105 protein-coding genes, 3 tRNA genes and 1 pseudogene are annotated in these 108,892 nt (G+C 58.6%); 63 read left to right on the forward strand and 46 right to left on the reverse strand.

Annotated elements, in window-relative coordinates:
• Positions 1-219: 219 nt before the first annotated feature.
• The 3 genes from cbiM to alr form a co-directional block, all read right to left on the reverse strand.
• Positions 220-816 carry a cobalt transporter CbiM gene (cbiM, locus tag H585_RS0112825; RefSeq protein ID WP_027368120.1) on the reverse strand — a complete coding sequence of 199 codons (597 nt, stop codon included), beginning with the start codon at positions 814-816 and terminating at the stop codon, positions 220-222.
• Positions 817-819: 3 nt separating this feature from the next.
• On the reverse strand, positions 820-1,596 hold the full coding sequence (locus H585_RS0112830) for a DUF4198 domain-containing protein (protein WP_027368121.1): 777 nt from the start codon (positions 1,594-1,596) through the stop codon (positions 820-822).
• Between the two features lie 192 nt (positions 1,597-1,788).
• Positions 1,789-2,928, reverse strand: coding sequence for an alanine racemase (gene alr / locus H585_RS0112835; protein ID WP_014260894.1), 1,140 nt, complete (start codon positions 2,926-2,928; stop codon positions 1,789-1,791).
• Between the two features lie 379 nt (positions 2,929-3,307).
• On the opposite strand from alr, the gene H585_RS0112840 reads away from it, so the two are divergent.
• From H585_RS0112840 to H585_RS0112880, 9 genes are all read left to right on the forward strand, one after another.
• A complete protein-coding gene (locus H585_RS0112840) occupies positions 3,308-5,641 on the forward strand; it encodes an LPS-assembly protein LptD (protein ID WP_027368122.1) in 2,334 nt (777 codons plus the stop codon).
• A gap of 11 nt (positions 5,642-5,652) precedes the next feature.
• Entirely contained in the window at positions 5,653-7,590 is a 1,938-nt protein-coding gene (gene mutL, locus H585_RS0112845; RefSeq protein WP_027368123.1) for a DNA mismatch repair endonuclease MutL, read from the forward strand.
• 664 nt (positions 7,591-8,254) lie between these two features.
• Positions 8,255-11,074 (forward strand): isoleucine--tRNA ligase, encoded by a 2,820-nt coding sequence (gene ileS / locus H585_RS0112850; RefSeq protein ID WP_027368124.1) that lies wholly within the window; start codon positions 8,255-8,257, stop codon positions 11,072-11,074.
• Between the two features lie 85 nt (positions 11,075-11,159).
• Positions 11,160-11,651, forward strand: a complete 492-nt coding sequence (gene lspA, locus H585_RS0112855) for a signal peptidase II (protein ID WP_014260889.1) — start codon at positions 11,160-11,162, stop codon at positions 11,649-11,651.
• Positions 11,632-12,387: a prolipoprotein diacylglyceryl transferase gene (gene lgt / locus H585_RS0112860; protein WP_014260888.1), complete on the forward strand. Its 756-nt coding sequence runs from the start codon at positions 11,632-11,634 to the stop codon at positions 12,385-12,387. The genes lspA and lgt overlap by 20 nt, the downstream gene beginning before the upstream one ends.
• A gap of 3 nt (positions 12,388-12,390) precedes the next feature.
• The gene (locus H585_RS0112865) at positions 12,391-12,615 is read left to right on the forward strand and encodes a PLD nuclease N-terminal domain-containing protein (protein ID WP_014260887.1); all 225 of its coding nucleotides are present in this window, start codon (positions 12,391-12,393) and stop codon (positions 12,613-12,615) included.
• A complete protein-coding gene (gene ybgF, locus H585_RS0112870; RefSeq protein ID WP_014260886.1) occupies positions 12,612-13,481 on the forward strand; it encodes a tol-pal system protein YbgF in 870 nt (289 codons plus the stop codon). Before H585_RS0112865 ends, ybgF begins: the two co-directional genes overlap by 4 nt.
• Positions 13,482-13,530: 49 nt before the next feature.
• Positions 13,531-13,974, forward strand: coding sequence for an NIL domain-containing protein (locus H585_RS0112875; RefSeq protein WP_027368125.1), 444 nt, complete (start codon positions 13,531-13,533; stop codon positions 13,972-13,974).
• Positions 13,975-13,994: 20 nt separating this feature from the next.
• Positions 13,995-14,516, forward strand: a complete 522-nt coding sequence (locus H585_RS0112880; RefSeq protein WP_027368126.1) for a PilZ domain-containing protein — start codon at positions 13,995-13,997, stop codon at positions 14,514-14,516.
• A gap of 114 nt (positions 14,517-14,630) precedes the next feature.
• Here the strand turns inward: H585_RS0112880 and mgtE are convergent, their stop codons facing one another.
• Complete coding sequence (mgtE, locus tag H585_RS0112885) at positions 14,631-15,980, reverse strand: magnesium transporter (RefSeq protein ID WP_014260884.1); 1,350 nt, start codon at positions 15,978-15,980, stop codon at positions 14,631-14,633.
• 154 nt (positions 15,981-16,134) lie between these two features.
• Here mgtE and nadC point away from each other — a divergent pair, with 154 nt between their 5' ends.
• Genes nadC through nadB form a run of 3 tightly spaced genes read left to right on the forward strand, consistent with a single transcriptional unit; the run spans position 16,135 to position 19,654 of the window.
• Entirely contained in the window at positions 16,135-17,010 is an 876-nt protein-coding gene (gene nadC / locus H585_RS0112890; protein ID WP_027368128.1) for a carboxylating nicotinate-nucleotide diphosphorylase, read from the forward strand.
• Positions 17,011-17,033: 23 nt separating this feature from the next.
• Positions 17,034-18,074 carry a quinolinate synthase NadA gene (gene nadA / locus H585_RS0112895; protein ID WP_027368129.1) on the forward strand — a complete coding sequence of 347 codons (1,041 nt, stop codon included), beginning with the start codon at positions 17,034-17,036 and terminating at the stop codon, positions 18,072-18,074.
• Entirely contained in the window at positions 18,071-19,654 is a 1,584-nt protein-coding gene (nadB, locus tag H585_RS0112900) for an L-aspartate oxidase (protein ID WP_014260882.1), read from the forward strand. The genes nadA and nadB overlap by 4 nt, the downstream gene beginning before the upstream one ends.
• Before the next feature lie 256 nt (positions 19,655-19,910).
• Here nadB and H585_RS0112905 read toward each other — a convergent pair.
• Positions 19,911-19,986, reverse strand: a tRNA-Lys gene (locus H585_RS0112905).
• 110 nt (positions 19,987-20,096) lie between these two features.
• Positions 20,097-20,172: transfer RNA gene (locus tag H585_RS0112910), tRNA-Lys, on the reverse strand.
• Between the two features lie 251 nt (positions 20,173-20,423).
• On the opposite strand from H585_RS0112910, the gene H585_RS0112915 reads away from it, so the two are divergent.
• On the forward strand, positions 20,424-22,304 hold the full coding sequence (locus tag H585_RS0112915) for a protein-disulfide reductase DsbD family protein (RefSeq protein WP_027368130.1): 1,881 nt from the start codon (positions 20,424-20,426) through the stop codon (positions 22,302-22,304).
• 263 nt (positions 22,305-22,567) lie between these two features.
• On the opposite strand, the gene H585_RS0112920 is transcribed toward H585_RS0112915, so the two are convergent.
• The gene (locus H585_RS0112920; RefSeq protein WP_027368131.1) at positions 22,568-23,791 is read right to left on the reverse strand and encodes a M24 family metallopeptidase; all 1,224 of its coding nucleotides are present in this window, start codon (positions 23,789-23,791) and stop codon (positions 22,568-22,570) included.
• A 149-nt stretch (positions 23,792-23,940) separates the two neighbouring features.
• Between H585_RS0112920 and H585_RS0112925 the strand changes: the two genes are divergently transcribed.
• The 3 genes from H585_RS0112925 to H585_RS0112935 are packed head-to-tail and all read left to right on the forward strand — an operon-like array spanning position 23,941 to position 25,687.
• Positions 23,941-24,363, forward strand: a complete 423-nt coding sequence (locus H585_RS0112925) for a CoA-binding protein (RefSeq protein WP_014260879.1) — start codon at positions 23,941-23,943, stop codon at positions 24,361-24,363.
• Positions 24,363-24,809 (forward strand): YkgJ family cysteine cluster protein, encoded by a 447-nt coding sequence (locus tag H585_RS0112930; RefSeq protein WP_027368132.1) that lies wholly within the window; start codon positions 24,363-24,365, stop codon positions 24,807-24,809. The genes H585_RS0112925 and H585_RS0112930 overlap by 1 nt, the downstream gene beginning before the upstream one ends.
• A gap of 26 nt (positions 24,810-24,835) precedes the next feature.
• On the forward strand, positions 24,836-25,687 hold the full coding sequence (locus H585_RS0112935) for a DnaJ domain-containing protein (RefSeq protein WP_027368133.1): 852 nt from the start codon (positions 24,836-24,838) through the stop codon (positions 25,685-25,687).
• 59 nt (positions 25,688-25,746) lie between these two features.
• On the opposite strand, the gene H585_RS0112940 is transcribed toward H585_RS0112935, so the two are convergent.
• Complete coding sequence (locus H585_RS0112940; protein WP_027368134.1) at positions 25,747-26,484, reverse strand: glycerophosphodiester phosphodiesterase family protein; 738 nt, start codon at positions 26,482-26,484, stop codon at positions 25,747-25,749.
• Positions 26,485-26,570: 86 nt separating this feature from the next.
• Between H585_RS0112940 and H585_RS0112945 the strand changes: the two genes are divergently transcribed.
• Positions 26,571-28,280, forward strand: coding sequence for a long-chain-fatty-acid--CoA ligase (locus H585_RS0112945; RefSeq protein ID WP_027368135.1), 1,710 nt, complete (start codon positions 26,571-26,573; stop codon positions 28,278-28,280).
• A 504-nt stretch (positions 28,281-28,784) separates the two neighbouring features.
• Here the strand turns inward: H585_RS0112945 and dapB are convergent.
• The 4 genes from dapB to uvrB are packed head-to-tail and all read right to left on the reverse strand — an operon-like array spanning position 28,785 to position 34,986.
• The gene (gene dapB / locus H585_RS0112950; RefSeq protein ID WP_027368136.1) at positions 28,785-29,570 is read right to left on the reverse strand and encodes a 4-hydroxy-tetrahydrodipicolinate reductase; all 786 of its coding nucleotides are present in this window, start codon (positions 29,568-29,570) and stop codon (positions 28,785-28,787) included.
• A gap of 37 nt (positions 29,571-29,607) precedes the next feature.
• The gene (ligA, locus tag H585_RS0112955) at positions 29,608-31,923 is read right to left on the reverse strand and encodes an NAD-dependent DNA ligase LigA (protein ID WP_027368137.1); all 2,316 of its coding nucleotides are present in this window, start codon (positions 31,921-31,923) and stop codon (positions 29,608-29,610) included.
• Positions 31,924-31,930: 7 nt separating this feature from the next.
• Positions 31,931-32,986: a potassium channel family protein gene (locus H585_RS0112960; RefSeq protein WP_027368138.1), complete on the reverse strand. Its 1,056-nt coding sequence runs from the start codon at positions 32,984-32,986 to the stop codon at positions 31,931-31,933.
• Complete coding sequence (gene uvrB / locus H585_RS0112965) at positions 32,983-34,986, reverse strand: excinuclease ABC subunit UvrB (RefSeq protein ID WP_027368139.1); 2,004 nt, start codon at positions 34,984-34,986, stop codon at positions 32,983-32,985. Before uvrB ends, H585_RS0112960 begins: the two co-directional genes overlap by 4 nt.
• Before the next feature lie 139 nt (positions 34,987-35,125).
• On the opposite strand from uvrB, the gene H585_RS0112970 reads away from it, so the two are divergent.
• Positions 35,126-35,629: a hypothetical protein gene (locus tag H585_RS0112970; protein WP_027368140.1), complete on the forward strand. Its 504-nt coding sequence runs from the start codon at positions 35,126-35,128 to the stop codon at positions 35,627-35,629.
• Positions 35,626-36,684: a glycosyltransferase family 9 protein gene (locus tag H585_RS0112975; protein ID WP_051183118.1), complete on the forward strand. Its 1,059-nt coding sequence runs from the start codon at positions 35,626-35,628 to the stop codon at positions 36,682-36,684. Before H585_RS0112970 ends, H585_RS0112975 begins: the two co-directional genes overlap by 4 nt.
• Before the next feature lie 30 nt (positions 36,685-36,714).
• On the opposite strand, the gene aat is transcribed toward H585_RS0112975, so the two are convergent.
• The 4 genes from aat to H585_RS0112995 all read right to left on the reverse strand — a co-directional run bounded on the left by aat (position 36,715) and on the right by H585_RS0112995 (position 40,894).
• On the reverse strand, positions 36,715-37,425 hold the full coding sequence (gene aat, locus H585_RS0112980; RefSeq protein ID WP_014260867.1) for a leucyl/phenylalanyl-tRNA--protein transferase: 711 nt from the start codon (positions 37,423-37,425) through the stop codon (positions 36,715-36,717).
• A 32-nt stretch (positions 37,426-37,457) separates the two neighbouring features.
• Positions 37,458-39,767, reverse strand: coding sequence for an ATP-dependent Clp protease ATP-binding subunit ClpA (gene clpA / locus H585_RS0112985; protein ID WP_027368142.1), 2,310 nt, complete (start codon positions 39,765-39,767; stop codon positions 37,458-37,460).
• Positions 39,768-40,082 (reverse strand): ATP-dependent Clp protease adapter ClpS, encoded by a 315-nt coding sequence (clpS, locus tag H585_RS0112990; protein WP_005983890.1) that lies wholly within the window; start codon positions 40,080-40,082, stop codon positions 39,768-39,770.
• Positions 40,083-40,273: 191 nt separating this feature from the next.
• Positions 40,274-40,894 (reverse strand): class IV adenylate cyclase, encoded by a 621-nt coding sequence (locus H585_RS0112995; RefSeq protein ID WP_027368143.1) that lies wholly within the window; start codon positions 40,892-40,894, stop codon positions 40,274-40,276.
• 91 nt (positions 40,895-40,985) lie between these two features.
• On the opposite strand from H585_RS0112995, the gene crcB reads away from it, so the two are divergent.
• From crcB to H585_RS0113010, 3 genes are all read left to right on the forward strand, one after another.
• Positions 40,986-41,363 carry a fluoride efflux transporter CrcB gene (gene crcB / locus H585_RS0113000; RefSeq protein ID WP_005983894.1) on the forward strand — a complete coding sequence of 126 codons (378 nt, stop codon included), beginning with the start codon at positions 40,986-40,988 and terminating at the stop codon, positions 41,361-41,363.
• Between the two features lie 141 nt (positions 41,364-41,504).
• The gene (locus H585_RS0113005; RefSeq protein ID WP_027368144.1) at positions 41,505-41,855 is read left to right on the forward strand and encodes a DUF190 domain-containing protein; all 351 of its coding nucleotides are present in this window, start codon (positions 41,505-41,507) and stop codon (positions 41,853-41,855) included.
• A gap of 65 nt (positions 41,856-41,920) precedes the next feature.
• Complete coding sequence (locus tag H585_RS0113010) at positions 41,921-42,121, forward strand: hypothetical protein (protein WP_027368145.1); 201 nt, start codon at positions 41,921-41,923, stop codon at positions 42,119-42,121.
• A 470-nt stretch (positions 42,122-42,591) separates the two neighbouring features.
• Here the strand turns inward: H585_RS0113010 and H585_RS23695 are convergent.
• Positions 42,592-42,765, reverse strand: a pseudogene (locus H585_RS23695) (transposase); the annotation flags it as partial.
• Positions 42,766-43,030: 265 nt separating this feature from the next.
• Positions 43,031-43,177 (reverse strand): hypothetical protein, encoded by a 147-nt coding sequence (locus H585_RS23700; RefSeq protein WP_154658855.1) that lies wholly within the window; start codon positions 43,175-43,177, stop codon positions 43,031-43,033.
• 1,083 nt (positions 43,178-44,260) lie between these two features.
• Here H585_RS23700 and H585_RS0113030 point away from each other — a divergent pair.
• Complete coding sequence (locus tag H585_RS0113030) at positions 44,261-44,881, forward strand: response regulator (protein WP_237707614.1); 621 nt, start codon at positions 44,261-44,263, stop codon at positions 44,879-44,881.
• Positions 44,882-45,208: 327 nt separating this feature from the next.
• On the opposite strand, the gene recR is transcribed toward H585_RS0113030, so the two are convergent.
• From recR to H585_RS23845, 4 genes are all read right to left on the reverse strand, one after another.
• Entirely contained in the window at positions 45,209-45,817 is a 609-nt protein-coding gene (gene recR, locus H585_RS0113040) for a recombination mediator RecR (protein WP_005983901.1), read from the reverse strand.
• A 4-nt stretch (positions 45,818-45,821) separates the two neighbouring features.
• Positions 45,822-46,133: a YbaB/EbfC family nucleoid-associated protein gene (locus H585_RS0113045; protein WP_005983904.1), complete on the reverse strand. Its 312-nt coding sequence runs from the start codon at positions 46,131-46,133 to the stop codon at positions 45,822-45,824.
• A gap of 30 nt (positions 46,134-46,163) precedes the next feature.
• A complete protein-coding gene (dnaX, locus tag H585_RS0113050; RefSeq protein ID WP_027368149.1) occupies positions 46,164-47,981 on the reverse strand; it encodes a DNA polymerase III subunit gamma/tau in 1,818 nt (605 codons plus the stop codon).
• A gap of 75 nt (positions 47,982-48,056) precedes the next feature.
• A complete protein-coding gene (locus tag H585_RS23845) occupies positions 48,057-48,185 on the reverse strand; it encodes a hypothetical protein (RefSeq protein ID WP_274532707.1) in 129 nt (42 codons plus the stop codon).
• Between the two features lie 135 nt (positions 48,186-48,320).
• Here H585_RS23845 and H585_RS0113060 point away from each other — a divergent pair, with 135 nt between their 5' ends.
• The 16 genes from H585_RS0113060 (at position 48,321) to H585_RS0113135 (ending at position 64,759) form a co-directional block, all read left to right on the forward strand.
• Positions 48,321-49,463 carry an iron-containing alcohol dehydrogenase gene (locus tag H585_RS0113060; RefSeq protein ID WP_027368150.1) on the forward strand — a complete coding sequence of 381 codons (1,143 nt, stop codon included), beginning with the start codon at positions 48,321-48,323 and terminating at the stop codon, positions 49,461-49,463.
• On the forward strand, positions 49,463-50,680 hold the full coding sequence (locus H585_RS0113065; RefSeq protein WP_014260860.1) for a two-component system sensor histidine kinase NtrB: 1,218 nt from the start codon (positions 49,463-49,465) through the stop codon (positions 50,678-50,680). The genes H585_RS0113060 and H585_RS0113065 overlap by 1 nt, the downstream gene beginning before the upstream one ends.
• A complete protein-coding gene (locus H585_RS0113070) occupies positions 50,664-51,998 on the forward strand; it encodes a sigma-54-dependent transcriptional regulator (RefSeq protein ID WP_005983913.1) in 1,335 nt (444 codons plus the stop codon). Before H585_RS0113065 ends, H585_RS0113070 begins: the two co-directional genes overlap by 17 nt.
• A 394-nt stretch (positions 51,999-52,392) precedes the next feature.
• Positions 52,393-53,574: an iron-containing alcohol dehydrogenase gene (locus H585_RS0113075; RefSeq protein WP_027368151.1), complete on the forward strand. Its 1,182-nt coding sequence runs from the start codon at positions 52,393-52,395 to the stop codon at positions 53,572-53,574.
• A 205-nt stretch (positions 53,575-53,779) separates the two neighbouring features.
• Entirely contained in the window at positions 53,780-54,340 is a 561-nt protein-coding gene (locus H585_RS0113080) for a 4Fe-4S dicluster domain-containing protein (RefSeq protein ID WP_005983918.1), read from the forward strand.
• Complete coding sequence (locus tag H585_RS0113085; protein ID WP_005983921.1) at positions 54,337-55,239, forward strand: CoB--CoM heterodisulfide reductase iron-sulfur subunit B family protein; 903 nt, start codon at positions 54,337-54,339, stop codon at positions 55,237-55,239. Before H585_RS0113080 ends, H585_RS0113085 begins: the two co-directional genes overlap by 4 nt.
• Positions 55,240-55,267: 28 nt before the next feature.
• On the forward strand, positions 55,268-57,247 hold the full coding sequence (locus H585_RS0113090; RefSeq protein WP_027368152.1) for a CoB--CoM heterodisulfide reductase iron-sulfur subunit A family protein: 1,980 nt from the start codon (positions 55,268-55,270) through the stop codon (positions 57,245-57,247).
• Positions 57,214-57,675, forward strand: a complete 462-nt coding sequence (locus tag H585_RS0113095) for a hydrogenase iron-sulfur subunit (RefSeq protein WP_014260856.1) — start codon at positions 57,214-57,216, stop codon at positions 57,673-57,675. The genes H585_RS0113090 and H585_RS0113095 overlap by 34 nt, the downstream gene beginning before the upstream one ends.
• Positions 57,676-57,720: 45 nt before the next feature.
• Positions 57,721-58,677, forward strand: a complete 957-nt coding sequence (locus H585_RS0113100; protein ID WP_014260855.1) for a 4Fe-4S dicluster domain-containing protein — start codon at positions 57,721-57,723, stop codon at positions 58,675-58,677.
• The gene (locus H585_RS0113105) at positions 58,677-59,762 is read left to right on the forward strand and encodes a 4Fe-4S dicluster domain-containing protein (RefSeq protein WP_027368153.1); all 1,086 of its coding nucleotides are present in this window, start codon (positions 58,677-58,679) and stop codon (positions 59,760-59,762) included. Before H585_RS0113100 ends, H585_RS0113105 begins: the two co-directional genes overlap by 1 nt.
• Positions 59,759-60,595: an FAD/NAD(P)-binding protein gene (locus H585_RS0113110; RefSeq protein WP_027368154.1), complete on the forward strand. Its 837-nt coding sequence runs from the start codon at positions 59,759-59,761 to the stop codon at positions 60,593-60,595. Before H585_RS0113105 ends, H585_RS0113110 begins: the two co-directional genes overlap by 4 nt.
• 16 nt (positions 60,596-60,611) lie before the next feature.
• Entirely contained in the window at positions 60,612-60,887 is a 276-nt protein-coding gene (locus tag H585_RS0113115; protein WP_005983934.1) for a DUF4242 domain-containing protein, read from the forward strand.
• 24 nt (positions 60,888-60,911) lie between these two features.
• Positions 60,912-61,391, forward strand: a complete 480-nt coding sequence (locus H585_RS0113120; RefSeq protein ID WP_027368155.1) for a ferritin-like domain-containing protein — start codon at positions 60,912-60,914, stop codon at positions 61,389-61,391.
• An 82-nt stretch (positions 61,392-61,473) separates the two neighbouring features.
• Positions 61,474-63,210, forward strand: coding sequence for an aldehyde ferredoxin oxidoreductase family protein (locus tag H585_RS0113125; RefSeq protein WP_027368156.1), 1,737 nt, complete (start codon positions 61,474-61,476; stop codon positions 63,208-63,210).
• A 60-nt stretch (positions 63,211-63,270) separates the two neighbouring features.
• Positions 63,271-63,927: a hypothetical protein gene (locus tag H585_RS0113130; protein WP_244432545.1), complete on the forward strand. Its 657-nt coding sequence runs from the start codon at positions 63,271-63,273 to the stop codon at positions 63,925-63,927.
• Positions 63,928-64,150: 223 nt separating this feature from the next.
• Complete coding sequence (locus tag H585_RS0113135; protein ID WP_244432546.1) at positions 64,151-64,759, forward strand: hypothetical protein; 609 nt, start codon at positions 64,151-64,153, stop codon at positions 64,757-64,759.
• A 293-nt stretch (positions 64,760-65,052) separates the two neighbouring features.
• Here H585_RS0113135 and H585_RS0113140 read toward each other — a convergent pair whose 3' ends face one another.
• Entirely contained in the window at positions 65,053-65,553 is a 501-nt protein-coding gene (locus tag H585_RS0113140; RefSeq protein ID WP_027368159.1) for a DinB family protein, read from the reverse strand.
• Between the two features lie 289 nt (positions 65,554-65,842).
• Positions 65,843-66,520, reverse strand: a complete 678-nt coding sequence (locus tag H585_RS0113145; RefSeq protein ID WP_027368160.1) for a YkgJ family cysteine cluster protein — start codon at positions 66,518-66,520, stop codon at positions 65,843-65,845.
• Positions 66,521-66,929: 409 nt separating this feature from the next.
• Here H585_RS0113145 and H585_RS0113150 point away from each other — a divergent pair, with 409 nt between their 5' ends.
• Positions 66,930-68,000: a C40 family peptidase gene (locus H585_RS0113150; RefSeq protein ID WP_027368161.1), complete on the forward strand. Its 1,071-nt coding sequence runs from the start codon at positions 66,930-66,932 to the stop codon at positions 67,998-68,000.
• Between the two features lie 6 nt (positions 68,001-68,006).
• On the opposite strand, the gene H585_RS0113155 is transcribed toward H585_RS0113150, so the two are convergent.
• The 3 genes from H585_RS0113155 to H585_RS0113165 all read right to left on the reverse strand — a co-directional run bounded on the left by H585_RS0113155 (position 68,007) and on the right by H585_RS0113165 (position 70,275).
• The gene (locus H585_RS0113155) at positions 68,007-68,810 is read right to left on the reverse strand and encodes a 2-amino-3,7-dideoxy-D-threo-hept-6-ulosonate synthase (protein ID WP_014260846.1); all 804 of its coding nucleotides are present in this window, start codon (positions 68,808-68,810) and stop codon (positions 68,007-68,009) included.
• Positions 68,811-69,421: 611 nt separating this feature from the next.
• Entirely contained in the window at positions 69,422-69,646 is a 225-nt protein-coding gene (locus H585_RS21435; protein WP_244432547.1) for a VOC family protein, read from the reverse strand.
• Positions 69,647-69,831: 185 nt separating this feature from the next.
• Positions 69,832-70,275, reverse strand: coding sequence for a MarR family winged helix-turn-helix transcriptional regulator (locus H585_RS0113165; RefSeq protein ID WP_027368163.1), 444 nt, complete (start codon positions 70,273-70,275; stop codon positions 69,832-69,834).
• 403 nt (positions 70,276-70,678) lie between these two features.
• Between H585_RS0113165 and H585_RS0113170 the strand changes: the two genes are divergently transcribed.
• Positions 70,679-71,362: a TetR/AcrR family transcriptional regulator gene (locus H585_RS0113170; RefSeq protein ID WP_014260843.1), complete on the forward strand. Its 684-nt coding sequence runs from the start codon at positions 70,679-70,681 to the stop codon at positions 71,360-71,362.
• 21 nt (positions 71,363-71,383) lie between these two features.
• Here the strand turns inward: H585_RS0113170 and H585_RS0113175 are convergent, their stop codons facing one another.
• Positions 71,384-72,109: a creatininase family protein gene (locus H585_RS0113175; protein WP_027368164.1), complete on the reverse strand. Its 726-nt coding sequence runs from the start codon at positions 72,107-72,109 to the stop codon at positions 71,384-71,386.
• A gap of 141 nt (positions 72,110-72,250) precedes the next feature.
• Here H585_RS0113175 and H585_RS0113180 point away from each other — a divergent pair, with 141 nt between their 5' ends.
• On the forward strand, positions 72,251-72,481 hold the full coding sequence (locus H585_RS0113180) for an FmdB family zinc ribbon protein (RefSeq protein WP_005983960.1): 231 nt from the start codon (positions 72,251-72,253) through the stop codon (positions 72,479-72,481).
• A gap of 234 nt (positions 72,482-72,715) precedes the next feature.
• Here the strand turns inward: H585_RS0113180 and H585_RS23705 are convergent, their stop codons facing one another.
• The 8 genes from H585_RS23705 to H585_RS0113225 all read right to left on the reverse strand — a co-directional run bounded on the left by H585_RS23705 (position 72,716) and on the right by H585_RS0113225 (position 80,813).
• The gene (locus tag H585_RS23705) at positions 72,716-72,988 is read right to left on the reverse strand and encodes a hypothetical protein (protein ID WP_138708190.1); all 273 of its coding nucleotides are present in this window, start codon (positions 72,986-72,988) and stop codon (positions 72,716-72,718) included.
• 457 nt (positions 72,989-73,445) lie between these two features.
• Positions 73,446-73,536 (reverse strand) — tRNA-Ser (locus tag H585_RS0113195).
• A 180-nt stretch (positions 73,537-73,716) separates the two neighbouring features.
• The gene (gene der, locus H585_RS0113200) at positions 73,717-75,048 is read right to left on the reverse strand and encodes a ribosome biogenesis GTPase Der (protein WP_027368165.1); all 1,332 of its coding nucleotides are present in this window, start codon (positions 75,046-75,048) and stop codon (positions 73,717-73,719) included.
• A gap of 3 nt (positions 75,049-75,051) precedes the next feature.
• Complete coding sequence (mtnA, locus tag H585_RS0113205) at positions 75,052-76,092, reverse strand: S-methyl-5-thioribose-1-phosphate isomerase (RefSeq protein ID WP_027368166.1); 1,041 nt, start codon at positions 76,090-76,092, stop codon at positions 75,052-75,054.
• Between the two features lie 14 nt (positions 76,093-76,106).
• The gene (gene gatB / locus H585_RS0113210) at positions 76,107-77,540 is read right to left on the reverse strand and encodes an Asp-tRNA(Asn)/Glu-tRNA(Gln) amidotransferase subunit GatB (RefSeq protein WP_027368167.1); all 1,434 of its coding nucleotides are present in this window, start codon (positions 77,538-77,540) and stop codon (positions 76,107-76,109) included.
• A gap of 132 nt (positions 77,541-77,672) precedes the next feature.
• Entirely contained in the window at positions 77,673-78,314 is a 642-nt protein-coding gene (locus H585_RS0113215; RefSeq protein WP_027368168.1) for a DUF4254 domain-containing protein, read from the reverse strand.
• A 24-nt stretch (positions 78,315-78,338) separates the two neighbouring features.
• The gene (locus tag H585_RS0113220; protein WP_244432548.1) at positions 78,339-79,352 is read right to left on the reverse strand and encodes an MltA domain-containing protein; all 1,014 of its coding nucleotides are present in this window, start codon (positions 79,350-79,352) and stop codon (positions 78,339-78,341) included.
• A 615-nt stretch (positions 79,353-79,967) separates the two neighbouring features.
• Entirely contained in the window at positions 79,968-80,813 is an 846-nt protein-coding gene (locus H585_RS0113225; protein WP_027368170.1) for an NAD(+)/NADH kinase, read from the reverse strand.
• A 131-nt stretch (positions 80,814-80,944) separates the two neighbouring features.
• On the opposite strand from H585_RS0113225, the gene H585_RS0113230 reads away from it, so the two are divergent.
• Positions 80,945-81,361 (forward strand): DVU0524 family FlgM-associated protein, encoded by a 417-nt coding sequence (locus tag H585_RS0113230; protein WP_027368171.1) that lies wholly within the window; start codon positions 80,945-80,947, stop codon positions 81,359-81,361.
• A gap of 14 nt (positions 81,362-81,375) precedes the next feature.
• Positions 81,376-81,675, forward strand: a complete 300-nt coding sequence (gene flgM, locus H585_RS0113235; RefSeq protein WP_014260835.1) for a flagellar biosynthesis anti-sigma factor FlgM — start codon at positions 81,376-81,378, stop codon at positions 81,673-81,675.
• Positions 81,676-81,937: 262 nt separating this feature from the next.
• On the opposite strand, the gene fliW is transcribed toward flgM, so the two are convergent.
• From fliW to H585_RS0113255, 3 genes are all read right to left on the reverse strand, one after another.
• Complete coding sequence (gene fliW, locus H585_RS0113240) at positions 81,938-82,384, reverse strand: flagellar assembly protein FliW (RefSeq protein ID WP_005983977.1); 447 nt, start codon at positions 82,382-82,384, stop codon at positions 81,938-81,940.
• Entirely contained in the window at positions 82,360-82,599 is a 240-nt protein-coding gene (csrA, locus tag H585_RS0113245; RefSeq protein ID WP_005983979.1) for a carbon storage regulator CsrA, read from the reverse strand. The genes fliW and csrA overlap by 25 nt, the downstream gene beginning before the upstream one ends.
• A 217-nt stretch (positions 82,600-82,816) precedes the next feature.
• Positions 82,817-83,017: a hypothetical protein gene (locus H585_RS0113255; RefSeq protein ID WP_027368172.1), complete on the reverse strand. Its 201-nt coding sequence runs from the start codon at positions 83,015-83,017 to the stop codon at positions 82,817-82,819.
• A 111-nt stretch (positions 83,018-83,128) separates the two neighbouring features.
• On the opposite strand from H585_RS0113255, the gene H585_RS0113260 reads away from it, so the two are divergent.
• From H585_RS0113260 to H585_RS0113280, 4 genes are all read left to right on the forward strand, one after another.
• Positions 83,129-83,755, forward strand: a complete 627-nt coding sequence (locus H585_RS0113260) for a LemA family protein (RefSeq protein WP_034628013.1) — start codon at positions 83,129-83,131, stop codon at positions 83,753-83,755.
• Complete coding sequence (locus H585_RS0113265; protein ID WP_034628015.1) at positions 83,755-84,687, forward strand: TPM domain-containing protein; 933 nt, start codon at positions 83,755-83,757, stop codon at positions 84,685-84,687. The genes H585_RS0113260 and H585_RS0113265 overlap by 1 nt, the downstream gene beginning before the upstream one ends.
• A gap of 8 nt (positions 84,688-84,695) precedes the next feature.
• A complete protein-coding gene (locus tag H585_RS0113270) occupies positions 84,696-85,349 on the forward strand; it encodes a TPM domain-containing protein (protein WP_027368175.1) in 654 nt (217 codons plus the stop codon).
• A gap of 500 nt (positions 85,350-85,849) precedes the next feature.
• Positions 85,850-87,403 (forward strand): GGDEF domain-containing protein, encoded by a 1,554-nt coding sequence (locus tag H585_RS0113280; protein ID WP_244432549.1) that lies wholly within the window; start codon positions 85,850-85,852, stop codon positions 87,401-87,403.
• A gap of 358 nt (positions 87,404-87,761) precedes the next feature.
• Here the strand turns inward: H585_RS0113280 and H585_RS0113285 are convergent, their stop codons facing one another.
• Positions 87,762-88,286 (reverse strand): chemotaxis protein CheW, encoded by a 525-nt coding sequence (locus H585_RS0113285; RefSeq protein ID WP_014260828.1) that lies wholly within the window; start codon positions 88,284-88,286, stop codon positions 87,762-87,764.
• Between the two features lie 857 nt (positions 88,287-89,143).
• Here H585_RS0113285 and infA point away from each other — a divergent pair.
• The 7 genes from infA to H585_RS0113320 all read left to right on the forward strand — a co-directional run bounded on the left by infA (position 89,144) and on the right by H585_RS0113320 (position 95,869).
• A complete protein-coding gene (gene infA, locus H585_RS0113290; protein ID WP_005983993.1) occupies positions 89,144-89,359 on the forward strand; it encodes a translation initiation factor IF-1 in 216 nt (71 codons plus the stop codon).
• Positions 89,360-89,522: 163 nt separating this feature from the next.
• Positions 89,523-90,176: a Crp/Fnr family transcriptional regulator gene (locus H585_RS0113295; protein WP_027368177.1), complete on the forward strand. Its 654-nt coding sequence runs from the start codon at positions 89,523-89,525 to the stop codon at positions 90,174-90,176.
• Positions 90,177-90,341: 165 nt separating this feature from the next.
• Positions 90,342-92,228, forward strand: coding sequence for an anaerobic carbon-monoxide dehydrogenase catalytic subunit (cooS, locus tag H585_RS0113300; protein ID WP_027368178.1), 1,887 nt, complete (start codon positions 90,342-90,344; stop codon positions 92,226-92,228).
• 163 nt (positions 92,229-92,391) lie between these two features.
• The gene (locus tag H585_RS0113305) at positions 92,392-93,156 is read left to right on the forward strand and encodes an ATP-binding protein (RefSeq protein WP_027368179.1); all 765 of its coding nucleotides are present in this window, start codon (positions 92,392-92,394) and stop codon (positions 93,154-93,156) included.
• Positions 93,157-93,388: 232 nt separating this feature from the next.
• Positions 93,389-94,555 (forward strand): hypothetical protein, encoded by a 1,167-nt coding sequence (locus H585_RS0113310; protein ID WP_027368180.1) that lies wholly within the window; start codon positions 93,389-93,391, stop codon positions 94,553-94,555.
• Between the two features lie 531 nt (positions 94,556-95,086).
• A complete protein-coding gene (locus tag H585_RS0113315; protein WP_014260823.1) occupies positions 95,087-95,395 on the forward strand; it encodes a SemiSWEET family sugar transporter in 309 nt (102 codons plus the stop codon).
• Positions 95,396-95,461: 66 nt separating this feature from the next.
• On the forward strand, positions 95,462-95,869 hold the full coding sequence (locus H585_RS0113320; RefSeq protein ID WP_244432550.1) for a VanZ family protein: 408 nt from the start codon (positions 95,462-95,464) through the stop codon (positions 95,867-95,869).
• A gap of 7 nt (positions 95,870-95,876) precedes the next feature.
• Here the strand turns inward: H585_RS0113320 and H585_RS0113325 are convergent, their stop codons facing one another.
• The gene (locus H585_RS0113325) at positions 95,877-96,128 is read right to left on the reverse strand and encodes a hypothetical protein (RefSeq protein ID WP_027368182.1); all 252 of its coding nucleotides are present in this window, start codon (positions 96,126-96,128) and stop codon (positions 95,877-95,879) included.
• Entirely contained in the window at positions 96,121-96,390 is a 270-nt protein-coding gene (locus H585_RS0113330) for a hypothetical protein (protein ID WP_014260820.1), read from the reverse strand. The genes H585_RS0113325 and H585_RS0113330 overlap by 8 nt, the downstream gene beginning before the upstream one ends.
• A 947-nt stretch (positions 96,391-97,337) precedes the next feature.
• Here H585_RS0113330 and greA point away from each other — a divergent pair.
• Complete coding sequence (greA, locus tag H585_RS0113335; protein ID WP_014260819.1) at positions 97,338-97,829, forward strand: transcription elongation factor GreA; 492 nt, start codon at positions 97,338-97,340, stop codon at positions 97,827-97,829.
• A gap of 94 nt (positions 97,830-97,923) precedes the next feature.
• Here greA and H585_RS0113340 read toward each other — a convergent pair whose 3' ends face one another.
• The 3 genes from H585_RS0113340 to H585_RS21445 form a co-directional block, all read right to left on the reverse strand.
• Positions 97,924-98,784 (reverse strand): Clp1/GlmU family protein, encoded by an 861-nt coding sequence (locus H585_RS0113340; RefSeq protein WP_027368183.1) that lies wholly within the window; start codon positions 98,782-98,784, stop codon positions 97,924-97,926.
• Between the two features lie 316 nt (positions 98,785-99,100).
• A complete protein-coding gene (locus H585_RS0113345; RefSeq protein ID WP_027368184.1) occupies positions 99,101-100,177 on the reverse strand; it encodes an NAD(P)H-dependent flavin oxidoreductase in 1,077 nt (358 codons plus the stop codon).
• Between the two features lie 865 nt (positions 100,178-101,042).
• Positions 101,043-101,348 (reverse strand): IscA/HesB family protein, encoded by a 306-nt coding sequence (locus H585_RS21445; protein ID WP_014260815.1) that lies wholly within the window; start codon positions 101,346-101,348, stop codon positions 101,043-101,045.
• Between the two features lie 153 nt (positions 101,349-101,501).
• Here H585_RS21445 and H585_RS21450 point away from each other — a divergent pair, with 153 nt between their 5' ends.
• The 6 genes from H585_RS21450 (at position 101,502) to H585_RS0113380 (ending at position 105,751) form a co-directional block, all read left to right on the forward strand.
• A complete protein-coding gene (locus H585_RS21450; RefSeq protein ID WP_244432551.1) occupies positions 101,502-102,164 on the forward strand; it encodes a 4Fe-4S ferredoxin in 663 nt (220 codons plus the stop codon).
• An 11-nt stretch (positions 102,165-102,175) separates the two neighbouring features.
• Positions 102,176-102,340 (forward strand): hypothetical protein, encoded by a 165-nt coding sequence (locus tag H585_RS23710; RefSeq protein ID WP_244432552.1) that lies wholly within the window; start codon positions 102,176-102,178, stop codon positions 102,338-102,340.
• 238 nt (positions 102,341-102,578) lie between these two features.
• The gene (locus tag H585_RS22585; protein ID WP_005984025.1) at positions 102,579-102,752 is read left to right on the forward strand and encodes a DUF1328 domain-containing protein; all 174 of its coding nucleotides are present in this window, start codon (positions 102,579-102,581) and stop codon (positions 102,750-102,752) included.
• A gap of 99 nt (positions 102,753-102,851) precedes the next feature.
• Positions 102,852-104,051, forward strand: coding sequence for a cofactor-independent phosphoglycerate mutase (locus tag H585_RS0113370; RefSeq protein WP_027368185.1), 1,200 nt, complete (start codon positions 102,852-102,854; stop codon positions 104,049-104,051).
• An 80-nt stretch (positions 104,052-104,131) separates the two neighbouring features.
• The gene (locus H585_RS0113375; RefSeq protein WP_014260812.1) at positions 104,132-104,548 is read left to right on the forward strand and encodes an acyl-CoA thioesterase; all 417 of its coding nucleotides are present in this window, start codon (positions 104,132-104,134) and stop codon (positions 104,546-104,548) included.
• Positions 104,549-104,950: 402 nt separating this feature from the next.
• Positions 104,951-105,751: an amidohydrolase family protein gene (locus H585_RS0113380; RefSeq protein ID WP_027368186.1), complete on the forward strand. Its 801-nt coding sequence runs from the start codon at positions 104,951-104,953 to the stop codon at positions 105,749-105,751.
• Between the two features lie 106 nt (positions 105,752-105,857).
• On the opposite strand, the gene H585_RS0113385 is transcribed toward H585_RS0113380, so the two are convergent.
• Entirely contained in the window at positions 105,858-108,404 is a 2,547-nt protein-coding gene (locus H585_RS0113385) for an ATP-binding protein (protein ID WP_027368187.1), read from the reverse strand.
• Positions 108,405-108,598: 194 nt separating this feature from the next.
• On the opposite strand from H585_RS0113385, the gene H585_RS22590 reads away from it, so the two are divergent.
• Positions 108,599-108,892 (forward strand): transposase (locus tag H585_RS22590; protein ID WP_081678661.1); only part of this gene is annotated, 294 nt, incomplete at its 3' end.

The following is a 108,892-nucleotide window of genomic DNA, read 5'->3' on the forward strand; positions in this document are numbered from 1 at the left end:
CAAGCCATGCGTCGGCATGGCTTGCCGCCGCGCAGGCGTAGGCGCAATTCACTTGCGCCGTCAACGCCGGAGCGGGCGTCTTAAAAGCAATCTGCTTTAAGACAACTGCGCCCCGGCTTGGCCCGACCTGGTTAGGCGCTAGTACCAGGCAAGCCAGCGGGATTGTTTGTGGGTGGCCGAAATCACCTGCTTCGAGAGGGGCTGGGCCATCCCATCACTCTATAGCGCCAGTAACTCGGGTTTGGCCCGCTTGAAGAAAGCGACCAGGAACATGGTCAACAGCCCTTCGATGAGCATGATTGGTACGTGCGCGGCCAGGATAACCCAGGCCGCCTGTAGAAACTGCTCGCCGCTGAAGATGAGAAAGATCGCAACGAGTGTACCGGACAGAAGCACTGCCAAAGCTCCGGCCGCAAAAGCTCCCAGGGCTGCGGTCCGGCCCGTGCGCTTGACCAGAGGCCCGAAGGCATAATGGCAGACCACGGCTGGCATAGCCATGATGACCGTGTTTACACCCAGTACTGTCAACCCGCCAAATTGAAACATGACTGCCTGCAGGAGCAATGCGGTCAGAATAGCCGGCACCGCGACCCAGCCCAGCAGCAGGCCCAATAGGCCATTGAGCACGAGATGGGCATTGCCGGGTCCGATGGGCACATGCACCAGCGAGGCCACGTAGAAGGCCGAGGCGAGCAGCCCTACGCGCACCATGCGCGCAGGATCCAGGCGGCGCAGGCCGATGACAGTCATGCCCGCTGCTAGCGCGGCCCCAGAGGCTAAGACGGGCGCGGAAAGAATGCCTTCGGAGATATGCATGGCCTACTTCTTCCGGATGTCGTGCATCTGGGTCCAGAGTACAGCGCCAAGCTCCACTCCCTTGTCCTGCCCTTGCTGCTTGAGGGTAAAATCAGCCTCGTTCAATGCCGCGAAGCCCCACCAGCCGGCTAGCGGGCAGACATAGGTGAACACGCCGTTCTGATCCGACTTGATCACCTGAGTGATCATGTAGTCGTTCGGCGCCTCGTACTTGCCGTCGCGGTTGAAATACTCCACCTCGACCATGGCCTGGGGAACGGGCTTGCCGTCGAGCAGCACTTGTCCCTGGAATACATTGCCCGCGTAATTGCCGAAGGGGCGCGTCAAGGGCACGATCTCGGTCTTGAGGCCTACCGGCTGGTCCCAGCCTTCCTCCTCGCCGAAGGCGGCCACTATGACTTTGGTGTAGTGAATGATGAAGCAATCCTCGGACGGCTCCCAATAAGGCTGCGGCTCCATATAGAACGCGGCCAGGCCCGGACGGCTGAAAACGTATTGGGAACTCCAGGCCGTATGCCCCATGATCTTGGCAGGCTTGAGGCTGCCGAGCAGGTCGACCGTCTTGCCATCGAGCATGAGGCCAAAAGCCTTGGGCTTGGCCAACTCCATACCCTGTCCTTCGAATGGGTGGGAGAAGGACAACTCAATGGTGACGGCTCGGTCGGGTGGCATAACCGTGGACTGACTCGGGATGAGCATGCCGAAGTGCGCCTGTGCAGAAAGGGTGCTCAGGAAGAATAGTAATAGAGAAATCGTGCCGCTGGATATCAGGTGTTTCATGGAACTGCTCCGTTCGCTTGAGTTTGGTGGTACGCAGCTGCTTCAGTAGCACTATTTCATTTTAAGTAGCACAGTCAAGCGACACTAACTCGAAATTATTGAACTCACAGTTCCCTTCGCGCACACCCCACCGCACAAAACGCTCGCGGCTACCCAGCAACCCAAGTGTGTTTTCCACGGCGTGTATGGAATCTAATCCCCACCAAAGTACACTCGCCGATTGAGCCCAAGAATGCAGAAGCTCTCATAGGAGATCGTGCCCCACCAGCCAGCCAGCTCCTCAACTGAGATATAGCCCCTGCCGCTGCCGCCTAGTAGATGGACAGTATCGCCGGGGTGCACATCCTCGCGGCCCGTGATGTCCACAGCCGTAAGCTGCATGCACACACGGCCCAGTATGGGTGCCCGGCTCCCCTTGAGGCAGACCTGACCTTTGTTGCTTAGACCCCGGGAATAGCCGTCGGCGTACCCTGCGGCCATGATCGCCACGCGCATATCCCTGGGAGCCGTATAGGTGCGGCCGTAGCTGATGGTTCCGCCCCGCGGCAGGTCATGCACGTCCAGAATCCGCGTGGTAACGCTCATGGCTTGCTTGAGGGGTCGGCCAAGCTCTTCGTGGTTGGTGCCCAGGAAGGGATTCGATCCATAGAGAGCGATGCCGGGCCGCTGCAGATCGAAATGCAGTTCGGGATATGCCAAGATACCGGCCGAATTGGCCAAATTGGCCTGGAAACGCAATCCTGCTGCAGAAAGCTTGGCTGTAATTGCGCGGAAGCGTTCCGCCTGGGCCAGCACATAATCCACGCCACTGTCCTCGTCGGCTGTGGCCAGATGCGACGTGACCAATTCTAGACGCAGGTTTGGCGAAGTCGTCAGAGTCTGGATGAGGCGTGGGACGTCGGCCTCGGAAAAGCCCAGGCGCGACATGCCGGTGTCGAACTTTAACGCCACGGGTGCCATTCGGCCGGCGGATGAAGCCGCTACCTGCAACAGTTCCAACTGCTCGTGGCGACCGACCAGCAGAGTCACCTCATGTGACACCGCCTCGGCATAATCTTCCCGGTCCATAGGGCCGAGCAGCGAAACCACGCGACAGCCCGAGTCGGGTTTCCTCTCCCGGCGCAGGGTCACGGCCTCGCCTACACTGCCCACGCAGAAGGCATCCGCGCCGGCGGCGGCCAGGGCTTTGGCTACGGGCAGCAGCCCATGGCCGTAGGCGTCGGCCTTGATCACGGGCATAAGTCTGGCGGCCCTGCTGCGCATAAAACGATAGTTGTCCACGATGCGCTTGAGGTCTACCTGGACCTCAAGCATATTGTAGGTAATGGCCATAGTATCCTCGCTGAACTGTGGTGAGTCCGCCGCTGGCGGGCCGCTCTACTTACCCCCTTCCCAATGAAAGGAAAAGCCTTGCCATTGGTTATATAAAAGGCAAAAAGCTGGCTCTTTTGTTTTGGTTGGTTGTATGCTACCCGACAAAATTGCCCGCCTGCCAGTGCCAGCGGGCGCGCCTTTCCCCAGGGGGGAGGCGCCAGGACACAAACACGGCATGAAGGAAACCATCTCCCCCTCCATGATTTTCAACACTGCGCCTCATGCGCCAAAATTCCGCGTTGGCGGCGTAGCTCTCGCATTATGCGTATTGCTCACCACGCTGTTTCTGCCTTCCGCGCACGCTCAACCCCTGAAGGTCCAAGCTCTTGAGGAGTTGATGCCCGCTGAGCGCGACCGTCAACTCTTCGAGGGTCGACGATGGCGACTCACGGCCGAGCGCATGACGGCAGACCACGATGCCGAGATCGTCGACGCCGAAGGCGAGGTGCTCGTGCGCAGCGGTGACGACTACATGCTGGCTGATTTCGCCCGCTATTTCCACTTCTCGGAATGGATCTACCTGCGCGGCCATGTACAGGTGCGCTGGGACAAATACTACATCGAGGCTGAGGAGGCGGAATTCGACCTGCGCAACCGAGTCGGCTGGCTGAAGCGGGGACGGATCATCACTGAGGACCCGCACATATCCATCAGCAGCGATCATATAGAGAAAAAGGGGGACCTACAGTACTCCTTTACCCAGGCCGAGATCAGTGCCTGCGAAGATGATCCCGCGGCTTGGTCCTTCAAGGTGAGCAGCGCCACCATCAACCAGAACGACAGCGCGACCTTATGGAATCCTCGGCTGCGCGTCCTGGACATACCTATTCTCTATTTTCCGTTTCTTGCCTTTTCCACACAGTCCACACGCGAATCGGGCCTGCTCTTTCCCGACATTGGATACAGCAGTCGCGACGGCGCGACCTATCTGCAACCTCTTTATGTTGTTATTAATGACGAGAACGACGCGACTCTCACGGAATATTATATGAGCGAGCGTGGAGTCATGCAGGATTTGGAGTTTCGCTCTACGCCGGATTCGGCCACCAAGCTGTGGCTGCGCGGAAGCTGGCTGGACGACAAAACGGCGGCCCCCACGGAAGCCGAGGAAAACGACCAGTTCGTCGGCGATGGTTTGATTCGGCCCAACCATGACCGATACTGGCTGCGCGGTATGTTAAACGGCTATCTTCACGATCCGAGTTGGCAGCTCAAGATGGACCTCGACTATGTCTCCGACCAGAATTATCTGCGCGAATTCGAGACCAGCCGGATAGGCTATACTCGAAGCCGAAACACGCTACGGAGCGAGTTCAGCAGGGACATCGCCACACAGGATAGCTTGACCCGCACCTCGGCCATGCTCATATCCAGGCAGTATGCTGATTATGGTTTGAACCTGTCTGCTGCCTACACCCAGAACCTGGCCTACATGAACGACAACTTGACCCCGGCCGACAATCCTACTGTACAACGCTTACCGGAATTCAGCGCGTTCGCTTACAAGACCACTCTTGGCGAAACCCCCTTCGAATGGGAGGCCCAAGGCGTGGCGACCAACTTTTGGCGTCGCGGCGGCACTACGGGCTTGCGCCTGGATGCGCGCCCCGAGGTTAGCTTGCCTCTCACCAGCCGCTACGGCTCCATTATCCCGAGTGTGAGTTGGCGCCAGACCTTCTACTCTCTCGGCAGACACGAGGACATCGACACGAGCACCAGCACGCTCGATGGCGCAGCCGATTCCGCTACAACCACAGACAAGGACTATATCAGCCGGGGCATACCCGAGATCTCCGTCTCGGCCCTGTCGGAAATCTCGCGAACATTCGATCTCTCGGCCGCGCCCGAAGTCAGCCTGGACAATGCCGGCGAATCTTCCTGGACCAAACTCCGGCATACGCTTCAGCCGCGCCTGGCCTACACCTGGAGGCCTGATGTGAACCAGGAGGATACCACATACACCGTGGCAAGCTCGAGCTCGAGGACAGGCAGCGAGGTGGAGCCGCTCTTCGACAGCGTGGATTACATCCAGCAGGCCTCCGAGCTGCGCTATTCCCTGACCAATATTTTTGACCGCAAGCGCCAAGCCGTGGTTCTAGCGCCGCAGGAAGGCAACTACTACTTGCCTCAAGAAGTAATGGATTACAGGCAATTCTTTCGCCTGCGCCTGGAGCAGTCCTACGATTTTATTGAAGCCGACCGAACGGATATGCTCGACCAATATGAGCGCCGGCCCTTTTCGGATATCGAAGTCGAGGCGACCCTGTATCCTCAAAATTATATTAGTCTATCCAGCAGCACGTTCTTCTCCCCATATGATCTTCAAGTAACCGAGCATGAGCATTGGCTAACCCTTTTCTACCAGGACAAGGCCAGTCTACGCTTCGGGTTAGACGTTTTGCAGGAGGTGGATACTTATAAGCGCCGCAACGATGATCGCTTGCGCACGGTAACCCTGGGCGGAACACTCCACCTGCTGTCCGACTGGCTCATTGACGCCCGCTACGAGTACGACCTCCTGCGTGAGGAAGAGGTGGAGAGGGAGATCGCTTTGACTTACAGACATCATTGCTTCGATTTCCAGTTCGTCTACTTTGACGACACCTTTGAGCAGTCTTATACCTTCCGCGTGAACCTGCTGGGTATCAGCTCTCCGTCTCTCAGCTTCTGATGGAGCAAGGCATGGCCGAACGACAGTCCATCCGGATTCTTCCTTCCGAGCTCGCGAACCAGATCGCGGCTGGCGAGGTCGTGGAGCGCCCGGCCAGCGTGGTAAAGGAACTGGTGGAAAACTGCCTGGATGCAGGAGCCAGCCGTGTGGACGTGGCCATAGAGCGCGGCGGGCAGGGCCTGGTGCTAGTGCAGGACGATGGCTGGGGCATGCCGTCCGAGGAATTGGAATTGGCCGTCACCCGCCATGCTACGAGCAAAATCGGCCGAGTAGAAGACCTTTTCGCCATCCGCAGCTTCGGTTTTCGCGGCGAAGCCTTGCCGAGCATCGCCTCGGTCAGCAGGTTACGCGTGGCCAGCTTGGCAGCTGACCAGCAGGAGGCTTGGTCGATCAGTGTGGAGGCCGGGCGCATTACGACGCAAGGACCCGATGCCTTGGCTTGCGGCACGCGCATCGAAGTGCGTGACCTTTTTTTCAATGTCCCAGCCAGGCTCAAGTTTCTGAAAACGCAAGCCACCGAAGCCAAACGCTGTCAGGAGATCGTAGCCAGGCTGGCGTTGGCCCACACTGCGGTGGCCTTTGGCTTCACTACCGACGGCCGCACGCTCCTGCGCTTTCCGCCTGGGCAGGAGCTGGCCCGCAGGCTGGCCGAAATCTGGCCACCACCTATCTGCGAAGGACTCGCACCCTTTGACTTCAGCCTGCACGGAATACGTGCCCATGGCTTGGCGGGCAAGCCGGAGGCAGCCCAAGCGCGCGGCGACCGCCTGCTCTTTTATGTCAACGGCAGGCCCGTACAGGACCGCCTGCTGGTCTCCTGCGTGCGCCAGGCTTACTCTGGGCGCCTGCTCTCGCGCGAATATCCCCAGGTGCTGCTCTTTCTGGAGCTGCCGCCCGAGGAGGTGGACGTGAACGTGCACCCGGCCAAGCTTGAGGTACGCTTCAAGGATGAAGCCGTCATCTTCACGGTTATCAGACGCGCCCTCTTGCAAGCCCTGGAAACGGAAGGCCACGGTGTGCACCCTTCTGGAAACAACTTGCGCGAGTCCGCCATGCCGTTCGGCCGCAAGGCATCCGCCGACCCGCAACAACCTGCAAAGTTTCCCAGCTACAGCGAGTTCCAGACCAGCGAGAACCGTCAGTCATGCCTGGACATCAGGCATTTGGTTTCCATTCAGCCAGGTCCGCGCACAGAGTCGACCACGCCAGGTCCGTACCTGTCGGGCGAATCCAAAACCCAGGTCTACGCGGATACATCCGCCAGCTCCATGGATTCCGTGGATTCTACGACCGATGCGCGCCCCTGGACCGAGTCGGCAAGGCCTGCCCACGCTTCGCGGCCGACCGGCCCGACTTGCGTGGCCGGCCAGGTCCTGCCCGAGCACGCAGAGCACGGCGCGCCGGTCTACCTGGGCCAAGTCGCCGACACCTACCTTGTGTTGCGCCTGCCCGACGGCAGTCTGGGGCTGCTTGATCAGCACGCGGCGCATGAGCGCGTGCTTTACGCCCGCCATGCGAGCCAGAGCGGCCGAAGCGAGAAGCGCGCCCTGGCCGTGCCCATGGAGTTGCCTCTGCACGCATCGGAGCAATCCAAACTAGATGAGCTGTGGTCCGAATTGCTGGATCTCGGTTTCAATCTGCGTAGACCAAGGCCGGACCTGCTAACGATCGTGTCCATCCCAGCCATGCTGGAGCCAGCCGCCGCCAGGGATCTCCTGCGTGAGTCCTTGACCGGCCAGAGCAGTCCAGATGGCAGACTACACGACTTATGGGCTCTGCTGTCCTGCAAGGCCGCGCTCAAGGCCAACCAGCCTCTGGCGCAGGCCGAAGCCATGGCTTTGCTCACGGAATGGGCCGCAACGCCCGAGCACGAGTACTGCCCACATGGCCGCCCTATCCTGATTCGCCTGAGCGCCAAGGAGCTGGAAAAGCTTTTTAAGCGAAGCTAGCAATGCAAACTGCTGCATGATCGCGTTCAGACTTTTCCAGCGCGACATAGTCTAAAACCAGCCGAGTTTGCCGAATGTTTTTCGACGGCATAAATCAGCTACATCCTGGATTCCTGAAAAATATCCAGACAAAATGTAGCGTAGTCAGGTCTCATTACACTTCAAGAGAATTAAAAAATTGCAATATGCACAAGCTAACACACGTACAACGAGCAAGCTAAGTCCCTTAATGTAGAAGGATAGCTATCAGCTTATAGCTAATTTTCAAATTTATACGAACTCACCTCTTCATGGAATCGCGCTGACGGTTTTTTTTTATCCATGTTCCTAGTTATAAATGGGCTTCGAAATTATAATGGTCATAAAGCGTGATTTGTTGTTTTTTGGGTGCGTCGGTTCCAGCGAGGCGGACCTCCCTATCCCCCATATCACTCCCCCTCCGCCTCGCTTTTTTTATTCCATTTCGTCCACATACCTTTTTCAGCCCCATTTTTCTCGGCTCCAACAAAAATCAAGCGCAATTTTTAGCTATTGCGCTTTTGCTGAAAGACCTTAGTCTTCTTGACTTCATGTCCTGCTTGTTTCAATTCTCTTTTTTGGTTTTGTCAGATCCTCCCTCCGCGGAGAATAGCCCAACACCGAGTGACGGAGGCCGATACCTCTCATGAGCGATTACAAGAAGACCTTGTGCCTGCCTGAAACGTCCTTTCCCATGAAGGCCAACCTCAAACAGCGTGAGCCTGAAACACTCAATTTGTGGGAGGAGATCGATGTCTTGGCCCTCATGGTCAAGGCCAATGAGGGCAATGAACGTTACACCCTGCACGACGGTCCGCCCTATGCTAACGGCCATATTCATATGGGTACGGCCATGAACAAGGTGCTCAAGGATATAATCGTTAAATTCAAAAACATGCACGGCTACAGAGCTGAGTATGTTCCAGGCTGGGACTGCCATGGTTTGCCCATTGAGCACAAAGTTGCTCAGGAGCTAAAGGAGAAAGGCAAAGAAAATTTGCCAGCTGTCACCGTGCGCAAGATTTGCCGAGATTATGCTACTAAGTTCATGAAAATCCAGCGTGATGAGTTCAAGCGCCTGGGGGTTTTCGGAACATGGAGCAATCCCTATTTGACCATGCTGCCCACCTACGAGGCTGCCACGGCCAGGGAACTGGGCCGGTTCATGGCCAATGGCTCGGTCTATCGGGGCAAAAAGCCCATTCACTGGTGCATCTGCTGCGAAACGGCTCTGGCCGAGGCCGAGGTCGAATACGCCGACCATGCCTCTCCGTCCATCTATGTCCGCTTCCCTGTGGATGATGCGGCCTTCAGCCAAAAATTTTCCGTTGCCTCTGGCAAAAAAGCCTACCTGGTTATCTGGACCACCACCCCTTGGACAATCCCATCCAATATGGCCGTGGCTGTGCACCCCGAATACGAGTACGTCCTTGCGCTCGTCCAGGGCGAAGTGCATGTAGTGGCCAGTGAAAGACTCGCAGCCCTGCAAAAGAAGTTCAAATGGCAGGACGTTGAAGTCCTGGCTGTTGTCACGGGCAAGGATCTGGAAGGCATCAAGGCCCGCCATCCGTTCATCGACCGCGTTTCGCCCGTGGTATTGGCCGACTATGTGACTTTGGATACTGGCACCGGCTTAGTGCACACCGCTCCCGGCCATGGCCGTGAAGACTACGAAACGGGCTTGCGCTACGGTCTGGAGGTGCTCTCGCCCCTGGACGACAAAGGCCGTTTCCTGCCCGTGGTAAACGAGTTGGCTGGCAAGACGGTTATCGAAGCCAATCCAGAGGTGATCCGCATCCTCCGTGAGCGCGGCGCCTTGCTGGCCGAGGAAAAGCTGTCCCACTCCTATCCGCATTGCTGGCGCTGCAAGCAGCCAGTCATTTTCCGCGCCACGACGCAATGGTTCATCTCTATGGAGAAGAACGATTTGCGCGCCAAGGCTCTGCGCGCCATTGAAAAGGACGTGCGCTGGATTCCAGCCTGGGGTCGCGAACGCATCCATGCGATGATCGAACACCGGCCGGATTGGTGCATCTCACGCCAGCGCACCTGGGGCGTGCCCATAATCGCCCTCATTTGCAAGGATTGCGATACGGCCTACACCAATTCCGAGTGGGTCTTCTCCGTTGTTGACCAGTTTGAGAAGCACCCCACGGGCTGTGATTACTGGTTCGAAACGCCTGTGGAGAAGCTGGCTCCGGCGGGCCTGAAATGTCCGCATTGCGGTGGCGGTGCCTGGGAAAAGGAAGACGACATCCTCGACGTGTGGTTCGACTCCGGCACCAGCTTTGCTGCCGTACTGGAGCAGCGTCCCGAATGCACCTTCCCGGCAGACCTGTACCTGGAAGGCACGGACCAGCACCGCGGCTGGTTCCACTCCTCCCTGCTGGCCTCCATCGGCACTCGCGCGCGACCGCCCTACAAGTCCGTGCTCACCCACGGTTACGTCGTGGATGGCGATGGCCGCAAGATGTCCAAGTCCCTAGGCAATGTCGTGGCCCCACAGGAGATAATCGATAAATACGGGGCCGAGGTGCTGCGCCTGTGGGTCTCAGCGGTCAACTATCAAGAGGATGTGCGCATCTCCAGCGAAATTCTTGATCGCTTAGTTGATGCCTACCGCCGTATCCGCAACACCTGTCGTTTCATCCTGGGCAACCTTTCGGACTTCTCACCGGACAAGGCAGTACCGTTTGCCGAGATGGGTCCAGTGGACCGCTACGCCCTGGATCTTTTTCGCTTGAACTTCGAGAAGGTGCGCGAGGCTTACCAAGATTTCGAGTTCCACAAGGTTTTCCATACCCTGCACAATTTGTGCGTGACCGACCTCTCGGCCTTCTATCTGGACGTGATCAAGGACAGGCTATACGTTTCCGGCAAGGACAGTAAGGAGCGGCGCGCGGCCCAAACGGTAATCTGGAAGACTCTATTGACCCTCATGCAGGAGATGGCCCCAATCCTGTGCTTCACGGCTGAGGAAGTCTTCCGTAGCTTGCCCGAAGTCTTACGGCCTAAAGGCCAGACAGTCTTCGAATCGCGCTTCACTTTTGATACCGAAGAGCGGCTTGATGCCGAGGAAAGAGCCAATCTGAAGCTGCTGCCTGTATTGCGCGCCGAGGTGAACAAGGCTGCAGAGCCCATACGCAAGTCCGGCACCATCGGCCATTCCCTGGACACGCATGTTACGATTTACGCCCCTGACAGCCTGCTCGCGGATCTCAAGGTTATTGGCGCCGATTTGCGTGAGCTGTTCATCGTATCAAAGGTGTCCTTAGCCGCGGCCGAACAGGCGCCAGCCGATGCGTATCGTAGTGTTGAGACGGAAGGCTTGGCCATCAAAGTCGAGAAGGCTTCGGGCGTGAAGTGCGAACGTTGCTGGGTCTATGATGAACGCACGGGTGAAGCAGGAGATTTTCCTGGCACTTGCCCGCGTTGCGCTCGCATCCTCACTGGCGTGAACTGTTAATCCTGCGCCACGCATTTTTGTAAACGTTAGAACTTTCTCCTCTTAGCGGGCCGGGCGGCGTCTGGCTTAAGGTCGTGAGCTTGTAATGAAACGACGTTATATAATAGCCTTGAGTCTTGCCACGATTGTGTTCGGCCTTGATCAGCTGACCAAGCTACTGGTCAAAGCCAATCTACGATATGGCGAGAGTATAAATGTCATTCAGGGCTTTTTTGACTTGGTGCACGTTCATAATCGGGGTGCAGCTTTCGGCTTCCTCAATAGGGCCGATCAGAGTTGGCAGACATGGATGTTCGCGGGAGCTTCGGCTTTAGCCCTCGTTGTAATACTCTGGATTTTACGCAAGACACCTGAACGTGATTTATGGACCATTTATGGGCTGGGTCTGGTGCTCGGCGGCGCCATGGGAAACTTGCTGGACCGTGTAACTCAAGGCTTTGTTGTCGATTTCCTGGACGTATATTACCGAAACTGGCACTGGCCGGCCTTCAACGTGGCTGACATGTCCATATGCCTCGGCGCGGGAGGACTCATCCTGGCCTTGTGGAAGAGCGAGCATGTTCCCAACCCTCGTTGATTTAGGTCCACTGACCGTTCACACCTACGGCCTATTCATCGCTCTGGCCTTTCTGGCAGGGATGGCATGGGCCTCGCACGAGGCTCGGCAGCGCGGGGCTTCGGTGGCCATGGTCCAGGACATAGTTTTCTGGAGCATCCTGGCGGCGATCATCGGCTCCAGAATGCTCTATGTTATGATTAACCCAGGGTACTTTTTGCGCCATCCACTGGACATTTTCATGTTCTGGAAAGGCGGTCTGGTCTTCCTGGGTGGGGCTCTGCTGGTGGCTTTGGTTATTTGGTTTTATCTGCGCTCAAAGCGACAGCCCATCCTGTTCTGGGCCGATCTGCTCGTGCCGGCTCTGCCACTGGGCCAAGCCATAGGGCGTCTGGGCTGCTTTGCCGCAGGATGCTGCTATGGCAAGGAGTGCGATTTGCCTTGGGCCGTGACCTTCACTAATGCCGGCTCCCTGGCGCCCAAGAACATGACCTTGCACCCGACGCAACTCTACCATTCGCTTGGGGATCTGACGACCTTCCTGATCCTGCTGTTTGCCAAGCCCTTTATCAAGCAGCCTGGGCAGGTGCTAGGATTATACCTGCTCGTGTTTCCTGTATTCCGCGTTGCAGTCGAGTTTTTTAGGGCCGACTTCCGCGGAGTCATGGGACCTTTCAGCACAACACAGGTCATCGCCGCGGCACTCATGCCCATCGGTCTGTGGCTGACCTTTTTCCGTAAGCCCCAAGGAGCCTGATCCATGTTTGACTTCATGAGGTTCAATCCAACGCTGCTCACCAGCGTTGTTGCCGGCGTGGCCGTCTTTATGCTCTTGAGCTGGTGGGCAATTCGGGATGCCTTCAATAAGGAATTTGAGTCCACCAACGAGAAGGTCTTTTGGGTACAGTTGTCAGTGCTCGTTCCCTTTCTGGGGGGAATTGTGTACATTCTCGTGGGAAGGAAGAGAGGGAAGAAATTACAATGAAGCGTATTCCATGTCATATCGCTCTGCTCGCAGGTTTATCCGTTCTGACCATCACAGGTTGCGCCTCCCAGGCGGATGTCAATCTCCTACAGGCGCAAGTCCAGCAGCAAGCCACGCAGCAACGCAATGTTCAGCAACGCGTGAACGAACTGGAGACTCAGCTTCGCCAGATCCAGAGCCAGGTGCAGGAGGTCGATAAGCGCCTCAAGAGCCTGCTGCAGCTTTCGACCCAAAATACCTCTGCCCAATCCGCTCAGGCCAACATGTGGTCGGAGATGGAGAGCATGCGTGTACAATTCGCAAAGCTCCAGGGCGAAATGGATACCTTAGTCCGCGAAAACCAACTGGCCGAGCAGCAAGGCCTCAAGCCCGAAGCCGTCCGTGCCCTCATGCAGGAAGTCGAGGACATGAAGACCGCATTGCAGAGTCAGTTGGCCATTGATTTTGAGCAACTCTCCAAGGAAGAAAAAGCGGTCAAAGGTGACCAAGGAGCTCAAAGTAGCGACCCCGCGCAGGCACTTTACCTCCGCGCACTGGATAATTTCAAAAAGCGCAACTATATGAACGCGCAATCCATGTGGGCGGAATTCGTGAAGGCCTATCCCAAACATGAACTAGTCTCGAACGCTATCTTCTGGCAGGGGGAGAGCTTTTATCAGACTGGCGACTTTGCCCGGGCGGTGCTCTCCTATCAGGATGTAATCACTAAGTATCCCAAGAGTAACAAGATTCCGGCCGCCATGCTCAAGCAAGGTATCGCTTTCAAAAAGATCGGCAAGGACAAAGCCGGCGACCTGGTGCTGCAGGAATTGGTCAAGAAGTACCCGAAATCGGCCGAAGCCAAGCGTGCTAAATCCTTTCAATAGCTTTTGCTAAGCGCATGTTATGACAGAAAAAAAAGACGCAAACCCAACCATGAACAATACTGTCCCGGCGGTGAGGAAGCTCGTTTCGCTGAGCTTTCCCCACTCCATCTCCAGCCAGCCCATGGTTTGCAATTTGGCCCGTATCTACAATCTGTGCTTCAACATCCTTCGAGCCCAGATCACTCCTCGCCAGGAAGGTTTTTTGACCCTGGAAATCTTCGGGTCCGAGGAGGACTATAACCGAGGCATCGATTACCTCAAGCAGCAAGGAATTAAGATTGCTCCTGCCGCGCAACACGTGGCGCGCGACGAGGACTCCTGCACGCATTGCGGCATGTGCACGGCCATCTGCCCTACTCACGCGTTGGCTTTAGATATGAAGACGCGCCGGATAATCTTCAATGCTGAGAAATGCTCTGCTTGTGGCATGTGTACGCGCATTTGCCCCGTGCGAGCCATGAGTTTGGACGTAGATTACGGAGCTTTGGAATAGATCACCGCATGGAGGGATTCATGAGCAGCCAGCGCTCGTTCGCTCGTGTCTCCACCTTGATCAACGGCCGGCTACGCCGCATTGTTCCCGGCCGTGATCGAGCCTTGTTCCACGACTCCTCCCCTACGCTATCCTTCTCGCCCCAGAAGCTTGCCGAGGCTCGTCTGCCCGAACCATTGCTTGAGTTTCTGCTCAGTCTGGACACCAAGCTGGACACGCTTCTTTCTTTGGCCAGCCGCCAGACCATGGAGCAGGATTTCCCCACGGAAATTCAAGTCGTGGAGATCAGTGCGGCGGGTCTCTCTTTCGTGTCCTTGGAGCAGTTTTCGCCTGGTCAGCGGGTCGAGGTGGTGCTTACCCTGAGTCAAGCGCCGCTACGCATGGCCAGCGCCTTGGGCGAAGTTGTGCGCGTCAAGGTGGAAGGCGGCGAGCGCCGACAAGTCCTCGAATTCACCTCCGTTCGCGACCGTGACCGCGAGTCCATCGTCCAGTTCGTATTCCAGGAAGAACGTTCCCAGATTCGACAGGCCAAATGGTCATAGCCCACGCATGCATGCCAGCCGTGCACTGCTATTTTTATCCTTATGCACTTGTAGAGCCTGACCTGGAAGCATTCACAGGCAGCAGGATCAACTGCAAGCGTTGACAAAAACAGCTCAGCCGATCAGATAGATTCCGGCCAACCCCAAGAGGCTGAAGAAGCCGAAACTATCCGTAAGCGTGGTCAGGAAGATGCTGGAGGCCTGGGCAGGGTCTCTACCAAGCGCACGCAGAATGAGCGGGATCGAGGCTCCGGCCAGAGAGCCCACAAGCATGTCCAGGAACAGGGCCATGGCCATTATCGATGCCAAAGAGAGCTGGCCCGTCATGAAGTAGACTACGCCAAGCACCAGCGTGGCGATGATGGAACCGTTGGCCAGCCCGATCTTGGCTTCCCGCAGTACCGCCAGCCAGGACTCCTTGCGCTCGAGCTTCTTAACGGCGAGTTGCCGAATCATAACCGCCAGGGCCTGTTGTCCTGTATTTCCCGCCTGGTTGGCCACAATGGGCATAAGCACGGCCAGGAAGGCCATCTGGGCTATGGTGCCTTCGAACAGCGAGACCACCCAGGCCGAGGCAGCGGAAGTGAGTATATTGATGGTGAGCCAGGGCAAGCGGCGGGACATGGAATACGTCCAGGGTGAGTCCACGGTTTCATCCGAAGCCGCACCGACCATGGTCTGCATGTCCTCGGTGGCCTCCTCGTGAATGATGTCAATGACATCGTCCACGGTGACCACGCCAAGCAGCTTGTCACTGTAATCTACCACCGGTATGGCCAGAAAATTGTAGTGGCTTATGAGGTGGGCCACCTCCTCCTTGTCCACATCAAAAGTCACCGAAATGAGCGACTGAGTACCTATGAGTGCGCCGAGAACAGTCCGGGGCTTGCTAAGCAGCAGGTCGCGCATGGACAGCACGCCTACTAAATGCTCGGCATCATCCACTATGTAGGCGTAGTAGGGAATCTCCTTATCTTCGACTTCCTTGCGGATAAGCTGGATGGCTTCATCCACGCTTAGCTTCTCGTCCAGGACCAACAGCTCGGTGTTCATGACGCCGCCGGCCGTGTCCGGGTCAAAGGCCATGAGACTCTTTATCTCTGCGGCCTCTTCCGTTCCCATGTACTTCAGCAGAATATCGCGGTGCTCGTATCCGAGTTCTTCCAGCACATCGGCCGCGTCGTCCAATGCCATGGCCGAAATGAGTCCCGCAGCCGCTTCGGGCTGCAAGTTGCGCATGATTTCGATGCGGTCATGTCGGCTCATCTCGACTATGGAATCCGCCGCCTCCTGGACAGGCAGGCCGCTGACGGCGCGCACCTGCTCCTCCAGGGGAAGATTCTCCAGATGCAAAGCGGCATCGGCCGGATGGGCGTTCTCCAGGTCCGGGGCCGATTGCGGGAGTTCTGCCTCTGTGGTGTGGCCCTTGCTTTGTTGGCTCTCATTCTCAGTCATGATATTCACCAGATGGATCCTTATATAATTATCCCAACGCCTCTAAAGGGCGTTTTTGGACCGCACCAGGATCCAATGCGCAAGGGCCAAATCTTGACGAAAGCTCGCCCTTGGCATACTGCACCACTTCATGGCTAGTAAATCCCCCGAACGGGTTGTATCCATGTCCCACAATTTATTCGATACCTTTTTTCGAGGCCAGGCTCGCGAATTTCTTGTCGCCGCCATCCGTTCAGCCTTGGCCGAAGACGGGCCGGACCTGACCAGTGTCGCCGTGTTCGGTCAGGATGTCGTCATGCGCGCATCCATCGTGGCCAAGGAGCCTGGCATTCTCGCGGGCTTACCCATAGTGCCCTTGGTGCTTGCCGATGTGGAACCTCAAGGAAACTGGATTGTTGAGAATGCCGCATCCGATGGCCAAAGCGTCGAGCCTGGGCAAACTGTGGCCCGCCTGTGCGGCCCCGCCGCAGTGCTCCTGCGCGCAGAGCGTATCGCACTCAATTTTATATGCCATCTCTCGGGCATTGCCACAGCAACCGCCTCTTACGCGCAAAGGCTTTCGGGCACAAGAACCAGGCTGCTCGACACGCGCAAGACACTGCCGGGGTTACGCTATCCGGAAAAATACGCCGTGCGTATCGGTGGTGGATTGAATCATCGCATGAATCTCTTCGAGATGCTCATGCTCAAGGACAACCACATCGATAGAGCCGGTTCCATAACCGAAGCCGTCAAGATTCTGCGAGCTGCGTATAAGCCATGCCCTCCGATCGAGGTGGAATGCAGAACTCTGGATGAGGTGCGCGAAGCGGCCTCCCTCCGCGTTGAGCGCATCATGCTGGACAACATGGACTTGGCGACCATGGAAAAGGCACTGGCCCTGGTGCCCTCCGGTATCGAAACCGAGGTCAGCGGCGGCGTGAATCTGGAAACCATCAGTGCCATTGGGAAGCTGGGACCGGATTTCGTTTCCGTGGGCGCCTTGACGCATTCGGCCAAAGCCCTGGATTTAAGCATGCGCGTGCTCGCAATATCCTGAACAACTTCAAGCAGCAGGATACCATGAACTCACAAGCATACACGGATATTTCCCGGCTGAGGGCTCAGTTCGGCGACCGCCTGACCATATTCGGACATCATTACATGAGCAGCGAGGTCATCCGGCACGCGGATTTTGCCGGTGATTCTTTGGAGCTTTCCCGCAAGGTCCCAGGATTGACCTCGGATTACATCGTTTTCTGCGGCGTGTCCTTCATGGCCGAGTCTGCGGCCATCCTGGCGAGTTCCCGGCAGAAGGTTTTCATACCGGATACCGCCGCGAGTTGCGTTATGTCCGATATGGCTCCGCACGTTCCGGTACAGACTGTCTTGGAGCGCCTGCGTGCCGGAGGCCGCAAGATCATCCCCCTGGCTTATGTAAACACGTCGGCTGCGGTAAAGGCCATTTGTGGCCGTTTCGGCGGTTCGGTCTGCACCTCGGCCAATGCCAGCACCATGCTGTCCTGGGCCTTAAAGCAAGGCGACGGCGTACTCTTCCTGCCGGACCGCAATCTGGCCATGAATACGGCCAATGCTCTGGGAATGGCCGAAGATCAACGGATGATCCTGGACATTCGCGGTGAAGCCGGGGAGCTGGACCAGGCCTCACTCAGCCGAGTGCAATTGTTCATCTGGCCCGGCTTGTGCGTTATCCATCATCGATTTAAGACACAGCAGATCGTCCGGGCTCGCGCCAAATCGCCGGGTGCCCTTGTAGTGGTTCATCCCGAGTGCTCACCCGAGGTGGTTGCGGCTGCCGACGCCAGCGGCTCCACTTCCTTCATCATCGATTACGTGCGCAAGGCGCCAACCGGAGCGACCATTTACATCGGAACCGAATGCAATCTGGTGGAGCGATTGGCTGGGCAATACAAAGGCGAGAAAACTATCCTGGCGCTGGTTGAGAGTGCTTGCGTCAATATGGCCAAGATCACGGAGCCCAAGCTGGCCAAGCTGCTCTTTGACATTGATGCAGGCCGGGCAAACGAGGTGACCGTCCCGCCCGATGTAGCCGCGCCTGCGCGTGACGCGCTAACCCGTATGCTTGAGGTATGCTGCAGATGAGTTTGGAACGCCTTTCCACCCAGGCCTTGGTCATCGGCTCGGGCGTGGCTGGCTGCACTGCAGCCTTCGTCCTGGCGGAACAAGGCTTCCAGGTAACGCTCATCACGGCAGGTGACGAGTTGACCCGAGGCAATACCGTCCTGGCCCAGGGCGGTATCGTTTACAAAGGTGACAACGACTCACCACATGAACTCGAGCGCGACATTCTCATAGCCGGCTGGCGTCACAACTACGCCAAAGCTGTGCGTCACTTGGCCGTAAAAGGCCCGGACGCCGTACGCACCATTCTCATAGATAGGCTTGGAGTGCCCTTCGCAACACATGAGAACGGCTCTTTCTACCTGGCTCGGGAAGGTGGGCATTCCCAGGCTCGCATACTGCACTGCGCCGATTACACGGGCAAGGCCATTATGGAGAGCCTTGTGCGTGCCGTCCAGGCTTCGCCCAATATCCGCGTGCTCAGCAAACGCACGGCCGTGGACCTTCTGACCACGCACCACCATGCCACGCACCTGGACTTCAAGTATTCCTTGAACAATGAGTGCGCAGGGGCCTACGTGCTGGACCAGGATTCCGGGCAGGTGCAGACCATCCTGGCCGATTTCACGGTGCTGGCCACAGGCGGCTGCGGGCAAATCTTCCTGCATTCGACCAATTCCCGCGGCAGTATCGGCTCGGCCCTGGCCATGGGCTACAGGGCCGGAGTGAAGCTCATGAACGTGGAGTACGTCCAGTTCCACCCCACGGCCCTCTTCAAACGAGCCGAGCGGCGCTTCCTCATTTCCGAGGCCGTACGAGGCGAAGGTGCCCGCCTGGTCAATGCCGATGGCCAGCCCTTCATGCAACGCTATGACAAGCGGGGCGACCTGGCACCGCGCGACATCGTCACCAGGGCCATTATGGAGGAGATGCTGCGCACCGGAGAGGAGTCTGTTTACCTGGATGCAGCCCATTATGTGGGCGTGGATATCGCCGAGCGTTTCCCGACCATCTTCGAAAAGTGCATGGAAGCTGGGATAGATATTCGGCGTGATCCCATACCCGTGGTGCCTGCGGCTCACTATTTCTGCGGAGGTCTACTCACGGACCTAAGCGGCCGAACCACCTTGGACCGCCTGTACGCGGTTGGTGAATGCGCCTGCACTGGCGTGCATGGCGCCAACCGTTTGGCATCCACGTCGCTTCTGGAAGGGCTTCTGTGGGGCAAGCAGGCCGGCGAGGATATTTGTCGCCGGTTACAAAAACGGTCCCTGATCAGCAAAAAGCTTAAATCCGCCATTCCGGACTGGAATCCACTGGGCAACCAGGCCAACGAAGATCCGGCTCTCATTGCCCAGGACTGGGCGTTTATCCGTAATACGATGTGGAACTATGTGGGCATCAGCCGCACCACCGTGCGACTCCGACGCGCCTTTGAGGAATTGCGCGACCTCAACAAGCACCTGCACGACTTCTACAAGGAAACGCCTATTTCCAAATCCATTGTAGACCTGTTCCACGGCTGTCTGGCGGCCTATCTCATCACCACCCAAGCCATGCGCAACAAGCATTCCCTGGGTTGCCATCATCGCAAGGATTGAGCCTGCCCTTGCTGTCGTGAGAATACACCGCCTTGATACTGCTGGAGTTCAACCTTTAGAGCATTTTGCTTTTGAAAATGCTCTGCAAGCCATGCGTCGGCATGGCTTGCCGCCGCGTAGGCGTAGGCGCAATTCACTTACGCCGTCAACGCCGGAGCGGGCGTCTTAAAAGCAATCTGCTCTAGAGAACAAAAAATGCATTGTCTGATAAAAAACTAAAGGAGGTACAACTTTCGTTGTACCTCCTTGAACTTTCTGGTGGGCCACCAGGGACTCGAACCCCGAACCAATTGATTAAGAGTCAACTGCTCTGCCAATTGAGCTAGTGGCCCAGTGTGCTCCGCAAGGTCTCTCGGATTCCGTTGCGTTGCGGCAGAGGCTTTTGCAGCCTCCGCGATATGTCAATTACTTGCCCGCAAATTAATAATGCAGGCTGGAAAACTGGTGGGCCACCAGGGACTCGAACCCCGAACCAATTGATTAAGAGTCAACTGCTCTGCCAATTGAGCTAGTGGCCCAGTGCGCTCCGCAAGGTCTCTCGGATTCCGTTGCGTTGCGGCAGGTGGACTCTTTAGTCCTCCACACCGATGTTGTCAAGAAAGAGCACTAAAAAATACCCATCCAGAATCCATTCCCGTTTTCTGACCATACAGGATCGGAGTTTACGACAATCTCAGTCCCTTGAAGCGGATGGACGCAAGGGGGAGCTTTTTGCTATGATTGCATAGATTGCGACAAGATAATCTCAAACCTTCTGGGCGGACACGAGATGATGCGCACGGTCTTCACTCTTCTCCTTACTATCCTGCTCTGGCCGGTCTCGTCAGTTCAGGCCCAACTTCAGATGCCCGAGCCTCCACTAAATATCTCCGTGGACTTCGCCAGACTGCCTGACAGCAAGGATAACGCCGAGACCACCGCCGGCGCTGTGCTGGCGGCGGTAACCATCATTCCGGAAAAGGGTTGGTATACCTATTCCAACCAGCCAGGCTCTCTGGGTCAGCCTACAGTGCTCACGGCCTCTCTCGCCGGGTCGCCAGAACCTCTGGAAGTGCGTTATCCACAGGGAGTGCGCAAGCCGGACCCTTTCTCACCCGAGGAGATGGTCAACTTGTACCTGGGCGAGGTGACTTTTTTCGTGCCCTTGCCCCCGGATGTTGCGCTTCCAGCGGACCTGCGTCTGCATCTATCGCTGCTGCTCTGCTCAGAAAAAAGCTGCATGCCCGTAAGTCTGGAGCGCACGGCCAGCTTGCGGCAAGCGGAAGCACTGCCCGCAGCCGAAAAGCAACCTTGGTGGCCGGAGTATGGAGCATCTGCGCCCGGTCCCCAGCCAGATCAAGTGGAACCGAGGCAGGCCGCCGAACCAGAAACGACTACCGGACCTGAGACGGCCAAGGATGCGCCTGAGGAAAAATGGAGCCTTAATCCGCGCTATTACCAAAGCGAGCTGGAGGTAGGCAGTATTTGGAAGGCCATTATGCTGGCCTTACTGGCGGGCTTTTTGCTCAACTTCATGCCTTGCGTGCTGCCCGTGGTAAGTCTCAAGATATCCAGCCTAGTCTCCGGTTGTGTTCGCGGCGCACAGTGCAGCGAGAGAGCCCGACGCCAAGCGTTCACCGAACATAACTTGTTTTTTGCCGCGGGCATTCTGGCCTATTTCTTGGTTCTAAGCTTGGTGCTCAGCCTTTTAGGGCTTGCCTGGGGAGAGTTGTTCCAAAGTCCCAAGCTCATCATGATCCTCTCGGCCGCGGTCTTCGCCCTGGCCTTGAGCCTGTTCGACGTCTACACCCTGCCTATCATCAACCTGCGTTCAGGCATGATCGACTCCGGCAACCCGCGCGCCTCAGCCTTTAGCACCGGAGTATTGGCTACCCTGCTTGCCACGCCCTGCAGCGGCCCATTCCTGGGAGGCGTGCTGGCCTGGGCGCTTGTGCAACCGTCGATGGTCGTGGCCATAGTCTTCATCAGCATCGGCGTCGGTATGGCCCTGCCCTATCTACTCATGTCGGCCTGGCCTGGACTCGTACGGTTCTTCCCCAAGCCCGGCGCATGGACAGTGAAGCTCGAACGCATCGTGGGCTTTTTTCTGCTGGCCACATGCATATACCTCATCAACATTCTGCCTCAAGACTACCTTCTCTCGGCATTGGTGTTGCTGTGGATCACGGGAGTGAGCTTTTGGATCTGGGGAGCCTGGACCGATTTGAATCAGAGCACCCGCAAGCGCTGGACCATTCGTAGCGCCGCCCTAAGCCTGGTGGTCGCGGCCGCGGCCTGGGCTGTGCAGCCTCCCGAAATATCCGTTCACTGGCGAGACTTTTCAGCCGAGGACTTTCGCGGCAGGCTTGGTCAGGAACGCCTGCTCGTGGACTTCACGGCCGACTGGTGCGTGAGCTGCAAGTTCCTGGAGCAGACCACGCTGACCGACAAGAACCTGGCGGACTGGGGAAAAAGATACGGGCTGACCTACATACGCGTGGATCTGACCGAGCAAAATCCCCAGGGCATGTCTCTGTTGCGCGAGCTCGGAAGCCAAAGCATTCCGGTTGTAGCCGTGTTTCCGCAAGGGAGCGATGCGAACAGGCCGCTCGTACTGCGTGACCTGTTCACCTCCGCGAACATGGAAGAGGCCCTGGATCAGCTCTTTTAGAGCATTTTGCTTTTGAAAATGCTCTGCAAGCCATGCGTCGGCATGGCTTGCCGCTAGCTTCGGCGTAGGCGCAATTCACTTGCACCGTCAACGCCGGAGCGGGCGTCTTAAAAGCGATCTGCCCTACAGCACCTTGCAAATAAAATGAAAAATGGGGGTGCAGGGAGCGCCGCTCCCTGCCGGGAGAGAGTCTGAGAGAGGGCAGCGCCCTCTCTCAGTTCAAACGCAAATTGCTCTAATTTGGGAGAGCCACGCGGATCAGACTATTCCAAGCAGATGAAGTCGAATTCGTTTCCGGTCAAACAACGGCCGCCATTGGGAGTTACCTCAAAGGTATTCTCCACGCCGACCATACCCAGACCTGGAATACCCTGCTTGGGTTCCAAGGCCAGGACCATGCCTTCTTCCAAGGGCGCATCGAAGCCCTTGGCGATGACCGGCCAACCATCAACGACCAGCCCGATGCCATGGCCGATGAAACGAACCTGATTGCCGCCCAGCCCCATAAACCCGTCAGCCAAGCCTTCTTCCTCGGCCCAGCGGGCGCAATGGGCGTACAGCGCGCTGGGAATGGCACCAGGCTTCATGCGCTCGGCGATCCACTCCTGCACATGCATGCAGAAGTCGTGACCGCGACGGGCTTGCTCGGGAATCGAGTTGCGCGGCCCAGCCCAATAGAGTTGGGTCTTGTCCGTGTGATAGCCCTCCAGGACGAAGCCTACATCAAGAGCCAGGGGCTCGCCCTTGCTCCAGACCTTGCCGGCATAGCCCATAGCCGTGGTCGCTGGATGCTCGCCGCGCAGACCCAACGGGCCGTTAAAAAAGCTTGGATAGTTGCCCGAGTCTCCGGCTGAGACATGACCCAGAAATATTTCCTCGCCAAAGGCGCCCATGCGCATGAGGCCGCTGTGTCCCTGGGAGAAGAAGGCCTCCCAGACGATATGTGAAACCTCACGCTCGGTCATACCCGGACGGATGCGCGCAGGAACGATCTCCATCAGGCACTTGGCGTGACGCTCGCCCGCCAAGCGCATTTTGGTCAACTCCCAAGGCGTCTTGAGGCTCTGAGCCATGGCCAGAATTGTATCGCCGGGCACAAAGCGCCTGCCAGGAAGCTTGGCAGCCAAGTTCTGGCCAAGCCCCCAAGTCAAGCCGGACAGCTCGACCGCCATCACTTCAGGCAAAGGGCAGCCCGCCTCCCGAGCCAGCCCATCCAAGTCCGCATAGGAGCGGAACGTCACGATGGAAGACAGCGGGGACTCCAGCTTGGCACGCTCCTTCCCCTTGCGCAGCATGAGCATGGGCTCTCCCTGCATGGGCAGCCAGCAGACGCCTGGGGCCATGGTGCCGGTCAGATAATATGCGGCGACGCGGGAAAACGTCAGGAGGCCGCCGGCTTCGGGGGCCTGCGCTTGCAGCAGAGTCCTCACCTTAGCCCAATGCAGGGATAATTCGTGCATGGGCATGGTTTCCAGGGGCTGGTACATGGCTTTCGCCTCACTGTTGACGTGCTGCCGTTGATAAAGCGGCGTACTTGAGAATCGCATGATTCTCGGCTACAAGCGCAAGTTGCGTTGAATAGGAATAATCAAAATTGGATCTATGGCCAAATGGACGGATTCCATTGGAGGGGCAAATGTTTGCCGCCGGAGACCAAAAGCTAGCTGTCTTGTTTCGCGAGGTCAAGACGATCGCCGTGGTAGGCGCCAAGGATGCGCCTTCGCAGCCCGTGGACCGAGTTGGCCGCTATCTTATCGCTGCCGGCTATGAAGTCATACCCGTGCATCCCAAGCGCAAGGACGTCTGGGGGCTTCCGACCTATTCACGCTTGGCTGACGTGCCGGTTCCCATTGATCTCGTCAATCTTTTCCGAGCCGCACAGTATTGTCCCGAGCACGCGCTGGAGGTGCTGGCCCTGCCAGTCAGGCCGCAAGCCTTCTGGATGCAACTTGGCATACGCAGTCCGCAGGCGCGGGAGCTTCTGGAACCGGCGGGAATCCTGGTTATCGAGGACTCCTGCAGCATGGTCGAACACCGACGCCTTTTGGGCGAGAAATAATGAGTGAAAGCAACTTAGCGTTCGAGTGCCGCCGATGCGGTCACTGTTGCGAGGGCCAGGGCGGCATCATCCTTACCGAGCAGGATGTTGAACGCCTGCGAACCCATCTCGGGCTCGCCAGGGAGGAATTCCTGACCATGGCCGTTGAATTCAAGTCCGATCGAAATCGCCTGCGCACCGGCCCAGACGGCTATTGCATCTACTATCGCCAGGATCTGCACGGATGTGGCATCCACCCGGCACGTCCTGATATCTGCAGAGCATGGCCATTCTTTCGCGGCAACCTGCTGGATCGCCTAAGCTGGGAAATGGTCCAGGATTACTGTCCTGGCGTGAATCCAACGGTAAGCCATGCGGAATTCGTCCGTCAGGGCCAAGCATACCTGCGCAATTGCGGGCTCGTGGCGGTGGGCGAGGACGCGCCGGCAGCCTTGCGTCCCATATAACTGCGCATCCGCGGCAAGGCTCTTCAATGACGGTCAAGGAATGCTATCAGATACTTCATGTCTCTCCCGAGGCGAATCTTGAGGAGGTTAAGCGTTCCTTCCGCAAACTCGCTTTCGACCTGCACCCCGACCTGCACCCCGACGACCCCTCTGCTGCACGCAAATTTCAGCGCTTGAATGAAGCCTACATCTTCCTGCGCAAGACCATGGAATCCGCCGATTTCTCGCAGGAAAGCCCGGAACAGACCGCAAAGAATGGGGCTGCTTCTCAGAATGCAGGTGCGCAGGGGCGGGCTCACGCGCAAGGCGGGAACCGGAACCAGGCTCAAACCGGCTCGCGCCCGTTCCGACAGGGGCCACCTCCCGGTGCGCCTTCGGCCGAGGAGCGTGCCCGCGAGCGCATGCGCAAGAAGCACTCAGATAATGAGCGCTTCTTTTCTCGTAAGGAAGAAGTCCTGCAAGATATTCTCAAGGATCCTTTCGCGCGCAAGGTTTTCGAGGACATCTACCAGCAGGTGCGCAACGGAAACACGACACCCAAGGCCGCTCCCAAGGAAATCAGAAAACGCAAGATCGAACTGGAGTGGGGCAAGCGCAAGATCAGCATCGATCTCTCCAAAGGTCTTATCGGCAGCTTCAAGGCCTGGATGCAGGGGCAAATGGATGTGCATAAGATAATCCATCTTCCCCTTGAGCAACTCATGCCCGGACGTACAGTACGTATCACGTTCAGTCCTGGCCTGAGCACAAAGAAGCACGCCATCGAAATCCGCCTGCCAGGCGATTTTGCAGTTGGAAAAGCCATGCGCCTGCGCGGCCTAGGGCGAAAGATCGGAGCACTTCAAGGGGATATGTACCTGCGCATCCTGGCGAAATAGTCCCCACACTAGCGTTCTTTACAGTACGCTGAAGCGATCTTTGAATTGCGCGGAAGCCCTTAGGGCCGCAGGCTCTCGAATACATAAGCGTCGGCAAACCTTTGCGCCCGCTCCAGATCATTCTGAGTGCGCACGGTCCAGGTCAGGACCGGTTTGCCCTGACAACGCCAGGCTCCCACAATGGGACTGCCGAGAACATTCAGAGCCACGGACAATGCATGCGGCTGGCCGAAAGCAATCAGCGGCCAATTAATGGCTGCGCAGCGTTGAGGAAGCCACAGGCCGCGCAAGCCGGAGCTGCCGGTGATCTGTACACGCAGCAAATGCGGGGCCTTGCGCTGGAACCAGGCCAATACGAGAGGATTGAACGATGCGACCGCAAAGCTGCCGCCATATTGCGTAAAGTATTGGTTAAGCAGCGATAGGACCTGTTGTTCCAGCCGGCCCGGCCGATTGCCGTTTTTGATTTCGACATAGAGTGGGACCCTGCCGCGCACCATGTTCAGCAGGTCGCTTAATAACGGCGGGGTTTCTTGCGTTCCAAGCAGGGAAAGACTGGACAACTGTCCTGAGTTCAGGGCCAGGACGTATCCGGTCCGACTTGTCATGCGGTCCAGAGTTGCATCGTGGAATACGACGACATTGCCGTCCCCGAGTAAGCGGACATCGAGTTCTATGGCATAGCCGTTGTCTACTGCCAGCCGGAATGCCGCCATGGAATTTTCGGGCACGCCCTTACGCAGATCATGCAGGCCTCTGTGTGCGAATGGCCTGCTTAGCAAGGATGCAATGTTCATCGATCTAACTCTTCAACCTTGAAAGTTTTTGGGTTCTCAATGACACTCCCGGGGACCCATGCAAACGAAGAGCGGAGACGAGGGGAATGAAAGATTCAAACCGCCCATGGCTTGATAGCTACGATTCAGAGGTCAGTCCAACTCTGACTTATGAATCCGTCCCTGTTTTCACTTTGCTGGATAGGGCCGCAGAGCGATTCCCCAAGCGCAAGGCTATTCGGTTCAACAACTACTCGATAACATATCAGGAGTTGCATCGCCAGAGCGAGGTCATGGCCGCGAACCTCCGGGCTCACGGACTGCGCCCAGGTGACCGCATCTCCATCATGATGCCCAATTTACCACAGACCATCATCTCTTATTGGGCAGTACTGAAAGCTGGCGCCGTGGCGGTCATGACCAATCCGCTCTACATGGAGAAGGAACTGGTACACCATATCCACGATTCCGGCTCCCGCATGATGATCACCCTGGACGTGCTCTGGTCCAAGGTCGCCCAACTAGGCGACAAAATCACGCTTGATAAGATTTTTGTTTCCTCGGTCGCTGATGGCCTGGCCTTTCCTCTAAATCAGATCGTGCGCCTCAAGGTTTGGAAAGAAGGCAAGGGCAAGGTGCCCTATGACGACGGCAAGGTGCTTCGCTGGAGTGAGCTGCTGCACGGAAGGGATCGTTTTTCATACGCCGGGATCATGCCTAAGACCGACTTGGCCTTGCTCCAGTACACCGGCGGCACCACTGGCGTTTCCAAAGGCTGCATGATCACCCATTACAACCTCGTGGCCAACGCCGCTCAATGCAGTGCCATTCTGCACTCCATCGGCAATCAGCAGGAAACTTTCTTGGCGGTCATGCCCTTCTTCCACATCTACGGCCTGACCACCTGTCTCAACTTTCCCACGGCGCTTGGCGCAACAACCGTACCTTTTGCCCGCTTTGTGCCGCAGGACGTGCTTAAGACCATCGATAAGATCAAGCCGACAATTTTTCCAGGCGCTCCGTCCGTATACATCGCGCTCATGCAGCAGCGAGAGTTCGAAAATACGGACTTCCAGGGGTTACGTTACTGCATCTCAGGTTCGGCTCCCATGCCCGTGGAAGTCATGCAACAGTTCAAGGAGCGCACAGGCTCGGATATTATCGAGGGATATGGCCTGACCGAAGCCTCTCCAGTGACACACCTCAACCCGCTCAGGGGAACGCGCAAGTCGGGTTCCATCGGGTTGCCCTTTCCGGACACGGAAGCTCGCATTGTGGACATGGAGGTCGCTGGACCGCCACTTCCTCCAGGCAAGCATGGCGAACTCATTATGCGCGGTCCTCAGATCATGGCGGGCTACTGGAATCGCCCGGACGAGACGGCCAGCGCATTGCGCAATGGCTGGCTCTTTACCGGGGACATCGCCACCATGGACGAAGAAGGCTATTTCTTCATCGTGGACCGCAAGAAGGATCTGATCATCTCCGGCGGTTACAACATTTACCCCCGAGAGATCGACGAAGTGCTCTATGAGCACCCCAAGGTCAAGGAGGCCGTGACGGTCGGCATTCCGCACAAGACTCGCGGCGAAGTGGTCAAGGCCTATGTTATTCCGAAGGATGGAGAAACCATCGATAAAGCCGAGATAATCGCCTTCTGCAAGAAAAAACTTGCCGGCTACAAGGTTCCGCGCCAGGTGGAGTTCCGCACCGAATTGCCCAAGACTTTGGTGGGCAAGGTGCTGCGGCGTGCTCTGCGTGAGGAGGAGGCACAAAAGGTAAATCGTGCCGCGGCTCGTAAAGAAACGGTGGAATAATCCTGCGCTTTTAACTGATCGTAGAAAAGCTCCTCATTATGTCTGCGGCTTGCGCCGAACCAGCAAGCGAGGTGCGACATGGCGCCTGGACGGCGGGAACAGCCGCAGGGCAACATGTGGGTGAGCTTGGCGAGATTCCCAGATCCCGCGGGCACGCATTCTATGACTGTCATGTGGCAGGTGCTCGAGCGCGCGGGGATTGACCACTTCCCCGAGAAGCTCTGCCTGCCTTGGCGTTTTTGCTCTGATAGCCGTGGTACTCTTCTGCGAGAGCCGCCTCGAAGGCGTTGTGCCGCCCGTAATGCTCGGTCGGTTCGAATAGCGGATTACTTCAATGAAGAGATAAAGCGTTCTGCAGATTACATGCGAGATCAGGGTGCTTTTCGTCGTGGGCTTGAGAGGGCAAAAAACTCCTTCCCAGCTTTTATGGAATAATGCCTGGATAAACGTCTGAGCAGGCCTGGACCCACATGGGTCCAGGCCTGCAAAACGTCTCCGCGATGCTCAGGTCATGAGCATGTCGACCATGGAATACAGCTTGCCCGGCTTTTGGGAGTGAAGCCATTTGGCGGCTCGCAGCGCGCCCAGGGCGAGTGTATCCCGCGAATGGGCGCGGTGGGTCACCTCGATGCGCTCACCCGGCCCGAAGAAATAGATCGTGTGATCCCCCACCACGTCGCCGCCGCGCAGGGTCTGCAGGCCGATCTCCTCGCGGGGGCGCTCGCCGATGATGCCATCGCGGCAGCAGCAGGCCTTTTCCCGCAGTTCCCAGCCCCTGGCCTCGGCCAGGCACTCGCCGAGCGTAAGGGCCGTGCCGCTGGGCGCGTCCTGCTTCTTGTTGTGGTGGACCTCCATGATCTCCAGGTCGTAAGCCGGCCCGAGCTTCTTGACCAGTTCGGGCAGCACGGCGAGTAGCGTATTGATGCCCACGCTCATATTCGAGGCCCAGAACAGGGGCGCCTGGCGGGCGGCCGCGCGCAACTCGTCCAGCTGCTCCGGCGTGAAACCCGTGGTGCCGATGACAGCGGCCATGCCGGTCTCGGCGGCCAACCTGGCCGTGCCCAGGCTGGCTTCGGGGGAGGTGAAGTCGATGACCACAGCGCCCTTGACCGTCTTCAACACCTCGCCCAGGCTCTTGCCAAACGGGCAGCCCAAGCTCTCAAGGCCTTGAGCCCTGCTCGACGGCTCGACGACTCCTGCCAGCGTCAGCTCGGAATCGGACTGGGCAAGACGCACCAAGGTAGCGCCCATGCGGCCTCCGGCTCCATTGATGATCAGCGGGCACTTCATCTCTTGATAACCTCCGCGTGTTGCTTGCCGGGGCCTGCTATCCATCCGCCTGCGCGCTCGCCCCTACCAGGCGCAGGAATTCCTCGAAGCCAATGACGGCCAATCCCAGCTTGTCGGCCTTGTCCAGCTTGCTGCCTGGGTTCTCTCCCACGACCACATAGTCCACGTTTTTGGAAATCGATTTGGCCGCCGTGCCGCCGGCCTGCTCCACCAGCGTCTCGGCCTCGGAGCGGCTCATGCTCGGCAGACCGCCAGTAAACAGGACGCGCTTGCCTGCCAACGGCAGCTTTGTCTTCCCCTCTTGCGCAACAGCCGGCACATTGGACGGCCATAGACCGATCTCCTTGAAACGCCCCAGCAAACTACGATTGGCTTCGTTCAGAAAGAAATCGACAATGGATTCGGAAATCTTGTCGCTGATGCCGGGCAATTCCTCCAATTCCTGGCGCGTGGCTGCTCCAAGCGCGTCAAGATCGCGGAAACGCGAGGCCAGCAATCTGGCAGTCTCCTCGCCCACGTGCGGAATGCCCAGGGCGGCTATCAGCCGCGGAAGCGTCGCTTCCTCTTTGGCCTTGCGAATGGATTCCACGAAATTGGCGGCCGACTTATCGCCCATGCGCTCCAGGGTAAGCAAATCCGTCTTCTTCAGGGTGAAGAGATCGGCCGGCGAACGGACCATGCCCTTGTCGATGAGGATCTCCACCCACTTGCGGCCTAATCCTTCGATATCCAGGCCGGCCTTGGACACGAAATGAATGATGCTCTGACGAATGACCGCCGGGCAGGAGATGTTCACGCATTTCCATATGCGCCGCTCCTCCGAGGCAAGGAACACCTCAGTATGGCATACGGGACATTCGGTAGGGAAAACGTACTCCTGCTCCCCTCCCGTGCGCTTTTCGGCCAGCGCCCGCACCACCTCGGGGATGACGTCCCCGGCGCGCTGGATGAGCACGCGATCGCCCAGGCGCAGGTCCTTCTCGCGGATGTAGCTCTCGTTGTGAAGGCTGGCGCTGGAGACGGTCACACCGCCGACGCTAACCGGGTCCAGCTCGGCCACGGGAGTAAGTACGCCTGTGCGGCCTACCTGGATACGAATGTCGCGCAGGAGCGTCTCGGCCTGGTAGGCAGGGAACTTGAGCGCCAAGGCCCAGCGCGGGGCCTTGGCCGTAAAGCCCAGGAAACGTTGCAACTCCAGGCAATTGAGCTTGGCCACCAGGCCGTCGATCTCGAAGGGCAAGGCCTCGCGACCGGCCTGCAGCCGTTCGAAGCTGGCGGCTACCTCGTCAGGGTGGCGGCACTGCCGGGCCTCGGGCGGAATGGCGAAGCCGAGTTGGGCCAAGCCGGCGATGATCTCATCTTGTCCCTGCCAGCCGGGAGCTCCATTCCAATCCACCTGGCCGATACCATAGGCGAAGAAACGCAGAGGCCTCGCAGCGGTAATGCGCGGATCGAGCTGGCGCACGGAGCCGGCCGCGGCGTTACGCGGGTTGGCGAAAATCTTTTCGCCACGCTCGGCCTGACGCTCATTGAGGGCATGAAAGTCGGCCTTGCGCATGACCACTTCGCCGCGAACCTCCAGGAGGCGCGGCATTACGCCATCGTCGTGAAGCACGAGCGGGAGATTCTTCACCGTGCGCACGTTTTGCGTCACGTCCTCGCCCACCTCGCCATCGCCGCGCGTTGCGGCGCGCACGAGGCGACCGTTTTCGTAAATCGCCTCCAGGGCCAAACCATCCAACTTGGGATCGATCCAGAAGGTGCCAAGCAGTGCCGGGAGACTTCGCCACGTCTCCTCCGACAGTTCGGCCAGGACCCGCACAGGCACGCGCAGATGCAAAGCGCCAGCGGTCTCGGCCGCGTCGGCCACTGCCTTCTCGATCGCGACCCGCAAGTCATCGACACTTCCGCCGGCAAGCAGGGCCTTGAGTCCCTCTTTGGCCTTACGCCGCAGTCCATCGCGGTTCTTGTCGTCCAGCCTGCCGCTAGCGCGCGCTGCGGTTTCGGCCTCAAGCTTCGCAAGGAACACATCCTCGAAATGTCGCCCCACGCGGGCCACGAATTCGCGCCACTCATCCACACTCATTGCGTTGTCCAGGCTGTACATGCGCAAGGCATGCCGGTACTGGGCAAAACCTTCGGCTGGCGCGGCCCCCACGCGCTGAGTCGGGGAGGACGGGTCGCGCAACTCGAGGTTGTGCTCCTCCAGATCCTGAAGCTCGCGCATTATGCGGTCGTATTCGGCGTCGGAGATGACCGGCGCGTCGAGCACGTAGTAGCGGTAATTATGGAAATGGAGCTCCTTGCGCAGGCGCTCCACTCGCTGACGAATATCCTCGGGCGCGGTAGCCATGGGATAACTAGACGCTGACGGCCGCGGTCTGGCCGTCGCAAATGTCTCGGAGCTTCTGAAGATGATCCGGTTTGCCTACCGTGACCAAAGTGTCGCCGCTTTCGATGACCGCATCCGGACCAGGGTTAAAGATCATTTCATTCGTGTGCTTTTTGATGGCCATAATAATGATGTTCAGTCTTGGGCGGATGCCGGCGGACTTTAGATCCTTGCCGTTCAGGACCGAAGCCGGTCCAATACGCAGTTCCTCCATCTGCAGGTCCAGGTTACTGCGCGCGGCGATCTCCAACAGGTTGGTGACGGTGGGCCGCAATACGGACTGGGCCATGCGTCTGCCTCCGATGAGATTCGGCAGCACAACGCGGTCGGCTCCGGCTCGCTCCAAGCGAGGGATGTGCGCTTCACTGTCGGCGCGAGCGATGATGGTCAGCTTGGGGTTGAGCTGACGAGCCGTCAGCGTGACATAGACATTCGCCGCATCGGAAGTCAGGGCCGTGATAAGCGAGGAAGCCTTCTCCAGACCGGCGGACAAGAGAACCTCGTCCGAAGTGGCATCGCCAGCCACGGACATCATGCCGCTCGCCTCCAGTTCCTCGATCAGGGTGGGATCCTTCTCAACGACCACCACGGGATAGCCTTCGCGATGGATCTCCTTGGCTACGATGCTGCCGATGCGGCCGTAGCCGCAGACGATGAAGTGGCCTGACTGCTTATTGATGATTTTTTGCATCCTGCGTCTCTCGAGCATTAACTGCAGGCGGCCTTCCACCATCAATTGGGTGAAGGAGCCCACGAGATAGGCGAAGGCGCCGACTCCGGACAATATCAGCCCCACGGTGAACAGGCGCCCTTCGGAGGATAGAGGGTGGACCTCGGTGAAACCCACGGTGGAAAGGGTAATAACGACCATGTACAGGCTGTCCACGAAGGCCCAGCCTTCCACGAGCATGAACCCTGCCACGCCCGCGACCACTACTCCGCATATGAATACGAAACCAGCGAGCACCGGCCACCACAGCCGGTATCTATACCGCAATGCCAGGATGCGTGTGCGCATGCTCATGCGCTCTCCAGTAGCAGTTGCTTGAGCGAGAAGATGCGGTCGCGTATTTCGGCGGCACGCTCGAAGGCCAACTCCTTGGCGGCCTCGCGCATGTCACGCTCCAGCGACTTGATCTCCTTCTCGATTCTCTTGGGATCGTGCCCGTACTTGGCCGCCTCTTCGGCGACCTTGGCGTACGTTTCGGCCTCGCTGTCCGGATACAGCTTTTCGAGTACGTTCTCCAGACTTTTCAATATGGTCCGCGGGGTGATGCCCATCTCGCGGTTGTGGTCCTCCTGTCTGGTCCGACGACGATTGGTTTCATCCATGGCCGCGCGCATGGAGTCGGTAATTTTGTCCGCATACATGACGACCTTGCCGCCGACATTGCGTGCGGCGCGGCCAAAGGTCTGCACAAGGGAGCGCGCGGAACGCAGGAAGCCTTCCTTGTCGGCATCCAGGATGGCCACCAGCGAAACCTCGGGGATGTCCAGCCCTTCGCGCAGGAGGTTGATGCCCACCAGCACATCGAATTCACCTGCGCGCAGGGCCTGGATAATGGCCACGCGCTCCAGGGTGTCGATGTCCGAATGCAGGTAGCGGGTCTGCACGCCCATGGACAGCATGTATTCCGTCAGGTCCTCGGCCATGCGCTTGGTCAAAGTGGTGACCAGCACCCGCTCGCCACGAGTCTTGCGCAGCTTGCACTCGGCCAGCAGGTTATCCATCTGGCCCTTGACCGGCCGCACCTCGAGAATGGGATCCACCAGGCCCGTGGGGCGGATGATCTGCTCCACCACCGCATCGCCCGAGCGCTCCAGTTCCCAGGGGCCGGGCGTGGCCGAGACGTACACGCACTGGTTGACGCGCGTCAGGAACTCCTCGAAGGCCAGGGGCCGGTTGTCCAGGGCCGAAGGCAAGCGGAAACCGAAGTCCACCAGTGTCTGCTTGCGCGAGCGGTCGCCTTTGAACATGCCGCCGATCTGGGAGATGGTGATGTGCGACTCGTCCACGAAAAGCAGGAAGTCCTCTGGGAAATAGTCCAGCAACGTGGCCGGAGGCTCACCCGCTCTGCGGCCATCCAGATGGCGCGAGTAGTTTTCGATGCCGTTGCAGTAGCCCAGCTCCTCGATCATCTCCAGGTCGAACATGGTGCGCTGCTCGATACGCTGAGCCTCCAGCAGCTTATTCTCGCGCTGGAAATAGCGCAGCCGCTCGCCAAGCTCGTCGCGGATATCGCTCGATGCACGCGAGGTGTTGTCGCGATCCGAAACAAAGTGGCTGGCCGGGAAAATGACCGTCTTCTTGACGGTGGAGAAAACCTCCCCCGTCAGCGGGTCGGTCTCGTAGATGGCTTCCACCTCGTCCCCGAAGAACTCCACCCGCAACGCGCGCTCGCGGGAGTAGGCCGGAATGATCTCCAGCACATCGCCGCGCACGCGGAACTTGCCTCGGCTGAAGTCATAGTCGTTGCGCTCGTAATGCACTTCCACCAAGCGCGCGGCCAACCGCTCCATGGACAATTGCTGTCCACGCTCCAGGGGCACGACCATTTTGGCGTAATACTCGGGAGAACCCAGGCCGTAGATGCACGACACGGAGGCCACGATGAGTACGTCGCGCCGGGTCAGCAGCGCGTGCGTGGCCGAGTGGCGCAGCTTGTCGATATCGTCGTTGATGGAAGAGTCTTTCTCGATATACGTGTCCGTGTGCGGCAAGTAAGCTTCGGGCTGGTAATAGTCGTAATAGCTTACGAAATACTCCACCGCGTTCTCGGGAAAGAGCGCCTTGAATTCGTTGAAGAGCTGAGCGGCCAGGGTTTTGTTTGGCGCCATGACCAGCGTGGGCCGATTCACCTTGGCTACGACGTTGGCCATGGTGAAAGTTTTGCCCGAACCGGTGACACCCAACAGCACTTGTTCGCTCACGCCATTTTCGATGGCCCAGGCAAGCTTCTCGATAGCTTGAGGCTGATCGCCCATGGGCTCGAAGGGGCTGACAAGCTTAAATTTTTCAGACATAGTTTGCCAGTTATGAGTCAACTCAGGTATGGGCATCACCCTTCCATAGCGGCCGGGAATGCCTTATTGGGAACAACAAGGTCCGCAAGCTTACCTGCAGTGGACCCGGCTGACAATCACACAACGTGCGGAGCAGTGCATGGACGTAACAATCATTCCGCCCGACAGCGAGCTTCCGGTGGAGCGGGCCTTTTCGCTATCCATGACCGTACGAACCTTCAAAGGACGCCGGGATGTGGATATTCACCTCTTTCGGCATACCTGGCATCCCGCCGAGGAGCAGGACTACGACTGGGATGCGCTCATCGGCCCGCCGATCGCTACCGAATCGTCCGTCAGCCCCGCTGAGATCGCAGGCAGCCGCCTCGTGCTCCTGGAGTCGTTCACTCGCGAGGAGCGTGACCGGATCGTGGACTTCCTGACGCGGCAGTATCAAGACAGGCTGACAGCCATTCTTTCCCGCCCCTTGACCTTCCCCATTCCGGCCGGGCTCACGGGGCTGTCCCAGGTCCGGGCCGGAGAGAACATCGGGCTGGTCGACTTTTCGCGCATCCGCAGCTATACCCTGCCCATCCCGTTACGGGGATTGTACGACCTTAATCAACACAAGCCTATAATCGCCACGATAGAGACGAATCCTTGAGCCAATCAAGCCTCATCGGGAGACGCTTCGCCAAGATCCTGGTCTGCCAACAGCGCCAGATCGGCGACGTGCTCCTGGCCACTCCGGCCGTGCACATGCTCCGCCAGGCCCAGCCCCAGGCCGAGCTGCATTTCCTCACCGAGAAGAAATGCTCGCCCGTGCTCCAGCATAACCCGGATATCGACATCATCTGGGAGATCGACAAGAAAAAGCTGACCCACCTCGGCAAACAGCTCGCCTTCTATCGCCATGTCGCCCGCCAGGGCTTTGATCTGGTGGTGGATTTCCAGCAACTGCCGCGCCTGTTGTGGGTGGTGCTCTTTTCCCGCGCCGCGGTGCGCCTGAGCTACACCCCTCCGTGGCAGCGTCGGTTCCTGTATACACATTGGACCGATACGCAGCCTGGTTATGCCGCCCAAACCAAGGCAAGCATTCTTAGGCCCTTAGGCATAGAATGGAATGGCGAGAAGCCGCGTATCCATCTCAGTGAAGATGAGCAACGCCAAGCTGCCCAGTGGCTGAGAGAACAAGGTTTGCGTGAGGGCGAACGGCTGATCACCGTTGATCCCTCGCACCGCCGTCTCACGCGCTTGTGGCCTGCCCAGCACTTTGCGCGACTCATCGATCTCGCGGCCGAGCGCGATGCAAGCCTGCGCTTCCTGCTCTTGTTCGGGCCGGGCGAGGAACCGGTGGTGCAAGAGGTCGCCGGGCTCGTACGGCGCAAGGAGGCCCTGCTGCCCGTAGGGCGCATGCTCAGCCTGCGCGAGATGGCCGCAGTCCTTCGCCTGGCCGACCTGCACGTGGGCAACTGCTCGTCCCCGGCCCACTTCGCCGTGGCAGTGGACACGCCGACCTTGATCATGCGCGGCTCCACGGGCGACGAGTGGCGCTACCCCTCGCCCGAGCACCGCAGCCTGCGCCTGGGACTGGACTGTCAGCCCTGCAACAAGAGCCCCTGCCCTCTGGGCACGCGGCAGTGCCTTGTCGAGCTTACGGCCGAGCAAGTCCTGACGCCTCTTCTTGATATGCTTAGGGGACCCAAGATTCAGGAATAAACGAAAAACACCCTACAGAGTGGCCTGGGGCTACCACTCCAGGCTTTCGCAAAAACCCTCGGGCATTTCCCAAGGACCTCGCCTGGTCGGATGCTGGATGGCGGCTCGTAGCCGCGCCAGAAACTCGCGCCTGCTGACTTCCAGCGCGCCGAACTTGAGCATATGCGGGGTTGCCTGCTGGCAATCCACGAAATGGAATTCCCACTGCGCCAACAGCCGGTTAAGGGTGACAAAGGCCGCCTTGGAGGCATTGGGCACGTGGAAGAACATGGATTCGCCGAAGAAGGCCCGGCCAAGGGACACTCCATAGAGCCCGCCCACGAGCCTGCCATCCTGCCAAGCCTCAACGCTATGCGCCAAGCCGGTTTCATGCAGGTCCATATAGGCTTCAATCATCTCCGAAATCAGCCAGGTACCCTCACCCTGAGGCCGCTTGGTCTTGGCACAGGCCGCGATGACTTCTTCAAAGGCCCTGTCCAGAGTGATCTGGAAGGGCAGCTTGCGCAGGAGCTTGCGCAGGCTGCGCGCCACCACGATCCTGGTGGGCTCAATGATGGGGCGCGGATCCGGCGACCACCAGAGGATTGGGGTGGTGGAGCTGTACCAGGGGAAAATGCCGTGCGCGTAAGCCGAGACCAGCCGTTCCTTGGACAGATCGCCGCCCACCGCAAGCAGCCCATCAGGGTCAGCGTAGGCGGGATCAGGGAAGATCAGTTGTTCGCCGAGAATAAAGACCGACATACGCTACGCGCCCTACCCAAAAGGGGGCAGGCCTAGGCCTGCCCCATCTCTTCTTCTTCAAGTTCTTTGGTCCGGGTTATGACGGGTGGCGTGATGGAGAACAAAAGCTGGTCCTCCTCGGTGTTGCCCTTTCGGCTCGGATTTGCGGGCGCATCGACAAGCACCTCGCCACCCTTCTGCAGTTCGCCGAAGAGCATCTCGTCGGCCAGGCGGTCTTTTACTTTGGTCTGTATAACCCGCCCCAGTGGTCGCGCTCCGAAGGATGGATCATAGCCCCAGGTAGCCAGCACGCTACGAGCTTTGGCCGTTAGCCTGACCACGACCTTCTTTTCCCTGATTTGATCGTTGAGCTGACCGATGAATTTGTCCACGATCTGCTCGACGACTTCCTGCTTCAGCGTATCGAACTGGATGATGGCATCCAGCCTGTTACGGAACTCAGGGCTGAACAGTTTTTCCACGGCCTTGACGCCCTTGCCCTTCATGGTCTCCTCGCCGCCGAGGAAACCGAGGCTGGTGGCGGCCATTTCGCGCACGCCGGCATTTGAGGTCATGAGCACGACCACATGCCGGAAGTCGGCCTTGCGGCCCGTATTGTCCGTCAACGTAGCGTAGTCCATGATCTGCAACAGGATATTGAACAGATCAGGGTGAGCCTTCTCGATCTCGTCCAGCAGCAGCACGCTGTACGGATTCTTACGGACATCCTCGGTGAGCAATCCGCCCTGGTCGAAGCCCACATAGCCAGGAGGCGCGCCGATCAATCGGGCCACGGCGTGCTTTTCCATGTACTCGCTCATGTCGTAACGCAGGAACTTGACGCCCATGACCTCGGCCAATTGCTTGGCCAGTTCCGTCTTGCCCACGCCCGTGGGGCCTATCAGCAGGAAGTTGCCCAAAGGCCGCGTCTCGTTGCCTAAACCGGCACGGGAGCGCTTGATGGAGCGGGCGATACTGTCCACGGCCTGGTCCTGACCAAAGACGCGCCCTTTGAGCTCGTTATCCAAGTCCTTGAGCCGCAGGCGGTCCGAGGCGGTCACGCGCTGGGAAGGCACGCGGGCAATCTTGGCAACGACTTTCTCCACGTCGCCGACTCGGATGGCGTTGTCTTTGCGGGCTCCACTCAGCTTGAACACCGCTCCGGCCTCATCGATGACATCGATGGCCTTGTCGGGCAGGAATCGATCGTTGATGTACCTGGCCGAGAGCTCGGCCGCGGCCTTGATGGCCGTCAGGGTGTAATGCACCTTATGATGTTTCTCGTAATAGGGCTTGAGGCCTTTGAGGATGTCCACGGTGTCCTCCACCGAGGGCTCCTGGATCTCGATTTTCTGGAAGCGCCGGGACAGGGCGCGATCCTTCTCAAAATGGTTCTTGTACTCCTCGAAGGTGGTGGAGCCGATGCAACGGATCTCACCCGAGGCCAGCAGCGGCTTGAGGATGTTCGAAGCGTCCAGCGTGCCGCCGCTGGTGGCGCCAGCGCCAACGATGGTGTGGATCTCGTCCACGAACAGGATGGCGTTTTTGCGCTCCACCAGGGCCGTGAGCACACCCTTGAGCCGGGCTTCGAAGTCGCCGCGGTACTTGGTCCCCGCGAGCAGCGCGCCCATATCCAGAGCGAAGATCTCGGTATCGTAAAACATCTCGGGCACATCGCGCTGAATAATGCGCAGGGCCAAGCCCTCGGCCATGGCCGTCTTGCCCACGCCTGGATCCCCCACGTAGAGCGGGTTGTTCTTACGCCTGCGGGCCAGCACCTGAATTGTGCGTTCAAGCTCGTCCTTTCGGCCAATGAGAGGGTCGATGAGACCTTCGCGAGCCTTCTGCACCAGGTTCACGGTGAACTGGTCCAACAAGGACTCCTTCTTGGCTCCTCCGCATTCGCCACCCGAGCAGGACTTGCCGGGTTCCGGCTGATTGGAGGGGTGCGCGATGACTTCCAGGATATCCAAACGGCTGATGCCTTGGGATTTGAGGAAGTAGACCGCATAGGAATCCTCTTCATCGAACAAGGAAGCCAACACGTCGCCCACTTCGACCTGATCCTTGCCCGCGGACTGCATGTGCATTATGGCGCGCTGGAGCACGCGTTGCACGCTCAAGGTCTGCACGACCTCGGTAGACATGGGCTCGGGCATGACCTCGAGATGGTCTATGAAGTACCTTTCAAGCTGGTTACGCAAGCGCATCAGGTCGGCCCCGCAGCTCTCCAGGATGCTCTTGCCGCTCTCCTCCCGGACGATGGCGTAGAGGAGGTGCTCCAACGTCAGGAATTCGTGATTACGGCGTTTGACTTCCTTGACCGCATCCGTCAAAACCGTTTCTAATCTTTTGCTAAGCATTTAAACCTCTTCCATGGTACATTTGAGGGGGTAACCCTCTTTGCGGGCCGTCTTGTGCACCAAAGCCACCTTGGTTTCGGCTATTTCGGTCGTATAGACCCCGCAGACGCCAATCCCCTTCTCATGCACCATAAGCATGATATGCGTGGCTTCGGCCTCATTTTTATTGAAGATGACCTTGAGCACGAAGACGACGAACTCCATGGTCGTATAATCGTCGTTGTGCAGGAGCACTTTGTACCGACGAGGCTCCCTAACCTCTTCCTTGATATTGGTCTCGAACTCAGTGTTCTCACGGGTAAAGGGCTTGGCCATTGTACTCGCCGGTCTGGTTTAACGGGTTTATGCCAATTGAGCCCAATCTAAGTCTCCGCTCCCTCCCTGTCGAGAGGGGGACCGCGCTTCCCCGAGGTTCTGGGACCAATACCGTGTATACCCTGACCTCGAGGGTCGGTAAAGAGCGAAACGGAAAATGGCGATCTTTAAACGGGCTCGAAATAGATCAGTTAGATTTCCGGCGATACCGCCATGCGCGCCCTCTCCTCGGAGGAAAAGACGAAGCTGTCCTCGGGCGGAAGACCCGCGGCCTGTCTGTGGCATCGGTTGAGTTCGTGGTAATTCTCGGACGTGGCGCAACCCGCATCCAGGCCCAAGTCAGCCGCCAGGCGGAGAATTTCAGGCTCTTCTGCCTCTATCTCTACAAACCGGCCAAAGGGCAAACGATCAAGGCAGATCACGGCATTATCCAAAAGCCACTTTTCCCGCACCTTCTCATAGGTGAAAGCCGGCCTGTAGCCCAAGGCTTCCAAGATGCACTGCATGGCCTGGAAGTCGGTCACGCTGGTCTCGATCTCTTCAAGAACTTTCGCAACTGTTGCCCCGCAAGGCGCATCTGAGGACTTGCCTGCCTGGCCAGTTGGGGGCCGCTTGAAGGTCAACACGAAGCGATGATCAACTTGGCGTAGCCTAAGCAGCATTCCCCGATGGCGCAGGGATGAATCGACATCATCCAGGACCAGGTTGCGCTCAAGGGCCCTGAATTGGAAATCGGCCCCTAGGCGCGACAAGTTCTCGTGAACCCTTCCGAAATCCGGCTTGCAGAATTTGAGTTCCGTCTCTAGAGCCATGTGGATATACAACCATGCCAAGTAGATAAAAGGTTTTGATTTTCCCGTTGTTATAGTAGCTACTGACATACGAAAAGACAAGGAGGGTCTGGTGCACAAGCTCGTCCTCATGGCCATGGCCGGCGCTGCCGGGACACTGGCGCGCTACGGTCTGGCTCAGGCCGTGCAGCGCTTGTCCGGCCAAGGATTCCCCACCGGCACCTTTGCAGTCAATGTGCTGGGGAGTTTCTTGTTCGGGCTGGTCTGGACCCTGTGTGAAGACCGACTGCCCATGGGCAGCGAGGTGCGCATAGTGCTTCTGACCGGCTTCATGGGCGCGTTCACCACGTTCTCGACCTTTATGTTCGAAAGCTCGGCCCTGCTTAAGCACGGACAATGGATGTATGCTCTTCTCAATATCGGCGGACAGACGCTGCTCGGTCTGTTTGCCTTGACCCTGGGCATAGCCGCAGCCAAGCTGCGCTTTTAGAGCATTTTGCTTTTGAAAATGCTCTGCAAGCCATGCGTCGGCATGGCTTGCCGCCCCGCAGGCGTAGGCGGAATGTAATTCCGCCGTCAACGCCGAAGGGAGCGTCTGAAATGCAAAATGCTTTAGAGTGTGGAGGCTGACATGAACATACCGCAACAAGCCATGAGGCTGCGCATCTACATCGGGGAAGACTACCGCCATGGCGGCAGGCCCCTGTTCGAGATCATCGTCGAACAAGCACGCCGACAAGGCTTGGCCGGCGCCACCGTGCTGCGAGGACTATCAGGGTTCGGCGCGAACAGCCGCATCAAGACCTCCAAAATCCTTATGCTCTCGGAGGATCTACCGCTGGTGGTGGAGATCGTAGATGCGCAGGATAAGATCGAACGCTTTCTCCCCTATGTTGATGAAGTCGTAGGCGAAGGGCTGGTAACCATGGAGCCGGTTACGGTCATCTTCTACCGGCACTCGGGAGCGGGCGGCAAGCCGTAGGATGCGCTAAGAAATTCCGCCCAGGCTGTTTAACGCCGCCGAAGGCTCCAGCAAAGGAGAAGGACATGTCTCCTAAACGATCGATCATAGCTGCCGTGCTGCGCCGCCCAGGCCGCCCACAACGCCTTGAGCGACTTGAAATGGAGGGTCCTCGGGAAGACGAAGTGCTGGTGCGACTGGTGGCCAGCGGCGTTTGCCATACGGATATCTATTTTTGGGAATACGGAGCAGCGGAATCGGTGGTGCTGAGCCATGAAGACGCGTGAGTGCCCAGCCCACGGCCTGCGGTGTGCGTGTCCATTTCTTCGGCCAGTCCTCGTTCGCAACTTATGCCTTGGCCACGGCACGCAATCTGGTCAAGGTCGAACCAGATCTTCCCCTTCTCCTTCCCGCGCCCCTTGTTTGCGGCCTGCAAACAGGCGCCGGGACATTTTTCAACTATGTGACCCCAGGTCAAACCATGAAAAAGTACTTTGCCCTTCCCTATTCGCGCCTTGTACGCTAAGTACCTTTGGTACTACAGGTTTGTCGCCATTTAGACAGTGCCGCCCAGGCGGCAGAGGCTGTTTGCGACTTCCTGCGTTCTTTGCTCTTTCGCAGCCTCTTGGTGACCCTTAAGCAGCAGTAGCCATTGGTCGGTAGGGACGCAACTAAAGGCAGATACGAAACAGAATCACCGCCCGCCTGCGCGTCAAGGGCACAATGGCCTTGACCCAGGCCGCTTCTGGCCAGAAGCTTATTGTAAAGCGCTGCCGCTCCCGGGTCCCTGGCTCAAAAGACTTAAGGCCGCCTCGATGATTAGGCTGTGAAGCCGCTCTGGCCGCTGGTTGGAGCCGCCTTTGGCCTTGCTCTCGCCGTTTTGGCGGACAACGGGCGCAAGGCCAAGGTAGGAAGCGACCTCCCCGGCCTGAGCGCTTCGCTCAGGCCGGAAAGCTCCTGGCGAAAAGTCGCGGCAACGATCAGGCTAACACCCGGCACGCTCCTCAGATAGATATGCAATAGCCTGCGCGTGTTCATTCCATTGGGTAATCTCCTGGAGTTGACGGGACACCAGGACCATCTCGCCTGCAGCAGGCGAAGCAGATGCAGAAGACTCTGGAGCGCCAGCCGGCTTGTTACAGGCAGAGCTAGACCGGTCACGGGCCTCCAAGGCGTGTCGGCCCAGGAAGCAAGCCTCAGGGGCTCCAGATGCCAAGGCAAAGCAGAGGCGAGCGGATGCACTGCCTGGTGCGCCGCAGGTCGTCGGCCAAGGCATGGCGCTGGCGCAGAAATGTCCTGTCGTTTTCCTGCTCTTTGTCTGGCATGGTGATGGAGGCGAGCATGCCCTGCTCGGCGTACTCAGCGAGCTTGCGGCAGTAAAGCCGGTCGGTCTTGGCCAGGTGTCACGGGATGAGGAATGCGACTTAGAGCAGATTGCTTTTAAGACGCCCGCTCCGGCGTTGACGGCGCAAGTGAATTGCGCCTACGCCGAAGCTAGCGGCAAGCCATGCCGACGCATGGCTTGCAGAGCATTTTCAAAAGCAAAATGCTCTAGGGCGCGACCAGATATCCCGCTGGGTCCGGCCTCGTAGAAGACAGCTGCCAAGCGGATATCCAGTCGTTGCAGAGATGTAGCAAGGTCTACGGGCTAGGCCGGAGCGATCCAGGTCAAGGTTGGGTCATCGCATCGGGTAAGGCCTCGGAGTAGCTGTGCTTATGCACATTGATCCCCGTATGGAAAATTTGGCCTCGAAAGCCGTCCATAAACTTCGAGATTGGGTAGCCTTGAAAACCCATTTGGCCCTTTTGGGCTGGGTGGTTGTGCCTGACTCAACCTAATCCATTGAGGCCAAAATGGTATTTAGTAAGATCTTTTTGGTTAGATTGTTAGGTTGAAGAATAATCTGCCAAAGTTCTTAATTAAATTTACAAGCTTGTCTTAATAGGCATTGGTTCACTTTATGTGATCTGGTGTGGCTAAGGTATAGAAATCTAATCCAAGGGACTAATAAGGAATGAATTGACCTTTCAAGGCGATTGATGCATAAGATAAAAATTGGATTAACCCATGGTAGGATAATATCGCATTTTATGAGTGTGCCCATCATGGCGTATGTTGCTGCTTCGCAGCTGATGCCCGGTCCTCGGCCAATGGTCCTTGAGGAGTTAGCCCGTTGCGCTAAAAAGCGTTATTATGCATTTGTTTGAGCAATTCTCTTTGGGTGCTTATGGTATAGCATTCGCAACCAAGCCCAAGAGCTTTCAGCTAATTAGGGTAACGTGATCCATCCATTGCGAACCAGGACTTGTTGAGCGCTGAAATAGAGGTAATGGGATATGCTCTAGACTACAGGAATTCCCATATCTCTTTTGGAAAAGGAATAGTCCGGGGAAAACCATTTGGGGGTTACATCATGATACGAATAATGATAGCTGATGATCACCCCATTGTTCGTGAGGGTTTAAAGCAGATCTTAGCTGGCGCACACGATATACAAGTCATTGCAGAGGCGGACACTGGCTACGATTTGCTTGACAAGCTGCCTAAATTTCAGCCTGATACCATTCTTTTGGATATCAAGATGCCTGGCATTGGCGGACTTGACGTACTCAAGCAAATTAAGAGTCTTAAGCCGGAACTTCCGGTCCTTATTCTCAGCATGCATCCCGAAGAGCAGTATGCAATCCGAGTTCTTAAGGCTGGCGCAGCTGGTTATTTGACCAAAAATAGTGCTCCGGAAAAACTCGTCGATGCCATTCGCAAGGTTAACCAGGGAGGTAAATACATCAGTTCGTCCTTGGCCGAGCGCTTAGCCTTTGATCTTGACAGTGACTCACATAAAAGCTCGCATGAATTTCTCTCTGATCGCGAGTATCAGGTTCTCTGCATGATCGCCCAGGGCAAAACTGTTTCTGAAATTGCTGATACGCTTAAGCTAAGCGTAAAGACAATTAGTACCTATAGAGCTAGAATCCTTGAAAAAATGAAGATGAAGAACAATGCTGAATTGACGTATTACGCAATCCAGAATGGATTGGTAGAGTAGCTGTAACCTTCCCCTAGATTAGGGCCAGTCGAAAGTTGAAACTTCTGGCGATTTGAGGTTCCCCCGAAATAAGGTCCAGCCGTAAGGTGCGCTTGCGGCCTTTCTTCCCTCGATAAGCCGCAGCTTGTCCTGCAGGCTCCAGCGCCTGCGCTGAACCGTCGTCACCACCTCTACCGTGGCAACCCCATTAGCACCATGCATGGACATAGCTCCAGCACTACCTCCTACGTGCTTGGGGATGTCCGATCCAAACGGGGGTTACCCCAGTAATTGACTATTCAATCGAATAATTCCCCCCAGTCGCCGGAGGCATATCCTTCTTAATTGTTACAACTTCTGCCGGTGCAGAAGTGACTGGCGCAGGGTTTCCTTGTCCACGAAGCGCACCTCCGAGCCGAGGGGAATGCCCTGGGCCAGACGTGTGACGCGCACCTCCGGAAAGTCGCGCTCGACCATGTTCTTCACGTAGGAGGCCGTGGCCTCGGCGTCCATGGTCGTGCCGAGGGCCAGGATCAGCTCGCGCACCTCACTCTCGGCCAGCCGGTCGCGCAAGCGGTCGAAGGCCAGCTGCTCGGGATTCACCTTGTCCAGCGGAGCCAGCAGCCCGCCAAGAACAAAGTATTGCCCGCGAAAAAAGCCGCCCTCCTCCAAAGCCAGCAGACTGTCCCAATCGCTCACGAGCACGAGTTGCTCAGAGTCGCGGCCCGGATCGGCGCAGACGGGACATGGGTCGAACTCGCTGATGGAATTGCAGCGCGAGCAGAAACACAGATGTTCGCGCAAAGTCAGGATGGCCCGCCCCAGGCCCTCGGCCTGCTCTCGGGGCATGCCCAGAAGTGCTAGGGCCGCACGCAACGCGGATTTGGGCCCGAAGCCAGGCAGGCGCGCCATCTGTTCGGCCACGTCGCGTAGCGGCCGGGGAAGCTTGTTGGTCATATGTCTAGATCAACCCCGGAATATTCATGCCGCCCGTGAGCTTGGCCATTTCCTCTTCCTTCATGGCCTTGGCCTTCTTCACGCCTTCGTTGATCGCGGCCAGGATGAGGTCCTGGAGCATGTCCACGTCGTTCGGGTCTACGGCAGCCTTGTCGATTTTAATAGATACCAGCTCCAGGCCGCCGGTGACCACGGCCGTGACCATGCCGCCGCCGCTGGTGGCCTCGACGCGCTTCTGGTCCAGGGCCTTCTGGGATTCCAAAATCTTCTTCTGCATGACCTGCGCTTGGCGCATAAGGTCGTTCATGCCACGCATGGGTGTTCCTCCTGGTCTTGATGAGTATGCTTAACGGTCTTCGGGCCGGCGGATATCGACGATCTGCGCGTCGAACTCTTCCACAACCTGCTTTACCAATGGATGCTCCCTGATCTCCTCGCGCAGTTCCTTGAGGCTCTTGCGCGGAGCCGCACGCTTGGCCGTAGCCTCGATGCGCATGCCAGGGCCGAAATACTCCTCGACATAACGTTTGAATACGGAAAACTCCCGCCCCTGAGTAACAAGCCGGCAATGCGTTTCATTACGGCAGTACAATTGCAGCACGTCTCCCTCGACCTCGCCAGGCACCATACGCGCGCCATTAATGGCCTGCCCCGTCTCCTTAGCTCGGCCATCCACCCAGGCCAGGAAGCCTTCCCACGTGCGGGGCCCCGGAGAACCGGCCAACGACGCGGCAGGCTCGGTCTCTGTCTCGGTCGAATCCAGGGACGCGACAGCGAGCGCATGTCCAGGCGGAGGCTCGGCCGGCGGAGGCTCGTTGCCGTCGGGCTCTTCGCTGCCCGCCGACGCATTGGAAAAGCCATTGGCAGCATGCGTTGCGGACTGAACCGCAGGGCCGGGCTGGCGTGCGCCAGATGCGCCGGGTACACCTGATCTGGCCGACGACGTGAATCCCTGCCGGCTTTGCGCGGGAGCGGACCGAGACTGACCGCCCTGCCCTCCAGGCCGCCCCGGGGCAGCCGGAGAGCCGGCCTGGGAGCCGCCCGAAGCGCACGCAGCGGACAGGCGCAGAAGCTGCGGCAAGGAACATAAGTTAAACAGCAAAAGCTCCAAGGCTAGAGCCGGCTCCAGACTGCGCAAAACGCGACGCTGCCCTTCCAGGGTCAGCTGCCAGCTGGCGTGGATGCGGCCCAGATCGAAGCGTTCCGCCCAATCCAACCACTGCCTGGCCTCGGACTCGGGCAAGTCGATAAGCGGCAAGGCCCGTTCGCCGCCTTGCTTGAGCAGAAACATATTGCGCCAGGCCGAGGAAAGCTCGCGCAGGAAGAAACCAAGGTCCAATCCCTGGTCCAGCACCTGGCGGATGACCTCGCCTGCGGCGATACAGTCTCCGGTATGAATGGCCTCTATCACGGCCAGGAAGACATCCTGGCCTGCCAGGCCCAGCAAGCTGCGCACCTCTTGGGCGACCAACTGCCGGCCGCCCAAGGCCAGAGCCTGGCCCAGGAGCGACATGGAGTCGCGCACGCTGCCCGCGCCGCGCCTGGCGATGAGGCTGACGGCCGCGTCCTCGCAGTCAACGCCCTCCTTGCCGAGCACGACCTTGAGATGCGCCTCCAGTTCGGCCTGGCCCAGGCGTTTGAAGGCATAATGCTGACAGCGGCTGATGATGGTCGCCGGGAATTTGTGCGGCTCCGTGGTGGCCAGGATAAACGTAACCCGGCCCGGCGGCTCCTCCAGGGTCTTGAGCAATGCGTTGAAGGCTTCCCTGGTCAGCATGTGCGCTTCGTCGATGATGAAGACCTTATAGCGGCACTCCAGTGGTGCGTAACCGATGTCCTCTTTCAGGCGGCGGGCGTCGTCTATGCCACGGTTGGATGCCGCGTCGATCTCCACCACGTCCACGGCCGCGCCCGCGGTTATCTGCCGGCAATGGCGGCACTGGTTGCATGGCTCGGCCGTGGGCGCATGCTCGCAGTTGACCGCTTTGGCCAGAATGCGCGCCAGCGTGGTCTTGCCCACGCCGCGCGTACCTGAGAAGAGGTAGGCCGGTGCGATGCGGTCTTCCTTGGCCGCGCGCGAAAGCACGGCCTTGAGCGCCTCCTGGCCGGCTACTTCGGCGAAGCATTGGGGTCTGTATTTTGCTGTAAGATGCGCGCTGCTCATGCTCCCTCCGGTCTACCCGCCAAGCCGTCGCACGGCCCGAAAGTTCCGGGCAGGCTTGAAAAACGTCCGCATGTTCTACAAGGTCTTGCCGAGTTCGTCCACGCTGCGCTCCATGGTGTTCTCCAGAAGCATTGCCAGATAGTATTCGCTAGAGCGCAAGGTAGATATGACAGGACAAGCGGGCTCACCAGGATCCGCTTGCACTCCGGATTTCTTCTTAATCCCGATATTTGCGAGTTGGTTTAGAATACCCCCCTAGCCAAGGTAATCGCGATTGCTTATTTGATGTGCAAGGCCGCATCCCGGAATCATACAACCGCTGTCAAGGCAGGGAGGTCCATGGACACTTCCAAGTTTGCCATCCCCGAGATCATCTTCGGCCATGGGGCCATCAAGCACGTGGCCCAGTGCGCCCTACGCCTCGGGGCGAGACGGGTTCTCGTTGTCAGCGACCATGGGCTGGAACGGGCCGGATGGGTCGAAAAGCTTTTTGATATTCTTGCCTACGACGGCCTTGAGTGGGTGTATTTCAACGATGTGAGCCAGAATCCGCGCGATTACCAGGTGCATAATGGCGCGGAAATTTATCTGGAAGAAAAAGCCGACGTCGTGATCGCCTTGGGTGGCGGCAGCCCTCTGGATATGGCCAAGGGAATCGCCACCATCGCCGGCAATGGCGGACGCATCGACGACTATGAAGGGGCCAACCGCATCATGAGGCCCCTGCCTCCCATGATCTTCGTCCCCTCCACGGCAGGCAGCGGATCGGACATATCGCAATTCTGCATCATCACAGATATGCAGCGCCAGGTGAAGATGTCCATCATCAGCAGGTCGCTTGTGCCGAACATCTCCATCATCGACCCTGACCTCCTATTGACTAAGCCCCCGGAACTCGTGGTCTCCTCGGCCATCGACGCCCTGTCCCACGCCATAGAGTCCTACGTTTCCAAGCTTGCGTCTCCCTTCACCGAAAATCAGGCGCTCAACGCCATCAAGATCATCATCACGCACCTGGAGCCGGCGGTGGAAACCCGCTCGGTCCATCACTTGGAGCAACTGAGCATCGCGAGCACCTGGGCGGGCATGTCCTTCAGCAACGCCAGCCTCGGCGCCGTACATGCCTTGGCTCATTCGCTCGGCGGAGTAAGCGATATTCCGCACGGCCTGGTGCATCCCATTCTCCTGCCAGCCGTAATGCGTTACAACATGCCTGAATGCCTGGAAAAAATGGCTACGATCGGCAATATCATCCTGGGGCCGTGCATCCGTTCCCGCCAAGATCTGGCCGCAATGGGCATCGACCAACTTGGGGAGTTCTTCAAGTCGTTCGGGGTCCCAGTGCACATGCGGGAAATCGCCCCGGACGATTCCAAGCTTGAGCATATCTGCCGCATGGCGCTTCAGGACGCCTGCATGCTCACGAATCCTCGTGACGCCGATTGGAAGGATCTACTCGGCATATGCCTGGAGGCCTGGTAATGCCCAATATGCAGACTTCCCTTGAGGACCTTATCGGCATTGAGCACAGCAAGCTGGGCTTTTTCCAGGAACTCCGCCATAAGCTCGAGGAGATCAAGCGCTCCAACCAGGAATTGGAAGATCAACGACGGGAAATCCTGGCGATTCTGGACGGCATCACCGACCTGATGATGGTCCTGTCCGAGGATCTGCGCATCATTTCAGTCAACCATGTCTTCCGCGAGATGATTCCTGATCCCGAGCCCGAGGGTAAGTACTGCTACACAATATTCCGCGGCGAGGATCATCCGTGCCCAGAGTGCCCCGCGTTCCGTTCCCTATCCTCGAACTCCGTTTGCCGTGCGACGGCGATTTTCAAGCTAAGTGATCGCAACATGCGCTTCGACATGGTCGCATCCCCACTCAAAAATCCGGATTGGCCGCAGCATCGGGTATTGATCTTCAAGCGGGATGTGACCCTTGAAAAGGAATACCAGGCCAAATTCTACCAGGCAGAAAAAATGGCTACCATCGGAGTGCTGGCCGCCGGCGTGGCTCACGAGGTCAACAACCCCCTTGCGGCCGTTGTGGGCTTCGCGGAAGGCATCAAGCGCCGCCTTCCACAGTTGGAGCGCACGATCGATGGCGAGTTGTACGGGGATCTCAAAGAATACACGGATACCATTCTAAAAGAGTGCCTGCGTTGCCGAGATATCGTCAAGACATTGCTTACCTTCAGCAGGCATGCCCCAGCCAGCTTGTCGCTAGTCGCCTTGAACAGCGTCGTCAGCGATACTTTGAGGCTCCTCCAGCATGAGCTGAGCAAGCGCTCCGGCATACAAATCAAAATGGAACTTGAAGAAAGTCTCCCTGTAATAAAGGGGAATGAGGCCCAGCTGAAACAGGTTGTCCTCAATCTGCTCACGAACGCGCTGGATGCCATCAAAGACTCAGGATGCATCACGGTGCGTACGTTTCTCGAACGAGGCGCCCGTTTGTGCCTCGAAATACGGGATACGGGATGCGGCATTCCTCCGGAGCACCTGGATAAGCTGTTCGAGCCTTTCTTCACCACCAAGCCTGTGGGCAAGGGCATCGGCATTGGCCTGTCGACCTGCTACAACATCGTGCACGACCATGGCGGCAGCATTCAAGTAAGCAGCAACTCTGGCCAAGGCTCTTCATTCACGGTCGTTCTACCGCTCTCCGAGGAGTGTGCGCTTGAAGAATCTTTATAATGTGCTGGTAGTGGACGACGAGGAGTCGATCCTCAAGTTGTTCAAGAAAGAGCTCAGCAACAGCGAGCGGAACATACACACGACCATGAGCGGCAACCAGGCCCGCGCTCTGCTGCAGAAAAACCAGTACGACGTTATTCTCCTGGACATCCGCCTACCCGACGCGGACGGTATCGAACTTTTGATGGAGTGGAAGCAGCGCTTCCCGGATGTCGAGATCATCATGATCACCGGCCACGGCAATATCGACACCGCCGTGGAAGCCATGAAGATCGGAGCATACGACTATGTCACCAAGCCCTTCCATCTGGACAAGATCGAGTTACTCATCGAGCGCGCCTACCAGAGGGCTTGTCTGCAGCGGGAGAACCGTGGGTTCCGCCACTCGCAGTCGTCGACCAGGCTGCCACAACTGGTGGGCCGGTCCGCCGGCATCGAGCAGGTGAGATTCCTCATTCGCAAGGTAGCGCCGACTGAAGTGCCTGTGCTGATCACCGGCGAGTCAGGCGTGGGCAAGGACGTCGTCGCACGCACGATTCATGCGCTGAGCCCGCGAGCGGAGAAGCCGCTCATCGTGAAGAACTGCGCCACGCTGGAAAAAACCTTGGCTCGCAGTGAACTTTTCGGCCACTTGCGGGGTTCGTTCACGGGTGCGACCGAGAACCGGGATGGGCTCATGACCTTCGCGCACTCCGGTACGCTGTTCCTTGATGAAATCGGCGAACTGCCCCTTGAGGTTCAGGCTTCCCTGCTGCGGGTCCTGGAGAGCAAGGCCTACCGGCGCGTGGGTGAAAAGGAGGAGCGCAAGACTGACATACGCCTGATATGCGCCACTAACCGCAACTTGGCCAAGGAAGTCGAGGCCGGCCGTTTCCACGACGCCTTGTTCCATAGAATCAACGTGTTCAGCTTCAAGGTTCCTGCCTTGAGGGAGCGCGCGGAGGACATTCCGCTGCTGGTGGAATACTTCCTGGGCAGCCTCGGCAGGGAAAAGCGGTGCAGCATCACGGATCGGGCCCTGGAATGCCTCATGCGCTATGACTGGCCAGGCAATATCAGGGAACTCAAGAACGTCATCGAGCGTAGCATCATCTTGTCCGATAATGGTGTCATAATGGATCAGGCGCTGCCTCCCGAGATGATCGGGGAAGCTGAATCTTCGTCCTCCGAGCGGGGTCTTTCCCTTGACAGCATGGAGCGAGACCATATTTCTAAAGTATTGGCGCTCCATGAAGGCAACAGGCAAAAAACAGCTGAAGTTCTCGGCATCGGTCGCAAGACCCTGTACCGTAAAATTGAGAAATACAAGATCCAGTAGCGTTCGCCCCGAATTCAGCCCCGTGCTCCCGCCCATATCTCATGTTCTTTCTGGGGATTAACCTTGAGCCGACTCTGCATTTTTCACTTGGTGAGTCATTTCGACCCAAGACGACCCAGAAAGTGTATCATTTTTTGCCATCCTAGATAACTTGTTGCATTATCAAGGTTTATTTTTTAGTAGCAAAAGAATTGAAGACGCCTCTTGGCCTCCAAACGAATCAGACCGGACTCATGTGTCCTCCGGAATGCTCTCTGATTAGGGTAATTAGCTTTAATAACTGCCAGTTTATAATTGGCCCGATAGTTGCCTTAAGATAGGCAACTATATGGGGGGGGGTCCCCCAAGAGCCAGCTATCTGGTGACTGAATTATCTATGTAAAGGGAGTACGTCATGGCAGTACGTGAGCAGGTCTACGGATTCTTCATTCCCAGCGTCACCCTTATCGGCATCGGTGCTTCCAAGGAAATTCCCAACAAAATCCGTGATCTCGGCGGCAAGAAACCTCTCATCGTGACCGACCAGGGCATCGTCAAGGCCGGCATCCTCAAGATGATCACCGACCACATGGACAAGGCCGGGATGCAGTACAGCGTCTATGACAAGACCATTCCCAACCCAACCGACAACAACGTAGCCGAGGGCGTCGAAGTCTATAAGAAGGAAGGCTGTGACAGCCTGATTACCCTGGGTGGCGGCTCCTCCCACGACTGCGGCAAGGGCGTCGGCCTCGTCGTCTCCAACGGCGGCAAGATTCACGACTACGAAGGCGTGGACAAGTCCACCAAGCCCCTGCCCCCCTATGTGGCCGTGAACACCACCGCCGGCACCGCTTCCGAGATGACCCGCTTCTGCATCATCACGGACACTTCGCGCAAGGTTAAAATGGCTATCGTCGACTGGCGCGTGACCCCGGGTATCGCCCTTGACGACCCCTTGCTCATGGTCGGCATGCCCCCTTCCTTGACCGCCGCTACCGGCATGGACGCTCTGACCCACGCCGTCGAGGCCTATGTCTCGACCATCGCCACGCCCATGACTGATGCTTGCGCTGAGAAGGCCATCTCCCTTATCTTCACATTCCTGCGCCGCGCCACGGCTAACGGTCAGGACATAGAGGCCCGTGAAGGCATGTGCTTCGCCCAGTACTTGGCCGGCATGGCCTTCAACAACGCCTCGCTTGGCCACGTGCACGCCATGGCTCACCAGTTGGGCGGCTTCTACGACCTGCCGCACGGCGAGTGCAATGCCATCCTGCTGCCGCACGTCGAGAAGTACAACCTGATTGCCAAGGTCGAGCGCTTCGGTAAAATGGCCGAAATCATGGGCGAGAACATCCAGGGCATGTCCCCGCGTGCCGCGGCCGAGAAGTGCCTTGATGCCATTCGCCAGTTGTCTCAGGACGTCGGCATCCCGTCCGGCCTGATCGAACTCGGCAAGCGCTACGGCAAGAACGTGAAGAAGGAAGACATTGATACCATGACCGGCAACGCTCAGAAGGACGCGTGCGGTTTCACCAACCCGCGCTGCCCGAGCGACAAGGACGTCAAGGCCATCTACGAGGCCGCGCTGTAACTCTGAATGCGGTTGACGAACCCCGGGGCGGACGACCCCCCGCCCCGGGGTTCCTACCAATGGGCTGGTGGATTCGCGCGGCAGGGGGTGGCCGTATAAGAGCATCATGCGTCAAATACGGCGCAATGCATACAGACTATAGCCTGAACGCGCCTTTCGCGCAACTGGAGACTATATCTCTGGAGAATCCAACAAGAAGCCGCATATGCAAGTAATCAAAATTTCACACTCCAAGAACACCGATTTCATGGCCCAGGTAGAGAGGGAAAGTGGGCAGAACCTGTCCCTCTGCTATCAGTGCGGGAACTGTACGGCGGGCTGTCCGTACACTTTCGTCTACGACATTCCCGTGAGCAAAATCATGCGCCTGCTGCAGACGGGCCAGAAGGATGCCGTGCTGTCCTGCCACTCCATCTGGCTGTGCGCCACCTGCGAGTCTTGCACCACGCGCTGCCCAAACGACATCGACGTGGCCCGCATCATGGATGTCCTGCGCCACATGGCGCGGCGGGAAGGCCGCGTGGCCGAGAGGACGGTAAAGGTCTTCTGGGACGAGTTCCTGAACTCGGTACGCAAGCACGGCCGGGCCTTCGAGCTGGGCATCGTGGCCTCGTACGTGGGCAAGACCGGCCGTTTTTGGACCGACATGGAACTTGGCCCAAAGGCATTGCTCAAAGGCAAGCTGGCCTTCAAGCCCCATGATATCAAGGGCAAGCAAGAAGTGGCCAAGATCTTCGAGCGCTTCAAGGAGGAATACGGCGGATGAACCTCGCCCCCAAATACGCATATTATCCGGGCTGCTCCGGCCAGAGCACGTCCAGTGAATACGAGGTTTCCACCAGGGCGGTCTGCAGGGCGCTGGGTCTTGAGCTTGCCGAGATTCCCGACTGGAGCTGCTGCGGTTCCACCCCCGCGCATACAGTGGATCACGTGCTGTCCGCGGCGCTGGCCGCCCGCAATCTGGTTTTGGCCAAGGAGGCCGGGTTCGACACGGTGGTCACGCCCTGCCCGAGCTGCCTGACCAACCTGAAGACAGCCGTGCACAGGATGGAAGATCCGGACTTCATGGATAAGGTCAACAAGCTCCTCGACCGTCCGTTCCATGGCGGCGTGCAGGTCAAGTCCGTCCTGCAGGTCATCTTCGAGGACATCGGCCCTGCCAGGCTGAAGGCCATGGTCAAGAAGCCCCTCAGCGGCTTACGGCTGGCGCCGTACTACGGCTGCATCATGAACCGTCCCCCGGACGTGATGCAGTTCGACGATCCCGAGAACCCCATCTCCATCGACAAGCTCATGGAAGCCCTGGGCGCGGAAGTTGCTCCGTTTCCCTTGAAGGTGGAATGCTGCGGAGCGTCCTTCGGCGTGGCGCGCAAGGATGTCGTAACGCAACTGTCGGGCAAGCTGCTGCAAATGGCCGAGACGGTCGAGGCTCAAGCCTTCGTCACGGCCTGCCCCCTGTGCCAGATGAACCTGGACCTGCGCCAAGGACAGGTCAACATGGCCGCCAAGACCAAGCATAACCTGCCGGTATTCTATTACACTCAGCTCATCGGTGTGGCTCTTGGCCTTGCCGAGACGGACTTGGGGCTGGACAAGCTCATTGTGAGCCCTAGAGGAATATTAGCGCGGATCGGCCAGAAGCAGCCGGCCGCGGCAAATCAATAGTCCGCCCGACGGAAGGAGTTGGTTGTCAATGAAGATCGGAGTATTCGTCTGCCATTGCGGCAGTAATATCGCCGGCACGGTCGACACGGCCAAGGTGGCCGAGGCCGCGCGGCAAATGCCCGAAGTGGCCTTCGCCACCGACACCATGTACGCCTGTTCCGAACCAGGGCAGGCCGGCGTGGTCCAGGCCGTCAAGGAACATGGCCTGGATGGCGTGGTCGTGGCATCCTGTACGCCGCGCATGCATGAGCTCACGTTCCGCCGGACCCTGGAGCGGGCCGGGCTCAATCGCTATATGTTCGAAATGGCCAACATCCGCGAGCATGTCTCCTGGATCGGCAAGGATATGCAGGCCAACACGCGCAAGGCCACGGACCTCGTGGGCATCGCGGTGGAGAAGCTCCGGCGCGACAAGCCCCTGACCGCCAAGAAGTTCGACATCTGCAAGCGGGTCATGGTCATCGGCGGCGGCGTGGCCGGCATCCAGGCCGCGCTGGACATGGCCGAAGGAGGCCTGGAGGTCGTGCTGGTGGAGCGCTCGGCCACCATCGGCGGCAAGATGGCCAAGCTCGACAAGACATTCCCCACCGTGGACTGCTCAAGCTGCATTCTCGGACCCAAAATGGTGGATGTCTCGCAACATCCCAACATCACCCTGTACGCCTACTCGGAAGTCGAGAGTGTGTCCGGCTTCGTGGGCAACTTCGACGTGAAGGTGCGGCGCAAGGCCCGCTATGTGAATTGGGAGGCCTGCACCGGCTGCGGCCTGTGCATGGAGAAGTGCCCGAGCAAGAAGGCCAAGGACGATTTCAACGAGCAGATCGGCACCACCACGGCCATCAACATCCCCTCGCCTCAGGCCATACCGAAGAAGGCCAAGATCGATCCCGAGTTCTGCCGCCAGTTCACCAAGGGCAAATGCGGCGTGTGCGCCAAGATCTGTCCGTCCGGTGCCATTGAGTATGATCAGCAGGACGAGGTCGTCGGCGAGAAGGTCGGCGCGATCATCGCGGCAACCGGCTTCGACCTGTTCGATTACACCCGTTATGGCGAATATGGCGGCGGACGTTACCCCGACGTCATCACGTCCATCCAGTATGAGCGAATGCTCTCGGCTTCGGGCCCCACGGGCGGGCACATCAAGCGCCCCTCGGACAGCAAGGAGCCCAAGTCCATCGTGTTCGTGCAGTGCGTCGGGTCGCGCGACAAGTCGATAGGTCGGCCGTACTGCTCCGGCTTCTGCTGCATGTATACGGCCAAGCAGGCCATCCTGACCAAGGATCACATCCCGGACTCCCAGTCCTACGTGTTTTATATGGACATCCGCGCGCCAGGGAAGAACTACGACGAGTTCACCCGCCGGGGCATGGAAGAGTACGGAACCCAATACATCCGCGGCCGCGTGTCCATGATCTACCCGCAGGGCGACAAGTACATCGTGCGCGGAGCCGACACGCTGCTCGGCACTCAGGTGGAAGTCGAGGCCGACCTGGTGGTGCTCGCCGTGGGCGCCGAATCGTCCAAGGGCTCGCCGGAGCTGGCCGAGAAGCTGCGCATCTCCTACGACGCCTATGGCTTCTTCATGGAGAGCCACCCCAAGCTCAAGCCTGTGGAGACCAACACAGCCGGTGTCTACCTGGCCGGCTCCTGCCAGGGACCCAAGGACATCCCGTCCTCGGTGGGCCAGGGCAGCGCTGCGGCGGCCAAGGTTCTGAGCCTGTTCTCCCGCAGCCAGTTGGAGTCCGATCCCCAGGTATCCATGGTGGACATCAAGCGCTGCATCGGCTGCGGCAAGTGCATCGCCACCTGCCCCTTCGGAGCCATCGAGGCCATTGATTTCCGAGGTCAGCCCAAGGCGCAGGTCATTGAGACAGTGTGCCAGGGTTGCGGCATCTGCACCGCCACCTGTCCTCAGGGGGCCATTCAGTTGCAGCACTTTACCGACAACCAGATTCTCGCGGAGGTCAATGCGTTATGCCAGCAAGCGCTGGAAGTGAACTTCGAATAGTCGGGTTCCTGTGCAACTGGTGCTCCTACGGAGGAGCGGACACGGCCGGAGTCGGCCGCTTCACCCAGCCCACGGACCTGCGCATCATCCGCGTGCCGTGCTCCGGACGTATCGATCCGCTGTTCGTGGTCAAGGCCCTCATGGGCGGAGCCGACGGCGTGCTCGTGTCGGGCTGCCATCCGAGGGATTGCCACTATTCACAAGGCAATTTCTACGCCCGGCGCAGGCTGGAGGTGCTAAAGCGGTTTCTCCCGACCCTGGGTATCGATCCCAAGCGTTTCGAGTACACCTGGGTTTCGGCCTCCGAAGGGCAGCGCTGGCAAAGCGTTGTGACCAAGTTCACCGAGCAGATTCATGCCCTCGGACCGGCTCCGAATCAGTGTCGGTCGGCCCAGGCACCCCAGGAAGCAGAGCGGAGCGCTGGCTAGGCGGCAGAGCCGCCTGCCTCGCCCATTCCAAGGAGGAAAACGGACGTGTCCGTTATTGACGAATTGAAATCAGCCATCAAGGCGAAGCTGTCCGAGTTGGACCTGGTCATCGGCTGGGGCCCCGGCTTTGACCCGCTGCACGCAACGCCGCTGTTCATGCGTTGCGAGAAGGACGTGGACAAGCTCCTGTGGGGGCCGCTCAACGTGCACAATCCGGCCACCTATCTGCCCGGCCTCAAGGGCAAGAAGGTCGGCGTCGTGGTCAAGGGCTGCGACAGCCGTTCGGTCATCGAACTGCTGCAGGAAAAGCTGGTCAAGCGCGAAGAACTGGTCATCTTCGGCGCACCCTGCGCGGGCGTCATCGACATGGGCAAGGTTCGCCGCGCCCTGGGCGACCTGGACAAGGTCAACGCCGTCTCCATCGAGGGCGACAACGTGGTGGTCACGGCCGGCGGCAAGCAACACACCTTGCCCCTGGCCGAGGTCGCCGCGGACAAGTGCGGCCGCTGCAGGTACCACAACGCCCTGATCTCCGACGTGTTCGTTGGCGAGCACTTGCCGCCCAGCGTGGAGCAGGACGACTATGCGGACGTGGAAGCCTTCGAGAGCCAAAGCCTGGAGGAGCGCAACGCGTACTGGAAGCGTGAGATGCAGCGCTGCATCCGCTGCTATGCCTGCCGCAACGCCTGCCCCCTGTGCGTCTGCCGCGACCACTGCATCGCCCAGAGCAGAGACCCGCACTGGATCGGCCAGGGGGACAACGTGGGCGACAAGTGGATGTTCCAGATGATCCACGCCCAGCACTTGGCCGGACGCTGCACAGAGTGCGGCGAGTGTCAGCGGGCCTGTCCCGTAGGCATTCCGTTGCTGGCCCTCAAGCGCAAGCTCAACAAGGAAATCAAAGAGCTCTTCGACTACGAGGCCGGGGTGGACCCCAATGCTTGTCCGCCGCTGCAGTCATTCAAGGTCGAGGAAGAGCATATCAATGAGAGGGGATGGTGATGGCCCAGGCCAAGTTTCTGAAAGAAGCCGATCTGGCCGCCTGGCTGGGCGAGCTGGCCAAGGGGCGCAAGGTGCTCGTGCCGCAGAAGGATGGAGACGCCGTTGTCTTCAAGCCCTGGCATGAGGGCGTCAAGCCCGTGCTCGACCGACAGGCCACCGAGTCGCCCAAGAAGGCGGTCTTCCCGGCCAGCGAGAAGCTGTTCCGGTTTTCCTACATCAAGGATCCCGAGAATCCGGGCAAGGTGCGCGTGGAACTGGAGGAGCCGGAAAAGCCGGAACCAGCACTGGTGTTCGGTGGCCGGCCCTGCGACGCCAGGGGCTTCCTGATCTTCGACAGAGTCTACGACTCGCCCAAGACGCGCGACTCCTATTACGTAGCCCGACGGGAAGCCACGGCTTTCGTCACGCTGGCCTGTCCCGAGGCTTCGAACACCTGCTTCTGCCATGCCGTGGGCAGCGGGCCGGCTGACACCGCCGGGTCCGACGCTCTCATGACCCCGGTGGAGGGCGGATACGTACTTGAAGCCATCTCGCCCAAGGGCGAGGAGCTGCTTAAGAGCCCCCTGCTCTCCGACGCGGGCGACAAGTTGGCCCAGGCCGAGCGCGTCAAGGCGCAGGCCGTCGAAAGCCTGCCCCCTGCGCCCGACTTCGCCGGCTCGCCGGAGGCCTTGATGGCCCGCTTCGACGACATGGGCTTCTGGGAGAATGCCTCGGCCAAGTGCATCAGTTGCGGAGCCTGCACGTATCTTTGCCCGACCTGCTACTGCTTCAGCATCACCGACGAAGAATCGGGGATGAAGGGCGTACGCATGCGCTCATGGGACAACTGCATGTCCTACCAGTTCACCCTGGAAGCCAGCGGGCACAACCCAAGACCCACCAAGGCGCACCGGCTCAAAAACCGGGTCGGACACAAGTTCAGCTATTACCCGCTGATCCACAAGGGCGCCATCGCCTGCTGCGGCTGCGGCCGTTGCATCAAGAGCTGCCCGGTGAGCGTGGATATCCGCGAGATCGTGACCATGGCCATTGAGGCCGCGCCCACGGCCGAGGAATCCGCCCAGCCGCAAGGAGCCAAACAATGACCGAAATGCCCAACCTCTACCTGCCGGAGATGGCCACCATCATCGAGACCGTGCAGGAAACCCCAACCATCAAAACCTTCAGGCTCGTGCTCAACAACGAGCAGCGCATGAAGGATTTCCACTTCGAGCCCGGTCAGGTCGGCCAGCTCTCCGTGTTCGGCACGGGCGAAGCGACATTCGTCATCAACTCCCCGCCCACGCGCAAGGAGTACCTCCAGTTCAGTGTCATGCGCGCCGGCGAGGTCACGGCCAGGCTGCACTCGCTGAACTCCGGGGACCAGGTCGGGGTGCGCGCGCCGCTCGGCAACTGGTTTCCTTACGAGGACATGAAGGGCAAGGACATCGTGTTCATCGGCGGCGGCATCGGCATGGCCCCCTTGCGCACGCTCATGCTCTTCATGCTCGACAACCGCGCCGATTATGGGAACATCACCCTGCTCTACGGCGCCCGCTCGCCCGTGGACATGGCCTTCCAGTACGAGTTGCCGGAATGGCTGGGACGCGAGGACCTCAAGACCACCCTGACCATCGACAACCCGGCCCAGGGCTGGGAGCACAGGGTCGGCCTCATCCCCAACGTTCTGCTGGAGATGGAGCCCTCGGCCAAGAACTCCGTGGCCATAACCTGCGGCCCGCCCATCATGATCAAGTTCACCCTGCAGGCGCTCAAGAAGCTCGGCTACAAGGATGAACAGATCATCACCACGCTGGAGAAGCGCATGAAGTGCGGCGTGGGAATCTGCGGGCGCTGCAACATCGGCACGAAGTACGTGTGCGTGGATGGACCCGTGTTCAGCTACGCTCAACTCAAGGAACTCCCCAACGAACTCTAGCCCAAGCGAGGAGTCCATGCCCAAGTACGTCATCGAACGCGCCATCAAGGGAGCCGGAGACCTCGGCGAAACGGAGCTGAACGCGATCTCCCGCAAGTCCTGCGGAGTCCTGAAGGAACTCGGGACGGACATCCAGTGGGTCGAGAGCTTCGTCACTCCTGACAAAATCTATTGCGTGTACATTGCGCCCAACAGGCAGCTTATCGAGGAGCACGCCCGCAAAGGCGGGTTCCCGGCTGATGCGATCAACGAGATCAAGACGGTCATCAACCCAACCACAGCCGAAGGTTAGCCCTCGTCGCACGGGAGGAACGGCATGGCCCAGTTCTTTACAGCAGGCGAAATCGCGAAAGCTGCCATTGAGATCGAAAGCCGGGGGCAGGAGTTCTACCTGCGGGTGGCGGCCAAGGCCAAGAAGCCCGAGACCCAGGATTTCTTCAAGTTCTTTGCCGGCGAGGAAGCCAAGCATCGGAAGCTCTTCGAAGATCTGGCCAAGAGGTTGGGTCCCGTGGAACTGCCAGCCTGGAGCACGAATGCGGAGTATGCCGAGTATCTTGCGGCCCTCCTCGATTCTCACGCTCTGTTCAGCGGAGAGTATGCCGAAAAGTTGATGTCCGAGGCCGAGGACGAGGCAGCCGCGGTGCGCATGGCCATGAGTTTCGAAAAGGACACGATTCTGTTCTTCAACGAGATGCGCGAGTTGGTGCCCGATGCCGAGAAAGGCTTCGTGCAACACTGCATTGACGAAGAGCGGTCGCACCTCCGACAACTTCGCGGCAGGCTGCAACGGGGGTAGTCTGCATAAAGGGTAATTGGGTGAGCTGAGAAGCTCAGGTGTTCGTTCGGTTCAGGTCCCAAGAATGGTGAAGGAGAGAGCTATGGACAAGATCTTACGCATTGATGTGGGAGCGGCAGGTGGCCCCAAGGCCAAGGTTGAGCCGGTCGGGGAGTACACGGGCCTTGGCGGTCGCGCGTTGACCACCTCCGTGGTGAGCAAGGAGGTTCCGCCGGACTGCCATCCCCTGGGACCCGAGAACAAGCTGGTCATCGCTCCAGGGCTCATGAGCGGCTCGGCAGCTTCGTCCTCCGGCCGCCTTTCCGTGGGCTGCAAGAGCCCCCTCACGGGCACCATCAAGGAAGCCAACTCCGGCGGAACAGCCTCGCAGGCCCTGGGGCGCCTAGGGTATGCCGCCGTCATCATCGAGGGCGAGCGCCAGGGCGACGACCTGTACATGATCGTCATGGACAGCAGCGGAGTGAAGATCGAGAAAGCCAACGACTTCCGCATGCTGCCCAACTACGACCTGGCCGAGAAGATCAAGACCCGCTTCGGAGACAAGGTTTCGCTCATCTCCATCGGCACCGCGGGCGAGATGCGCATGGCCAACTCGACCATCGCCGTGACCGACGTGGAATTCCGCCCCTCCCGTCATGCGGGTCGCGGAGGCGTCGGAGCGGTCATGGGCTCCAAGGGCATCAAGGCCATCGTCGTCAATGCCGAGGGCACGAAGATGCGCCAGCCCGCAAATCCGGACAAATTCAAGGAAGCCAACCGCAAGTTCGTCGAAGGCCTCAAGGGTCACGCCGTGACCGGCCAGGGCCTGCCTGCCTACGGCACTAACATATTGACCAACGTGCTCAACGAGGCCGGCGGCTACCCGACCTACAACTTCAAGGAAGGCCGCTACAAGCACGCCGACAAGATCTCCGGCGAGGTGCAAGCCGACCTGGAGACCAAGCGCGGCGGCCTGGCCACTCACGGCTGCCACCGCGGCTGCGCCATCCAGTGTTCCGGCGTCTACCATGACAAGGACGGCCACTACGTCACCAAACAGCCCGAGTACGAAACCGTATGGGCTCATGGCGGCAACTGCGGCATCTGCGACCTGGACTCCATCGCCAGGCTCGACTTCATGGATGACAACTATGGCTTCGACACTATCGAGATGGGCGTAACCATCGGCGTGGCCATGGAGGCCGGACTGATCAAGTTCGGCGATGCCGAGGGAGCCCAGAGGCTCGTGGACGAGGCTGGCAAGGGCACTCCGCTCGGGCGCATCCTCGGCGCCGGTGCGGCCGTCACGGCCAAGTGCTTCGGTCTTGAACGCGCCCCGGTGGTCAAGGGACAGGCCATGCCGGCCTACGATCCGCGCGCGGTCAAGGGCATCGGCGTGACCTACGCCACCACGACCCAGGGCGCCGACCACACCGCCGGTTATGCCGTGGCCACCAACATCCTCAAGGTCGGCGGCGACGTCGATCCGCTCAAGCCCGCCGGACAGGCCGAGCTGTCGCGCAACCTGCAGATCGCCACTGCCGCGCTGGACTCCACGGGCTACTGCCTGTTCATCGCCTTCGCCATCCTGGACCAGCCCGAGACGTTCCAGGCCATGGTCGACTCCATCAATGCCATGTACGGACTGGAACTTACCGGGAATGACGTGGTCGAGCTCGGCAAGAAGGTCCTGCGCATGGAGCGCCAGTTCAACGAGCAGGCCGGCTTCACCAAGGCTCACGACAGGCTGCCCCGCTACTTCAGCCGCGAGCCCCTGGCTCCTCATAACGTCGTTTTCGACGTGTCCGACAAGGAGCTCGATAGCGTTTTCAACTTCTAAGCGATGGAGCGCCGGCTCGCAGGCCTCTACGCCTGCGAGCCGGCCCTTCCCGGTGTACACATGCCGTCAACTGAACCTGTCGACCTGCTCTCCCGCATCACCGGCGCCGCTCCCTCACTATTGCGATTTACCCACGCTCAACCGAATCAATTCGAGATCATCCTGCAGGCCGGCTTCGCCCTTCCCGTAGAACGGCCGACTAATGTGTACGAATTCCTGCGCGACCAGCTCGGCGTTCCCGAGGAGGTCATCCAGCAACGCATTCAGACGCTTTTCTTGAATAGCAGTCCGGTCGACAACCTGCTTACGGCGCAGGTCCGCCCAGGCAGCACGCTTGCCTTGTCCGGCGCCTTGCCGGGACTGTTGGGCGCGACCATGCGCCGTGGCGGGTACTACTCCCGGATGCGCGAAGGCATTTCATACAAGCAGGATGAGCCGCTGACCGAGGAACACGCAAAGCCTTTCCTCGTCCAGGTGCGCCTATACAACCTCATGGCCCGTGATTTGGCCGGATATGCGCTGCGTCGCGGCATTCTCGTACCCAAGGACCGCCTGTGCGAGTTCCTTGAACAACAGCCCCCAGCTTTTTGGATGCAGTTCGGCCATTGCGAGCTGGATGAAAAGCCCATACCCACGGATGCGTTCCATCAGGCGGCCTGGGAGCCCTGCACGGAGACGATTCTGCTCCTGCTTGCGGATTCCCCTGTCAAAGAGTGAGGACCGCGGGAGAAACAGCATGCTTTTTTCAGATTATCTGGACGACGGACACCTTGATCCCCGGCTTGAGGGCCCCCTAACGCAGGATCCTCTCGGCTCGTGCGGCCCGCGCCCTGGCGAGCGGCAAGCCTTGTGCCATAAGGCCTCATTCTTTTTGGCCTCGAACCTTTTTGCTCCCGTATACGCGCGCCAGCGAAGAATTATCCCGAGCCAGCCTCTACGGATGGCTTCATCCACCAAAACGGTCGTGTTCTGCGGAGAGCAGCTCGACCAGTCCGACCTGGACGTGCTGTTGCTGTTGCTGGCGAAGGCGCAAGCCACCGGCAGCGCGCCTGGAAGAGGCTTCCGCGTCCATGCGGGGGAATTGGCCTCGGGTCGGGCCAGGCGCACCACTCCCGGTTTCCCGGATCGGCTGCTGGACTGTCTGTTCCGCCTTGAGGCTGGGCGTATCGCCGTGCGCGCCGGACGGTTCAGCTTCAGCATGCAGTTGTTGAGCAAGTTTCTCTATGATCATGAGATGCAGGAATTCGTGGTGTATTTCGATAAGAACGTGCAGTGTTCGTTCATGGTCGGAAGCCTGCAGCGGTTCGTGCGAGAACGCCTCTCACTTGGACGCGATCCGTTAGCCAAGTGGCTGCACGCCTTGGCTTGGAGCCTGGAAGAGCCCTTGTGCTTCACTGAGCCGATGCTGCAGGAGCTGAGCGGCCACACACAGGGGCGGCGCAGAGGTTCGGCCCTGCGTTTCGCGCCCAGGCTGGAGCAGCTCGCCGACTTGGAGACCATGAAGGTCGAACGCCTCGATTCGGATCGGATTCTGCTGTCCCGCGCCTAGGAACGCCTTTGGCCAAAAATCTGGGATGAATAATTGCAGGGCAGGAAATGCGCCTGCTTTCGTGGCGCAGTTTCCGCTCCGTGCTCATGAACATGCGGCTTCAGGCGCAATGCGAAGAAGCTGACGACTACACACCGAGCTTATCCGCAGCATTATTGCTTGGCCCATGGGGCCATGGCCTAAGTCGATGCATGGGCCAAGGCTCGGGGCGGGACAAGTCGCGACCATCCTGTCCTGCTGATGCCTTTTCCGCAACCGCTCAGCCCATTCGCAAGCCCAGCCAATCCTCCCGCTTATCCCGTCAGATACTCACTTCCCTTTGGCCACAGGTTGAGAACCTGACGCATCATCGCCAGTTCCCCGGTATGATAGGCCAGGTGGTCCGCAGCAGTGAGCACCTCCCGGAACACGGTGTAGTCAGGCGCATGGGCAATGGGTGCGAAGAGGTCGATCCGAGGGTCGCGGACCATTTTTTCCAGGGCTGCGAGGTCTCCCAGAAGCCACTCCGCGCTGCTTCGCCAGCCTGTAGCGTCTGTCCTCGCTTCCGGCCTGGGCCGATAGCCCTCGGGGTACTCCGGCGAGATATGCTCGGGATTGCGGATGAACTCCACGATATCCCAGAGGGTGATGCGCATGTGCTCCAGGATATGCCAGCAGGAATACGGCGAGTTGGGCGGCTTGGCGTTCATTTGGTCGAGGGGGAAATCGGCCAGGACCTCGTCCGGGCTCATGTGCGCGTGCCCGCCGCGCAGAAGAGTTAGCAGCTCCTTGCGTAGCGTGGAATCCGCCTGCATGGTCGTGCCTCCTTATACGCAGCCGAGTAACTGATGCTGCCTCACCAGATCATCAATAGAAACCATATTCTATTTTTTTCAAATCCGCACTGATTGCGCAAGGCTCAATCAGTGCTCATGGTCAGGCGGGCCGTACGGTATAGCGGGCAGGTCACGCCGTCACTCTAGCCGGGACACCGCGGATCAGCTCTTGATGTAAACGGCCCGACGCCTAGTGCGTCAGGCCGTTTTGCGTTGCAAGCTAAGTAACCTATAGCTTTTTCCAGCGAATCCAGGCGAGTCGCTGGCCCTACCCTTCGGCCAGGGCGTCGCCTTCGCGGTCGTGGTCGAAGGCCCGGCAGCCGCTATATTCCGCCTGCTCGCGTGTGTAAGGGAAGGTGCGGCATTTGAGGGGCTTGTGCAGGTGGATGGCGCAACCCATGCCGCCGTTCATCTTGCGCAGCCAGGGACAGCGCTTGAAGTACTCCCCGGTCTTGGGGTTGACCCAAGCCTTGTAATAGATGCGCCCCTCGCGTTTTTCCTCCGACACCAGGCGCAGGATGGACGTAAATCCCGCGCGCCGCCAGCCCTCGACTTCCTCCACGGACACCAGGCCCTGCCATGCGTCGCGAAAACGAGTGCAGCACAGGCCGCACATGCGGCAGTTGTAGCCTAGCGGAGGGCGGGAGAACTCGGCCATGACCTTGAGGGACAGGGCCTCGGGAGTGAGGCCTTCAAGGATCGCGAGCCTGCTCATGAGTTCTGCCAGGGCCGCGGACCTGTTCTGATCCAGCGTCAGCAGAGTGGGCTTGGGGTAGCGCAACTCGCAGGCGCCTGCGGGGTCCTGGGCCAATGTCGTAACCTCGGGCTTGCCGGACAGCCACAGGTCGCGCACGGACCAGCCCTGGCGGATAAGATACTTCTCTACCATGGACAGACAGAGCCCAAGGAGCGGCTCGCCGGTCCCCGGCCTCGATTCGATGGCCATGCACACCTCCACGCGCACGGCTGCGCCAGAATTCTGCCTAACGGCGCAACGGCACGTGCTCAAGCCCACATGGCGGGCGGTTTACATTTCTGAATCAGGGGAAGATCACACTCCCGGGCGGGAGCGCAGCGGGCGACAGGGACAGGGCGTCTCTGGCCGGGGCGGACTATAGGCCAGTGGATGGCGGTCCGCAATAGGTCACGCCAGACATTTCAGCAACGACCTAGACGCAAGTATGGACCATAGTTGCTGATGCCTACAACCGAAGTTCGAGTAGGCGGAGAAAGATTACACCTCAAAATACGACACAGACCTAAGCCGAACATCTTCTCCGCGCCGGCCATTGTGCTATAGTCTCGCCAAGCTTCGTTGTTCCGGACCGCAGGATAACCACGGAGGACTGCAGGACATGGCTTTCCGCATGCGCAAGAGCATCCCCCTATCGATCGCTATTTTATTCCTGCTGGCCGGCGTATGCCTTGCCGCCGGCCGTCCGCTGACGGAATTTTCGAGACTGGTGCGTAAGGACACCGCACTGACAAGCGCGGACAAGCTGGCCTGGATTCGTGCGGCCAAGGCTAACTTCGACAATCGCACCCGCACGGACTACAGCCAGATTCTCTACAAATACCTTAAGCTTTCGACGGATGGCCGCTTTGGCATGTCCGAATGCCTGCGTGCGGCCAGCGCGGCGGTGGAGGCTGCCGAATTGGGAGCCGAGGAGCCTCTCCTGCGCGGCATGGGCGAACTGGCCTTGGAATACCGCCTAAGCAAGGACCAACTATTCTTCCACGCCTCGGTTCTTGAGCGCGCCGGCATGCGTGGCGTCCCCGCCGGACTGGGGGTGGACCTGCTGGCCCACGGGCTAGCCGTAGGCTGGAACGAGTTGGATTACCACATGGTCCTGAGTGGCGTGGCCGAACTGGTAGCCCAGAGCGTGGCCCCGGATCTGGCGGCTTTATACATTCATTATTGGGAGTCGCGCCTATCCGGGCCGCCCAAGGCTTTCGTGGCCAAAGCCGTCGAGAGCATCCCCGAATCCAGTAAGGGCAGCCTGCACAGGCTACCCGAACATGCCCTGGCCATGCTTGCGGATTTCCGCACCAGCCTGGCACCCTGGCTCGGCACTCCCTACGTTTGGGGCGGCATATCCCAAGAAGGAGCCGACTGCTCGGGGTTCACCAAGGAAATCCTGAGCAACGTCGGCTGCGTCATCCCGCGTGTGAGCCGCGATCAGGCCAAGATTGGCCGTAGAATCAAAGTGTCCGACCTGCAGCCAGGGGACCTGATCTTTTTTGACATGGAATTGAAGGGCCACATAAGCCACGTAGGACTCTATCTCGGCGGTGATCTCATGGCCCACGCATCCTCGTCCCGCGGGGTCATCATCATTCCCTTCTCCAACAGCTACTTCCAACAACGCTTCGTCATGGCCCGACGAGTACTGACTCAGGAGGCGGGCAAAGCGCCCGCCTCCTGACCCCCGTTACTCCTCATCACGCAGAAAACGCATGGCCTGGTGCACGTCCCAATCATGATGTACCACCTTGGACAGCGCCTTGACCAAGCGAGCCGGATTCTCGGCCTGGAAAATATTACGACCGATGGAAAGGCCCGAGCCCCCGGCGGTAATGGAATCATAAACCATACGCACCAGGGACTCGGTATTGTCGATCTTTGGGCCGCCGGCAATAACCACCGGCACGCAGCAGGCCTCCACCACGCGCGAGAAACTCTCCACGTCCCCGGTGTAAGCCACCTTGATGACGTCCGCCCCCAGTTCCTGGCCTACACGCGCGCAATGGCGCACCACCTCGGGGGCATATTCGTCGGCGACCTTGGGACCACGGGCGTACATCATGGCCAATACAGGCATGCCCCAATCGGCGGCCTTGGAGGTGACGTAGCCCAGGTCGGCAAGCATGCGCCCTTCCGTTTCATCGCCCAGGTTAACGTGCACGGACACCGCGTCGGCGCCAAGACGCAACGCATCCTCAACAGTGGCCACCAGGGCCTTGGCGTTGGGCTTGGGCGAAAGTGAGGTGGAGGCCGAAAGATGGATGACCAGGCCAACGTCCTTCCCGTAGCCGCGGTGCGTGCAGCGCGGCAGGCCCTTGTGCATGAGCACGGCGTTGGCCCCGCCCTCGGCTACCTGATTGACCGTGCCCTTGAAATCCACCAGGCCGTAGATGGGCCCTACACTGATGCCGTGGTCCAGGGGTACAATGACGGTGCGATGGGTGTTGCGGTCGAGAATGCGTTCGAGGCGGACGGCTTTTCCGAGCAGCATGGGGAACTCCTGTGCGTTTGCCCCCAAAGCCCGACGCGGCCGCCTCTTCCCCATGCCTAAAAGGCAAAGGGGCCGCAGGCGGCGGACGCCTGCGGCCCCTTGGGAGCGCTTTTGATGTGAAACCTAGTCTCGCGCGCACCCCTGGCCACAGGCGTCCTGCCTAAAAAAGAAAAAGAAGGAAAAGTAGCAGGCGCTGTAGGTTAGGGTATGCATGGAGTATTTCTATCCGCAGGGTGAAAGGTTGTCAACTATCTACCCCTTCAAGCCATTATCGGCTCATGCTGGCCAAGTATCAGCATAAGTCCCACTGGATGCCAATCCGGATCTTCGACAATAGTGTCAACTTGCGTCCGAGTCGGGCTGGAATAATCCAAACAGGTTGCCTTCGGGGTCCTCGGCATAGGCGAACCAGCCAAGGCCCGGAATGGGCATTTTAGAGCATTTTGCTTTTGAAAATGCTCTGCAAGCCATGCGTCGGCATGGCTTGCCGCTAGCTTCGGCGTAGGCGCAATTCACTTGCGCCGTCAACGCCGGAGCGGGCGTCTAAAAAGCAATCTGCTCTAGGCGCGGCGATGCGGCCGCCACGGTTCTGGACGCGCGCCGTGGCCTCGTCAACCGAGTCCACACGCACAACCACCCGTGGTGTGGCGCTCTGGTCTATCTGCGGCATGATCGCCATTGATGCCAGGCTCCTCGTCCGGTCCCGTGGTCAGCAACCAATAGTCCTCGGGTCCCTCCCACTTGCGCACGTCCCAGCCGAAAACTCCGGAGTAGAAGGCGTTGGCCCGCTCTGGATCGCGGGCCGGTATTTCAAAATGGATCACCCTTGCGGCCATGTCTGCTCCCTTGGGGGACAGGCGATTCCCCTATTATGATGGTATGGAGGAAAGCAGACTGCTTGGCAAGTTGAGGCCTGCCGACGGCGAGCGGGCATGACGGATCGAATTGTGTTACGCTCCGGGATGCAAAACGTAATCCCTGCGCCAGCCTCAAAGATCTCCAGGGCCGGCTAGCGAAAAAACTAAGCTACCTGCGAGGATTCAAAATCCATGTGGGGCTGTAGTTGGTCGAGCATGCCTGAAAGCTTGACCAAGGTCTCCTGCTCATCGCTGAACAAGGCTGTGTCCATGGAATCAAGGGCCAATCGGTTTAAGGATGCGAGCACCTCGATGCCCTCACTGGTTATATGAACCCGCAGATGCCTTCGATCCTCGATCTCTCGCTTAAGTTTGATGAGCGTAGCCTTCTCCAAAGCCGACAAGGCGCGCCGCATAGCTGACTGGTCTCGGCCGAAAACGGTCGTGGCGATGTACTTCAGCGGGATACCCTTGCCCGCTGGGATCGCCGCCAGGAAGATGAAGTGCTCGAAATTCCACACCAGGCCAGCTTGCTTGAAGGCCGTATTGATCGCCCGGCGTATGACGGAATGAACAAGGAACAGCTTGGATATTAAGTCAGTTGTCATGGCTAATAGCCCTCCATGGCTGTCGGACCCTGTCTACTACGTAATATACATACAACGGCTGCCGGATACTCGCTTATGAAAGCGCATGAGCAGCCGATAATCTCCGCTTTGCCCGCACGTGCAGTGTGATAGCCGCAGGTGAACGTTGCGCTACTGAGCATCTGGTGCTGACGCATGTTTAAACATCCGGTATTTGAAACCTTGCCACGACCACGTCGAGTTATCCGTGGAGATCTCATCATTATCGCAATGACATGCGGGGAGTTGTTCCGCGGCCATGTGAGTGCTCAATTATATAAATTTAAATTTAAAGTCAAACGTCAAATTTACTTCTTGAGAACAGATTGTAAATTTGAATTTTAATCAATTTGACCTTGGCAATGCCCTGGTCTATTGACAACCCATGACCCAACAAAAGATGGACCGCATAGCAGAGGATTCCCCTAGCGCGGCTGAGAACGCCAAAGCGCGCCAGAGGCTTATCGAGGCAGCACTCCAGGTCTTCGCTGAAAAGGGTTACGACCGCACGTTGAGCCGGGATATCGCTGCTGTTGCCGGGGTCAGCCCAGCCGCCATCAACTACTACTTCGGCGGGAAGGATGGATTATACGAGGCGGTTTACAGGGAAGCCAACAAGGAACTTGTAACCCTGGGGCAGATCGAAGCCATTTTGAGCGCGGGAAAACCGCCCGCCGAATCCCTGCGGGATCTTATCCGGTTGCTCATCCACTCCTTGCTCTCCTCTAAGAGCTGCAAGTGCTATCTCCAGTTGGTGACACGCGAGATGACTGCCCCCACCCCGGCTCTGGACTCTTATATCCACGAAGAGTTCCAGCCGAAGGTCGAGGGCATGAGAAAGATAGTGGCCGCAGTGGCCGATTTCCCCGTCGAGCATCCAGTCGTGGCTGCCTGTACCGCAAGCGTCTTGGCGCAATGCGCGTTCCTGTTTCAAAACCACCGCGCACTGACCATCCTGTTTCCCGATTTGATCCTGACGCCAGAGCATACGGAGGTCATCTCGGAGCACATCTTCGTCTTCACCCTAGCCGGCATCCAGGCACTCGCTGCCAAGGCCAAGGAAGTGTAGGCACTCTAAGTAGTCCAAGCGCTAAGCCGGGCTCTCCAGATCCGCCAGCATAGCCGTAAGCCGCGTCACGGCCAGTTCGAACAACTCCGCTCCTATTTCCGCAGTGGCCTTTTCCTGCTGGGCATCGATGATCCCGGTTTCGGTGACGTGCGTGCGCACAAGATCCTGACTCGTCCTGAAGCGGGCTTCCTTCATGTCGCGGCCGAACAGCTCGGGCTTAACCAAGCCGGACCGCACATGCATGATCAATGCGGCTTCGCTGCCGCCGCCGTGGCCGACCCTGCCCAAACCCACCTCATCCTCGCGAGCGTTGATCTCAGGCATGCGCCACCACTGAGCCCAGGTGTATTTCATCCCCGGCAGGCGATAGCCCATTTCGGCCATGGCGTTCTGGATGCAGCCCTCGTTGCCTCCGTGACCGTTGACCAGCAGGAAATCCCGGAACCCATGGCGGTGCAGGCTCGCCACGCAGTCGCGGATCATGGCCGTGTACGTGTCAGGCATGAACGAAATGGTGCCTGGAAAATCCATGTGCACGTAGAGCGACATGCCCGGAGCGAGCGTCGGGGCTACAAGTCGCTGCGTGCGTCGGCCTGCTTCCTGGGCCATGGCCTGGGCGATGAATGCATCGGTGCCCAGCGGCAAGGCTAGGCCGTGCTGCTCCACACTCCCCAGAGGAATAATAATCGTTCGGCACCGTTCCAAATAGGCCCGCACGTCAGGCCAAGTCTGTTCCATCAGCAGCATTGCATTCTCCTTACAGGATACCGCACTTCAGCATCGCGCCACAGAGGCCGCACGGCTGGACTTGGTCAATATGGTTCTTGACATAGCGCCAGCCTTGTTTAGCTTGTTTCGTCCCCACAGACCAGACCACAGGAGAATGCCATGCCTCTATACGAGTACCGCTGCGACGCCTGCGCCCATGAATTCGAAGATATCCGTCCCGCCAATGAGGAAGCCCCCCTGCCCTGCCCCAAGTGCGCCAAGCCCGAAGCACGGCGCATGGTGTCGGCTGTGCACCTCAAAGGCAATCCCAGCCCGCTCAAGGATTACGGCACGGTCAAGATGGCTCCGAAAACGGGCGGCTGCGGCAGCGGCAAAGGCGGTTTTTCCTGAGGTTAGCCCGAGGCTTCGGTCGAAGCCGCATAAATACACTCGGGAGCACCAAGTGCTCCCGAGATGTCGATCAGCAGACTTGATGCTACCACGGTAGCCCATTGCATCGCTCGCCTCATGGGTCGAAAAGCCAGCCCAAGATGACGGGCGAGCTCCAGGTTCTGTTTTAAAAGTCATATCCATAGAAGGATTGTGGCCAAGGTGACCCAGGCCAGTTAGTTCCTGGCCAGCTTGTCATACCGGGTCGCGATCCTTCTCGATCAGATTCCTCTTGCTATTCTTATAGCCCTGCTTGTCGAAATCCCTCGGCTTGCTGCACCTGCATGCAGGGATGACAGCTTCCGCGTCCTGAGCCTTGATGAAGGCAATGAACGCTTCAAAATCATAGGCCTTGTCTACGACAATGCGCTCAAATCGATGGCCTTCAAACAGCCATGAGACTGGAATCATGTCGTTGGTCTGACCAGCGCTCAATAAAGAATCTACTGGAAGACCAATATCACCCACTCGCGTATATCTTGCTCGTAAGCCCTCCACGCGAGCGTCCTATTGCCTGATCTGCTTGCCCCTTTTTGCGTCTGATAAGTGTTGGTGCGCATAAGCGTAGGTGGAATCCATAAGTAGATTCTTCACCTCTCTGTCCTTGGATAGCTCATCCAGCGCCTTGTTCCAAATACCCGCCTTGCTCCAACGACTTTAACGAGTGTAGGCGCTCTGCCATGGCCATACCCCTTGGGCAGGTATCGTCAAGGAGCACCGGTCCGCATGATGTACAAAATGGCATTCACCCTAGAGCCAAGGCCCAGCAACGCCGGCAAAGTGAAGAGGAAGGAGCGGAAGCGCGAATTTAATCAGGGCCGGGGCTCACCCAAGCCGATTTGAATGCAAATCACACTGGGATCACAATGGACGAGTCTACCACGAACAAAAAGGGCCTACGGTTTACCCGTAAGCCCTTGAAATATGGCGGAGAGGGAGAGATTTGAACTCTCGACAGAGTTACCCCTGTACACCCTTAGCAGGGGTGCGCCTTCGGCCAGCTCGGCCACCTCTCCACTGATACTCGCCACCCTCGTGGCGAGCGCACTACATTATAAACTTTCGAGTTTTTGTCAACCCTTTACCTCTGCCCACAAGATGGTCAATCCAGAAAACTTCACTTTAACAATCTGAACTGTCAGCCGTCTTGATGATCAGTTCCGGGGCTACTCCATAACCACGCGCAGCGAGCCAGTCTACTCCGACTTCTTGTCATGGCTCGGCTTGTAGAACACGCGCACCGGGGCCATGGTGATGCCTAGGAGCTTACGCAGCGAGTTCTCAAGGTATCTGGCATAGCTTGGCTTGATGAGCTCGGGGTCGTTTACGAAAAAGACGAACGTTGGCGGTTCCGTCTCCACCTGGGTCAGGTAGTAGAACTTGGCGCGCCTGCGCTTGACCACCGGTGGCTGGTGCTTGCCGAGCGCTGCGCGCAGGGCCCTGTTCAATGCGCCGGTACCGATGCGAATTCTGCACTCTTCCAACAGCCGCTCGGCCATGGGAAGCAATTCCGCCACGCCCACGCCGGTCATGGCCGAGGTGAAGGTCACCGGCGCATAGGAGGCGATGCTCAGTTCTTTCTTGTAATGCTCACGAGCCACCTTGCGCTCGTCGCGCGGCACAAGATCCATCTTGTTGATGACTGCGATGAAGGGGGTCTTTTCTTTCTCAAGGAAGGAGAGCAGCTTTTTGTCCTGGGTAGTCATGCCCGCCTGGGCATCGAGCACAAGGACGGTGATCTGGGCCTTCTTGCTCGCCTTGAGCGCCCGCAGCACGCTGAACTGCTCCAGGTTGTCCTCGATCTTGGTGCGCTTGCGTACGCCGGCCGTGTCCACGAAGGTGTAACGCTTGCCCTCGACTTCGAAGGTCACGTCCACGCTGTCGCGCGTGGTGCCGGCCACCGGGCTGACAATGACCCGGTCACTGCCGGTCAGGCTATTGACCAGGGACGACTTGCCAGCGTTGGGCTTGCCCAGGAAGGCTATGCGCAGGCCCTGCTCGGCAGTAAGGTCCTCCTCCTCTGGCACGTCGGCCAGGAGGAAGTCGGCGATCTGCTCGCGCAGTGTCGTTATGCCATGGCCGTGGGACGCCGACACCGCCAGGAGCGGAAAGCCCAGGCCGTGGAACTCGGCCAGCATGAGATCTGCATTCTCGCTGCCGTCTATCTTGTTGACCGCCAGCAGCACTGGCTTGTTGCTGGTGCGGATGAACGCGGCAACTCTTTCGTCCAGGGCCGTGAGGCCCTCGCGGCCGTCCATGACCAGCAGGATGCCGTGGGACTCTTTCACGGCCTCGCGGGCTTGAGCAAAGATGGCGGCCTGGATGTCCTCGATCTGTTCTTCCATCTCGAGACCGCCGGTATCCACGAAGGCCACCTTGCGGCCGCCCAGGTCCGTTTCGGCATAGATGCGGTCACGGGTTACGCCGGGACGGTCGTGGGTGATGGCCGCCTCCCGCCGCAACAAGCGGTTGAAAAGCGTGCTTTTGCCCACGTTGGGGCGGCCGATTATGGCCACGGTGGCTGGCATGGATTACTTCCCGAACATCCTCTGGATGGCTTCAGTGTATGGCGGCCGCAGCACGCCCTTTTCGGTGACAATGCCCGCGACCAATTCGGCAGGGGTCACGTCGAAAGCGAAATTGTAGACCTGCACGCCCAGGGGGGTGATCTGCGACTCGCCCGTGGGATGGGTGACCTCGCGCGCCGGCCGCTCCTCAATGGGAATATGAGCGCCGTCAGGGCAGTCCAAGTCAAAAGTGGACATAGGCGCGGCCACATAGAACGGCACGCCGTGAGCCTTAGCTAACAGGGCCACGCTATAGGTGCCGATCTTGTTGGCCACGTCGCCATTGGCCGCGATGCGGTCCGCGCCCACGACGACCTTGTCCACCAAGCCTTTCTTCATGAGCAGGCCGGTCGCGTTGTCGCAGGCGACGGTCACTTCCACGCCGGAGCGGTGCAGCTCGTAGGCCGTAAGCCGCGCGCCCTGCAGGAACGGCCGTGTCTCGTTAGCCACCACGCTGATGCGCTTGCCCTGCTCCACCGCCGCATAAATGACGCCCACGGCCGTACCAAAACCGGCGGTGGCTAGAGCTCCGGCGTTGCAATGCGTCATGACCCGGTCGCCATCGGACAGCAACTCGGCGCCATGGCGGCCCATGGCCCGGTTGATCGCCTCGTCCTCAAGCTGCATGCGTTTGGCTTCATCCAACCAAAGGCTAGCCAGGTGGTCCAGTTCGACGACTTCATTGGCCCGCCACAAGGCTTCCATGCGCTCCACGGCCCAGCGCAGGTTCACGGCCGTGGGCCGGGCCGTGCGGATGAGTTCCAGGAGCTCCTTAAGCGCAATGCGCCAGTCCGTCTTGCCCCGCACCTCGCGGGAGGCCAGATAGCAGCCGAAGGCAGCAGTGACGCCAATGGCCGGCGCGCCGCGCACGACCATGGTCTGTAGGGCATAGATGACGTCGTCGGTATTGCGGCAAGCAAACCACTCCTCGCGTAGCGGCAAATAGCGCTGATCCAGGAGAAGCAGCGCATCTTGGTCTGCATCGAAGCGGATGTGATCGTTCATCATGGGCGCATCCCTCAAGCCAGCTTTTTGTTGATCAGCTCGGTGACGAGTTGTGGGTTGGCCTGGCCCTTGGTCTTGCGCATGATCTGGCCCATGAGGAAGCCCATGAGCTTCTTATCTCCGCCTCGGAAGCGCTCGGCCTCGGCCGGATTGGCGGCGATGACCTCATCCACTGCGGCTTCCAAAGCCGAGCTGTCGGAGATCTGCACCAACCCCTTTTCCTTGCAGTAGTCCTCGGGATCGCGCGTGCCGATGGCGAAGAGATCCGGAAAGATGGTCTTGCCGGTGGTCGAGCTGATGGCGCCCTCCTCCACCAGCTTGACGAGCTTGGCCATGGCCTCGGGGCGGAAAACGCACTGACCCGGCGTGAGTTTGGCCAAGTTCAGCTCGCGCAGAAGCTCGGTCATCATCCAGTTGGAAATCTTTTTGGGCTGGTGGTAGGCACGCACAGCGGCCTCGAAGTAGTCGGCGAACTCCTTCTCGGCCGTGAGCACCTCGGCGTCGTACACTGGCAGCCCGTACTCGCTCACGAAGCGCTCCCGCCTAGCCCTTGGCATCTCAGGCAGTTCCGCACGCCACTTCTCCAACCGCGCCTCATCAATCTGGATAGGGATGAGGTCCGGATCAGGGAAATAGCGGTAGTCATGGGCCTCTTCCTTGGAACGCATGGACACGGTGACACCTTTGGCCGAATCGAACAGGCGCGTTTCCTGAATAACCTTCTCGCCATCGTCGAGCAGGTCTTCCTGACGGCCGATTTCATACTCAATTGCCTTCTGCACGAAGCGAAAGGAGTTCATGTTCTTGAGTTCGGCGCGCGTGCCAAGCTCCTTCTGGCCCCTAGGCCGAATGGACACGTTGGCGTCGCAGCGGAAGGAGCCCTCTTCCATGTTGCCGTCGCAGATACCCAGATAGAGCAGGATGGAGCGCAGGCCCTTGAGATACGCCACGGCTTCTTCGGCACTGCGCATGTCAGGCTCGCTGACAATCTCGATGAGCGGCACGCCGCAACGGTTGAGGTCCACGTAGCTCTGGTTTTCGGCGGCGTTATGGATGGACTTGCCGGCGTCCTCTTCCATGTGGATGCGCGTGATGCCTATGGTCTTGCGCTGGCCGTCCACCTCGATGTCCAGCTTTCCATGCTCGCAGATAGGCTGCTCGAACTGGGAAATCTGGTAAGCCTTGGGCAGGTCGGGATAGAAGTAGTTCTTGCGCGCGAAAACCGAACGCAGGTTCACCGTACACCCAATAGCCAGGCCCATCTTGGCCGCGTACTCCACGGCCTTTCCGTTGAGCACCGGCAGCACGCCGGGCATGCCGGAGCACACCGGACAGACGTTCTGGTTAGGCTCCTCGCCAAACTGCGTTGAGCATCCACAGAAAATTTTAGTCCTGGTCTTGAGCTGGGCATGGACCTCAAGCCCGATCACGGCTTCGTAGCGCGACATCTCCGGCTCCTTGTGCATGGCCTGGGATCGCCGGCAAATAAGCTCGGCGGCGGGCCGGAGGGCTGTTCGCCACTCCGGCCCGAAGCGGAATATGTAAGGCCTGCGGACCCTTTTGGCAACTTTGTCCGACGATCAGTCCCGCTGGGACGGGGCATACAAGGCGGGATTGAGCTGCGGGTCGTTGTACATCTTGAACTGGAAGTAAACCCTGGGCCTCTTCAGGCCCGCATCGTATTCGTCCAACAGGCCCATGACGCTGCCAACGAGATCCTGGTGCTGCCTGGCCAGGACGGACAGCTTGCGGCCGCAGGTTTCCACGTGCTCGGGACCGGCGTCGGAACGCTTCATCTGCTCATCCATGTGGTAGATCTTGAGACAAATGATGGACAGCCGATCCAAGACGCTGCCGATGGTTTCGGTATTGTAAGCCTCGGGCGTGTCCTCGGGCAGCAGCGGCTCTATCATGGCCGTAAGATTGCCGTCGATCTTCTCGATGAGATCATTGCGCCGCTGGTTGAGCTTGTCGATGTCCCGCTTGCACCGGGCGATGACATCATCGCCCACGTCGCGGCGGCGGGCCTCGTCCTCCACGTGCCAGAGCAGAAAGTTGGCTCTGTGCTCCTCTTCGGCCAGATGTTTGAGGGTGACCGGCGATATCTCGTCGTGAGCGCAGCCGCAGGCCTCTCCAGGGCCGTCATCGTGCCAGCGCACCACGGACTCAAGCTGCATGGTCACGCACATGAGGATAAGCTGCTTTACATCGGCTATGGTCATGCCTTGTCCTTCGCCAGGAGGCGCTTAATGTTTAGTGACGATCCCTTCGGGCAGACTCGGCTCCCGGTTTAGGAGCAAGTATACGGCAGTTTCGACCTTGATGCGGCTCGCTAGGTATTCCCGCTCCTTGCCTATCCCACAGAAAAGATCGAAACGGTTGCCCTTGATGGCCGACCCCGTATCCTGGGCCAGACCAAGACCGAAGACGCGCCGGGGTGTACCACCCGGATGCGCTGCGGGCAAGTCCGTGGAATAGGCCATGAGCGCACCAAGCGGCATGATTCGGGGATCCGTGGCCAAGCTGACCATGGCAGTAAGGGGTTGACCCATTGCGCCCCTTGGTTGCCCTTGGCCAAGCTGGAAAAAGATAAAGCTATCGTTCTCGGCGAGCCACTCGTGCTTCTTGTCCGGGTTGGCTTCCAAACATGCCGCGATGCGCGCACGGCTGAGTTCTCCCTGCCGCAACTGACCTTTTTCCAGGAGCACCTGGCTGATGGACTTGAAGGGCCGCCCGTTTTTGCTCCCATATTGAGCTTTTACCAGGCTTCCATCAGGCATACGCAGGTACCCGGAACCCTGTACATGCAGATAGAAGAGAGCCAAGGGGTCCTTGACCCAGGCGATTTCCAGGTTGCGGCCCTTCAGGACGCCATCCAACTCGATCTCCTTGCGGCTATAATATGGAACGATCTCGGTCCCGGCGATCCGATAGTAGTGAACCTGCCCTCGCCACTCTGGACGCTGGGAGCCAAGATTGATGTGCATGAGATCCGGCGGGACGGCGTACAAGGGGTAGCGGTAGTCATCGTCGGGTTTGGTGCTGGCCTCGACAACCGGAGCATAATAGCCCGTGAGCAGCGGCTCGGGGCCAAGCCTATACCATGCAAACTCCCGGACCAGCAGTCCAGGCTCAGCATCGAGCCGAGGCAAAAGCCAGAGCAGCCGAAGTACGCTGTTAGTCAACCTGCCCCAGGTCACCTGCACATCGCCCCGCCGGACAGCCGCCTCATTCTGAGGCTTGGTCCGCAGATATGCCATGGTATGCCCCAGGGGTTCCCACAAGTCGAGCCAACTAGACAGCTCCTGTCCCTGAGGTGAAAGACGGGCAGTTAGCGCCATGGCTTCCCGGGGAGAAACAAGGGAATAACCATCATGTCGTGCCGGCAGTGAACGGTGCGGTTTGCCCATACATCCAGAGCCAAGCCCCAGTCCCAACACAATTATGATCGCCAGAGTACATAGGTAAGAAGATCTCAACATGCCTCACTCGCCTCGACATGGCTGAGTTGCCCCTTACTTGCACGGTATTCTTCGGCTGTTACCATGTCCATGCGGATCTCACTGCCAGCGGGCAAGCTCTGAAAGCATCGCTTGTTCATGGGTCGCAATCTATCTCAACCTACGCGCACGGCGCAAGAATGGCTTTAGGCGGCATAAACCAAGAGGAAAGGCAGGCGTTTTAGAGACCTTGGGACACTATTACAGGTAGAATGCTCTATTAAGCTAACGGGTGTTTGTGGAGCTTGCGGTTTGGCGTGCTCAAGAGGAAGTTGGGCCTATTGGTCCCAAGGGGACTGCCGAAGTTCTGAAGGCGCCGTGAACCAGATTTTAGTACGAAGGACGGCATTGCCTGGTCAGAATCTTGGCCTATGCTTAACGGGTGAAGCCCTTATCCTGGAGAGTGGTGAAATAGCCGACCCCATCAAGATGCACGAGGCGCAGGCCTTGCTTGGCCTTGGTCACGCGCACCAGATCTCCTGCAACTAAACGTTGCCCCTGCTGCCCATCTTCCGTGAGGAAAACATCGCCCCAGACTTCCTCGACCAGGATGTCCATGGTGAGGTCGGCGGGAATGACCAATGAACGTAGATTACCCATGAATGCACAGATGGCTGTGACGCCCATGACTTCGAGAGCCGGATGGATGAGCGGTCCGCCGGCCGAGATGGCGTACGCCGTGGAGCCAGTGGGCGAGGAGACGATGACCCCGTCGGCACGCAGCGCGGCCACGAGTTCGCCTTCGCAGAACAGTCGCAGGCGTATGAGTCGGGCCATGGGGCCCCGGCTAACGACCACATCATTTATGGCCGCGCTCTGGTGCACTATCTGCCCCTCGCGCAGCACCTCGCAATGCAAAGCCAATCGCTCATCGACATCCAAGCCCAGCTCCAGCAGCTTCTCCAAGCGCGCGGGCCAGTCTCCCACATCAGCTTTGGCCAGGAATCCAAGGTGGCCCACGTTGATGCCGAGCAATGGAATGCCTGTGGGCATGAACTTGCGGGCCACGGACAGGAGCGTGCCGTCGCCACCTAATACCAGGGCCATGTCTGGCCTGCACGGCTCCTGCACAGCGCTACCGCCGGAATCCTGACGGTGCTCCTGCACCTGGACAGATACGCCGCGGGCCGCGAGCCATGCGGCGATTTCGCTGCCCAACTTCCCGGCCACACGATCACCCATTTTGGTCACGATATGTATGCATTCGATCTTGCTTGGCATCCAGCTTACCTAGTAGAAAAGAGTTCATCCTTCAATCCCCTGCCTCAACCCCAAGCATGAACTTTATTTTCGTCAGGTCTAAAGTTTCTCCTAAAGACGCCGATGACGACTTATGAGTAGGGGAGCATATTGTGACGACGAATCCGCTTCATGTGCGCACCATGCTGCAGACCTACGGGAAGCAGCTCATGCACACCCGCAGGCTGAACAAGCTTATGCGCGGCATGCGCTTGGCCCAGGGAGAGGCTATCTCGCCTCTGGACCGCGAGATCAAGCGGCAGCAGATGATCGAACGAGTTGCCCGCGAGATTTTGGACAATTTGCTTGTCACCGGCGCGGAAAACCCCATAGTGGACGAAATTCGCGTCGAACTGCAGCTTGCGCTTGGGGCGGAATTCATCTTCGAGCACCCATTCATGGAACAGGATTTGCAAATATTTCGCAGTACCTCATCGGGTCCGGTCAGGCTTGAAAGCGGAGAGGCTAACAGAGTCCTCAGCAAATTGTGGGATATCACCCTGGCCAAAATTGACCGGACTATGCTGTAACCGGAGCGGGAAAGATGGAGATCAAGAACCTTCTCGAAGGTCGTGGCGCCTATAAGCAAGGCAAGATCGACAGGACCGGGACCGAGGCCAAATCCAAGACCACGGATACCGAGTCGCGTGGAAGCGACACTGTCGTGCTCTCAGAGGAGGCCCGACTGCGCGGCCAAGCCTTGCAGGTGGCCAACCTGGATTCCGGCGTGCGCACGGATCGTGTTCAGGAACTGCGCGAGCGCGTCAAGGATGGCACCTACGAGCCGAACCTGCGCAAGGTGGCCGAAAACCTCCTGCGCCAGGACCTCGACCTGTTCATCTAGCCGAGTTGTCCTTTCCTGGAGAGGGGCTACAGCCCCTCTCCACACCATCCACCAGAATGTCTTTCACTCGTAGGCATAACCATAGGACGAATCGCTTCGGTTAGACCTGAAGCCGTCGGCACGCCTACGAAACAGTCTATAGACTACCCCTGGTCACCAACACCCCTCGAATTACGCTCCTTACCAGGATTGCGCATCTCCGATGCACCAGCGTAGCCATGGCCGCACGGCATCTATCCGGCGGCGAATCCAAAAAGTTGTCCTAGGTTTTTTCGGAGAGCAGATAATGGCTGGGTAGCGCGGCGTCGGTCTGCGGAATCTGCATCCCAACCTTGCTGACGGTATTGATAATGACAGGTCCGGTGAGATTCAGGGTCGTGTTCTCCGGCCGTCCAGGGGGGATGGTCACGGTAACGAGCACGGCGACATCCTTCCTGTCCTGGAGTTGGAGGATCTTCTGCTCCGTGTCGCCAACCTTGATCTCGTAACGCTCCATGAAGGAGTATGGATCGGCGACAAGCAGTCCCTGCTCAGGATCATCGATGCTCTGCAGGATGAGGAAAGGCGAATCCGCCTTTATCTGCAGGAGGGTGAAACGATGGAGATCCTCGAAGCCGATGATTCCGCGCGGAAAATCAATGATCCGTTCCGCGGAAATCGTTCTCGGGCCGAGGCGGGTCTGGATTACGAGTTCTTTGACTTCTGCCATAGCTGCGTGACTGCGAGAAGGTCCTGATCACTGGATTTGGCCGCCAAGCGATTCTGCTCCTGCACCTTGCGGTAGAGCTCGTCGCGATAGACGGGTAAATCCTCGGGAACGTCCAGACCAATCTTGATCTGCTTGCCCTTGACGCTCAGGACCGTGATTTTAATGTTATCGCCCAGATGGATGCTCTCCCCCGGGCGCCTGGTCAGTATCAGCATCGATATCGTGCTCGTGGTTCCTACATTTCCCAGCCGCACGCATTTGTGCCGGCGAAGCAGTCTTCTCACCCGGAGAGGTGCATTCCGTCAAGGACATGAATGCAATTTCACGTCTTTTCGCCTCAGCTCTCCACTTGTCTATTCCCGACCTCTCTCATGATTTGTTCGAAGGCCTCGCCCATGAAGTCCAGGCGATACAGGCCGCCAATCTGCGGCATCAGCCGAAACTTGCCCCTGATAAGTCGCTGCGCGGCCATATTGAGACGCAGAACAACTCCATCGATGAGATGGCCGATAGCCACTCGGCCAGATGGCGCTTAATAAATGCTTGGCCGCCGAACAGAGCATGCCTGTAGGCCTCCAGGACGCACGCCTCGGGATCAGCGTAGATCAGGGGCTCGAAAAGCTTGATGGTCATGGAGCATTCTCTTTTGGCGTCTCCTACCACTTGCTATCAGCTTGCCACACTACGCTGAAAACTTGTAGGGAAAAGGTCAGGAACCTGCGATCCAGTCCACGGAGGCCTGTAATGCATCCTATATCATCCATCTACCGAGTACCTGGCCTGCTCGCCAGCCGATTCGCCCTGCTGCTAGCGATGATCTTGTGCCTGATGAGCCTTACGGCCTGCGGCTACAACCAGATGCAGCGGCAGGAGGAGGCCGTATTCCGCGCCTTCGGCGATTTGCAGGCAGCACTCCAGCGTCGAGCAGACCTGGTGCCCAATCTCGTGGAAACGGTCAGGGGCTTCGCCCGTCAGGAGCGCGAGGTGCTGACCCAGGTCATCGAGGCCCGCGCCAAGGCCACCCAGACGCAAATAAACCCGGGCGACCTGGCCGACCCACAGGCCGTACAGAATTTTGCCCAAGCACAGGGCGAGCTGTCCTCGGCCCTGTCGCGGCTGTTGGTGGTCGTGGAGCAGTACCCGCAGCTCACCTCGAACCAGGCTTTCCGCGACCTCATGCACCAGCTTGAAGGCACCGAAAACCGCATCAATGTAGCACGCCAGCGCTATAATGAAATTGTGGAGACGTTTAACGCCTCCATCCGCACCTTCCCCAATTCACTGACCAACAGCCTGCTGCTGCATCTGGAGCGCAAGGAGTTCTTCCGCGCCGCGCCGGGCGCCGAGCAGGCTCCTCAGGTAAAGTTCTAATGCCCGCCCTTCTCAGCCGCACGGCCATACTACAGGCTCTGATGTTGCTGGTTATTCTGCTCCTGTCCTTCGAGGTGTGCTTAGTCCAGGCGCTTGACGTGCCGCCGCTCACGGGCCGGGTCATGGATTTGGCCGACCTCCTCCAGCCCGAAACAGAGACTTGGTTGAACGACAATCTTGCCGAACTGGAGCGTACCGACTCGACGCAGGTGGTTGTGCTGACCATCCCTTCGCTGGAGGGCGAAAGCCTGGAAGAGTATTCGGTACGCGTGGCCCAAGCCTGGGGTTTGGGTCGCCGGGACTTCGACAACGGCGTGCTGCTGCTGGTAGCGCGCGATGACCGGGCCGTGCGCATCGAAGTAGGTTACGGTCTGGAGGGCAAGCTAACAGATCTGCTGGCCGGCCGCATCGTGGATAACGAAATCGTGCCGCATTTCATAGCCGGTGATTTTGACGGCGGCGTGATCGCGGGTGTCACGTCCTTGGCCGAGGCCGTGCGTGGCGAATATCAGGCCCCGCCCGGCACTCCTGAAGGTAAAGGCGGTGGGAGATTCCTGGGGATGCTGGCTTTCTTGCTGCTGATCTCCAGCCAGTTGGGCAAAGTGAGCCGCGTCTTCGGCGGCTTGGCAGGCGGCTTGCTCATGGCCGGAGCGGGTCGGACTCTGTTGGGTGCTGGATTGCTCGGCACTGTTTTTCTAGGTTTCTTCGGTTTTATGGCCGGACTCGTAGTGGCAGGTATCTTCAGGAGCAGATTTCGCGGCCCGCGCGGTCCACGCGGACCGGGATCGTCCGGCGGGCGCCGTACACCACCCATTGTTTTCTTTCCCGGTCGCTTCCCAGGCCGTGGAGGTTTTGGCGGCGGATATGGAGGCGGCGGCTTTTCGGGAGGCGGAGGCGGCTTCGGCGGTGGCGGGGCGTCCGGCCGCTGGTAGGAGAGTGCATGAAGAATGTTGTCGCAAGCATGCTTTCTGAAGCAGAGCATGGGACTGTCGCCGCATGCGTGGCCGAGGCTGAACGCGATACCTCAGCCGAGATAGCCATTGTCCTGGCCGACCACAGCTCAGACTACGGCCGAGCATCCACAGCCGGAGCCATGAGCCTGAGTCTGTTTGCGGCCGCGCTTCTGGCCCTGATCCTAGGCTGGGACTCCATGTGGCTTTTTCTGCTGCTCTTCGCCCTGCTCTACCCTGGCGCTCGCTTCCTGCTCGGTCGCTTCCCCGGCCTAAAGCGTCTTTATATTACCGATGCCGAACTGGATGAGGAAGTCTTGGAGGCCGCAACCGTGGCGTTTTATGAGCATGGTCTGAGTCTTACCCGCGAGCGCAATGCGGTTCTCGTCTATGTCTCGGCTTTCGAACGCCGCGTACGCATCGTGGCCGACACAGGCATGGCGGCCAAGGAGAAACAGGCCACCTGGGATTCCGTAGCGTCAGAGTTGGCCGAGACCATGCGCCAGGGTCGGGCGTCCCAAGGCCTGTGCGCCGCCGTACGTCGCCTAGGCGGCTTGGCCGCCGCGCACTATCCGCCACGCCCAGACGATTTAGATGAACTGCAAAACGTCATTATTGGCAGCCCCAATGCAAATGAGTTCTGAACCGTGGGGCAGCCAAAAACAGCTATCTGTCCGGCCCATATCGCTGCATCAAATCCACGAGCACGTCGAAGGGATCCAGGCTCGCCCCACAAAGCGCGCAGCGCACGGAACGCTCGCTAGCATAGACGATGACCTCCTTGTGTTCGCACGTCCTCGCCATAAGCGTTTTTAACTTTTCAGACCGCTTACGGCGAGCTTCATCCATGGAGGCAATCTTGACCATATCCGCCCTATTCCCGTTCGTCTTGCTCCAAAACGTATGGTAGCAGAAAACCCAAATCCACGTCGCCCCCCCCAGGCAAATCAGAAAGCCGATCCCGACAGACGTAATCGGTTTAACCGCAAAAACACCGGCAGAGCGAAAAACAATTACCCATTACTTGCACAAAGACATGTCCTGGAGTATTGGCCATCAATAATTCTTTAGGACGGCGTAGATATTGGGATATCGACCTAGCTCGACTCGTGAGAACGCATCACGGTACGATAAAGCAAGCGCCTTGCGGTTGTTTCTTGCCTCTTTGGCAGGCATTATACTGATCGTTGGCGGCTTTTCCTGGTTCTTCTTCCATTCGGAAACACGCAGGCACATCCAGGAGGTCTTCGCCGGAGAGTTGCTGCATACTGATTATGGCCACCTGATCATTGATTCAGAAATCCAATCAACGCTTTCGGACATCCGTTTGCTCGCACTCCAAAACGAATTTCACGAGTACCTCGCGACAAGCGACGATCTTCATCTCAAAGCCCTGGACCGCGAATGCCGGGCAGTCCTTGCGTATCGGGATTGCTACAATCGTATCCGCTACGTGGACTTGCTAGGTGAATCCATCTTAGACATCTCCAAATGTCCTTCTCCTATATCAGGACAGAACCTTGCCCAGGCCTTTGGACAAGGCTGCATGCCTTCGTTAGACAAACCATACCAGGTGTATTCCGCCGCAGATTCTCAGCAGGATTTTGGCAACGTCGGAGAATTCGAGGCCATCAATCTGGTTTTTAGTTTTCCAATCAGGGATGAAGACAACACAACGAAAGGTTTCGTACAGATCTTCTATTCGATGCAAGAGTTGGCTAAGCGCATCCGCCTGTCCTTAAGTCGCGAGAATTCGGTTAGCATGCTTCTGGCGCCTGATGGTCGCCTGCTTCTACTCGCTGCGGGCAAGAATGATCCAGCACTGCTTGCGGAAGGCTCCAACGATTTCGTACACCGCTTCGGTGGACCCTGGCTAACCGTGGCCTCCTCCGAGCGAGGGCAGTTTCTCACTAGCAATGGCCTTTTCACTTTCGCCACCGTGCATCTCGCCAAGAATGGAAATGGAGCATTTCCTTTTCTTTCGCCCCACGCAGGCCCGGAACCTGATCGGGCTGGCTACCACCTCAAGCTTGTGGCCTTTCAGCCGCACGAACACTTATCGACATATGGAGAGCGGCTGCTAGTCGGTATATTCACGCCAAGTGGGATAATGCTCGCGCTCCTATCTCTAGCCGCCTGGATCATCTCCGCCCGCATAACAAAGCGAAAGATGCAAGCCGCCCGGCTCTTTGCCAGGGCATACTTCGATGAGCTCACCGGATTACCCAACCGGGGACTTTTCTTCGATCGCCTGAACCAGTCCATGGGTCTTTCCCGCCGCTATGGCCAAAAGTTTGCCCTGCTCTATATTGATTTGAATAACTTTAAGAACGTCAATGACCTCTACGGCCACGCCACGGGCGACGAGGTCCTGCGTCATGTGGCAGTACGCCTATCGGGCTTACTGCGAGGATCTGACACGGCAGCGCGCATCGGCGGTGACGAGTTCGTGGTCCTACTGCATCAGATTAATGATCGCTCGGATGCCGAATCTGTGGCATGCAAAATCGCCCGGAGCATTACTCACCCCTATCACTTGGGCAAGCAGGAACTACATATCGGCGCTTCAGTTGGAGTAAGTCTTTTCCCCGATGACGGGGATAGTCAGGATAGCCTGCTACGCTCGGCCGACATGTCCATGTATGCGGACAAAGGCCGGCGCAGGAGCCAAACCACGGCTGACTGTCCAGACAATTGATTCGCCGACAAGCTCGGCAGGTGGGGCCACTGCTTGTGCGCGGACAGCGAGATGAGTTTGTTTAGTGGGCCAGGATACCCCACTTGGCCAAAGACGCCTAAGCAGGCGTTGGAAAGGAAGTTGTAGACTCGAACGTCGTTGCTATTGAGGGTGCGGGCACAGCCGAGGTCGTTCACACGCCTGCGATGACAGGAGGCTCCTGCGCCACGGCTCAATCCGCCTCGCGCAGGATGCCCCCCATCTGCTATTCGATGGACCACTTTTTTGCATGGCTCCCTCATATACAATCGGGAGCCGCTTTTTCAAATCCCAGATGATCCGAAAGACCAAGTAAGGCAGTCAAGTTCGGACGCCAGTACTAGGCTACCGGCGCAGCCTCAACCTCGGCCTGGCTGACCAAGTCACGAGTGGCATGCAAAGTCGTGAGTTCATGGAGCGAGAAAAGCTTTTGAATGTCCAGGATAATGACGAACTCATCTCCCTGGCGCCCCATGCCTTTAATGAATGTAGGAGAAACCGCCGTGCCCATCTTCGGAGCCGGCTGAATATCTTCGGCTCGGATTTCGATGACCTCACGCACGGCGTCCACCAGAGCGCCCATGAGCGAGACCTCATTATCGGACTCGATCTCCAGGATGATAATGCAAGTATTGATGGTATCTTCAGCCTTGGGCATGCCGAATTTGCAACGCATGTCCACCACGGGCACGGCATTGCCACGCAAGTTGATCACTCCGCGCATGAACTCGGAAGTTCTGGGAACCCTCGTGATGGTAGTCAGTTCCAAGACCTCGCGTACCGAATCTATCTCGACCGCAAAAAATTCCTCGTCCATGACAAAGGTCAGGCACTGATTAGTTTGACTGAAAACCTGGCTTTCCATGGCAGTTCCCCCGCTAATTTTGCCAAGCAACCGCCCCTGACGCAAAGGCATAAGGGGCGGAACACTGCTGATGATATGACCATCCGGCCGACTTCCAATGCACGATTTAAACAGGTGCAATTGCTAATGCTGCCTGCATGTCTTGCAATAATTCTTTCGGTGCGTTTAAATTCTAACTCAGCCCTCGGCAAGCCGCAAGAGTTTGGAGGCCTATTCAATTTGGCAATGCGCTCCTGAATTCAATAAACTGCATGCAAAGTGATCCCATGATTCATTGTTATGGCTCTGAGCAAAAACAGTCACCATCCCGCAAGATCATGAGCCCGCGAAACAAGCGTCTTATGATGCATGATCATGTTGTCCAAAAGATAGCAAAACCTCAAAACGCTCATTGACAAGTTCACGAGCGCTGGCTGGAGGTAGGCCTTTCTCATAAAAGATATATTTTTAACCAAATTTGAGAGCCTAGATTGAAGCGTAGCCCTCCTTGACTCCCCTTGTCAGGGTAGCTATAATTTAAAATTGTCTGCGCAGTCTTGGGGCGGAAGGCTGATGGCAGCGCGTTTTTGCCGCTCGGCAGTGCAATCTGGCCCACTAGGCCGATCCTGACCGGAAATAGGACCATTCCGGCGGGAAAACCACACTCCCAGCACGCGTCTTGACGCGAAGGTTACGCCGTCCGTGCGGCGTACGCCCCTTTTTTTTCTCTCGCGCCAAGCGCAACACGCACGGGCGGTTTCAGCGGCGCGACCGCCCCCCATGCCACGGCCAAGGCCCGGGAAATGTTCCGGGACAGCGGTCCGCGCCGACACCCATAGCCCACCGCGCCCGCGCGGAGGCGATTCGCAGGAGGCTGCATGAAAGAAGAAGGCATTCAAGTTCAGGGTAAAGTGGAGGAAGCCCTACCCAACGCCATGTTCCGGGTAGAGCTGGAAAACGGCCACGAAGTCCTGGCGCATATATCGGGCAAAATGCGTAAGTTCCGTATCCGCGTCATGCCTGGCGATACGGTTACCGTGGAACTTTCGCCTTATGACCTGACCAGGGGACGAATCACTTTTCGGCCCCGCTAGATGGAGCCACGCGGCGGCTTGTCCGCCGACGCAAAAAGGGGCGGCCACGGCTGCCCCTTTCTTTTCCACAGCCGCCAGACAGCATGGCCATGATATTTGCCTTTTCCAGCCGTTGAACTTATCCATCACCCTATCTGATCGTGTACCCCCTTGCGGAGCGAATATGGCCACGCGCATGGACCTCTTCCGTCCCGGCCTGTCTGGGAGGCCTCTGCCAAAAGACCTTGCGCTGCCCGATATCTTTGCGCCGCGCAGCTACGCCAGGCGGGAGATCATCTTCGGCCCCCATGCCGAAGAGGATCTTGTCTTCGTGGTCGCTTCGGGCCGGGTGCGCATCTTCTTCGCCCATGAGGACAAGGAGCTGACCTTGTCCATCCTCAGGCCGGGCGACATCTACAGCACGCATACCCGCGCCTGGGTGCAGGCTTACAAGAATTCCACCATCCTCGTGGCCGACACGAGGGCTTTTCGCAAGCATATCGAGGAATATCCCGAACTGACCCTAACTATGGCCAGGGTACTTGGCGACCTGCTCAAGAAGTCCTACTCGCATATCCTTAACCTCGCCTTCAAGAACGTGCGCCGCAGGTTGGAGGAGTTCCTGCTGCACGAGGCGCGCCGCTCCGGGCGGCCGCACGCACGCGGCACCCTGGTTGACCTCGACATGACCGGCGAACAACTTGCCGCCATGCTTGGCACCACGCGCCAAACCGTCTCCTCGACCTTGGGGGAGCTGATCAATGAAGGTCTGTTGGCCAAGGAAGGACGCGGCTCCTACATCATCCCCGACATGAATCGCCTCCGCCACTCCGGTTGATGTGATCTCCAACCATCTTTTGTCATCCAGCCGACAGACGCGCATTCTCTTCCGTGCTAATTTCCTGCCCTATTCGTAGGGAAAGGACGCAGCCACTCTATACGAAGCAGCGTCGCGTTCCGATTGTCGATCCCCAAGCAGGATCAAACCCATGGGAGATGCGCAATGACCAAGGAGCAGCAAGGCCTCGAAAATCTGAGCATCTGGAACGATGCCGCAAGCATGCTCGCCAAGGCCAAAAAGGATGGCGTCGAAACCGTCTGGGACAGGCTCCACGAGCAGCGGAACGAGTGTGCATTCTGCGCCCAGGGGTTGTCCTGCAGCAAGTGCGTCATGGGACCATGTCGCATCAACATGAAGGGTGACAAGAGGCAGCACGGCGTATGCGGCGCGGACGCGGACCTTACTGTGGCACGTAACTTCGGCCGTTTCGTGGCTGCCGGCGCGGCTTCGCATTCAGACCACGGCCGCGACGTGCTGGACACCTTTGCCGCGGTGGCCGAAGGCAAGACCAAGGACTTCCAGATCCGCGACGAGGCCAAGCTTCGGCGCATAGCAAGCGAGTTGGGCCTTGCGAGCGATGGACAGCCAATCGACGCTATCGCCCGCGCCTTGGCGGACAAATTCTATCAGGACTATTCCTCGCGTTCCGAGGAGCTCTCGTTCCTCTCGCGCGTGCCGGAGAAAAGGCGCACTCGATGGGCTGAATTGGGAGTCACGCCGCGTGGCATCGACCGCGAAGTCGTCGAGATGATGCACCGCACGCACATGGGCGTGGACTGCGACGCCACGAACATCTGTCTGCATGCCGTACGCACGGCCCTGGCCGACGGATGGGGCGGCTCCATGATCGCCACCGAGCTTTCGGACATCCTCTTCGGCACACCCAGGCCTACGGCCTCCAAGGTCAACCTAGGCGTGCTGCGCAAGGACATGGTCAACGTGCTCGTGCACGGCCATAGCCCCGTGGTTTCCGAGACTATTCTTGCGGCGGCCAAGGACCAGGATATTCTGGCCGAGGCGGCCAAGGCAGGAGCTAACGGCATCAACATCGCCGGCTTGTGCTGTACGGGCAACGAGGTGCTCATGCGCCAGGGCATTCCCTTGGCCGGCAACCACCTCATGACCGAGCTCGCCCTGATAACGGGCGCGGTGGAGCTCATGGTCGTGGATTACCAATGCATCATGCCCAGCCTGGTGCGAATCGCGGCCTGCTATCATACCCGCTTCGTCAGCACTCAGGACAAGGCCAAGTTCCCCGGCGCGACGCACGTGCCCTTCAGGCACGAAAACGCCCGCGACAAGGCGCGCGAAGTCCTGCGCATGGCCATCGAGGCCTACACGAAGCGCAAGCCTGAACGTGTCGAGATCCCCGGCCAGCCCGTGGACATCATGACCGGCTTCTCCAACGAAGCCGTGCTCGAAGCCCTCGGCGGCACCCCCGAGCCCCTACTCGACGCCATCAAGGTCGGTTCGGTGCGCGGCGTGGTAGGCATCGTGGGCTGCAACAACCCCAAGCTCACCCACGACTACTGTCACACAAATCTTGCCAAGGAACTCATCAAGCGTGACATCCTCGTGGTGGTCACGGGTTGCGCCACTGTGGCCATGGGCAAGGCCGGACTGCTCACGCCCGCCGGAGCGGAGCAGGCAGGCCAGGGTTTGGCCTCGGTGTGCAAGGCCCTGGGCATTCCGCCCGTTCTGCACGTGGGAAGCTGCGTGGATAACGCGCGCATCCTGCACCTGTGCGCCATATTGGCTAATGCCTTGGGCGTGGACATGTCCGACCTGCCTGTGGCCGCCAGCGCACCAGAGTGGTATTCGGAGAAGGCCGCGGCTATCGGCCTGTACGCCGTGTCCTGCGGCATCTACACGCACTTGGGCCTGCCGCCGCACATCACCGGCAGCAAGACCGTCACCGACCTGGCCCTGAACGGCCTCGAAGACGTTATAGGCGCAAGCTTCGCCGTGGAGCCCGATCCCTTTAAAGCCGCCGAACTGATAGACAAACGCATCAGCACCAAGCGCACGGCCTTGGGATTGACCCCATAGGCTGAATTGTAAAGGCAAGGTGGAGAGGGGCTCTGCTCTTCTCCACGTCCTAACCCGCCAAGAAGGCGTCCTTGGGCCCCGTGGTCTTTGGTTGGTCGGCAGGATCATACAGGTCGGACCTGCGCAACGCGATGGGGCAGCTCACAACAAAGCGAGGCAGATCATGAAGCTGGCAGTGGCGGGCAAAGGCGGCGTGGGCAAGACCTCGATAACGGCCTGGCTTGGGGATTGGCTGACGCGGCAGGGCCAAGACGTCTGGCTCGTGGATGCGGACACGGCCTTGTCCCTGGGGCAGGCCTGCGGACTGTCGCGGACTGAGTTACCCATACCGCTTATCGAACGCGAGGATCTCGTGCGCGAGCGCATCGGCTCGGGCATGATCAGTCTGAGTCCGCAGGTGGACGACTTGCCCGAGGCTCTGTCCGTGGAATTGCCCGGCCAGGGTCCAGGCCGCAAACGGCTGCTGGTCATGGGCTCCGTGAGCCGGGCCGGAGGCGGTTGTGCCTGCGCGGCCAACGCCCTGCTCAAGGCCTTGCTCCTGCATCTTGTAGTGGAGCGCGGAGCCTGGGTGCTGGTGGACCTGGAGGCCGGAGTGGAACATCTAGGGCGTGGCACCGTGGCGCATGTGGACGGTCTGCTGATGGTCAGTGATCCAAGCTGGCGCGGGCTGGAAACCGCGGCCGAGATCCGCCGCATGGCCGTAATGCTGGGCCTAGCCACCACGGCGCTCGTCATCAACAGACTATCCGCCGGGACCGAACCGCCAAAGTTTCCGGGCTTGTCCGAGCAAATGTTGACCTTCCCCAGCCTGGAAGGATTGTCACTGCGGCAGCTTTCTTCCCCATCCGTGCTCGGCCTGCCCGAGCAAGCGGTCATCGATGCCTTCTGCTCCCAGATTGTCGAAACGCTACGCTCCGGAGAGAGATGAACAGCTTTGGCCTCAAGTAGGCTAACGAAACACATCCTGAGCGCAGCCACCCATTTCCGTATTGCTAGAGGCGCTACGCTGCGACCGGCCTTGGCCTCTCTTGTTTTCAGATCGGGCTTGCCCACAGCCTGCCATTGAGCTGAAAAGGACTGGACGCATGCCTGCAATCTGGGTATGCGGCCCTGCATGCCCTCTCCATTCCACTCGCCAGTATCATTCTAGGAGATTTGAAGTGTCGTTTCACAGCACTGTGCTTGTGCTTTTTCTATCCATTCTGCTGGCCGGCGCCTCTCCAGCCGTCGGCATCGCCGCGGAGAACGGCTCCATCAAGGCTCGTATATCCCAAGTTGTAGCGAATGATATCGTTTACCTACGAGAACTCGTGCGCAATCCGCAACGAGCCCTGGATACATCCAGGATTCACGGGCTCCTCGAGTTCGCCACGCAGCCCAAGACCGAGCCCGCAGCTCTTGAAGTACCCTCTCTTGACGATGCCACGGGCGCTTACTTCGAGGGCACCATCAATAAGCCGTTGGCGCATGTCGTCAAGTACCAGTTCAATTCCGAGTTTCCCTCGTTCCTGGTCATACCCACATCGATACGACTCAATGACTGGGATGAGAAGCCGGCCGAAAGCGTCTCGAGCATTCTGAACAGGTTGGACTCCTCGACTGCGCCGTTCCTAATGGTTCATGGCCGCGAGCACGAGGAGATCACGCCGGATCTGGTCACAGGCACCTACTTCCGTTACGAGGTCAAGCGAACCTTCATTGCGCTCAAAGACAAGGACAGGCGCTACCTCATCAGCATCTCGATCCAGGACGAGCCGTCACAGATCGGCCGCAAGGGACTTGTGGTTAACGACGCCGACTGGGTCTACTTCTACTCCGGTATTGAGGGAGTGCCCATAACCGGCCTAGGCTGGGCCAAATCCTATATCTATAAGTCCCTCGTAGTGAATATTCTCTTCGAGCCCGAGCCCGGCAAGTCCCAGACCCGCAGCGTGTTCTTCAAATGGCTCGACGCCGGGTGGAACGGCATTAATATGACCGAGCACCATCACCTCATCGAAGGCTTCCAGCGCTTCATCTCCGGCTCCAAGGCTATGCTGGAGTCTTCCAAGCTGCCGACGTCGGAATACTTGGCCCGGCTCGTTAGCCATGTCAGGAACCTTCCCGAAGAGGAACTCACGGCCAGGCTCAAGCCATATGCCGAGTTCATGGAACGAACAGCCGCCACCAACTCCGATCTGAGACGCAGGGAATACGCTCGGCTTATCAAGAATGGCGCTTATCTGACCAAAGCCACTCGCGAGGAGCGCGAAGTCACGTTGATCAACGAGTACATGAAGGCCATCATCGGCAAGCCCACGCCCGTGGGATCTGCCCCCTTGGAGTGAGCCCGGCCGGATTGCGCCCGGTCTGTTTTAGAGCAGATTGCTTTTAAGACGCCCGCTCCGGCGTTAACGGCGCAAGTGAATTGCGCCTACGCCTACGCGGCGGCAAGCCATGCCGACGCACGGCTTGCAGAGCATTTTCAAAAGCAAAATGCTCTAACGCAGTGATTGCTGCCGAGGCTGCGAGTTGAAAGGCCAAGCTTCATGGACACGCTCATCGGGCAACCGGAAATGCTTGATATCCGCATCGCGTTGCCGGGAGCTGTTTCTAAAGCAGATTGCTTTTAAGACGCCCGCTCCGGCGTTGACGGCGCAATTAAATTGCGCCTACGCCTACGCGGCGGCTAGCCATGCCGACGCATGGCTAGCAGAGCATTTTCAAAAGCAAAATGCTCTAAATCTTAGGATTGGTGTTTATCTGGGTCGTGCGCAGATATGACATCTGCTGCCATAACCGTTGCGGCTTAGCAAAGCGCGTTCTGGAACTGAGTGAGAGATGCTGAAAGCTTTGAGCCGGATAGAGCAGGAAAAAGCATGAGCAGCTTTGATTGGGTTGAGGCTCTCGGCCTGCTGGCCGGCGCGCAGACGACCTTTGCCTTCCTGCCGCAAGCCCTTAAGGTCTGGCGCGCCAAATCGGCCGATGATATCTCCTTGGCCACCTTCCTCATCTTCTGTTCGGGCGTGACCTGCTGGTTTTTCTACGGACTGTTCATCGACTCGTTGTCCGTAATCCTGGCCAATGCCGTGACCCTAATACTGGCCGCCTCTATCGTTTGGCTCAAGGTCAAATACACTCGCCGCAAATCCATGGGCGCTTCCTGCTCGCCCGACGAATCCAGATAATCATCTCCACGGCCGCGACATGTTGCGAGCGGTCTTGCTATGTTGGCGCGGGAGGATGTGCCGCGCATGATTTCAAGACTACTCGCGGGCCGCTGGGGACCGGCCATATGGATGACGAGCCTCACGCTCCTCGGCATCGCGTCCATGATCCCCTTCAGACTTCCTGGAAGCCTACTCGACAAGATGCTTCACTTTCTGGCCTACTTCGCGCTGTCCACTTTGGCCTTCAAGGTCTGGCCCATCGGCTGCCGGCTATGGCTCGCCACGGTTCTTCTGCTCATGCTCGGAGCCGGCATCGAAATTGCCCAACTGCACCTTGCCGGACGTGAGGCGTCCTGGCTCGACATGGTCAGCAACGCTTTGGGTATTGGCACGGCCGTGCTCTTTACCTTTCGCCTGCGCGGGTCGCTCGCGAATCATCTTGTCTCTCGACGCGTCCCGCCGGTTAGGACGGCTGCCAACCCGAAGTCATAAAGGTGCGCTACTCATCCTCGCCGGTGAATCCTCCAATCCGACCATATGCGCAAGCGAAGCCGTCCTGGTCGCCAAGAAGGCTCTGGTCCTCGGCGACGGCCTCATCCGCCTCCTCCTGCAGCCACTCCAGAAGCGCCAGGGTATCATCCGTATTGCCCACGATTTTCACGAGCTCCGAAGCCCGTAGTTTGGCCAGTTCCAGAAGCACGCCCATGCGCTGGGCCCTGTTCAGGGTCCTGCCGAGATGCCGCCTATTCATCGGAGCCTCCAGATTCCCTGCGAGCTGGCTGGCGCCACTCGCGATAGAAGCTTGATCGGGCTCGTTCCTTGACCCATTTGGATCGTCCCAAAAGCTTGGCCGAGGCACGGATACGCCCCAGCAAAGCCTGGTCGATGACAGAGGCTTCGGGGTTCTGCGCCAGCCTCTCAATGAGCGCCAGCAGCGAAGCTACATCCGCACTATATGCCCCCTGGACTGCCTCGCGATACCTTTTTTGCAAGGTCCCGATATCGCCGCTCATCCCTAAATTCCTCCACATGTCCGCAAAATGTTAACTCAGCTTCCAAGCGACTGCCCAGCGAAGTCAGGATGAACACCCAACACCGAGCCAGTCGCAACATATCGCTCTCTACAACTACAACCAAGCTTGACACAAAGTAAAGGCAAAAACTTGACTCAAGTCAAGCCAAAACAGCACACACAGTAAGCCTTCTACAGATAACGGAATTTCAAAGGATATCTTGTACGCATAGAGCACCTATGAAGGCTACTAGCGGACAAACATCCGCCATTTCGACCTGCCAAGAACGTTCGTTTACGTCATTGGCTTCCTAATCAGTCGCCGTTGACTTCGCGTTCGCCATGGGGTAGGCGACAAACAGCTTCAATACCTCGTCACTTGCCGGATCGCGGGTAGCCCGTGTTCTTTCTCCCCGGCCGCACTGTCGCGGCGTTTCGCCTCAACCCGCTTCGCAATATCAAGGCTGCCAATCGCCTTGCTGCGTATTTATCCAGGGGCAACCCTGACAAGGTTCTTTCTTGTTCTTAGAGTGATTGACTCATCAGTTGACGTAGGATCACTTCGGCCTGGTGTTCGCTGCTTTTCAGCCCCTGCTTCAGGAAATTGCGGCGGCTGAAGTTAAGCCTCCAGGCAAGACCGTGAGATCGGCGCGATATGATTTTTCGGATGATGAAGCTTGATCGCCTTTAGGAGCCGCTTGCGAATTGACCTGATGCGCTCAGGATTCGGCGATCATGTTAACGACGGCCGGTTACCACCCGGCAACCCGAAACTCGAGGTTAGGAGTCTAGGAGGCTAGGCCACGTAGTGCATTCGGTTCACTTCGCTTGCATCAAACGGCCGAGATCGGGCCAGCCTGTCTCTGCTTCGGAAAGCGGACGGCCTGCACTAGATTTCCCATCGAACAAACAACAATCACCATCGCGTGACAAGGTACGGTAATCATCATGAGCAGCATCCCTATTTCGGTCGAAGGATTCCAGCGCTTGGAAAAAGAGCTGCACAACCTGAAAAAGGACCGCCCCGAAATCATCCAGGCCATCAAGGAAGCCCGCGAAGAGGGCGATTTGCGGGAAAACAGCGGCTACCATGCCGCCCGCGAGCGCCTGGGCTTGTTGGAGGCGCGCATCAGCTTTATCGAGTCGCGCATGCCACAGTTCAACATCATCGACCTTGCGACCCTGGGCGGCGATAAAGCCATATTCGGCGCCACTGTGGAAATCGAGGATATGGATACGGGCGACAAAAAGCGTTACACCCTTTTGGGCCCGGACGAAGCCGAGCCTACCAAGGGCAGCATCTCCATCCTCTCTCCTGTCGGCCAGGCTTTGCTTGGCAAGGAAGCTGGCGACGAAATCGTCGTCAATGCACCTCGCGGCAGAATCCAGTACGAAATCATTTCCATCCGCTTCAACGGATCGGGCGCGCCCAAGAATTGATGCTATCTGCCCTGGGCGAACCTCTCCATAGACCAAGATAGACAAGGGCCGGAAGCATGTGCTTTCGGCCCATTCTTTCGATAGCCACCCGCTATCATGCGCATAGGTCCACTTCCACGTCCCCGCCCCAAATAGCCAGAGGCGGCAGCATGCTTCCGGCTGGCACGAGCAATGCGATCATCTCGTCGGACACACGCTGGACGATGCCCGGGCTTTGCAGGAATCCACAGGCATCCACCAAGCCTGCGAGTCGCCCAGGCCGCAAGCGCTCGATTTCATATATGGCCAAGCCCTGTCGCGGCACCACCAGTTCGGCACACTCGGTGAAGACCCTGCGCCATTGGTCCCTGCGCCGCATGGCCCGCTGTTCCGGCGACCTGGGCCGGACCTGCGCGGCCACATCCAACTCAACAAGGTGAAAACGGGAGTCTGCGCGCCAGGGGCCGAGAACTCCCTCCAGTTCCTCTGCCTTGCGCAAGGCCACAATGCTGCCCGGCCTGAGCAACTCGGCTTTCCAACGTTTGAGGGCCACACCACCGCCCTGACGGGAGACGAGGCCAGTTGTATCGATCACCAATCGCGTCACTCCGAGCTCCATGGCATGATCACGCAGGCATTGCACTCCGGCCAGGACCGGCAGCATGTGTCGCACAGGGCTCGTGTCTCCCACGAACCAGCTAGCGCTGGTATGCAGTGAACCAGCATGACCTGAAGCCGGCACCGCCAGACTCATAGCGCCGGGGATGCCGTAGCTGGGCTGACCCATGTCCGCGTCCAGCAATCCCACGCTTTCGCCCCTGGTCGTAAGGGTATTTGCCAGCCATATCGCAAACGTCGACTTGCCCGTGTCCGTGGCGCCTATCACTAGCACAGGACCAGGAGCCAGCTCACGGGCAAGGCGCTCCCATGCGGCAGGCACGAGAATGCTCGCCCCCATGTCATGCGAACGGCTCATGACATGTCCTCATGACAGAGTGTTTCAGCCGATATCGATAAACGAGCAGTCACCTCTCCGCCCATCCCGCGGTCATAGGCTTCTCCTCTCATGAATATAGCAAGCGCTCGACGGATCGAGAAATAGTCTTTTCAGGTTCAGCCACTGCGGTAGGCGTAACTGAAGGCTGCTCCAGCGACAGGATACGGGGCAGACCGGCAATACGTTATTTACTGACTGGCGGATCAGACTTTCCGCCATCCCGGAAACAAAAAAAGCCCCGGAGAAGATCTCCAGGGCTTGATATCGCTTTCCATCGGCGCGTGCCGAACTATTACTATTGTCCGCAGACCTCATCGTACTCTCTAACCAACTCCTGCATGAGTTCCTGCACGGAGATGATCTTGTCTACACGATAGGCATTGTGGCCGGCGAAGACCAATCCATTTGCGACCTTGCCCTGCGTGGCGCTGATCAGCGCTTCGGAGATGCAGAACGGCGCGTTACGGAAGTCGCAGCCATGCACACAACGGTAGAGACAAGCCTTGGGCTTCCTGCCGCCCTGATCCACTTCGTCAAGGAACGGGTTGCGGATAGCACGACCGGGCAACCCAACAGGGCTCTTGATAAGCGCCATGTCGCTCTCTTTGGCATCCAGATAAGCCTGCTTGAACTCAGGAGCAGCATCGCACTCGTGGGTAGCCACAAAACGCGTGCCCATCTGCACTCCTGCCGCACCCATGCGCAGGAAGCGGCAGATGTCCGCGCCCGTGTAGATGCCTCCTGCCGCGATAACCGGGATCGGCGCACCGGCAGCATCCGCAAAGGGTTGCACTGCCGCAATGACTTCGGGGATGAGTTGTTCAAGCGTATGCGCGGGTTCATCAACCTGTTCGGGTTTGAAGCCCAGATGCCCGCCGGCCAGGGGCCCTTCAACCACAACGGCATCGGGCAGGCGGCCGCGCTGCTTCCATTTCTTACATATGATCTGTGTCGCGCGGCCCGAGGATACGATGGGCAAAAGCTTGGGCGCAGCCTTGCCTTCCATTAGCTTGGGTAGGCCCAGGGGTAATCCGGCTCCGGAGATGATGAGATCGACGCCTTCTTCCACGGAGACCTCGACCATATCATCGTAATTGGTCAAGGCGACCATGATGTTGACGCCCAGCACGCCCTTGGTGAGGCTACGAGCCTCGCGGATGTGCCTGCGTAGCGCGCGCTTATTGGCTTCGCGGAAGTTCTTCTTGAAGTCCGGCTCGTCCCAGCCGATGTCGGCTGTGGCGATGATGCCGATTCCTCCGGCGTTGGCCACGGCCGCGGCCAGACCCGACAGCGAGATGCCGACGCCCATGCCGCCTTGTATAATAGGCACCGGAACCGACAAATCACCAATTGTAAGTGGTGGCATAGCCATTTTGTTCTTTACTTTCCTTTCTCGTAAGGTGCTTCAGCCGTGTCTTGGCGCTTGCGACCAGGACCGGCTCGCGTAATCGGGCCCAACGGGCTTTTAGCGGACACGGAGAAGCCGAGGGGCTGTTCAAGGATTGAACTCCACTTGCCAAGTTCGGATCGGGGATTTGGAAAGGCCGCCCCTTCCTGCAGTCTCATGATTGCCCGGTCCGCATGGCCTCTCCTGCCTTCAATCGAGGCAAACAAGCCAGAGGATGATGACGAATCCGGTCGAATAGAGCAAGTCTACGTAGCGCAGAAAGTGAGCAAGCTCAAGCTGTTTAGACGGCAAATAGACGCGCCGCACGGGCATGCGTACTCACCGACATATCAATAATAAGACTTTGGAGCGCATTGTCTCAGAAAGCTGCAACTTTTTTCCAAGCCCTTTTGGAGCACGTGCTTATCATTCTCCAGACGCCTAGGATTGAATTCTAATACCGATCAAACTCGATTTCTTATGAAATAGCTCGCTACGCCCCGGAAATGCTCGCCCCTAGGAGACTTCGCGTACTCGGGCCAATTAACAGCGAAGTCACGCCCAAATGCACGACATCAGACAAACAAGCTTACCCGCTCGACCTCCTCCGACGTACAGGTTACCAGAAACCGGAGGTCAATTGTATGCAAAGGAGTCACCTCGGCCACGATACACAACAAATCCGATGAGTCTGACAGCCCTGCTCTTTGGCAGACCGGCCGGACTTGGAAGCGCATGGTCGGGCTTGTGCATAAACTTCACGCCAACCTTGAATGGCCTATTTGAACGGAAGACATCAAAAAAGGCCCCGAGGGGCCTTGGAGAACATATTCGAAACTAAAACGAAGTGCTAACCGCAAGAGGAGCAACTGCTGCAGCTTCCGCCGCCACCAAGCTCCATCTCGGATTTGACCACAAAACCCATGGGCGACATGTCCACGGTCACGGGAGACGCCTTCGTGTAAAGCTCCTTCTCCATGACGAACTTGTAGCCGTTGTTCTCCACCACCTCGTCGGCATTGGTTGGCTCATCCAGAGCCAAGGCAAGACGCGGGCCGCCTCAGCCACCAGCGAGATAGATACGGATGGGGGAGACTTCCTTATCCTTGAAATAGTTGTCGATCTGCTCTTTGGCAGTCTTGGTAAGCGAAATCATCTCGACCTCCATGTGATTGGTTAAAACTGAGTTAAGAGCTGGCGGAGATAATGTCAAACCAGAAAAGCGTGATCATGGTCACATCTAGTTAAGCCATTGTCCCCCAGCCCTTCACTCGCTAGCATGCCTTCAAAACCTAAGGAGCTTCCAGGTATGACGCAACATCCTTTCCTCTTTCTTTCGCCCTCCGGCTCAACCCGCGTAGCGGCATGGGCGGCTGCGGAGGAACTTGGCCGCCTGGGCGCGCAATGCCGCATCACGGATATCTCGCCCGTACTGCGCCGGGAAGCTCCCTTGCCTAATCCACTTCCTGGCGAATGCCTGTGGGTCGGCTCGCCCGTGTACTGCGACCACGCCTTGCCGCAGGTCATGGATTGCATTCCCGAATTGTCTCCATCTGACGGCCGCAGCGCCGTGCCTTTTGTGACCTGGGGCGGCATCTGCAGCGGCACGGCGCTGCTGGAGATGGGCGCGACCCTGGAGCGGCAAGGCTATGCCATAATGGGGGCGGCCAAAATCATGGCAGAGCACGCCAGCCTTTGGCGTTATCCCAATCCATTGGGCAGGGGCAGGCCAAATCAGAGCGACCTGGAGCAGATGCGCTTGCTGGCCAGAGCCGTGCGCCAACGCCTTGTGGATAGAGAGGCTGGTAAGCTCGCGGGGCGCATTACCTCCACAACGCTAGACTACCAGACCGAGCGCAACAAGAACAAGGCCGCGGCCGCATCACTGGAAGCGGCCAAGCGCCGTGCGTCGCCCCTGCTGGCGGATGGGGCACGCTGCAGCGGTTGCGGACTGTGGACATCTGTCCGGTAGGGGCCAGACGCATGGCTTCTCCGCCCTCGCCTGACGAGACTTGCATTCTATGCAAGGCCTGCGCGTGCTGCTGTCCCCAGGAGGCCATCACGGTGGATACCTCGGGCTTTCTGGAACGCTTGCGGTCAATGGCCGCCGAGTGCGGCGAGGAGCAGGAAACGCGGGTTTTCCTCTAACTCGGACAGGAAACCGCCACCCATACTAGCGCCCTCCTCCAGAAAGCTTTCGCTAAAGTCATGGAGCCAGGCAATCACCTTTAATCCGAGTTTCCTATATTAGGATGCAGTAGCGTCCTGACAGATCGGAGCTTGGGCTGCTTGATCAACTTGGCATGAGAAACGCTGGAGCGGGTAATACTCATTCCAACCTGGGCGTGGCTGCGTATCTCTGCTATCCTTAGGCAGGAGGTGCAGCATGCTCAAATGGGCGCTTATCTTCTTCATCTTGTCCATCGTCTTCGGATTCTTCGGCTTCACCGGCGCGGCCAGATTCAGCAAGGGCGTGGCCAAGTTCTTGGTTGTCCTGTTCGTCATCATGCTTTTGCTGGCCATTCTCTTCATCGTCTTGGCCGCCATGGCTGTTTATTAGGCCTGCGCCAAGCCGCATGCCCACGCTTGCGAGCCGGGGCGCAAGTCCGTATGATCCCGCGTTTCCGCACGAACTTGTTGATGGAGGCGCGGGTAAGGCATGAAATATCTGTTCCTGATCGCTGACGGCATGGGTGACTGGCCCTTGGACGAACTCAATGCGCGCACGCCCCTGCAGGCAGCCGTCACCCCGCACATGGACGCCCTGGCCAAGCAGGGAATCGTCGGCACTTGCCGCACGGTGCCGGCGGGCATGCCTCCCGGCTCGGACGTGGCCAACATGGCTCTGCTGGGCTTCAACCCCGCCAACCATCACACGGGCCGGGGCCCCATCGAGGCCGCGGCCCAAGGCTTGGAGTTGGCCGACAACGACCTGGTCTGGCGTTGCAATCTCGTCACGGTCAGCGAATTGTCGGTAAACGGCTTCATGCGCGACTACTCAGCGGGCCACATCACCACCGAAAAGGCCATGCCGCTCCTCCGTGGCCTGCAGATGCGCTTCGGCAGCCCGCGCTTCACGTTCCATCCCGGCGTGCAGTACCGCCATCTGCTGGTGCAGAAAGGCGCGGCGGGCAGCGACGAAGCCGGAATCCACGTGCAGCCCCCCCACGACATAACCGACAAATCCATCGCCGCCTCCATGGAATCGTACAAGGCCAATCCTCCACTCAATGAGCTGGTCATGCGCGCCTCGCACTGGCTGGCCGAAGATGCGGACAACAATACCAAAGCCAACGCCATCTGGCCCTGGGGACAGGGCCGTCCCCTGCGCCTGCCCTCGTTCGAGAAGGCCCACGGCCTGAAAGGCGCGGTCATCTCGGCCGTGGATTTGATCAAAGGCCTTGGCCGGGCCGCTGACATGGAGGTGCTGGACGTGCCCGGCGTAACTGGCCTTCTAGATACGAACTACGCGGGCAAGGTTCGCGCGGCCCTCGATTTCCTCAGCCACGGCGATTTCGTGTTCGTGCATCTGGAAGGACCTGACGAATGCGGCCATGGAGGCGACATCGACTGCAAGGTGGAAGCCATCAACCGTTTCGACCGGCTGATAGTCGGCCCCTTGCGTGAGGCACTCGTCGGCGAGCCCGCTGCCTTCCTGGTGACCTGCGACCACCTGACGCCCATCGCCCTCAAGACCCATCATGCCGACCCGGTTCCCTTCCTGCTCAACTGGCCCGGCTGTTCCGAGCCATCAGGTGTGGGAGAGTTCAACGAGCTTTCTGCCGCGCAAGGCGTGCGTGTCTCAAAGGGACACGAACTGCTGCCTTGGGTCCTTGCGAAGACTGGTCGAGGAGCGTAGTCGAAAGCCCGCAGGTTTGCCAGCCTGCGGGTTTTGACGTACTTTCACCCGCCGAAGCCGACCCGCACAGGAGCCCGAAAATGGAATCCTTTCCACAACCTGAGACGACTTACCGCTTTCACGTCTCCTATGGCGAGACCGATGCCATGCGCGTGGCCTACTACGGCGAATTCTTCCACTGGTTCGAACGCGCCCGCAGCCAGTTCATCCGCGAACGCGGCATGAGCTACTCCGAGGTGGAAGCGCGCGGACTCATGCTGCCCGTACGCAATGCCACCTGCCGCTACCTGCGTCCCGCTCGCTACGACGAACCCGTGGGAGTGCGTTGCGGCATCAGGGATTGGGGACGCGCGTCCATCACCTTCGTCTACGAGGTCTACGGACCGCCCGACTCCTCCACCCTGCTGGCCCGCGGCGAAACTGAACACGCTTGCGTCACGCCGGAGGGTAAGCCCGTGCGCGTACCCGACTGGCTCAAGGCCATGTTCGGCACCTAACCAGCGCCTCCACTCCGCACTTAGAGCATTTTGCTTTTGAAAATGCTCTGCAAGCCATGCGACGGCATGGCTTGCCGCTAGCTACGGCGTAGGCGCAATTCACTTGCGCCGTCAACGCCGGAGCGGGCGTATTAAAAGCAATCTGCTCTAGTTGAAAGCGCTCTGCGCCGCCGGATTACAATCTGTCGGCCAGCAGACTCTTTTCCGCATATCACCAGGTTGCATAAGCTACTGAGTCGTAACACCTTAAAAACGTCATGTTCATAAACGAGCCTCTCATGATCATCCTTGCCATACATGTTCTTTTTATATTCCGCACGCATGTGCGCAACCCATGCAAGTAGCTGAAATGGAAAAGATAAATATGCACATAGCCATGTTCTTTACCACGGGAGGGCGGCCATGAGCATGGACATCCACGCCCACGCCTTCCATCCCAAGATTGCGGCCAAGACGATCAACCAACTTCAGGGACATTACGATATCCATGCTCGAGGCAACGGCCTGGTCGAGGATCTCCTGGCCCGCGAGCGCGCCGCAGGCATCGCCAGGGTGGCTGTGCATACCGCAGCCACGGCGCCATCACAGGTCATCCCTGCCAACAACTGGGCTCTGGATCTCGCGCGCAACCATCCCGAGATCGAGGCCTTCGGCACTATGCACCCGGATTTCCCGGACATGGAACCCGAACTGGACCGGCTGCGCCAAGCCGGCATCCGCGGGCTCAAATTCCATGCCGATTTCCAAGGTTTCTTCCTGGACGATCCGCGCTTCTATCGCGTGCTGGAAGCCGCTGGCAGCGATTTCGTGCTCATGTTCCATGTGGGCGATCGCCTGCCGCCCGAGAAAAATCCAACCTGCCCGCTCAAGCTCGCGCGCATCCGGCGCGAATTCCCCGGACCGACCATCATCGCCGCTCACTTCGGAGGCTATCTGCACTGGGATTGGGCCATCGAACACCTGGCGGGTTCCGACGTCTATATGGATACATCAAGCGCCCTGCCCTTCATGAGCCCTGAGCAACTTCAAGCTATACTAAGCCGCCACCCGTTCGAGCGGCTGCTCTTCGGCAGCGATTATCCCTTGGCAGACCCAGGCGAGGAGATGGAACTTGTGCGCCGCCGCCTGCGACTGTCGGACAGCCGCCTGACGGACCTGCTGGAGAATGCCGAACGGCTCTTTGCGGATGTCAGCGCACAGTAAGGTTGATCGTTCGACCCAGGCGGAATGGCGGATTGGCAAGGCCAGCCTCAATATTCAAGGCTAGCCCAAGTTGGTTGGAGAAGAGCACTGACCTCCGCGATGCGCGTCAGCTCTTGCGCAGGTATTCCTCAAGTGCGACGAAAAGGTGCTCGGCCGTCTCCAGAGCCCGCTGCTTGCGTCCTTGACGCGCCGAGTTTTCCAGCTCCGTGGCCAGCGCATAAATGGATTTGGCCCCGGCGAAGTGTGCACCGTTACGCAGCCCGTGGGCCTCGTCCGATAGACCTTTGAGGTCGTGGGCTTCTTTATGGACACGTAGTGCGTCCAGACGTTGAGGTACTTCCGCCAGGAACATGCGCTTGATGACTTCGCTACGGTCCGGAACCGGCGGCTGGGGCGGCCGAGCGACCTGATTCCGGGAACGCCCCCCGCGCGTGCCCAGGGCATGGACGATCTCGCGCTCCAGCTCCTCGAAGTTGATGGGCTTGAGAACATAGGCGTCCATGCCCGCCTCCATCGCCTTGCTCCGATCCTGGCTCAGGGCGTACGCCGTTAAGGCCACAATAGGGATATCCGCCCAAGGCTCGTCGTTGGACGAGCGAATGATGCGCGTGGCCTCCAACCCATCCATGTGCGGCATTTGGATATCCATTAGGATCAGATCGTAGGGCTTACTCCTGAGCTTCTCCAACACGATCCTTCCATTTTCGGCAATGTCCACGGAGTGGCCCATGGCTTCGAAATAATCCTTAAGGAAGAATTGGTTGATGCGGTTGTCCTCGGCCAGCAGCAGACTCAGGGACTGCCGGTCCTTGAGTCTCACGGGCGACGAGGTGGATGGAGCCGGCTGGGCCGGTTTGCTGACGCTGGCTATGGGCAATGTGAACGAGAAGGAACTGCCTTTGCCCGGCATGCTCTCGACCCAAATCCTACCTCCGAGCATCTCCACGAGGCGTTTAGATATGGCCAACCCCAGCCCCGTACCTCCAAAGCTCTTGGAGTACGAACTGTCGAGTTGACTAAAGCTCTTGAACAACCTGGCCTGCATGTCCCAGGGTATGCCCAGGCCCGTATCATGCACGCAGACAAGAAGCCCCATATCTCTACTATCGCGGTTGTCGTTCGTGACCGAAATCTCCACACTGCCCTCCTCGGTGAACTTGATGGCATTGGAGACGAGATTGGTCAGAACCTGACTGAGCTTGTCAGGATCCGCAAGCATCCAGGCCGGGACTTCGCTGCCTATACTCACAACCAGTTCCAGACCCTTCTCCTGGGCCTGATAGCGATAAGGACTGACCGCTTTCTCCAGGAGCGCGGCCAATTCGAATTCCTGCTCATAGACATCCAACTTGCCCGCCTCGATCTTGGACAGATCCAGGATATCATCTATGATGGCCAGCAGGGCATGGGCGGAATGCTTGATCATGCGCACGTACTCGTCTCTTTCGCGCGGTTCCGTGATGAACGAAAGTCGCTCGGCAAGTCCCAGCACGGCATTGAGCGGAGTGCGTATCTCATGGCTCATGTTGGCCAGGAACTCGCTCTTGGCCCGGTTGGATTCTTCGGCCTCTCTCTTGGCCTGGCGCAGCCTGTCCTCCAGGCGCTTGAAGCGGGTAATGTCGCGCACCACGGCCAACACCGAACCCATGGAACCCGCCGCATCCTGTACCGGAGTGAGTCGCGCCTGCATGTGCCGCTTGTGACGGACGGAATCCAGCTGAAAGGATATGGACGAGTCCTTACCGCTCAGCAGAACCTGCCGCAGGTGGCTATTGAACACCCCGGCGACTTCGCGCTCAGGTATGATCACCTCGATGCCCTGGCCCAAGTAGTGCTCCGGTGGTTGGCCTGCCAGACTTTCCACCACTGGGTTGACGTAGCGGATACGCAGGTCGCGGTCGTGGACGAGAATGAGGTCCGAGGCGCTGTCCATCAGCGTTTTGTATTCCTGTTGAACCTGCTGGAAGGCCCGTTCGGCTATCAGCCTGCCGGCGCTCTCCCGCTCGACCGCGCCCCGGACCGCCTCCAACTCGGAGAAGCGGCGCTCCGCCTCGGCACGCAGGTCGATATGCCTGAGCCCCAGAGTCGCAAGCCCTGCCATGCTCTCCACAAACATGCTATCCAGCACATCTCCTTTGCATCGCCTGTCGGTCACCAGCAAGACGCCTCGGCTGCCCTCAGCGGCAGACCACAAGCTCGTGCCTATGAGATTGCTGCCCAATCCGTAACCGCAGGCGCATTGCAGGCCGGCTTCGCTCCCATCGCCCAATTCCACAACCGTTGGCTCCTGAATAAGCTTTCGGCACAGGCATTCTTCCGCAGGCGAGAACTCCCGACCCGGAGCCCAACACGGTGGAACCCGACCCGACACAGCCATGACGTGGAAGGTCAGATCCGGCCCTACCAGAGCCGCCATGGCCGCGGAGCCGGAAGTAACTTCCAGGGCTCCGTCCACGATATGCTGCATGACTTCGCTCATGCTGTTTCCAGCGAGCATCTCGCCCCCGATACGGGTGAGAATCCGCATGCGACGCAGTGCCTCTTCGATGTATATATCCGACGAGCGAGAGTCGTGCCCGTCAGGCTCGCGCCGCGCGTCCTGCTCGTCCGACTTCAGACCAGATCCGTGTTTCGTCGCATGCTGCCAGCCCATGCGTCCGTCCCCCTTGTTGGACGATGCCTATTCGATACCCGGCTCCATACCAAATGCCATGGACCGGGCCAAAAAGGAAATGGTCGTCCTTGGGGCCGCTGGCTGCAAAATAGATTTCATAGACCAGCGACGGCTTTCGTCTAGGGCCTGTTAACTCTACTTGTCATTGTCTAATCTCTGGCTAGCTTGTTGGTATGCAAATAACCAGAGAGCAGTATCAACGCATCGCGGATAGCTTCCCTCGGCAGCGGGGCAATGTCTCTCTAGATAACCTGCAAGTTATTAACGCCATTTTGTATGTTCTAGAACAAGGTTGCAAGTGGCGCGGATTGCCTAAGCACTTTGGAAACTGGCATTCCATATATACTCGCATGAACCGTTGGAGCAAAAGCGGTGTTCTAGATAGAATATTTACGCGGCTCCAGGAAGAGCAGATGATCTCAATCAAAGTCACTACGGCATCCCTGGACAGCACAAGCGTCAAAGTG

It is taken from the genome of Desulfocurvibacter africanus subsp. africanus DSM 2603 (assembly GCF_000422545.1).
Taxonomy (GTDB): Bacteria; Desulfobacterota; Desulfovibrionia; order Desulfovibrionales; family Desulfovibrionaceae; genus Desulfocurvibacter; species Desulfocurvibacter africanus.

Excerpts from the sequence above, each read along its gene's own strand:
- H585_RS0113140 (WP_027368159.1), bottom strand. The coding sequence starts at position 65,553 with ATGCAGGCGGATTCCACGCTACGCAAGGAGCTGCTAACTCTTCTGCGC.
- H585_RS0113150 (WP_027368161.1), top strand. The coding sequence starts at position 66,930 with ATGGCTTTCCGCATGCGCAAGAGCATCCCCCTATCGATCGCTATTTTA.
- H585_RS21450 (WP_244432551.1), top strand. The coding sequence starts at position 101,502 with ATGACGCAACATCCTTTCCTCTTTCTTTCGCCCTCCGGCTCAACCCGC.
- H585_RS0112935 (WP_027368133.1), top strand. The coding sequence starts at position 24,836 with ATGACGGTCAAGGAATGCTATCAGATACTTCATGTCTCTCCCGAGGCG.
- H585_RS0113090 (WP_027368152.1), top strand. The coding sequence starts at position 55,268 with ATGAAGATCGGAGTATTCGTCTGCCATTGCGGCAGTAATATCGCCGGC.
- H585_RS0112970 (WP_027368140.1), top strand. The coding sequence starts at position 35,126 with ATGGACGTAACAATCATTCCGCCCGACAGCGAGCTTCCGGTGGAGCGG.
- H585_RS0113145 (WP_027368160.1), bottom strand. The coding sequence starts at position 66,520 with ATGGCCATCGAATCGAGGCCGGGGACCGGCGAGCCGCTCCTTGGGCTC.
- H585_RS0113065 (WP_014260860.1), top strand. The coding sequence starts at position 49,463 with ATGCCCAATATGCAGACTTCCCTTGAGGACCTTATCGGCATTGAGCAC.
- H585_RS22585 (WP_005984025.1), top strand. The coding sequence starts at position 102,579 with ATGCTCAAATGGGCGCTTATCTTCTTCATCTTGTCCATCGTCTTCGGA.
- clpA (WP_027368142.1), bottom strand. The coding sequence starts at position 39,767 with ATGCTTAGCAAAAGATTAGAAACGGTTTTGACGGATGCGGTCAAGGAA.
- H585_RS0113255 (WP_027368172.1), bottom strand. The coding sequence starts at position 83,017 with ATGACCATCAAGCTTTTCGAGCCCCTGATCTACGCTGATCCCGAGGCG.
- H585_RS0113295 (WP_027368177.1), top strand. The coding sequence starts at position 89,523 with ATGGCCACGCGCATGGACCTCTTCCGTCCCGGCCTGTCTGGGAGGCCT.
- H585_RS0112865 (WP_014260887.1), top strand. The coding sequence starts at position 12,391 with ATGTTTGACTTCATGAGGTTCAATCCAACGCTGCTCACCAGCGTTGTT.
- H585_RS0113320 (WP_244432550.1), top strand. The coding sequence starts at position 95,462 with ATGATTTCAAGACTACTCGCGGGCCGCTGGGGACCGGCCATATGGATG.
- H585_RS0113260 (WP_034628013.1), top strand. The coding sequence starts at position 83,129 with ATGCATCCTATATCATCCATCTACCGAGTACCTGGCCTGCTCGCCAGC.
- mtnA (WP_027368166.1), bottom strand. The coding sequence starts at position 76,092 with ATGAACGATCACATCCGCTTCGATGCAGACCAAGATGCGCTGCTTCTC.
- H585_RS0112995 (WP_027368143.1), bottom strand. The coding sequence starts at position 40,894 with ATGGCTCTAGAGACGGAACTCAAATTCTGCAAGCCGGATTTCGGAAGG.
- H585_RS0112920 (WP_027368131.1), bottom strand. The coding sequence starts at position 23,791 with ATGTACCAGCCCCTGGAAACCATGCCCATGCACGAATTATCCCTGCAT.
- der (WP_027368165.1), bottom strand. The coding sequence starts at position 75,048 with ATGCCAGCCACCGTGGCCATAATCGGCCGCCCCAACGTGGGCAAAAGC.
- H585_RS0113045 (WP_005983904.1), bottom strand. The coding sequence starts at position 46,133 with ATGCGTGGCATGAACGACCTTATGCGCCAAGCGCAGGTCATGCAGAAG.
- H585_RS0112840 (WP_027368122.1), top strand. The coding sequence starts at position 3,308 with ATGCCCGCTGAGCGCGACCGTCAACTCTTCGAGGGTCGACGATGGCGA.
- H585_RS0113315 (WP_014260823.1), top strand. The coding sequence starts at position 95,087 with ATGAGCAGCTTTGATTGGGTTGAGGCTCTCGGCCTGCTGGCCGGCGCG.
- H585_RS0113120 (WP_027368155.1), top strand. The coding sequence starts at position 60,912 with ATGGCCCAGTTCTTTACAGCAGGCGAAATCGCGAAAGCTGCCATTGAG.
- H585_RS0113010 (WP_027368145.1), top strand. The coding sequence starts at position 41,921 with ATGTCTCCTAAACGATCGATCATAGCTGCCGTGCTGCGCCGCCCAGGC.
- gatB (WP_027368167.1), bottom strand. The coding sequence starts at position 77,540 with ATGTCGCGCTACGAAGCCGTGATCGGGCTTGAGGTCCATGCCCAGCTC.
- H585_RS0113165 (WP_027368163.1), bottom strand. The coding sequence starts at position 70,275 with ATGACAACTGACTTAATATCCAAGCTGTTCCTTGTTCATTCCGTCATA.
- uvrB (WP_027368139.1), bottom strand. The coding sequence starts at position 34,986 with ATGTCTGAAAAATTTAAGCTTGTCAGCCCCTTCGAGCCCATGGGCGAT.
- H585_RS0113135 (WP_244432546.1), top strand. The coding sequence starts at position 64,151 with ATGGCTTCATCCACCAAAACGGTCGTGTTCTGCGGAGAGCAGCTCGAC.
- H585_RS0113155 (WP_014260846.1), bottom strand. The coding sequence starts at position 68,810 with ATGCTGCTCGGAAAAGCCGTCCGCCTCGAACGCATTCTCGACCGCAAC.
- H585_RS0113225 (WP_027368170.1), bottom strand. The coding sequence starts at position 80,813 with ATGCCAAGCAAGATCGAATGCATACATATCGTGACCAAAATGGGTGAT.
- H585_RS0112940 (WP_027368134.1), bottom strand. The coding sequence starts at position 26,484 with ATGAACATTGCATCCTTGCTAAGCAGGCCATTCGCACACAGAGGCCTG.
- H585_RS0113105 (WP_027368153.1), top strand. The coding sequence starts at position 58,677 with ATGGCCCAGGCCAAGTTTCTGAAAGAAGCCGATCTGGCCGCCTGGCTG.
- greA (WP_014260819.1), top strand. The coding sequence starts at position 97,338 with ATGAGCAGCATCCCTATTTCGGTCGAAGGATTCCAGCGCTTGGAAAAA.
- csrA (WP_005983979.1), bottom strand. The coding sequence starts at position 82,599 with ATGCTGATACTGACCAGGCGCCCGGGGGAGAGCATCCATCTGGGCGAT.
- aat (WP_014260867.1), bottom strand. The coding sequence starts at position 37,425 with ATGTCGGTCTTTATTCTCGGCGAACAACTGATCTTCCCTGATCCCGCC.
- H585_RS0113115 (WP_005983934.1), top strand. The coding sequence starts at position 60,612 with ATGCCCAAGTACGTCATCGAACGCGCCATCAAGGGAGCCGGAGACCTC.
- dnaX (WP_027368149.1), bottom strand. The coding sequence starts at position 47,981 with ATGAGCAGCGCGCATCTTACAGCAAAATACAGACCCCAATGCTTCGCC.
- ligA (WP_027368137.1), bottom strand. The coding sequence starts at position 31,923 with ATGGCTACCGCGCCCGAGGATATTCGTCAGCGAGTGGAGCGCCTGCGC.
- H585_RS0113170 (WP_014260843.1), top strand. The coding sequence starts at position 70,679 with ATGACCCAACAAAAGATGGACCGCATAGCAGAGGATTCCCCTAGCGCG.
- H585_RS0112830 (WP_027368121.1), bottom strand. The coding sequence starts at position 1,596 with ATGAAACACCTGATATCCAGCGGCACGATTTCTCTATTACTATTCTTC.
- H585_RS0113180 (WP_005983960.1), top strand. The coding sequence starts at position 72,251 with ATGCCTCTATACGAGTACCGCTGCGACGCCTGCGCCCATGAATTCGAA.
- H585_RS0113325 (WP_027368182.1), bottom strand. The coding sequence starts at position 96,128 with ATGAATAGGCGGCATCTCGGCAGGACCCTGAACAGGGCCCAGCGCATG.
- alr (WP_014260894.1), bottom strand. The coding sequence starts at position 2,928 with ATGGCCATTACCTACAATATGCTTGAGGTCCAGGTAGACCTCAAGCGC.
- H585_RS0113330 (WP_014260820.1), bottom strand. The coding sequence starts at position 96,390 with ATGAGCGGCGATATCGGGACCTTGCAAAAAAGGTATCGCGAGGCAGTC.
- H585_RS0113125 (WP_027368156.1), top strand. The coding sequence starts at position 61,474 with ATGGACAAGATCTTACGCATTGATGTGGGAGCGGCAGGTGGCCCCAAG.
- nadC (WP_027368128.1), top strand. The coding sequence starts at position 16,135 with ATGTCCCACAATTTATTCGATACCTTTTTTCGAGGCCAGGCTCGCGAA.
- infA (WP_005983993.1), top strand. The coding sequence starts at position 89,144 with ATGAAAGAAGAAGGCATTCAAGTTCAGGGTAAAGTGGAGGAAGCCCTA.
- H585_RS0113265 (WP_034628015.1), top strand. The coding sequence starts at position 83,755 with ATGCCCGCCCTTCTCAGCCGCACGGCCATACTACAGGCTCTGATGTTG.
- H585_RS0113305 (WP_027368179.1), top strand. The coding sequence starts at position 92,392 with ATGAAGCTGGCAGTGGCGGGCAAAGGCGGCGTGGGCAAGACCTCGATA.
- clpS (WP_005983890.1), bottom strand. The coding sequence starts at position 40,082 with ATGGCCAAGCCCTTTACCCGTGAGAACACTGAGTTCGAGACCAATATC.
- H585_RS0113215 (WP_027368168.1), bottom strand. The coding sequence starts at position 78,314 with ATGACCATAGCCGATGTAAAGCAGCTTATCCTCATGTGCGTGACCATG.
- H585_RS0113385 (WP_027368187.1), bottom strand. The coding sequence starts at position 108,404 with ATGGGCTGGCAGCATGCGACGAAACACGGATCTGGTCTGAAGTCGGAC.
- H585_RS23710 (WP_244432552.1), top strand. The coding sequence starts at position 102,176 with ATGGCTTCTCCGCCCTCGCCTGACGAGACTTGCATTCTATGCAAGGCC.
- dapB (WP_027368136.1), bottom strand. The coding sequence starts at position 29,570 with ATGAAGTGCCCGCTGATCATCAATGGAGCCGGAGGCCGCATGGGCGCT.
- H585_RS0113095 (WP_014260856.1), top strand. The coding sequence starts at position 57,214 with ATGCCAGCAAGCGCTGGAAGTGAACTTCGAATAGTCGGGTTCCTGTGC.
- H585_RS0113085 (WP_005983921.1), top strand. The coding sequence starts at position 54,337 with ATGAACCTCGCCCCCAAATACGCATATTATCCGGGCTGCTCCGGCCAG.
- H585_RS0112930 (WP_027368132.1), top strand. The coding sequence starts at position 24,363 with ATGAGTGAAAGCAACTTAGCGTTCGAGTGCCGCCGATGCGGTCACTGT.
- cbiM (WP_027368120.1), bottom strand. The coding sequence starts at position 816 with ATGCATATCTCCGAAGGCATTCTTTCCGCGCCCGTCTTAGCCTCTGGG.
- H585_RS0113030 (WP_237707614.1), top strand. The coding sequence starts at position 44,261 with ATGATAGCTGATGATCACCCCATTGTTCGTGAGGGTTTAAAGCAGATC.
- H585_RS0113345 (WP_027368184.1), bottom strand. The coding sequence starts at position 100,177 with ATGGCTATGCCACCACTTACAATTGGTGATTTGTCGGTTCCGGTGCCT.
- H585_RS0112875 (WP_027368125.1), top strand. The coding sequence starts at position 13,531 with ATGAACAATACTGTCCCGGCGGTGAGGAAGCTCGTTTCGCTGAGCTTT.
- ybgF (WP_014260886.1), top strand. The coding sequence starts at position 12,612 with ATGAAGCGTATTCCATGTCATATCGCTCTGCTCGCAGGTTTATCCGTT.
- H585_RS0113220 (WP_244432548.1), bottom strand. The coding sequence starts at position 79,352 with ATGGCATATCTGCGGACCAAGCCTCAGAATGAGGCGGCTGTCCGGCGG.
- H585_RS0113080 (WP_005983918.1), top strand. The coding sequence starts at position 53,780 with ATGCAAGTAATCAAAATTTCACACTCCAAGAACACCGATTTCATGGCC.
- ileS (WP_027368124.1), top strand. The coding sequence starts at position 8,255 with ATGAGCGATTACAAGAAGACCTTGTGCCTGCCTGAAACGTCCTTTCCC.
- H585_RS0113340 (WP_027368183.1), bottom strand. The coding sequence starts at position 98,784 with ATGAGCCGTTCGCATGACATGGGGGCGAGCATTCTCGTGCCTGCCGCA.
- nadA (WP_027368129.1), top strand. The coding sequence starts at position 17,034 with ATGAACTCACAAGCATACACGGATATTTCCCGGCTGAGGGCTCAGTTC.
- mutL (WP_027368123.1), top strand. The coding sequence starts at position 5,653 with ATGGCCGAACGACAGTCCATCCGGATTCTTCCTTCCGAGCTCGCGAAC.
- H585_RS0112915 (WP_027368130.1), top strand. The coding sequence starts at position 20,424 with ATGATGCGCACGGTCTTCACTCTTCTCCTTACTATCCTGCTCTGGCCG.
- H585_RS0112880 (WP_027368126.1), top strand. The coding sequence starts at position 13,995 with ATGAGCAGCCAGCGCTCGTTCGCTCGTGTCTCCACCTTGATCAACGGC.
- lgt (WP_014260888.1), top strand. The coding sequence starts at position 11,632 with ATGTTCCCAACCCTCGTTGATTTAGGTCCACTGACCGTTCACACCTAC.
- H585_RS23700 (WP_154658855.1), bottom strand. The coding sequence starts at position 43,177 with ATGCTCGCCTCCATCACCATGCCAGACAAAGAGCAGGAAAACGACAGG.
- H585_RS0113075 (WP_027368151.1), top strand. The coding sequence starts at position 52,393 with ATGGCAGTACGTGAGCAGGTCTACGGATTCTTCATTCCCAGCGTCACC.
- H585_RS0112960 (WP_027368138.1), bottom strand. The coding sequence starts at position 32,986 with ATGAGCATGCGCACACGCATCCTGGCATTGCGGTATAGATACCGGCTG.
- H585_RS0112945 (WP_027368135.1), top strand. The coding sequence starts at position 26,571 with ATGAAAGATTCAAACCGCCCATGGCTTGATAGCTACGATTCAGAGGTC.
- H585_RS0113380 (WP_027368186.1), top strand. The coding sequence starts at position 104,951 with ATGAGCATGGACATCCACGCCCACGCCTTCCATCCCAAGATTGCGGCC.
- H585_RS21435 (WP_244432547.1), bottom strand. The coding sequence starts at position 69,646 with ATGGCCGCAAGGGTGATCCATTTTGAAATACCGGCCCGCGATCCAGAG.
- H585_RS0113060 (WP_027368150.1), top strand. The coding sequence starts at position 48,321 with ATGGACACTTCCAAGTTTGCCATCCCCGAGATCATCTTCGGCCATGGG.
- flgM (WP_014260835.1), top strand. The coding sequence starts at position 81,376 with ATGGAGATCAAGAACCTTCTCGAAGGTCGTGGCGCCTATAAGCAAGGC.
- lspA (WP_014260889.1), top strand. The coding sequence starts at position 11,160 with ATGAAACGACGTTATATAATAGCCTTGAGTCTTGCCACGATTGTGTTC.
- cooS (WP_027368178.1), top strand. The coding sequence starts at position 90,342 with ATGACCAAGGAGCAGCAAGGCCTCGAAAATCTGAGCATCTGGAACGAT.
- H585_RS0112925 (WP_014260879.1), top strand. The coding sequence starts at position 23,941 with ATGTTTGCCGCCGGAGACCAAAAGCTAGCTGTCTTGTTTCGCGAGGTC.
- H585_RS0113375 (WP_014260812.1), top strand. The coding sequence starts at position 104,132 with ATGGAATCCTTTCCACAACCTGAGACGACTTACCGCTTTCACGTCTCC.
- H585_RS0113005 (WP_027368144.1), top strand. The coding sequence starts at position 41,505 with ATGAACATACCGCAACAAGCCATGAGGCTGCGCATCTACATCGGGGAA.
- H585_RS0113110 (WP_027368154.1), top strand. The coding sequence starts at position 59,759 with ATGACCGAAATGCCCAACCTCTACCTGCCGGAGATGGCCACCATCATC.
- H585_RS0113130 (WP_244432545.1), top strand. The coding sequence starts at position 63,271 with ATGCCGTCAACTGAACCTGTCGACCTGCTCTCCCGCATCACCGGCGCC.
- H585_RS0113175 (WP_027368164.1), bottom strand. The coding sequence starts at position 72,109 with ATGCTGCTGATGGAACAGACTTGGCCTGACGTGCGGGCCTATTTGGAA.
- recR (WP_005983901.1), bottom strand. The coding sequence starts at position 45,817 with ATGACCAACAAGCTTCCCCGGCCGCTACGCGACGTGGCCGAACAGATG.
- H585_RS0113285 (WP_014260828.1), bottom strand. The coding sequence starts at position 88,286 with ATGGAAAGCCAGGTTTTCAGTCAAACTAATCAGTGCCTGACCTTTGTC.
- H585_RS0113270 (WP_027368175.1), top strand. The coding sequence starts at position 84,696 with ATGAAGAATGTTGTCGCAAGCATGCTTTCTGAAGCAGAGCATGGGACT.
- nadB (WP_014260882.1), top strand. The coding sequence starts at position 18,071 with ATGAGTTTGGAACGCCTTTCCACCCAGGCCTTGGTCATCGGCTCGGGC.
- H585_RS0113370 (WP_027368185.1), top strand. The coding sequence starts at position 102,852 with ATGAAATATCTGTTCCTGATCGCTGACGGCATGGGTGACTGGCCCTTG.
- fliW (WP_005983977.1), bottom strand. The coding sequence starts at position 82,384 with ATGGCAGAAGTCAAAGAACTCGTAATCCAGACCCGCCTCGGCCCGAGA.